The sequence below is a fragment of the Streptomyces winkii genome (assembly GCF_032248595.1).
Classification (GTDB): domain Bacteria; phylum Actinomycetota; class Actinomycetes; order Streptomycetales; family Streptomycetaceae; genus Streptomyces; species Streptomyces winkii.
In genome coordinates, this window is the sequence record NZ_JASTTH010000009.1 from 230166 (window position 1) to 345508 (window position 115343).

A 115343-nucleotide genomic window follows, 5' to 3' on the forward strand; every position below is an offset into this window, starting at 1 on the left:
CAGTGTAGCTACGTACGCGCGGTGCGGGCTGCCCCTCCCCGTAAACGATCAACCGCGGCACCGGCCGCGGACGGGGCGCACCGTGTACGGGGCGGCGGACGGGCGCCGCCGCGCGCACACCGCGGCCGGCCGCACGCCCGGCGGCCCGGCGTCTCACTCACCGGCGGAAGCGGCGGGCGCGGCAGGACCGGCGGTCACGCTCACCTCGCCCCGTACGTCGCGGCTGGAGTGCGCCACGAGGAGGCGGTACTCGCCCGCCGGAGTACGCCAGCAGTGCGCCGCCTCGTCCCACACCTGGAAGGCGCGCGGCTCGACGGCGACGCTCGCCCGTACGGTCTCGCCCGGCGCCGCCGTGACGAGGGAGAAGCCCGCGAGCCAGCGCAGCGGCCGGCGCGGACCGTCCGCCGCACCCCCGGACTCGCGCGGGGGCTCCAGATAGACCTGCACGACCTCGCGGGAGGGCCGGTCGCCGGTGTTGCGGACGGGGACGGTCACCTCCAGCGGCCGGTCCTCGCGCCAGGGCCCGGCGGCCGGCTCGCCGTAGGACCAGTCCGCGTAGCCCAGGCCGTAGCCGAACTCGCGGGCCGGGGTGCGCCCGAGGCGGTCCCAGCCGCGGTGGCCCACGTCGAGGTCCTCGGTGTAGTCGATCACGCCGTCGCGGGGGACGCCGTCGGGCACGGGGACGTCGCCGGCAGCTGCCGGAAGGGTCCAGGGCAGCCGCCCGGACGGCTCGCACGCACCGGCCAGCACATCGGCGAGGGAGCCGCCTGCCTCCTGGCCCGGCAGCCACCACCACAGCACGGCCGGTACGTCCTCCAGCCACGGCAGCAGCACGGGCGCACCCGCGTTCACCACGACGACCGTACGGGGGTTAGCTTCCGCGACGCGGCGCACCAACTCGTGCTGGCGGCCCGGCAGTCCGAGGTCCTTACGGTCCCAGCCCTCGGACTCCGCCTCGGGGTTGGTGCCCACGACGACGACCGCCGTCTCCGCCCGGCGGGCCGCCGCGACGGCCTCCTCGATCTCCGCGTCGGGGCCGGGCTCCGGCGGCAGATGGCGCAGCTCCAGCCGGGCGAAGCGGCCGAACGACCCGATGTCGACGACCTGCACCGTCGCCGCGACCGTCACGTCCAGGCCGGACTCGTCGACGGTGACGCGGCGCACATGGCCCTCGGGGTGACCGGCCGAGGCGTCGAGCAGGACCTCCTCGGCGACCTTGTGGGTGCTCTCACTGAGCAGCGCGCCGTCGATCTCGACGCGGTGGGCGCCGACGGGCGCGACCTCCAGCAGATGCTCACCGGGCCCGTCGAGCCGCAGGCGGGCCTGGGCCCGTACGGAGGCGGCGCCGGCGGGCAGCCCGCGCAGCGTGCCGTCCCAGGGAGCGGTGCGGGTCAGGGCGGACAGCTGTGCGCCGTCGGCGTCGTGGACGGTCAGCTCGACGGTGCCGCCGGCCAGGGCGCCCGGCTCGACGAGCGGTGCGTGGCGCAGCGTGCGTCCGCCGCGGTGCGCGGTGATCTCCGCCGACGGGAAGGCCTCGCGCAGCGCGTCGAGAGGGCGGCTCTCGTGGGGCGGGGTGACGTGGGCGCTGCCGCCGCCCTGGACGAACGGGTCGAGTGCGTTGGCCCCGATCAGCGCGATGCTGGAGGTGTCGGGCCGCAGCGGCAGCAGGCCGTCCTCGTTGCGCAGTACGACCGTGGCGCGGGCGGCCACGTGGCGCAACAGCGCCCGGGTGGCGGGCTGTTGGCCGGACGGCCGTTCTTCGGCGGAGGCCGGCGGCGTGCCCTCGTCGGGGTCGGACAGCGCGCCCACGCGGGCCGCGAGCCGCAGGATGCGGCGCACCTTGTCGTCGACGTCCGCCTGGGGCACGCGACCGGAGCGTACGGCTTCGAGCAGGGCGCCGGAGTCGGCCCAGGGGCCGCCGGGGCCGGGCATGACGAGATCGAGCCCGTTGCGCGCGGCGGCGACGGTGCTCTTGGTGGCCAGCCAGTCGCTGACCACGACGCCGTCGAACTCCCATTCCTCCTTGAGCAGTCGGCGCAGCAGCCAGCGGTGCTCGGTCGCGGGCGCGGCCTGGGCTCCTCGCTCCTCTCCCGGGCCGTCCTGGGGTGACTCCATGCCGGCCACGTCGAGGCCGTTGTAGGCGGCCATGACCATCCACACCCCGGCGTCCTTCACGACCCGCTCGAACGGTGCGAGATACACCTCGCGGAGCGCTCGGACGCTCAACCGCGAGCGGTAGACGGTGCGTTCGGTCTCGGAGTCGTTGGCGACGAAGTGCTTGACGCACGCGCCCACGCCCTCACGCTGCACGGCCGCGACGTACGGGACGGCCATGCGCCCGCTGAGCAGCGGATCCTCGGAGAAGCACTCGAAGTGCCGCCCCGCGACCGGCGTCCGCTGGAGGTTGACCACCGGAGCGAGTACGACGTCGGCGCTCTTCGCGCGCGCCTCGGCCGCCGCGAGCGCGCCCGACTCGGCGGCCAGCCCCTCGTCCCATGTGGCGGCGAGGGCGGAGGGCGCCGGCATCTGCGCCGACGTGGTGGGGGCAAGTCCCCTGCCGCGTACGCCGATCGGCCCGTCGGAGAGCGTGAGTGCGCGCAGCCCGGCGGGCGGCAGCGGATACAGCATCCAGTCGGTCTCACCGGTGAGCACTTGCACACGCTCTTCGAGGCTCAACCGCCCCACCAGCGCGTCGAGTCGGTCGTCCGCCGGCTCAACTGTCCCCTTGCGGGACGGCTGGCCGGACGGAGCGGGACGGCCCGCGACGGTCATCGACTGCTCCCGTTGGACGTCGTTGCGGCACCTCGCCGCCTCACCGCAGGCATCCTCCCCCACGGCACCCGTCCGAACCACGCCCGTGAACTCGTAGGCCCGGGCGCCGGGCGGCACCGCGCAGTGATCTCAGACGTCGATCTCGCGCGGCAGGCCGGTCCGGCGAAGGCCGCGAGCGCCCGCCGGGCCCGCTCCGGGCCGTCCTCGCGCTCCCCGGCGGGCAGCCGCGCGATGCGGTCGAGCATGAAGCCGGCTGCCTCCGCGGGGAGTTCGTCTCTCCCCGGCACGTGCGGAACGTAGTCCCCGGCCTCCTCCGACCGCCGCACGGGCACGCCGTCGAGCTGCGCGCCGATCAGGCCCGCGGTCTCCTCGGCTCGCGGAAGCGGCCCGTGGGAGATCGCGGCGAGGGGGCTGCGGCGCAGCCGGTCACCGAGCAGTACGGCCTGGCGGCGGCCCGTCTCCGTCAGCCGTCCGTGATCCGGCGAGGCCTCCGCGTGCCGCGCGAGGTAGAGGTAGCGGGCGGCTGTGCCCGTCATGGCCGGCGTCCTTCTGCACGGCGCGGCGCGGGGCGCAGCCGGCACGCTGTGCCGGGACCGCGCCCCGCCGAGTCCGGGTCGATCCTCAGAACGCTTACGCGTCCTCGTCGACCCAGCTCATCAGCTTGCGCAGCTTGCGGCCGGTGGTCTCCAGCAGGTGGTCGTTCGCGGCCTTCTTGTACTCGTTGTACCTGGGCAGGCCCGCGTTGTACTCCTGCATCCACTTGTTGGCGAAGCTGCCGTCCTGGATGTCGTCGAGCAGCTTGCGCATCTCGGCCTTGACCTGGTCGTTGATGATGCGCGGGCCGCTGACGTAGTCGCCCCACTCGGCGGTCTCGGAGACGGACCAGCGCATCTTCTCCAGGCCGCCCTCGTACATGAGGTCCACGATCAGCTTCAGCTCGTGGAGGCACTCGAAGTACGCGATCTCCGGCTGGTAGCCCGCCTCGACGAGCGTCTCGAAGCCCGCCTTCACCAGCGCGGACGTGCCACCGCACAGGACCGCCTGCTCGCCGAAGAGGTCCGTCTCGGTCTCCTCGGTGAAGGTGGTCTTGATGACGCCGGCACGGGTGCCGCCGATGGCCTTGGCGTAGGAGAGAGTCAGCCCGAACGCCCGCCCCGTCGCGTCCTGTTCGACGGCCGCGATACACGGAACGCCGCGGCCCTCCTCGAACTGGCGCCGCACCAGGTGACCGGGGCCCTTCGGGGCGACCATGCACACGTCGACGTTGCCCGGGGGCTTGATGAAGCCGTAGCGGATGTTGAGGCCGTGCCCGAAGAAGATGGCGTCGCCGTCCTTGAGGTTCGGGGCGACGGACTCCTGGTAGACCCTGGCCTGGATGGGGTCCGGCACCAGGATCATGATCACGTCGGCCTCGGCGGAGGCCTCGGCGGGCGTGGTCACCTTCAGTCCCTGCTCCTCGGCCTTGGAGCGGGACTTGGAGCCCTCGTGCAGGCCCACCCGCACATCGACGCCGGAGTCGCGGAGGGACAGCGCGTGGGCGTGGCCCTGGCTGCCGAAGCCGAGAACCGCCACCTTGCGGCCCTGGATGATGGACAGGTCGGCGTCGTCGTCGTAGAACAGCTCGGCCACTTGGGAAATCTCCTCTTTCGGGTCCGGGGGCTCCCCCGGGGTCGTTCTGAAGCGGTTGATTCTGGAGCGGTTGATCCTGAAGGGGGTCGTACTGAAGCGGGTCGGTTCTGACGTGATTGTCCTGAAGAGGTGGGTTCTTCAGTCGGTCCGAAGGGGCCGGCCCGCCCAACCTACGTCGGCGGGACGGCGCCGGCGGCGCGGGGTCACCGGCCGGACGGCGCCGTGTACGTACGCGCCCGCGGGCGGGCGCTCCCCTTAAGCGGACCTGTCCAGCGCGCGCAGGCTCCGGTCGGTGATGGAGCGTGCGCCGCGCCCGACGGCGATCGTCCCCGACTGCACCAGCTCCTTGATGCCGTACGGCTCCAGCATCTTGAGCATGGCGTCGAGCTTGTCGCTGCTGCCGGTGGCTTCGATGGTGACGGCCTCCGGCGAGACGTCCACGGTCTTGGCGCGGAAGAGCGAGACGATCTCGATGATCTGGGAGCGCGCCTCGTTGTCGGCACGGACCTTCACCAGAACGAGTTCACGCTGGACGGCCGAGGCCGGATCCAGCTCAACGATCTTGAGAACGTTGACCAGTTTGTTGAGCTGCTTGGTGACCTGCTCCAGCGGCAGATCCTCCACGTTCACGACGATCGTGATGCGCGAGATCTCCGGGTGCTCGGTCACGCCGACGGCGAGCGAGTCGATGTTGAAGCCGCGGCGGGAGAACAGCGCGGCGATCCGGGCGAGGATGCCGGGGGTGTTCTCCACCAGGACGGAGAGCGTGTGCTTGGACATTCGTCGTTCCTTCTCCTGAGCTTCCTTCAGCTGCCGGGCTTCACTCTTCGTCGTCGCCGAAGTCGGGACGGACGCCGCGCGCCGCCATGACTTCGTCGTTGGAGGTGCCTGCGGCCACCATCGGCCAGACCATCGCGTCCTCGTGGACGATGAAGTCGACGACGACCGGACGGTCGTTGATCGCGTTGGCCTTCTCGATCACCGAGTCCAGCTCGTCCGGGTCCTCGCAGCGGATGCCGACGCAGCCCATCGCCTCGGCCAGCTTCACGAAGTCCGGGCAGCGCGTGCCCTTGTTGGGCTGCTGCGCGTCCTCGTCACCGGGGCCGGTGTGCAGCTTCGTGTTGGAGTAGCGCTGGTTGTAGAAGAGCGTCTGCCACTGGCGGACCATGCCCAGCGCACCGTTGTTGATGATCGCGACCTTGATCGGCACCCCGTTCAGCGCGGCGGTGGCCAGCTCCTGGTTGGTCATCTGGAAGCAGCCGTCGCCGTCGATCGCCCAGACCGTGCTCTGCGGCTTGCCGACCTTGGCGCCGAGCGCCGCGGGAACGGCATAGCCCATGGTGCCCAGGCCGCCGGAGTTCAGCCACGTCGCCGGCCGCTCGTAGTCGATGTAGTGCGCCGCCCACATCTGGTGCTGGCCGACGCCGGCCGCGTAGACCGTGTCCTCCGGGGCGAGTTCACCGATGCGCTGGATGACCTGCTGCGGCGAGAGGCTGCCGTCGTCGGGCAGGTCGTATCCGAGCGGGTACGTCTCGCGCCAGCGATCGAGCTGCTTCCACCAGTCCGGGTATCCGGCCGAGGCGGCGCTGGAGGCGGGCGCCTCGCCCAGCTCGGCCTGCACCGCCACCACCAGGTCGGCGATGACCTCGCGGGCGTCGCCCACGATCGGCACGTCGGCAGCACGGTTCTTGCCGATCTCGGCGGGGTCGATGTCGGCGTGCACGATCTTGGCGAGCGGTGCGAAGGAGTCGAGCTTGCCGGTCACCCGGTCGTCGAACCGCGCGCCGAGCGCGACGATCAAGTCGGCCTTCTGGAGGGACGTGACGGCCGCCACGCTGCCGTGCATGCCGGGCATGCCCAGGTGCTGCGGATGGCTGTCGGGGAAGGAGCCGATCGCCATCAGCGTGGTGGTCACGGGGGCCTTGGTCAGCTCGGCGAGGATCTTCAGCTCGGCCGTGGCCTGCGCCTTGATCACGCCGCCGCCGACGTACAGGACGGGCCGGCGCGCCTCGGCGATCAGCTTCGCGGCCTCGCGGATCTGCTTGGCGTGCGGCTTCGTCACCGGGCGGTAGCCGGGCAGATCGCAGACCGGCGGCCAGCTGAAGGTCGTGCGGCCTTGCAGGGCGTCCTTCGCGATGTCGACGACCACCGGGCCGGGACGGCCGGTCGAGGCGATGTGGAACGCCTCGGCGATGGTCCGCGGGATCTCGTCCGGGTCGGTGACGAGGAAGTTGTGCTTGGTGACCGGCATGGAGATGCCGCAGATGTCGGCCTCCTGGAACGCGTCCGTCCCGATCGCCCCGGAGGCGACCTGGCCTGTGATCGCGACCAGCGGCACGGAGTCCATGTGCGCGTCCGCGAGGGGTGTGACGAGGTTGGTGGCGCCGGGGCCCGAGGTGGCCATGCACACTCCGACCTTGCCCGTGGCCTGCGCGTACCCGGTGGCCGCGTGCCCGGCACCCTGCTCGTGCCGCACCAGGACGTGGCGGACGCGGGCGGAGTCCATCATCGGGTCGTACGCCGGAAGGATCGCCCCGCCCGGAATGCCGAATACGGTGTCGGCGCCGACCTCCTCAAGAGAACGGATGAGGGACTGGGCGCCCGTCATCGCGGCCGGCGCGGCCTTCTGCTGTCCGACGGTGCGGGCCCGCGGCTGGGGTTTGGGAGCCGCGGTGGACTGCTCGGTCATCGGTGATCTCTTCTCGGAGAGTGAGGTTGACGCTCGTTTTGTGCGGTTGGTGCGGAGTGGCGGAGCTTGTGCTCAAGCGCTGGTGCAACAAAAAACCCCTCGTGCCGTGAGGCAAGCGAGGGGAGCGCGCCGCTGTGATCGCGGGTCCGGTCGGGGACCCGGTCAGCCGACGCGCTTTCCAAGTACGAGAATTCGGGTGCGCATGACACAGACCCTCCCCCGCCACTACTTTCCGTGTCAAGTGGGTGGGACACGCGTCTCAGCATGCGAACGCGGTGCCGGGGGGCGTGTGACCGGTTCCACTTTCTCCCGCATGTCCCCCGAGACCAGCCACGGCGGCATGTTGTCGCGACGCTCCTGCAACCGTACGGGCAGGGCTCCGGCGACCACGACCGAACGGCTGCCGCCACGGGAGCCGGAGGCGTGGCCGCCTCTGCCGCCCGCCTGGGCGGCGGCTCCCGGCGCACCGGACGGGCCCGACGCACCCGTGCGCCCGCGCCCGGAGACGCCCCGCGCGGGCGTGTGCTCCTCGGGCACGGGCATGGTCCCGCGCGAGAGCGCGTGCCGTAAGCGGTGCTCGTCGAGCGGCCCGGAGAAGACCAGGCCCTGGCCGTGAGTGCAGCCCATCTCCCGCAGCTTGACGGCCTGTTCGGGCAGATCGACCCCTTCGGCGACCGACATCAGGCCGAGATCGCCCGCGATGCGCAGCAGCCCTCTGGTGATCTTCCGCTGTCGCGCGGAATCCACGACTCCTTCGACGAGGCAGCGTTCGAGTCTCACGATGTCCACGGGCAGCCGCCGCAGGGCGGACACCCCGAGCGGACCGCTGCCGAAGCCGTCCAGGGCGGTGCGGACGCCGAGGCGGTGCAGCGCGCTCAGCCTCGCCTCAAGCTCGTCCAGAGCGACCGGGCCGTCGGCCCCCGTGAGTTCCAGGATCAGCGAACCTGGCGGCAGCTCCTGCCGCCCCAGTACGGCCTCCAGGGTGCGGCAGCCCAGTGCGGGCTCCGTGAGGCAGGCCGCGGGCAGCCGTACGGAGACAGGGACGGGGAAGCCCGCGCCGTGCCGCGCGACCGCCTGCTGCACCGCCTCCCTCAGCAGCCGGTGGCCCGTCTCGGCGGCTCTGCCGGCCGGGACCTCGCCGGCGGACGGACCGCCGGCACTCGCGTCGCCTGTGCGCGGGTCGCCCGCATCCGCGTCGTACCCGTTGGGTTCCCGGGTGCTCGCGTCCTGCGCCCCCGGATCTCTTCCGTCGCCGCCCGCATCCCCGGTCCGCCCGCGCAGATACTCGGCCGGGGTGAACAGGACGCCCTGCGCCGAGCTCCTCCGTGGATGGGCCGTGACCGCCGAGATCTTGCCCCCGGCGAGTTCGACCACGGGCTGGTGGAGCAGCGTGAACTCGCCGCCCCGCTGCGGAGGGACCGCCGTCACGGCACCCTGCTCGGCCCCGCCGGTCTCCCCCGGCTCTCCGGGCTCGCCGGTCCTTGGCGCTCCGCCCGCTCCGCGGGAACCCGCGGCCGACGGCACCCCCTGCGCCCGCTGCGCATGCGCCCGGTGCGTGCCCTGCGCCCCGTCCTGCGTCCGCGGCGCGTACAGCTCGACCCTCGCCTTGCCCGCCTGCTTGGCGCGGTACATCGCGAGGTCCGCGTTGCGCATCAGCGTCGTGGGCGAGATGCCGGGCTCCGCGAAGGCGATGCCGATCGACGCCGCGACCCGTACCTCCCTGCCCTCCACGCGGTAGGGCTCGGAGAGCGTCATGCGCAGCCGGTCGGCGATCTCGTGGATGCGCAGCTCGCGTTCGCCCTCGGCGTGGGTGCTCGGGTTGCCGTCGCCGAGGATGAGGACCGCGAACTCGTCGCCGCCGAGACGGGCCGCCGTGTCGCCCGCCCTGACCGATTCCTGGAGCCGGCGGGCGGCGGCCACGAGCAGCTCGTCGCCGCCCTGGTGGCCGACGCTGTCGTTGACCGCCTTGAAGCCGTCGAGGTCGATGAAGAGCACGGCGTGCTCGCTGTCACCGCCGCGGCGGCCGACCAGGGCCCTGCGCACGCGCTCCGTGAACAGGGCCCGGTTGGGCAGGTCGGTGAGCGGGTCGTGCGAGGCGTTGTGCTGCAACTGGGCCTGGAGCCGCACGCGTTCGGTCACGTCACGGCTGTTGAAGATCAGGCCGCTGCGGTAGCGGTTCACCGTCGACTCGACGTTCAGCCAGTGCCCGCGGCCGTGCCGGAAGCGGCACTCGATCCGCGTGGACGGCTCCTGCTGCGGCGGCGTCGCGAGGAAGCGGCGCAGCTCGTGCAGCACCCGGGCGAGATCCTCGGGGTGGATGAGCGAGGCGAGCTCGGAGCCGATCAGAGCGTCGCCGTCACGCCCGTACACCCCTGCCGCCGCGGGCGAGACGTAGCGCAGCATCCCCGTGGGCGAGGCGATCATGATGACGTCGCTGGACCCCTGGACCAGGGAGCGGAAGTGGTTCTCCTTCTGGGCCAGTTCCTGGGTGAGGCTGATGTTGTCCAGCAGCATGATGCCCTGCCGCACGACGAGGGCGAGCACCACCGTGCAGGCCGTGAAGAGCACGACACGGTCGATCTCGCGGCCCGAGACCGCGTTGTACAGGATGCCCAACGTGCAGACGGCGGCGGCAAGATACGGCGAGAGCGCGGTCAGCGAGCCCGCGATCGGACGGCTGGTGCCCTCGCCGTCCGGCAGCGCCTCGCGCTCGGGCGAGGCGGCGACGGCGGCAGCCGCGCGCCGGCGCACCGCCGGAGAGCCCTGCGCGGACTCCCGCTCGCCCTTGACCCACGGCGCGTACGCGAGCAGCAGCGAGCCCGCGAACCACCCCGCGTCGAGCAACTGCCCCGAGGTGTAGTGCTCGCGGAGCAGCGGCGAGGTGAACAGCGCGTCGCACAGCACGGTCAGCGCCAGGGCGCCGATGGCCGTGTTGATCGCCGAACGGTGCGCGGCGGAGCGCCTGAAGTGCAGCGCCAGCACCATGCTCACGAGAACGATGTCGAGCAGCGGGTAGGCGAGGTTGAGCGCCGCCTCGGAGACCGAGCCGCCTTCCCAGTACGCGGTGTGCACCAGCGCGAGGGACCAGGAGATCGTGAGCAGCGAGCCGCCGATCAGCCACGAGTCGAGGCCCAGGCAGACCCAACCGGCGCGGGTGACGGGCCTCTTGGCCAGCACGAGCAGGCCGATGATGGCGGGCGGGGCGAAGAGCAGGAAGCAGAAGTCGGCGGCGGAGGGGTGCGGCACGGGCTCGTGCAGCACCACCTCGTACCACCCCCAGACCGCGTTGCCCGCGGCCGCCATCAGGGACGAGAGGCCGAACAGCAGCCACGCGGGGCCCAGTTGGGTGCCCCGATGCGCGCGGGCGTAGTGCACGCAGGAGGCGGCGGCGAGCAGCCCGGCGGCGCTCAGCCCGAAGTCGCCCATGAACAGCGACACTTGCTCGGAGCCCCAGCCGAACGCCGCGCCGATCGCATAGCCCCCGCAGAGGAGGACGAGCAGCAACTGCGGGAGCACACTCGACGACCTCGCGCCCCCCGGCCCGGACTGATCTCCGCCCCCGCCGGGCACAACCGGGCCCCGGCTGACGGCCGTTGGGGCCGGTGCCGCGACCCCCGACGGCCTGCCGCCCGCCGGTGCCTCGCCGCCGTGCGGTGCCCCCGGCCGCGTCGCGGGCGGGGCGAAGGCGGGCGCACCGGCCGGGGCCCGCACGATGCCCTGGCGCGTGGCGGCGCCCCCGGCCGTCATCGGGTGCCCCTGTGGGACGGACGCTTCTCGTACTTCCGGGCCGCGTGGACGCGGCACAGGCGCACGGGTGCGGCCGCGTTCCGGCCCCGCTGCGGGACCGTCCGACGGCAACGTGTCCGTGGTGTATGACGCTTCGTCCACCGGCAGTTCGTCCATTGACCGCGCATTCGCCCGTCGCCCCCCTCGTGTCCGGGTTCGCCCCCTCTTGGACGATACACCAGAACAGTCACAGAGGGACATAGTCTCGATACAGAACGTGACGACCAGGGACGTTGTGGATACACCGAGCGCTCGTACGCCTCCGGAGCGTGTTTTCAGGGCCCGTTGGGCACCTTCGCGGCGGCTCTCAGACGCCCGGGATCACTCGGCGACGGCCACCGTGTGCTCCAGCGGTTCGCCCCGCGCCCAGCGGCCGAGCTGATCACGCAACAGCCGCTTCGCGCGCGGCAGGAAGGCGGTCGTCGGACCGCCGACGTGCGGGGTGATCAGCACGCCGGGAGCGTGCCAGAGAGGGTGCCCCGCGGGCAGCGGTTCGGGGTCGGTGACGTCGAGCGCCGCGCGCAGCCGGCCCGATTCCACCTCCGGCAGAAGGGACTTGGTGTCCACGACTCCGCCGCGTGCGACGTTGACGAGCAGCGCGCCGTCCTTCATCCGGGAGAGGAACCCGGCGCCCGCGAGCCCCCGCGTCTCCTCGGTGAGGGGCGTGCAGAGGATCACCACGTCGGCGTGCGGCAGGAGTTGGGGGAGGCGCTCGAGTGCGTGCACGGGCCCGCGCTCCGCGGCGCGCGCCGTACGGGCCACCCGTGTCACCTCCTCGACCTCGAAGGGGACGAGCCGTTCCTCCACGGCCGAACCGATCGCTCCGTAGCCGACGATGAGCACGGACTTGTCGGCGAGCGCGTCGTAGACGCCGGGGCTCCACTCCTCCGCGTCCTGTGCGCGTACGAACGTGGGCAGGCGGCGCAGCGCGGCGAGTGTGAGCGCGAGGGCCAGCTCCGCCGTCGACGCGTCGTGCACCCCGCGGGCGTTGCACAGCAGCGTCCCGGCGGGCAGATCCGGCAGCGCTCCGGCGACGTGGTCTATCCCCGCCGTGAGCGTCTGCACGACGCGCAGCCTCGGCATCTCGGCCAGCGGGCGCACGGCCACGGCCTGGCCCTTCATGTACGGGACGACGTAGAAGCAGCAGCGCGCCGGGTCGGCGGGGAACTCCTCGTCGCCGTCCCAGAAGTGGTACGTGAAGTCGTCCGGGAGCCCGTCGATCTGGGCGGGCGGGATGGGCAGCCAGACGTCTGTGGCGGCCTGCGCCGCCGAAGGTGTCCCCGATTCCTGAGGTGCCGGTGAGGGTGCCATGGTCAGAGGCTAGTTGCTCACGGGCCTCCCGCCGGAACAGGTCCGGAAGGGGTGACGGACGGAGCCCCGCCGGACACCGCGTCGGGCAGGCGTTAGTTTGGGGGGCCTTCAGAGGGGAGTCGGGTCCAGGTGGAGCGCAGGACGATCGGTGCGGCAGCGCTCGAAGTGGGTGCGATCGGCCTCGGCTGCATGCCGATGAGCTGGGCGTACTCCACGTCCGAGCAGAGCGGCGAGGAGTCGCTGCGCGCGGTTCACGCCGCGCTGGACCGGGGCATGACGCTGCTGGACACGGCCGACATGTACGGGCCGTTCACCAACGAGCTGCTGATCGGCCGGGTCCTCAAGGAGCGCCGTGAGGACGCCTTCCTCTCCACGAAGTGCGGGCTGCTCGTGGGCGAGCAGCACATCGTGGCCAACGGCCGCCCCGGCTATGTGAAAAGGGCGTGCGACGCCTCGCTGCGCCGTCTTCAGACCGACCGCATCGACCTCTACCAGCTGCACCGCGTCGACCCCGAGGTCCCCGTCGAGGAGACCTGGGGCGCCATGTCCGAACTGGTCACCGAGGGCAAGGTCCGCGCGCTGGGCTTCTGTGCCGTCGGCGCTCGGGCGGATCACAGGAACCGCGACCCGGCCACCGGGATACACGCCACGACGATCCGGCAGCTGGAGCGCGTCCAGGGCGTCTTCCCCGTCAGCGGCGTGCAGGCGGAGCTGGCCGTCTGGTCGCGGGAGGCGCTGGAGGCGCTGCTGCCGTGGTGCATTTCGCACGGTGTGGGGTTCATGGCCGCGATGCCGCTGGGCAACGGCTACTTGAGCGGTGCCCTCACGCCTGGCGGCGGCTTCGAGGAGGACGACATGCGCGCCCGGCATCCGCGCTTCACCGCGGAGATGATGGCCGCCAACCAGCCCGTCGTGGCGGGCCTCCGCCGCGTCGCGGAGCGGCACGGCGAGGCGACGCCCGCTCAGGTGGCGCTCGCGTGGCTGCTCGCGCAGGGGCGGCAGGTGATCCCGGTGCCGGGCACGAAGAAGGAGCGCTGGGTCGTGGAGAACGGGGCCGCCGCGGATCTGACGCTCACGCCCGCCGACATGGCGGAGCTGGGCGCGCTGCCCGCCGCCCGCGGCTCGTGGGAGTAGTCCCGACCCGTTCTCGGGGCCCCCGCGGGAGGGCCGCGTGCGCGCATCCGTACGGGATCTACCGCTGGGCCCGGCGGCACAGTTGCGGATGTGGTGTGCTGACTTCACCGCTCACACAGTGACCTGAGCACACACCGACACCGGGAGGCGCTGACCGTGCGAAGCCGCTATCTGCCGTCCGTACGAGCCGCCGCGGCGGGGCTCGTCGCCCTGGCGCTGCTGACCGCGGGCTGCTCCGACGACTCGGGCGGGCCGTCCGGCGAGAAGTCCGAACCCCCGTCGCCGAGCGCGGAGTCCGGGCCGAACGCGACGGCGTCGGCCGCGCCCGCGAAGGGCTCGGTGAAGGTCGAGCGCACCGTCACCACGCGGCTGAAGTCGCCCTGGGGGCTGGCCCCGATCCCCGGCGGCGGCCTGCTCGTGTCCCAGCGCGACGACGGCAAGATCCTCCGCGTCGACGAGCGCAGCGGCAGGAAGACCGAACTCGGCACCGTGCCGGGCGTGCAGGCCAGCGGCGAGGGCGGGCTGCTCGGCATCGCCGTACCGCCCGACAACGCCAAGATGGTCTACGCGTATCTGACAACGGCGTCCGACAACCGCATCGTGCGCATGCTCTACGACCCGGACAAGCCCTCCGGCGAACAGCTCGGCGCCCCCGACACGATCATCAAGGGCATCCCGAAGGGGGAGATCCACAACGGCGGCCGCATCGCGTTCGGCCCCGACAAGATGCTCTACGCCGGTACGGGCGAGTCCGGGCAGGGCGGCTTGGCGCAGGACAAGAAGTCGCTCGGCGGCAAGATCCTCCGCATGACCCCGGACGGCGAACCTCCCGGGCAGGGCAACCCCGAGTCCGGCTCGGTCTACTACAGCTACGGCCACCGCAACGTGCAGGGCATCGCCTGGGACCGCGACGACCGGCTGTGGGCAAGCGAGTTCGGGCAGAACACCTGGGACGAGCTGAACCTCATCCGTCCCGGCAAGAACTACGGCTGGCCCGAGGCCGAGGGGCGCACCGGCAAGTCCGGGTTCATCGACCCGATCGAGCAGTGGCGTACGGCCGAGGCCTCTCCCAGCGGCATCGCCATCGTCAAGGGCTCGGTGTGGATGGCGGGCCTGCGCGGGGAGCGGCTGTGGCGCATCCCGCTCAAGGGCACGGCGCCGGCGGCCGATCCGCAGGCGTTCCTGGAGGGCAAGTACGGGCGGCTGCGCACGGTCGTCGCGGACGGCAGCGGCGGCCTGTGGCTCATGACCAGCGAGACGGACGGACGAGGAGGTCCGGAAAGCGGCGACGACCGTATCCTGAAGCTGAAGGTGAGCTAGGGCCTCCCCGGCGTACCGGGGCGGACGCACCGGCGGACGGACCGGCGGACGGACCGGCGGACGGGGGTGGGGAGGACGGGCGGAGGACGATGTTCAACCTGATCGAGGAGCTCTTCTCCCCGGGCCGCCGGCACACCGACGACGAACGCCGGCGGCTGGAGCACACGCGGGTCGAGGAGGGCAGCAACGATCCGGGGCACGGGCCGATCGACCTCACCTCGGGCCACGTGCTGATCCGCCCGCCGGAGCAGCGGGCCGCGGACACGGACACGGTCGCCTCCGCGAACACGGAGACGGACACTCAAACAGCCACGGGCACGGGCGCGGGCACCGACCAGGACGCCGACGGGAGCCGGTGAGGACATGGACATAGCAGGCGGCATCTTCCTTCCCAGCCAGCAGCACGCCGAGCACGAGCAGCAGCGGCTGGAGCACACCTACGTCATCGAGGGCACCCATGAACCGGGCTGCGGCCCCGTGGACCTCGGCTCGGGCAAGATCGTCATCGCGCTCCAGGAGCAGCACGCGATACTCCCGGCACGGCCGAAGATCGAAGAGGAGTCCGACGCGGACGACTCGGGCGACGGCGGCGGCCCGCCGGACCTCCCGTGACTCCGGCCTGAATCTCCCCTGGAACCGCGCCGGTTGCGGCCCGGTTCGCCCCGGCGCCCCTGCACGGCAGACCTGCAAGGCACCGTCCTTCCCGGCGCCGCTCGTCGTGCGGCGGTCGCGACGACCGTGGGGGCCGGCCGCTCAGCCCGCCGCAGGCCGTGTGCCCGCGTCCGTGAGCAAGCGCAGCCGGTGGGCCATCGCCGCCGCCTCGCCGCGCCCGCCCACACCCAGCTTCGCCAGGATGTTGGACACGTGCACGCTCGCCGTCTTGGGCGAGATGAACAGCTGATCCGCTATCTGCCGGTTGCTGCGGCCCGCGGCCACGAGGTTGAGCACGTCACGCTCCCGCTGCGTCAGGCCGAAGGCGTCCGCGGGCTCCTCCGCCTGCCCGTTGTCCGGACGCGCGCCCGCCGCCGCCACCGGTGCCACCGGCAGCCGCGCCCGCAGGGCGAGTTGCTCGATCTCGGTACGCAGCGGCTGCGCCCCGAGCCGGACCGCGACCGTGTGCGCCGCCGCCAGCAGCTCGTTCGCGCGCTCGCGCGCCTCCCGGCCGGCCGCGCCGTCCTCCAGCAGCGACTCCGCCCAGCGCTGACGGGCGAGGGCCAGGTGGTAGGGACGCTCCAGCGCCTCGAAGGCCTCGGTCACCGCCTGCCAGTCTCCGGGTGCCGCACGGCCCTCGGCTCGCGCCGTCTCCGCCGCGACGAGCGCCGAGTGCGCCTTCCAGACCGGTGCGGGGTGCGGCAGACGGCGGGCCGCGGTCCGCAGCTCCTCCAGCACCTCGGCACGGCCCTCGTCGGCGGCGGGAAGACCGCGCAGACCCGCCTCGTGCACGGCTGCCGCGTGCAGCAGCGGCCAGGCGTAGCGGTGCGTGCCCGGCGCGAAGCCCGCCTCGATCGCCGCTCTCAGCTCAGCCCGTACGCCCGCGAAGTGGCCGCGGCCCGCGGCCACTTCCAGCGCGAAGTGGCGCAGCTGGACCGCGGCGTTCACCGATGCCGCGTGGCTGCCCATCACCTCGCGCGCCGCCGCCCGCGCGGACTCCAGGGCCTCCAGATCGCCGCGCCCGAGCTGGATGTGGGCTCTCATCAGGGCGGCGAAGCCCCTGGTCTCCGCGGTGCGCGCCGCGGCCGCCGCCTCCTCCGTGATCCGGGCCGCCTCCGCCCACTCCCCCATCGCGTACAGCGACTCGGCCTGGTTGCCCAGCGCGAAGCCGCACATGTCCGGGCGGCCGTGCTTCGCCGCGCTCTCCGCCGCGCGGACGGCTGCGGCGACCGCCTCGCTGGAGCGGCCCATGGACTCCAGCTCGGTGGCGATGTTGATGTCCGCCCGGCCGACGACCCCGAACGCCCCCGCCTCCAGGGCCTGGTCGCGTGCCCGGGCCATCTCGGCGATGCCCGCGTCCAGATCCCCGGACTCGGCCATGAGGATGCCGAGGGTGACGCGCGCCTGGAGCTCGATCGTGGTGGCACCGACGACACGGGCCAGCTCGACGGCCCGTACGGCGACGCTCATCGCGTCGGGCCCAGGCCGGTGCATCATGCCCCAGGCCGCCGCGCCCGCCAGGACGTCCGCGTGGACGGCCGACGGCGGCAGGCCGCGGACGAGCTCCTGCGCGCGACCGATCTCGTCCCACCCGTCGCCGCGGCCCAGAGCCTCGACGGTCTTGGAGCGGCTTACCCAGAACCAGGCCGCGCGCAGCGGATCGGACTTCTCGTCCAGCAGGTCGAGGGCGCGCTTGGTCAGGGCGAGCGCACGCTCGCCGTCGCCGCCGGTGCGGGCGGCGACGACGGCTTCGGCCAGCAGGTCCATGAACGACAGGGACTCCGCGGCCGGTTCCTCCGGGCAGCCGCGCGGACGGGGATAGACCTCCGCCTCGTCCATGGGGCGCAGCCGCTCCCGCACCTCCGCGGGCACCTCGTGCCAGAGCTCGACGGCACGCTCCAGCAGCTGGTGCTGCTCCGCGTACGCGTGTCTGCGGCGCGCCTCGACGGCCGCCGCGAGCACGGCCGGCAGCGCCTTGGCGGAGTCGCGGCCGTGGTACCAGTAGTACGCGAGGCGCGCCGTGCACTGCTCGGACCGGACGAGCGAGGGGCCGGCCTCAAGGGCCTTCGCATAGCGGCGGTTGAGGGCCGCGGCCTCGCCCGGCAGCAGATCCTCGCCGACAGCCTCGCGGAGCAGGGCGTGGCGGAAGCGGTAGCCCTCGCCGTCGTCGGTCGGCAAAAGCACATTGGCGCCGACGGCCGCGCGCAGCGCCTCCAGCAGCTCGGGCTCCGGCAGTTCGCAGACGGCGGCCAGCAGCCGGTGCTCGACGGCGGAGCCGCCTTGAGCGGCGATCCTCAGCACCTGCTGTGTGCGTTCGGGAAGCGCTTCGACGCGCACCAGCAGCAGATCGCGCAGGGAGTCGCTGATACCGCAGGTGGCGCAGCTGGCGGTGAGCTCCTCGACGAAGAACGGGTTTCCCTCGGAGCGTTCGAAGACGACCCGGGCCAGCTCCGGATCCGGCTCGGGCACGCCCTGTATCCCCGCTATCTGCGCGTGCACCTCCACGCGCGAGAGCCGGGGCAGCTCGATGCGGCGGACGCTGCGCAGCCTGTCGAGCTCCGCAAGGAAGGGGCGCAGCGGGTGGCGGCGGTGGATGTCGTCCGACCGGTACGTCGCGAGCAGGATCAGCCGGGATGTGTGCACCGAGCGGTAGAGATAGCCGAGGAGTTCGCGGGTCGACCGGTCCGCCCAGTGCAGATCCTCCAGGGCGATCACGACCGTACGGCCCGTGGCCAGCCGCTCCAGCAGCTGTGCGGTCAGCTCGAAGAGCCGGACACGGCCGTCCTCCTCGTCGAACGCCTCGGAGCGCGACGCCCCGGGGGTGCCGGGCGCGGGCGCGAGGTCCGGCAGGAGCCGGGCCAGCTCCGCCTCCCTGCCTGCGACGGCGGCGGCCAGCTCCGCCTCGCCCAGGGCGCGGTGCAGTCCGCGCAGCGCCGTGGCGAAGGGCGCGAACGGCAGCCCGTCGGCGCCCAGTTCGAGACAGCCGCCGACGGCCGCGGTGGCTCCGGCGGCGCGGGCGGCGGTGAGGAACTCCTCCAGCAGGCGGCTCTTCCCGACGCCTGCCTCGCCGCCCAGCAGCAGCGCCTGCGGCTCGCCCGCGCCGGCGCGGGCGAGCGCATCGGTGAGCAGCGAGAGCTCCTCGCTACGGCCGACGAAAACCGGGCTGACGGTGGACTGGCTGGGCACGTCGCCCAGCATGGCACCTGCCACCGACATCGCGTCAGCCGATATTTCCGGCGATGTCTCCGGCCGCGGCTCCGGCGGCGGCTCCGGTGATGTCGCGGGCGGCATCTCCGGCAGAGTCTCCGACGGCGGCTCCGGCCGCGGCTCCCATAACGCGACGACCGGAGACGGCGCCGGCACCCGGTTCACGCCGACCTGAGCCAGAACCGCCGTGCCCGCCGCGCCTGGCGGACGGGCGCCTCCCTGTTCTGCTGGGCGCTCTCGCTGAACTCGCGGGCGCGGCGTTCGGCCGCCGCCTTCTGCCGCATCTCCGCGATGCGCAGGAACCCCGCCTCGTGGCCGTAGTACATCTCGGACTCCCCTGTGATGAGTGGTTCGACTGCTTTCCGCTGCCTCAACACTCGTCTCCCAGGGGGTGCCGCCACATCGGGCACCTGCCCGGTCTTGCGGCGGCAGGGGGCCTTAGACGCCGGGTGGGACGTCTTAGGACGTCTCCGCCCAAGGCCCTCCGTACGACCGGACCTCCGTACGGCTCCCGGTTCCGGGCCCGGGAACGGCTGAGCCGCCCGTCGCGGGTCCTCGGACCCGTACCGCCGGGCGGCTCAGCCGATCGTTCCGTCTATCGGTGCGCGGTGGTCACTGCGCGGGCTGCCCGGCGGGGGCGCTGGGCATCTCAGGTGCGGAGGCGAAGAGGTCGAGGTACATGCCGCCCGCGACGAGCAGGCCGATCACGCCCAGGACGAGGCCGCCGAGCGCGACCGCGCTCACCCAGGAGCGCGTCTCGGAGCGCTTGGCGAGAAGCACGAGCAGCACACCGCCCACGAGGACGGCCAGCAGCGCGAAGATCCCGTTGAGGAGAGCGGTGGCGTGCCAGGGCGCGCCGTACAGCGCGTTGATCTGGTCGGCGCCACCGCCGCCGCCCTGCGGGCCCTGCGCGCTGCTCTCGATCTGGCCGATGAGCTGTTTGCGATCGCGCAGCATCTCGCTGAGGGAGGTGCCGGTGATGGAGCACAGGCCCAGCGCGGCGCTGACGACCGCGGCGGCGCCCCCGCCCATCCCGCGGCCGCGTACGGCGGTCGCCTTGGCGGTCTCCTCCTCCGCGTAGCCGTCGTCGTCGTGAATGCCGTCCGAGAGCACCTCGGTACGGGCGTCGTCGTCACGGGCCGTGGCCGTGTCCTCGGCCCCGTCCGCGGACTTGTCTGTGGTCGTGGTCGTGGTCGTGGTCATGGTCGCGGTGTCCTTGCTGGTGGTGTCCTTGCCCGAGTCGGTCTCCGGTGTGGCACCGGCTTCCTCGGTCTTATCGGTCTTGGTCGTCTCAGTAGCCATGGGGCGTCACCGTAGGGGCCGTTTCTGAGAGTCCGATGAGATTTCGGCACGCTGTGCTGGAACCGTTGTGGAGGCGCCCGCGGCGACGGGTTCCTGCACCCCTTCCGGCACGGGTTCGGGGACGGCCTCGGGCTCGATGCTGATGTGCGGAAGCCATCGGTCGATCCAGCGGGGCAGCCACCAGTTGGCGCCGCCCAGCATGTGCATCAGGGCCGGGACGAGCAGCGTGCGCAGGACGAACGCGTCGAGCGCGACCGCCGCGGCGAGTCCGACGCCGAACATCGCGATGATCCGGTCGCCGCTGAGCACGAACGCGCCGAATACCGCGATCATGATGACGGCGGCCGAGTTGATGACCCGGCCCGTCTCGGCCAGCCCGATGCGCACGGATCTGCTGTTGTCGCCGGTCAGACGCCACTCCTCGTACATGCGGCTGACGAGGAAGACCTGATAGTCCATCGACAGCCCGAAGAGCACCGACACCATGATCACGGGCAGGAAGGGCTCGATCGGACCGGAGCCGCCGAGCCCCATCAGCCCGCTGCCCCAGCCCCACTGGAATACGGCGACGACGACCCCGCACGCGGCGGCCACCGCCATGACGTTCATCAGCGCGGCCTTCAGCGGGATTCCGATGCTGCGGAACGCGGCCAGGAGCAGCGCGCAGCCCAGCGAGACCACGACCCCGACGAAGAGCGGCAGCTTCCCGAGGATCACGGAGGCGAAGTCGTCGTGCGCGGCCGTGACTCCGCCGACGCGTACGTCGAGGGAGCTGGAGTCCGTCGCCTCGGGCAGCACGTCCTTGCGCAGGTCCTCCACGAGCTGCGAGGTGCGCTCGGCCTGCGGAGCGCTGTCCGGTACGACCGTGATCACACCGGTGCTGCCGTTGCCGCTCAGCTCACCACCGGAGACGTGGGCGACGCCGTCGACGTCGCGCAGCTTGCCGGGCAGCTCCTCGAAGTCGAGCTTGGCCTTGGCGTCGTGGATCTCGCCGACCAGGGTGAGGGGCCCGTTCGTGCCCGGCCCGAAACCCTCCCCCAGAAGGTCGTAGGCCTGCCGGGTCGTGGTCGTACGCGGATTGCTGCCCTGGTCGGACGTGCCCAGCTGGAGGCCCGTCACGGGAATCGCCAGCACCACCATCACCAAGGCCGCGATCCCGCCGAGCAGCCGAGGGTGGCGCGACACGAAGGCCGACCAGCGCGCGACCGCGCAGGCGCGGACGCGGCGGGCGGGCTTGCGGGGTGCACCGGCGGCGCCCGCCGTGCCCTTTGCGCCGGCTTCGGCCGCCGCACCGCTCTCGTCCGTACTCCCGTCGGCCGCGTGGGTGGCCGCGGTCGCGCAGGGCGTCGCCCCGGACGCGCTGTTCTCGCCGCTCTCGTCCGTCTCGATGTCGTGCAGGTCCGCGGGCTGCTCCGGTCCGTGCTCCGCCAGCCTGCGCCGCTCGCGCCTGCTCAGAGCCCGCTTGCCGATCACGCCGAGCAGCGCCGGCACGAGGGTCACCGAGGAGAGCACCGCGAGCACCACCGTGAGCGAGGCGGCGACGGCGACCCCGTTCAGGAAGCTCAGCTGGAGCACGAGCATGCCCAGGAGGGCTATGCACACCGTCACGCCCGCGAACACGACGGCCCGCCCCGCCGACGCGACGGCGCGCGTCGCCGCCTCCCCGACGGGCATGCCCTCCTTCAGGCCCCGTCGGTGTCTGGTGACGATGAAGAGGGCGTAGTCGATGCCCACGCCGAGCCCGATGAGGGTGCCCAGCATCGGCGCGAAGTCGGCCACCGTCATCACATGGCTGAGCAGCCCGATCCCGAGGATCGCCGTGCCGACGCTGACCAGCGCCGTCACCAGCGGCAGCAGCATCGCCGCCACGGAGCCGAAGGCGACCAGCAGCACCACCGCCGCCACGGCTATGCCGACGGCCTCGCTGAGGTGGCCCTCCTGCTTCTCGGTGAGCGCGATGCCGGGGCCGCCGAGTTCGACGTCCATGCCCGGCACGTCCTCACCGGCGCGGTCCGCCCGGTCGACGACGCGCTGCACGTCCTTCTTGTCGATCTTCTCGACGGGAGCGTCGAAGGTCACCGTGGCGTACGCGGTACGGCCGTCGCCGCTGATGCGGTCCCGCTGTTCCCCGTGGCCGCCACCCGCGCCGCCGTCGCCGGAACCGCCGTACGGGCTCTGCACGGAGGCCACCCCCGGCAGCCGCGCGATGTCGTCGAGGGTCCGGTCCATGGTCTTCTCGACCTGGGTGTCCCGGACCTTGTCCGTGGACGCGTCGGTGCCCTTGCCCGTGTGCCAGACGATGGTGTCGCTGTCGCCCTTGCGGTCGGGGAAGCCCTGGCTGATGAGGGTGTTCGCACGCCCCGACTCGGTGCCCGGCACGTCGTATTTGTTGGAGAAGACCGGGCCGGTGAGAAGGGAAGAGGTGCCGACGCCCAGCAGGACGGCGCACCAGAGAAGGATCACGACGAGACGGCGGCGCAGGCACCAGCGGGCGAGAGCCGTCATATGTGCTTCGACCTCTTCCCGGTGAGCGGGGGCGGGGGCTGTCTCCCGGGTCGGGCATTGCGTGCCGTGGGGCTGCCGAGCGGCGAGTTGCGGGAGCTACATCGTGACGATGTCGTGATGTTCCGTCCTGGCAGCGTGACATCGGAAGAAGATCCTTTGCCACCTTTGTGTTGATGGCCACAAATGGGCCCCTGCTCTGGCGTTACCCCAGGTCAATCACGTACTGCTCACTGTTCCGGGCCTGTGTGCGGATGCGAAATCCGTGCGCCGCCGCGGCAGTTCGCCCCCTGCCGCTCGCCGCTGCCACTGCCGCTCGCCGCTCGCGCTGTGCCCGCCCCGCGCCGCGCCGCGCCGCGCCCGTACCGCAGCGAGGAGGGGCGGCCCGTGCGGACCGCCCCTCCGTCACCGCTGCCGGGCTCGGCCCCGGCTGAGGGCTCAGCCCTCGGCGCCGAGCCTCTCCAGGATCAGCTCCCGCACGCGCGCCGCGTCCGCCTGCCCGCGCGTGGCCTTCATGACCGCGCCCACGAGCGCGCCGGCCGCCTGCACCTTGCCGCCGCGGATCTTCTCCGCGATGTCGGGGTTGCCGGCGATCGCCTCGTCCACGGCGGCGCCGAGCGCGCCCTCGTCCGAGACGACCTTCAGCCCGCGCTTCTCGACGACCTCGTCCGGCGTGCCCTCGCCGTCCAGGACGCCCTCGATGGTCTGCCGCGCGAGCTTGTCGTTGAGCGAGCCCTCCTGGACGAGCGCACAGACCCGGGCGACGTCCTCCGGGCCGATGGGCAGATCCGCGAGGTCCGTGCCCGACTCGTTGGCGCGGCGGGCCAGTTCGCCCATCCACCACTTGCGCGCCTGGTCGGCGGGCGCGCCCGCGTCGACCGTGGCGACGATGAGGCCGACCGCCCCCGCGTTGAGCACGGACTGCATCTCGTGCTGCGAGATGCCCCACTCCTCGCGCAGCCTGTTGCGGCGCACGCGCGGCAGTTCGGGCAGACCGGCCCGCAGTTCCTCGACCCACTCGCGCGGCGGCGCCACCGGCACCAGGTCCGGCTCGGGGAAGTAGCGGTAGTCCTCCGCCTCCTCCTTCACACGGCCGGACGTCGTGGAGCCGTCGTCCTCGTGGAAGTGCCGGGTCTCCTGGACGACCTTCTCGCCCGCCTCCAGCACGGCCGCGTGGCGCTGGATCTCGAACCGGGCGGCACGCTCCACGCTGCGCAGCGAGTTGACGTTCTTCGTCTCGCTGCGCGTGCCGAACGCGGTCTCGCCCTTCGGGCGCAGCGACAGGTTGACGTCGCAGCGCATCTGCCCCATCTCCATGCGGGCCTCGGAGACGCCCAACGCCTTGATGAGCTCGCGCAGTTCGGCGACGTACGCCTTCGCCACCTCCGGCGCGCGCTCCCCCGCGCCCTCGATCGGCTTGGTGACGATCTCGATGAGCGGGATGCCGGCGCGGTTGTAGTCGAGCAGCGAGTGCGAGGCGCCGTGGATGCGGCCCGTCGCACCGCCGATGTGCGTCGACTTGCCGGTGTCCTCCTCCATGTGCGCGCGCTCGATCTCGACGCGGAAGACCTCGCCGTCCTCCAGCTGTACGTCGAGATGGCCGTCGAAGGCGATCGGCTCGTCGTACTGCGAGGTCTGGAAGTTCTTGGGCATGTCCGGGTAGAAGTAGTTCTTCCGCGCGAAGCGGCACCACTCGGCGATCTCGCAGTTGAGGGCGAGACCGATGCGGACCGCGGACTCGACGCCGGCCGCGTTGACGACCGGCAGCGCGCCCGGCAGCCCCAGACACGTCGGGCACGTCTGGCTGTTGGCGTCCGCGCCGAGCGTCGTCGAGCAGCCGCAGAACATCTTCGTCGCGGTGCCGAGCTCCACGTGGACCTCCAGCCCCATCACGGGGTCGTAGGCCGCCAACGCGTCCTCGTACGGCACCAGTTCAGTGACGGTCACGGATTCTCTCGCCTCTCAGTCGTCCGCGAGGACATCGTCGATGTCGAGCCGCCGCAGCTCCCGTACGAGCAGCGCCACGCCCGTGACGATGCCCGCCGCCGAGACGGCGACGTCGATCATCTGGAGCGTGTCGCCCTCGCGGCGGGCCTCCCTGCCGCGCTTGACGGTGCCGACCACCCCGAAGAGGGAGGCCGCGATGGACACGTACATCCCGGTCCGGGACTTCTTGAACCCCTTGGCCTTGTGCAGCTTTCCACTCACAGCGACGGTGCCTCCTCAAGCAGCGGGTGCCCCCAACGTGCCTGGTGGGCGGCCTCCAGGGCCGCACCGACACGATAGAGGCGGTCATCGGCCATGGCCGGGGCGATGATCTGGAGCCCCACCGGCAGGCCGTCCTCCGGGGCCAGGCCGCACGGTACGGACATGGCGGCGTTCCCGGCCAGGTTGGACGGGATGGTGCACAGGTCGGCCAGGTACATGGCCATCGGGTCGTCGGTGCGCTCGCCGATCGGGAAGGCCGTGGTGGGGGTGGTGGGCGAGACCAGCACGTCCACGTCGCCGAAAGCACGCTCGAAGTCGCGGGTGATGAGCGTGCGGACCTTCTGCGCCGAGCCGTAGTACGCGTCGTAGTAGCCCGAGCTGAGCGCGTAAGTGCCCAGCATGACGCGGCGCTTGACCTCGTCGCCGAAGCCCTCCTCGCGGGTCAGCGCGGTGACCTCCTCCGCGGAGTGCGTGCCGTCGTCGCCCACGCGCAGGCCGTAGCGCATCGCGTCGAAGCGGGCGAGGTTGGAGGAGCACTCGGACGGTGCGATCAGGTAGTACGCGGCCAGTGCCTTCGTGAACGAAGGACACGAGACCTCGACGACCTCGGCGCCCAGCTCGCGCAGCAGCTCCACGGTCTCGTCGACGCGCTGGAGCACGCCCGCCTGGTAGCCCTCGCCGCGGAACTCCTTGACGACGCCGACCCGCAGGCCCTCCACGCTGCCGTTGCGGGCGGCCGCCACGACGTCCGGGACGGGCTGGTCGATGGAGGTCGAGTCCAGCTCGTCGTGCCCCGCGATGACGGAGTGGAGCAGCGCCGCGTCGAGGACCGTACGGGCGCATGGGCCGCCCTGGTCGAGGGAGGAGGAGAAGGCGACCATGCCGTAGCGGGAGACCCCGCCGTACGTCGGCTTCACGCCCACGGTGCCGGTCACGGCCGCGGGCTGGCGGATGGAGCCGCCGGTGTCGGTGCCGATGGCGAGCGGCGCCTCGTACGCGGTGATCGCCGCGGATGACCCGCCGCCGGAGCCGCCGGGGACGCGGGTCAGGTCCCAGGGGTTGCCGGTCGGCCCGTACGCGCTGTTCTCGGTGGACGACCCCATGGCGAACTCGTCCATGTTGGTCTTGCCGAGGATGACGACGTCCGCCTCCTTCAGCTTCCGCACCACGGTCGCGTCGTACGGCGGGATCCAGCCCTCGAGGATCTTCGAACCGACCGTCGTGGGCACGCCCTCGGTGGTGAAGAGGTCCTTCACGGCCAGCGGGACCCCGGCCAGCGGGCCGAGCCGCTCACCTCGTACGCGCTTCTCGTCGACCTCGCGGGCCTTGGCGAGCGCGCCCTCGCGGTCGACGTGGAGGAAGGCGTGCACCTTCTCGTCCACGGCGTCGATACGCGCCAGATGGGCCTCGGCGACCTCGACGGCGGTGACCTCGCCGCTCGCGATCCGCTCCGCGGTCTCCGCCGCGGTCAGTCGTGTCAGATCGGCCATGGTTCAGTCCTCCCCCAGGATCTGCGGCACCTTGAAACGCTGCTGTTCCTGTGCGGGGGCGCCCGAGAGCGCCTGCTCGGGGGTCAGGCTCGGCCGGACCTGGTCCGGGCGCATGACGTTGGTGAGCGGCAGCGGGTGGGAGGTCGGCGGTACGTCCTCGTTGGCGACGTCGGAGACGGTGGCGACAGCACCGATGATGTCGTCGAGCTGTCCGGCGAAGTGGTCCAGCTCTTCGTCGTTCAGCTCCAGGCGCGCCAGCCGGGCGAGGTGGGCGACCTCCTCGCGCGAGATGCCAGGCATGCAGCGGTCCTCTGGGTGAGTGTTGGATTTTCCGCCCCAATCCTATGGCTCCCGGGGGCGGGGCCGTGCCGCCGGTCGATTCCGTGCGTGCGCCTCGGTGTGTGGTGGGTGCCGGGTGCGGGCCGCTCCGGGGGTCAGTCCGGACGGCATGATTTACGGCCTTTCGCCCCTCGGAACACCTCCGAACCCTCTGGCTTGCGGGCCGCAAATCACGTTTGAGTCCGGACTCGCCCCCCTGCGCGCCCCGCCCCCTCCCGCCGTCCCGCGACTCTCCCTCGGGGTCCCAAGGGGCAAACCGTTCCCCATAACCACCTGGCCCGGCCGCTCGTACGCGTACGTCCAACCGCCCCCGATCAGGGGCCGGTTGAGGCAGCGGGCGTCGCCGATCCCGTACGGAAGTGAGGAACTGCCAACCGGAGCCACGAACGGAGAGCCGCCGACGGACGGGAGGGGGTGGGACGCGCAGGCGGTGGTTCCGGGAAACTCAAGCGTGATTTGCGGACCGCAAGCCAAAGAGATCAAAACTGTTCCAGGGGCGAAGGCCGTAAATCATGCCTTCCCGGAGCCGCCGCCGGAGCGGCCCGCCCCCGGCACCACGAGACGCACCGGAGGCGAGCACACCGCAACCCGCGGCCGCCAGGCCGCTACTGCACCGGCTGCCAGCCCGTTGGGCGATCCGCGTCGTGGGACTGCGTCGGCCCCGGAGGGCCCGAGGAGCGCGGACCCGAGGAGCGCGGGGTGCCGCCCGTGGAGCCCGGGTGGGAGCGGGTCGAGCCCGCCGCCGACGCCGACGGGCCGCACTCCAACTGCGGCCGCGGACGGGCGCGTTCCAGGGAGTGCGGAACACCGTCGCGCGCCCGCAACCACGCCGTCGTCTCGTCCGGCGGCATCGCCGCCGCCACCAGCCAGCCCTGCACCGCGTCGCAGCCCAGGTCCCGCAGCCGCTCCCACGTCTCGTCGTCCTCGACGCCCTCCGCCACGACCAGCAGCCCCAGCGAGTGAGCGAGATCGACGGTGCAGCGCACGATCTCCGCGTCCTCCGCGTCGACCGCGAGCCGCGCGACGAACGACCGGTCGATCTTCAGCTCGCTCACCGGCAGCCGCCGCAGATGTACGAGCGAGGAGTAGCCGGTGCCGAAGTCGTCCAGCGACATCTTCACGCCGTGCCCGGCCAGCGCCGCGAGCGTGTCCGCGGCCCGCTGCGGGTCCTCCAGCAGCACATGCTCGGTGATCTCCAACTGGAGTGCCCCGGCGGGGACTCCGTGCCGCGCGAGCCGCCCGGCGACGGCGCCCGCGAAGCCGGGGGCGTGGACGTCGCGGGGCGAGACGTTGACGGCGACGGGCACGGTGAGCCCGTCCGAGCGCCACTTGGAGACCTGCGCGAGGGCCGTCTCCAGGACGTACTCGGTGAGCCGCGGCATCAGCCCCGACGTCTCGGCTATCGCGATGAACTCGTCCGGAGGGACGCGCCCGCGCTCCGGGTGCACCCATCGCACGAGCGCCTCCAGACCGGAGACGACGCCGTCGAAGCCGACCTTCGGCTGGTAGTGCAGTTCGACCTCGCCCGCGTCGAGCGCCCGGCGCAGATCCGCCAACAGGCCCAGCCGGTCAGGGGTGTTGCCGTCGCGCGTGGCCTCGTAGACCTCGACGCCCGTACGGTCGCGCTTCGCCTCGTACATCGCGACGTCCGCGCGGCGCAGCAGCCCTTCGGCCTCGCGGGCGTGCTCCGGGAAGACGGCGACGCCCGCGCTGGCCTCCAGGACGAGCGTCAGCCCGTCCAGGTCCAGCGGTGAGCCCAGCGCGGAGACCAGCGTGCGGGCCGCGCGCATCGCGCTGGTGGTGGAGTCGGCCAGCGGCAGCAGCACGGCGAACTCGTCGCCGCCGAGCCGGGCGGCTTCGGCGCCGCGCGGCAGTTCGGCGCGGAGCCGCTCGGCGATCTTCAACAGCAGCCTGTCGCCCGCGAGATGGCCGAGCGTGTCGTTGACCGAGCGGAAGCGGTCGAGGTCTATGAGGACGAGCGCGGATCGGGCCTCGGTGCGGTCCGCCTCGTCCAGCGCGGACCAGGTGCGCTCCAGCAGCCACTGCCGGTTGGGAAGCCCCGTCAGCGGATCGCGCAGCGCCTCCTCGGCGCGTACGCGGGCGATCCACAGCGTCGAGTCCAGCGCGATGAGCGGAACCGCGAACAGCGGCAGCAGGATCGGCCGGTACGCGGCGACCACGGCTATCAGCGGCGATATGCCCAGCAGCGCGACGCCGACGAGGCCCTGGCGCAGCAGCCCCCTGCGCAGCGCGGTGGGCAGCCCCGTCTTGCGCGGGGCGTGCGAGAACCACAACAGCGTGCGCGTGACCACGAGATAGGTGAAGGCGGCCATGACGATCTCGGGCAGCGCGAACAGCCCCCACTCCGCGGGCTTCCAGGGATGCCCGACGGACGGATGGACGCCCACGGCGGCAAGCGAGAGCGCCGCGGCGCCGATGCCGAGTATGTCGCCGGCGCCGTGCACGACCGCCTGTCGCCAGCGCTGGCGGCGTACGGCACCCACCAGCACCACGACGGCGAGGCTGACCAGCACGGCCGGCGTCCAGCCGTAGAGCAGCAGGATCGCCAGCGTGAGCGCGGCGCCCGAACCGGTGCCGCTCCACCAGCGGTCACGCCCCAGGGCGATGAGGTGCCCGACGATCACGCCCGTCAGGACCGCCAGCGACCACCCGGTGACCGCGTCCGGGAACAGGGACCTGCCGTCCGTCGCGACCCGGAAGATGCCCGTAGCGAGAGCGATGCCCGCCCCGACGACGACGAGCGACGGCAGTCCGGGCACCCGCAGCGCTGCGATGCGCTGCACCCACGGCGCGTCCTCCGCTCCGGCCGTGGACCCCGTACTGACGCTCGTGCCGTCGGGCAGGCTGGAGTACGGGGGGCCGTGGCCCCCAGGAATTTCCTGCATGCCCGTCCCTCCGCCGGCCGTCCGTGCCTGCTTCCCCAAACCAGGCACACACATCAACAGTAGGCCGCACACCGCCTCCAGGGCAGCGATCGTTCCGGGTTGGCTGTGCGCGACCCGGCCGATCCAGCCCCTTTCACGCACAACAGCCGATAACAGTGCGGCTTCTGAGTGCATACCCGGGCGCAAACGCACGGGACACCTGTGACGGGCACTCAACAGCGGGAAAACTGTGGTGACTTGACGAGCCCTCAGTGCACTATTCAGGTTGCTTTTCGGCCACTTCGCGTGCCGCGTCCGGTCCTTGCTCCAGAAGAACGGCCAGACCGTCATCGTCCAAAATAGGCACCTTCAACTGGACGGCCTTGTCGTATTTGGACCCAGGGCTCTCTCCCACCACCACGAAGCCGGTCTTCTTCGAAACAGATCCGGTCACTTTCGCACCGCGCTCCTGGAGTGCCTCCTTCGCGCTGTCACGAGTGAGCGTCGCGAGCGTCCCCGTGACGACGACGGTGATCCCCTCCAGAGGACGCGGGCCCGATTCCGCCGAGCCCTCCTCCTCCATGCGCACCCCCGCCGCGCGCCACCGGTCGACGATCTCGCGGTGCCAGTCTTCCGCGAACCACGCCTTGAGCGAGGCCGCGATGGTCGGCCCGACGCCCTCCGTCGCCGCCAGCTCCTCCTCGTCGGCCTCGGCGATCCGGTCCAGCGACCGGAATCCGCGGGCCAGCGCCTCCGCGGCCACCGGGCCGACGTGACGGATCGAGAGCCCCGTGATGATCCGGGCCAGCGGGCGCTCCCTCGCGGCCCGGATGTTCTCCAGCATCGCCAGGGTGTTCTTGCGCGGCTCGCCCTTCTGGTTGGCGAAGAGGGTGACGACCTTCTCCTCGCCCGTCTCCGGATCGCGCTTGGGCAGGCCGCTGTCCGGGTCCAGCACATAGGACTTGATGGGCAGCAGGTCGTCGACCTCCAGGTCGAAGAGGCCGCCCTCGTCCCTCAGCGGCGGCTCGGCGGGCTCCAGGGGCTGCGTGAGCGCCGTGGCCACCACATAGCCGAAGTGCTCGATGTCCAGGCACTTGCGGCCGGCCAGATAGAACAGGCGCTCGCGCAACTGCGCCGGACACGACCGGGCGTTGGGGCAGCGCAGGTCGATGTCGCCCTCCTTCATGGGGCGCAGCGCCGTCCCGCAGTCGGGGCAGTGCTCGGGCATCTCGAATTCCCGCTCGCTGCCGTCCCGCAGGTCGGCCACGGGGCCCAGGATCTCCGGGATCACATCGCCCGCCTTGCGCAGCACGACCGTGTCGCCGATGAGGACGCCCTTGGACCTGACGACCTCCTGGTTGTGCAGGGTGGCGAACTCGACCTCGGAGCCGGCGACCGTGACCGGCTCGACCACCGCATACGGCGTGACCCGGCCCGTACGGCCGACGCCGACGCGGATGTCGACCAGCTTCGTGTTCACCTCCTCCGGTGCGTACTTCCACGCGATCGCCCAGCGCGGTGCGCGCGAGGTGGAGCCCAGGCGCCCCTGGAGCCGCACCTCGTCGAGCTTCACGACCACGCCGTCGATCTCGTGCGCCACCGAGTGGCGGTGCTCGCCGTAGTAGGCGATGAACTCGCGGACGCCATCGAGCCCTTCGACCACCTTCGTGTACTGCGAGGTGGGCAGGCCCCACTCGCGCAGCAGGTCGTAGGCCTTGCTGAGGCTCGGGACGTCGAAGCCCTCGCGGGCGCCGATGCCGTGCACCACCATGTGCAGCGGGCGGGTGGCCGTCACCTTCGGGTCCTTCTGCCGCAGCGAACCCGCCGCCGCGTTGCGCGGGTTGGCGAACGGCTTGTCGCCCGCCTCCACCAGGCGGGCGTTGAGCTCCTCGAAGCGCTCCATCGGGAAGAAGACCTCGCCGCGGACCTCTACCAGCTCGGGGATCCGCTCGCCGCCGAGCCGCTCGGGGATGTCGGCGATGGTGCGGATGTTGGGCGTGATGTCCTCCCCCGTGCGGCCGTCGCCGCGGGTGGCCGCGCGGGTGAGCCTCCCGTGCTCGTACGTCAGGTTGACCGCGAGGCCGTCGATCTTCAGCTCGCACAGGAAGTGGTGCCGCACGCCCTCCAGTTCGCGCTCGACGCGCTCGGCCCACTCGCCCAGCTCCTCGTCGTCGAAGGCGTTGTCGAGCGACAGCATCCGCTCCCGGTGGGCGACTTCGGTGAACTCCGTCTCGTACTGCCCCGCGACCTTCTGCGTCGGCGAGTCGGGCGTGACCAGCTCCGGATGCTCCGCCTCCAGCCCCTCCAGCTCGCGCAGCAGGCGGTCGAACTCGGCGTCGCTGACGACCGGTGCGTCCCGCACGTAGTACCGGAAGCGGTGCTCCTCGATCTGCTCAGCCAGAAGCCGATGCCGCTCCCGCGCCTGTGAGGGCACTGCCGCGGGCGCTGGCGTTCGCTCTTTGCCGGCCACCGTCTCGTCTCCCGTCACTCAGGGTCGTCGGCGAGGGATCTCGCCGCGCGGACGCAGTGGGCGAGCGCCGCGCGCGCATACGCGGGCGAGGCACCCGCCATACCGCACGCCGGGGTGACCACGACCGACTCCGTGAGGAGGGCCGGTGACAGCCCGAGCCTGCGCCACAGCGATCTGACACCACTGACGCTACCGGCAGGGTCTGACAGTCCGCCCGGAGGCGGCCCGTCTCCCGGCACCACCCCGGCGAAGAGCACCGTGCCGCCCTCGACGGCCTCGCCGATCGCGTCGTCCTCACGCTCGGTGAGGAGCCGGGTGTCGAAGGAGACGGCGGCGGCCCCCGCGCGGCGCAGCAGCGCGAAGGGCGGACTCGGCGCGCACGAGTGCACGACGACCGGCACGTCCTCCGCCTCGCACATGCCGGCGATCTCCCGCAGGGCCCCCTCGACCACGGCGCGGTCGACCGCGCCGTGGCTGCGGTATCCGCTCGCCGTGGGCACCCGGCCGAGCAGCACGGCCGTCAACATCGGCTCGTCCAGCTGGAGTACGGGCCGTGCGCCGGGCACCCTGCGCCGTACGTCCGCCAGATGCTCCCGCAGCCCCTCGGCGAGGGACGCCGTCACATCGCGGCACGCGCCGGCGTCGCCGAGCACGGCCTCGCCGTTGCGCCGTTCCAGGGTCGCGGCCAGCGTCCACGGGCCGACCGCGGAGACCTTCACGGCTCGGCGCCCGGTCTCGCCGGAGTCCTTCTGCGTGAACTCCTCCAGGGCGTCCAGGTCTTCGCCCATCCACGACCGGGCCCGCCGGGTGTCGCGTCCGGGCCGGTCGGCGATCCGCCAGCCGCTGGGTTCGAGGTGTACGTACAGCTCCGCGAGCAGTCCCGCCGTGCGGCCGGTCATGTCGGCGCCGGGTCCGCGCGCCGGCAGCTCCGGGAGGAAGGGGAAGGCCTCCAGCGTTCCGGTGACGGTACGGGCCGCCTCGCGCGCGTCCTCCCCGGGCATCGAACCGATCCCGGTGGCCGCGGCAAGGCCCCACACATGGCCTTCCGCGCTCATCCGCCCGGCCTCACCGTCAGGTCGGTGACCTCCGCGCCGCGCGGCAGGTCCAGCGCCGTCAGCAGGGTCGTCGCGACGGCGTCGGGGGTGATCCAGCGGGCCGGGTCGTACTCCTTGCCCTCCTGGCGGTGCACCTTCTCCTGCATGGGCGTCGCGGTGCGCCCGGGGTAGACGGACGTGACGCGAACGCCGTTGCCGCCCTCCTCGGCGCGCAGGGCGTCCGCGAGCGCCTTCAGGCCGTGCTTGGACGCCGCGTACGCGGACCACTGCGGATTGGCGCGCAGCCCCGCCCCGGAGTTGACGAAGAGCACGTGCCCGCGGGCCAGGCGCAGCTGCGGCAGCAGCAGGCGGGTCAGCTCGACGGGCGCGACGAGGTTCGCGGCGAGGGTCTGGTTCCAGACCTTGGCGCTCAGCTCGCCGACGCCGCCCAGCTCCACCACGCCCGCGATGTGGTGCAGCGAGTCCAGCCGGTCCGGCAGGTCCTGCTGGCTCAGGGCCCACGAGAGGCGCTCGGGCTCGCCGAGGTCGCCGACGACCGTACGGGCCCCCTCGAAGCGCTCCTTCAGCTCCCTGGCCCGGCCGGCGTCGCGCGCCAGCAGCCACAGTTCGTCGCCGCGGTCGAGAAGCCGCCGCGTCACGGCGGCGCCGATGCCCGAACCGGCACCGGTGATCAGATGCGTTGCCATGCCCCCATCGTCTCCCAGGCGCACGGCGCCCCACGATCCGGTGGCCCGCCGGGGTGGTTGCGATGAGTTTCCACCGCCGCCGGGGTCTGATCGCAAGGAGCCGGGCGGCACCTCTCGTACGTGCGTCCGGGACAGCGCGGACGTGGGAGGCAGCGATGCCGGCGGACACGACGACGGCGAAGGACGGCGGCACCCCGGCGATCGAGACGTCGGGCCTAGTGAAGGTCTTCGGTGAGAACCGGGCGGTCGACGGCATCGACCTGCGCGTCCCGGCCGGTTCGGTCTACGGGGTGCTCGGCCCCAACGGCGCCGGCAAGACGACCGCCGTGAGGATGCTGGCCACGCTGCTGCGACCGGACGGCGGCGAGGCGCGCGTCTTCGGGCACGACGTGCAGCGCGAGCCGGCCGCCGTACGGGCGCGGGTCGGCCTCACCGGGCAGTACGCCTCCGTCGACGAGGACCTGACCGGCGAGGAGAACCTCGTGCTGCTGGCGCGGCTGACCGGCTACGCCAAGCCCGCCGCGCGGAAGAGGGCGGCGCGGCTGCTGGCGGCGTTCGGCCTCGGCGACGCGGCCAGGCGCCAGGTCAAGCACTACTCGGGCGGCATTCGGCGGCGCATCGACATCGCGGCGAGCATCCTCAGCACGCCCGATCTGCTCTTCCTCGACGAGCCGACCACGGGCCTGGACCCGAGGAGCCGCAGCCAGGTGTGGGACATCGTGCGGGCGGTCGTCGCACAGGGCACCACGGTGCTGCTGACCACCCAGTACCTGGACGAGGCGGATCAACTCGCGGACCGCATCGCGGTCGTGGACCACGGCAGGGTCATCGCCGAGGGCACGCCCGGGCAGTTGAAGTCGTCCGTCGGCGCGGGCTCGGTGCATCTGCGGCTGCGCGACGCGGGACAGCGCGCGGAGGCACGCCAGGTGCTCGCCCATGCGCTGGCCGCCCATGTGCAGCCGGAGAGCGACCCGTTGGCGCTGACGGCCCGCGTTCCCGGGGACGGCACGGAGAGCGGCGCGGCCGGACAGGCCGCACGGGCGCTGGCCGAACTCACCCGCTGCGGAATCGCCGTCGACCACTTCTCGCTGGGGCAGCCCAGCCTCGACGAGGTCTTCCTGGCTCTCACGGACCGGCCCGCCCACGGCGCGGCCCACGCGGCCGCCGAAGGCGCTCACGGCTCCGGGGACCCGGTCGGCACTCGGCACGCAGACCACCCGCTGCACACAACTGCCGCAGCAGCGGCCCCCGCAGAGGAGACGAGACGATGAGCACCGCGCCCGCACGTCCCCGTACCCCCGCTCCCCGCTCCGCCACGACGCCGCCCGGCGGCCTGCCCGCCGCGCTGCTCGCCGGAAAGAGACCGCCGCGGCCGAGCGCCCCGTCCGTCTGCCTGGCCTTCGGCTGGCGGGCGATGCTGAAGATCAAGCACGTGCCGGAGCAGCTCTTCGACGTCACCGCGTTCCCGATCATGATGACGCTGATGTTCACGTACCTCTTCGGCGGTGCGCTGGCGGGCTCGACGGGCGAGTACCTCCAGTTCCTGCTGCCGGGGATCATGGTGATGAGCGTCGTGATGACCACCATGTACACGGGCGTCTCGGTCAACACCGATATCGAGAAAGGGGTGTTCGACCGCTTCCGCACGCTGCCGATCTGGCGGCCGGCGCCGATGGTCGGCTATCTGCTCGGGGACGCGTTCCGCTACACCGTGGCCTCGCTGGTGATCCTGGCCGTCGGGCTGCTGCTCGGCTTCCGTCCGGCCGGCGGCGTGCCGGGGGTCGTGGCGGGGATCGCGCTGCTGGTCGCGTTCTCCTTCGCCTTCTCCTGGCTGTGGACGATGTTCGGGCTGCTGCTGCGCACGGAGAAGTCCGTGATGGGCGTCAGCATGATGGTGCTTTTCCCGCTCACCTTCCTCAGCAACATCCTCGTGGAGCCGAGGACCATGCCGGGGTGGCTCCAGGCGTTCGTCGAGGTCAACCCGGTCACACACCTCGTCGCGGCGGTACGGGGGCTGATGGACGGCGGCTGGCCGGGCGCCGAGGTCGGCTGGACGCTCGGCGCGGCGGCGATCCTGATCGCGGTGTTCGGGACGCTGACGATGCGGCTCTACAACCGCAAGTAGGGGGCGGCAGGCAGGAGTCGGCGGCACGGTCGCGGCTCACGCGCCACCGTGGGCTCACGACTCCAGCAGCCGCAGCGCGCCCTCGGCGTCGTCCGCGAAGGCCACCAGCTCGGACAGCGGCAGCGGCAGGAAGCCCTCCGCCTCCATGCGGGCGAGCTGCTGCCGGAGGCCGTCGTAGTAGCCGGCGGTGTTCAGCAGTACGACGGGCTTGGCGTGCAGTCCGTGCTTCTTCAGTTCGAGGATCTCCGTGGCCTCGTCCAGGGTCCCGGTGCCGCCCACCATGATGAGGATTGCGTCGGCGCGCTCCAGGAGAAGGGCCTTCCGCTCGGCGAGCGTCGCGGCGACGATCATCTCGTCGGCGTTCTCACGCGCCTTGCTCTGGAGGAACTCCACGGAGATGCCCACCAGCCGTCCCCCGGCTCCCTGGACGCCGTCGGCGACGACCTTCATCAGCCCGACATCCGATCCGCCCCACACCAGGGAATGTCCCCGGCTGCCGATAAGCTCGGCGAAATCGCGCGCCGACTCCGTGTAAACGGCGGCGAGTTCGGCCGCGGAGCAGAAGACGCAGATGTTCAAGGGGGAACTGTCCTTGGAGACCATGGACAGCAGCCTAGGCCGCGGCCTTCGCGGGCACATGGTGGTCTGCGGGGACAACGCGCTCGCGCAGCGGATCACCCAGGAGCTCGGCACCGTCTACGGCCAGCATGTGACGGTCGTCCTGCCGTCGCTGCGCGGCGGGAGCCACGGCCCGCAGATCGCCGGGCTCACCGGCAGGCACGGGCTGTCCGTGGAGGTGGTCGAGGCGCGCGTCCCCGACGACGACGCGCTCGTACGGGCGGGCATCGAGCGGGCCAGCGCGCTCGCGCTGACCTCCGGCGACGACCAGCTGAACATCTACATCGCGCTGCGGGCACGGCGGCTCAACCCCCGAGTGCGGCTCGTCATCCGGATGTTCAACCGCAATCTGGGGCAGTACCTGGCGGACCTGCTCGACCGCGCGGCGCGGCTGAACGGCCCGCGGCAGCGCGGCGGTCGGGCACGGGACGAGCCGGTGGACGCGACGACGACGGTGCTCTCCGACTCCGACACCGCCGCGCCCTCGATCGTCGCAGCGGCGGTCGTCGGCAGCGACAAGGTGCTGTATGCGGACGGGCTGCTGCTGCGCGCGAAAGAGCGCACGCTGCGCACCGTCGACCGCCGCAACCCGCTGTGCACGCTGGCGCTGATGCCCGCGACGGAAGACACCGAGCAGGGCGAGGGCGCGTCCGACGACAGCGACGGCGAGAGCGAGAGGGAGAGCGAGAGCGACGACGATACGAGCGGCCGCGGCGACGTCACCGGTGGCGGCAGCGGCACGGACGGCGGCGGTACGAGCGACGGCACCGCCGCCAGCGGTACGAGCGGCAGCGGCACGGACGGCGACGCCGCCGGTGCTGCCGCCCCCGAACCGTCCGCGGCCCACGGCGGCAGGCACGCCGGCCGGGGCCACCGGTCACCGGCCGGGAGCGGCCGGCCCGCCGGCTCCGGCCCCGTATTGCTCCCGGACGAGGAGGACTTGAGCGGTCTGCCGCCGGAGCGCGAGGCCGTCGTGCTGGAGGCCATCACCCGCAGGCGCAGCAGCGCCGCGGCCGTGCGCGCCTCGCGGCTGCCGCGGATGCTGGCCTTCAAGGAGCTGTTCTCGCGCCGTCTGCGGTACTCGCTGCTGGCCATGACGGGCGTCGTGCTCGCACTCGCCACCGTGAACTGGATCATCAGCCGCGAATCCCCGCTGCACGCCGGGTACGTGACGCTCCTCGACCTCTTCGCCATCAACGAGCCCAATCTGCGGGAGCCTCCGGGCGAGCAGATCCTGCAACTCCTCGCCGGGCTGGCCGGGATGATGCTGCTGCCCCTGCTGCTCGCGGTGGTCCTGGAGAGCTACGGCTCGTTCCGCAAGGCCGCGGCCCTGCCGACGCCGCCGCGCGGAATGTCCGGGCACGTGGTGCTGGTCGGGCTCGGCAAGGTCGGCAAGCACGTGCTGGAGCGGCTGCTGGAGCTGAACATCCCCGTCGTGTGCATCGAGCAGAACGACGAGGCGCGCGGCATCGCCCTCGCCCGCCGGCGGCGCGTGCCCACGCTGATCGCCGACGTCACCGACGACGGCGTCCTGGAGGAGGCGAAGATCAAGCGCAGCCGCGCGCTGCTCGCCCTCACGAGCACCGACGGCATCAACCTGGAGGCGTCGCTCAACGCGCGCCAGATCAAGCCCGAACTCCGCGTCGTGATGCGCCTGTTCGACGACGCCTTCGCCGCGACGGTCTACCGCACGCTCCGCGACACCTACCCCGCGGCGCAGACCCGCAGCCGCAGCGTCTCCGCTCTCGCGGCACCCGCGTTCGCCGGGGCGATGATGGGCCGGCAGGTGCTCGGTGCGATCTCGGTGGGCCGCAGGGTGCTGGTCTTCGCCGCCGTCGACGTACGGGGGAACCCGCTGCTGGAAGGGCGCACCGTCGAGCAGGCGTTCCATGCCGAGGCCTGGCGTGTGGTCGCTCTCGACACCGCCTCGGAGGGCGAGCGGCAGCAGGACCTGTCAGGCGCCTCGTCCGTCTCCGTGTCGTCCACGGGCGCGGGAGAGCTGGAGTGGCGCCTGCACCCGGGGTACGTCCTCCAGGGCGGCGACCGCGTGGTCGTCGCCGCCACGCGCCGGGGCCTGAGCAGACTGCTCGCGGCCGGTCCCGAGCGGGTCAGGCCGCGCATCCCCGGCACCGGGGAGCTCCGGCTGCCGGACCCGCGCACGCCGTGAACTCCCCGAAGGGAGGCCCCCCTCCGCATGCGAGGGGGACCGTGTCCCGCCCCCGAGGGGGAGGGCGGGAACAGACAGCAAAATCGTTTCTCAAAGCCTGAAGTGGAAGATCCCCCAGGTGAGTTGACGCTTGTTGCCGCCGTTGACCCAGTGTGCGAGGCCCTTCTTCATGTTGGTGAGGTACTCCGAACTCACCTTGCCGGCAAGCCCGTCCTTCCCCTCGGCCTCCTGCCGCTCGGTCTCCTCCAGCACGCGCCCGTAGTGGTTCACGAGCTGCTCGCGGTGCTCCTCGAAGCCGCCGCTGCTGGCCGCGCTGAAGCCGAGTCGCGCGAGCTCGCGCCGGTAGAAGCCCGGCGAGCCCATCGTGTCGAGATGGATGCGCTCCAGGATCGGCTGGAGTACGGCCGTCGACGTGCCGTCCGCCGCCATCGGGTCCGTGAAGACGAGCTGTCCGCCCGGCTTGAGCACGCGCGTGACCTCCTCCAGCACCCGCGTGCGGTTGCCGCTGTGCAGGAACGCGTCCTGCGACCAGACGACATCGACGCTGTCGTCGGGGCAGGGGATGCTCTCGAACGAGCCGTCCACCACCTCGACCTTGTCGGTGAGGCCGCGCTGGGCGTTCAGTTCACGGTTCCGCTCGTTCTCGACCTCGCTGAGGTTGAGCGCGATCACGTGGCAGCCGTACGTCTCGGCCACGTAGCGCGCGGAACCGCCGAAGCCCGCGCCGAGGTCGAGCACGACCTTCGACTCGTCCAGGTCGAGCTTCTCCGACATCCGCTGCACCGTGCGGCGGCTGGCGTCCGCGATGGGCTCATCGGAGCTCTCGTACAGACCGATGTGGATGTCCTCGCCGCCCCACACGGAGGCGTAGAACTCGTCGGCGTCGGACGAGTTGTAGTACGTACGGGCGGTGCTGACGGCGGCCGAGTAGGCGCCACCGCCCTCCTCGTCCATGCGGTACTCCTTCTCCGCCACATGCACGAAGAAGTCCGGCTGTTCCTCACGGTACGTGTGCTGGAAGTCGCCGTAGGTTTCGATGTGCTGGAATCCCACCTCGGACATGAGCCGCCGCGTGTAATCCTTCCGCAGCGGGAACATGTTGAGGTGATAGACGGAGTTGTCGGGGAAGTTGTACCGCATGCGGCACAATCCCTCGTCCAGATACTCGGGTTCGACCGCGACGTCCTCGCCGCAGTAGTAGTACGTGTGCTTGCTGGAGAATCCGCGGTCCAGCATCGCGTCGTAGTTGCGCTGGTCCAGGATGAGCACACCGTCGTGCTTCAGCATCGCGTAGAACTCGGCCAGCGCCTTGCGGCGGTCACGCTCCGAGAACAGGTGCGTGAACGAGTTGCCGAGGCAGACGATGGCGTCGTACTCCCCGTGCACGTCCCTGTTGAGCCAGCGCCAGTCCGCCTGGACGACGCGGAGTATGTGGCTTCCGTTCTCCATTCCGTTCTTGAATGCCTTCGACAGCATGTCCGCACTGCCGTCCGCACTGACGGCATCGAAACCTGCTTCGAGCAGTCGCACCGAGTGGAACCCGGTTCCCGTGGCGACGTCGAGCACACTCTTCACGCCCCGCTTGCGCAGCAGGTCTATGAAGAAATTGCCCTCACTGTGTGAGCGCTTTTCCCAGTCGATGAGAGAGTCCCATTTGTCGACGAAGCTGGGGACGTATTCCTCCGTGTAGTGGCCGGTGTCCCGGACGTCGACGGGGTTCTCTCCGAATTCCTGCGTCGGTCGCGCGGTAATGGGGTACCTCCGATTGCTGAGAGGGTGGCCTACGGCGCGGCCGACCCGGGACGCCAAGGCTTCAGTCACGGGCACCGCGCCCTCGGACTCCAGCGCATAGCTATCCACTCAGGCCCGGGTCTATGCCACCGAACCGAACGGTCGGCTCCTTGTTCGACCGTGAACCGCACCCCCACCAGCGGCTTTGCGATCTGAGGTTTCCGGAGGCCGAGTTGTCCCGAAACCAGGACAGTTGGGTATGCTGCGAGGCCAGCGAGACAATTCGGCACACCCTGCACCGAACACGGCGAGAACACATGGCAAAGAGCACCTCGTTCAGCACGCGTGACATCGGCATAGACCTTGGCACCGCCAACACGCTGGTGTACGCGCGCGGACGCGGCATCATCCTCAACGAACCGTCCGTCGTGGCGGTCGAGTCGCGCACCGGAAAAGTGCTCGCCGTGGGCAGCGAAGCGAAACAGGCAGTGGGCCGTACTCCGGGCTCCATCACCGCCACCCGGCCCCTCAAGGGCGGCGTCATCACCGATTTCGAGGCCACCGAGGGAATGCTGCGGCATTTCATCAGAGCGGCGAGAGTCGGGCGCGGCAGAGGCCCGCGGGTCGTCGTCTGCGTGCCGAGCGGTGTGACGGGCGTCGAGCGCCGTGCGGTTCTCCAGACGGCGGCCCGGGCCGGGGCGCGTTCCGTGCACCTCATCGAGGAGCCCATGGCGGCGGCTATCGGCGCCGGGCTGCCCGTGCACGAGGCGCGCGGCTCGATGGTCGTCGACATCGGCGGCGGCAGCACAGAGGTCGCGATCATCTCCCTCGGCGGCACGGTCGTCACGCACTCCGCACGCGTCGCCGGCGACGCGCTGGACGCGGCGATCGCGTCGTACATCGAGCAGAACTTCGCCATGGGCGTGGGCGAACGCACCGCGGAGGACGTCAAGATGTCGCTGGGCAGCGGCGTTCCGACGCCGGTCCGCGGCCGGGACAAGGAGACCGGCATGCCCAAGACGGTGGAGCTGAGCGAGGAGGCGATCCGCGAGGCGACGGAGAAGCCCGTCGCGGCGATCGTCGACGCGGTGCGCGCCGCGTTCGACGCGTGCCCCCCGGAGCTCTACGGCGACATCATGGAGCGCGGCATCGTCCTCACCGGCGGCGGAGCGCTGCTGCACGGCCTGGACGAACGGCTGGCGAAGGAGACGGGCATGCCGGTCTTCGTCGCCGAGGAGCCGCTGAGCTGCGTGGCGGTGGGCACGGGCCGCTGCCTTGAGGAGTTCGACAAGCTGGAGAAGGTCTTCAGCGGAACGGTCCACGGGGCGTAGCCCACTGCGGCGGGGCCCCGGGCTCCGGCGCCGGGTGCCCCGCACCGTCCTCGGGCCGAACCCGGGCCCCGTCAGGCGTGATTGACCCCTTCCCCCAGAGCCTTCGCCCTGGGCGGTGCGCCCAGCCGCGCCCTCTCCGTCGAGGCGATCGTCGCGGAGCCGATGACACGCGTGCCGTCGTAGAGCACGATCGCCTGGCCCGGGGCCACTCCGCGCACCGGTTCGGTGAAGCGGACGCGCAACTCCGTGCCGTCCGCGGCCGGTTCGGCACTGACCTCCGTCTCGCCGCCGTGTGCGCGCAGTTGGGCGGTGTACGTGCCGGGGCCCGCCGGTGCCGTGCCGCACCACCGCGGCCTGACGGCCGTCAGGCCCGCCACGTCGAGCGAGGCGGCCGGGCCGACGGTGACGGTGTTGTCCACCGGCGAGATGTCCAGCACGTACCGCGGCTTGCCGTCCGGCGCCGGGTGCCCGAGGCGCAGCCCCTTGCGCTGGCCGACGGTGAAGCCGTACGCGCCCTCGTGGGTGCCGAGCTTCTGCCCGTCCTCGTCGAGGATGTCGCCCTCGGAGGTGCCGAGCCGGCCGGCGAGGAAGCCCTGGGTGTCGCCGTCGGCGATGAAGCAGATGTCGTGGCTGTCGGGCTTCTTGGCGACGGCCAGGCCGCGCCGCTCCGCCTCCTCCCGGATCTCGCCCTTGCTCGTGAGCGTGTCGCCGAGGGGGAACATCGCGTGGGCGAGCTGCCGGGCGTCCAGCACGCCCAGGACGTAGCTCTGGTCCTTGGCGGCGTCGCTCGCGCGGTGGAGTTCGCGGGTGCCGTCGCCGCGGGTGACGATCGTGGCGTAGTGGCCCGTGCACACCGCGTCGAAGCCGAGCGCCAGCGCCTTGTCCAGCAGCGCCGCGAACTTGATCTTCTCGTTGCAGCGCAGGCAGGGGTTGGGGGTACGGCCCGCCTCGTACTCCGCGACGAAATCCTCCACGACATCCTCGCGGAAGCGCTCGGCCAGGTCCCACACGTAGAACGGGATGCCGATGACGTCGGCGGCGCGGCGGGCGTCGCGCGAGTCCTCGATCGTGCAGCAGCCGCGGGCGCCCGTACGGAACGACTTGGGGTTGGCCGAGAGGGCCAGGTGCACCCCGGTGACGTCGTGGCCCGCCTCTGCGGCGCGAGCGGCGGCGACGGCGGAGTCCACGCCGCCGGACATGGCTGCGAGGACGCGCAGCCTGGGGCCTCCTCCCGCCGGAGGCCGGGAGAGGCTCGTGGTGTCGGGCCGGGGGCTGCCGGAAGCGTCAGTCATAACTCATCCAGAGTAGACGGAACGGACCGGCGGACCGTACGCGAGGACGGGTCCGGACGTACGGGAAGGCGGGGCGCCGGCCCCCAAGTCCCGTCCAGCGGAACCGGGACGGCGGCCACGCGCGTTTGCACAGTCATGGCATCCATATCGCGGCGCGCTCTGCTCATCGGCGGCGGCAGTGGCGTGGCGCTGGCCACCGCGGCCGCTGTGACCTGGGACACGACGTCGCGCCTGTGGTGGCGGCTGCCGGGTGTCGACAAGCAGCGCAAGGAGGGCGAGGTCGATCAGCCGGGCGTGCGCTGGATCGCGGCGTCGGAGGCGAACCTCCGCTTCGCGGACCGTCCCGACGACTACGTCATCGACCGCGTCGTGATCCACGTGACCGAGAGCGACTTCCGTACGGCCGTGAAGGTCTTCCGCGACCCGCTGCACGCCGCCGCCTCCCACTATCTGGTGCGGGCGAGCGACGGGCGGACGGTGCAGATGGTGCGCGAACTGGACGTCGCCTACCACGCGGGGAACCGCGGCTGGAACGAGCGCAGCATCGGCATCGAGCACGAGGGCTTCGTGAACCGCCCGCAGAACTTCACCGAGGCGATGTACCGCTCCTCCGCGCGCCTCACCGCCCGGATATGCGAGCGGTACCGCATCCCCGTCGACCGCGAGCACATCGTCGGGCACAACGAGGTCCCGGGCGCCGACCACACCGACCCGGGCCCGCACTGGGACTGGAAGCGCTATATGCGCTACGTACGGGAGGCGCGCGGAGACCGGGCCGGAAGGGCCTGAGCGGCCGGCCCGGCCCGCGCCCTCCCCCGCCTCAGCGGCGGGCGGGGAACTCCACCACCTGCTGGTAGGTGGGCCGGTTCTGCCAGGCGATGCGCGGGACGGTGATGCCGCCCATCGCGCGGTGCACGATCGAGTCGGCGCACACCTGGTCGCCGGGATCGCACTCGTCGTCGCCCGGGTAGGTCTCGTCCGCCGGGGTGGCGACCGCGTCGGCGAGCGTCGTCAGGAGAGTCTTCCTGCACTTCGCGAGTGAACCGCCGCCGCAGTAGCGCCTGTCGAGCGGCGAGCCGACCTTCTCGCCCTGCACGCTCCGCAGGTCCTTCTGGACGAACGACCACCAGCCGTGCTGGAACGACGAGCCCTTGTGCGGTTGGCTCGCCCCGACTCCCCCGCCCGCGTCGCCGCCGCCGTTCTGCCCGCCGGACGGCGACTCGTTGACGGGCGCGACCGAGGTGAGCGACTTGTACAGCCCCTCGCCGAGCTCCGGCTTGAACTCGCCCTCCACCAGCAGCGGCCACCAGGCGTCCAGCACCCGTACGGCCTCGGCGTGTTCGTACGTGCCGTCGTCCTTCGCGGCCTCGCGGCGCAGCGATCCGGACTTCTCCCAGGCCCGCAACTCCTCGACGGCACGCGCCACTTCGGGGTCGCTCACCTCGGACGTCCCGATGACGTCGAGGAGTTCGGGGAGAACCTTCTCCGCGCGCAGGTCGGCGACCGCCGCCTCCTCCATCGCCTGGACGAGCCCGGCACGCGTCACGGAGCCCTTCTTCACGAGCGCGGAGACCCTCGCGTCCAGCAGATCGCCCCTGTGGACCGAGCCGTTGCCCCAGCCGGCGGAGTAGCTCTTCGCCTGCTTGTTGTTCCAGTTGACGTAGTAGTCCTGGTCGGTGGAGTGCGGATGCTCCGAGGGCGGCGTGACGGCCGAGGTGTTGGCCTCCGGGTCCCAGTCCTTCCACTCGTACGCCTTGGCCGCGCGTATCGGCTGGTCGGGGTCGGTGTTCTTCGAACGGACGGGATTGTCACCGGAGTTGTAGAACGCGGTCTGATCGGCGTCGGCGTAGAACCAGTTGAAGGTGTAGCCGATGTCCTGCGCGGCGCGCTGGAAGCTGCGCGCGGACGTGATCGCGGACGGGTCGTTGAACTTCTGGAAGCCGATCACCGAGTCGGCGTCGTGGTGGTAGGTCGAGCGCAGCGCGGTGAAGGCGACCGGCTTGCCGTCCACCTTCCCCGTGTGGCTGACGAGCCCGTACGCCGAGCGCAGGCTGACCACGTCGTACGAACCGGCCTTCGTGCCGTCCGCGAGGGTGGGCTTCCACTCGTTGTGCCGGGACAGCCGCTCGAACGGCGTGCACTTCCCGCGCAGCATGTAGCTCTTCGAGTCGGTCGTGGGCTCGGCGCCCGACTTCTCGCAGAGTTCGACGGCGAAGGTGTCGGTGATGTCCTGGCTCGCGGACGTGGCGCTCCAGGAGTAGTCGAGACCGCGGCCGAGTTCGACGTAGAAGCTGAGGCCCGGGAAGGAGGCGCCCCGCGAGCGCAGTCCGGGTCCGTCCAGCTCCTGCACCATCAGGATCTGCGGCGAGTAGTAGCCGGTCTGCGGGCCGAAGACGGCGACCGGGTTTCCGGACGCGGTGTGCTTTCCGGAGACCATCAGGGCATTCGACATGCCGCGCTTCGCGGTGATGAGGTCGCCGGGCAGGACGCTCTTGTTCGGGCTGCCGGTCTTCTGGCCGGTCCCCCGGCCGCTCGTCTTGCCGCTCGTCTGCGGGCTCTCGCTCTTGGGGCTGCCGGTCTTCTGGCTGCCGCCCGTGCCCTCTTCGTTCTGCGAGTGGTCGTACGCCGTGACCGAGCCGCTCTCCGGAGTGGCGACGCCACGGGGCTCGGCGGGCGACTCCGCGTACGGAAACTCCTTGCCGGGCACGGTCGTTGTCGCCTCGGTGTCGTTCTGGGCCCGCCACGCCTTGTACGCCTTCTCGCCCCCGGCCTTTCCGTACTGCCCCTGGAAGGCCAGCTTGGCCAGGGCGTTGCCGACCTCGCCGCCGCCTCCGTTGCCGAAGATGGCACCGATGACCGACGCGATGGCGACGACGTCCGTGACCGTGAAGTCCTCGATCTTCGAGCCGTGACCGGTCAGCACGTACTCACCGGGGTAGTTCAGCGCGCCGACCGTGTCGTCGATGTAGGCGTTGATGCCGCCGACGTAGTCCTGGATGTCCCGGTACGCCTGCGCGCCGCGTTCGCCGGAGCCGCGTATCCGCTCGACCTGACGCTTGAGATCGGCCTCCGTGTACGGGGCGACGGCCCAAAGGCTCTGCTCCAGCTCGCGGTTGCCCTCCGCGCCGCCCGCGAAGGACGACAACTCGCCGTGCCCGACGTGCCGGAGGACGTCGATCAGCCACAACCGGTCCTGCCCCGCCGCGTATCCGGCGCCGAACTCGGTCCCGGAACGGGTCGTGCCCTTGATGTGCGGGGTGCCGGTGGACTTGTCGCGCGTGATGGTGACGTCGGAACGGGGCGACGTGACGCTCTCCACCTCGTCCTCGGGCACCCCGAAGGAGGCGTCGTTGTAGTAGTCCGCCAGCTTCTCGTCGCTCAGGCCCGAGTACTCGTGCAACAGCTTGTCGTACGGGCCGAGTTGGTCGGCGGAGTGCTTCGGGCGCGTGCCGATGGCCTTGTGCAGCAGTATGGCCGCGAGGGTGGCGTGTCCGTTCTCGCCCGCGGGGAGGATGTCCCGGCACTGGCCCCGGCAGGGGTCGGCGGCCCGGGCCGCGGGCCCGCCCTCCGACGCGAACGCCGGTGAGCTGCCGACGAGCGGGGCGAGAAGTGCGGCCACGGCCACGGACGCGAGTGCGGCGCGCACCTTCGAGGAGCGCCTTCTTCCGGACGACGCACGGGAGTTGATCACCGGTATCTCCTGTGGGGGGTGAGATGCGGCAGCGTGCGACGAACGTTAACCCTCGTTACTACCCCTGGGTAGAGGCGCGGACGGCGGTACTCACACACGGCGCAAAAGAGCCGCTTCCCGCTGCTGAAGCGCAGGTGCGGGAAGGGTGCCGTCTCACCCGGGCCTGCTGACGGGGCCCGTCAGATCCGGAAGATCGAGCCGACGTACTCCGCCAGCAGCCGCTCCTTCAGCTGCACGGGCAGCGCGTCCAGCAGGGCGAGCACGGGAGCCATGCGCACCGGGGCACCGCCCGCACCTGTGCCGGGCCCTGCGCCGGAACCTGAACTGGCACCTGTGCCGGGGTCGCCGCCCGCGCCCGCGCCGAGCCCGGCGTACGCGAGCACCTCGGCGACCTCGTCCGGGCCGAGCGTCGCGGGGTCGATCGCCTCGGCGAGCCGTGCCAGCTCCGGGTCCACGCCCACCGGGGTGAGCGCGCGTGCGGCGGTCAGCGCCTCGCGGAGGTCGGCGAGCAGCGCGTCGACCCGGCCTGCGGTGGCCGGGGTCAGGGTGAGGTGCAGATTGGGCGGCATGCCGTCGAAGCCGAGCTGCGGCTGGAGGTACCAGCCGCGTATCCGCATCTCGTCGGCCAGGTGCAGGACGAGGCTCAAGTCGCCCTCGCCGTCCGCCGGTTCGGCGCCCTCCGGTGCGTCCAGCGTGAAGGCGACGAGCCCCGCCGAAGGCCGCCCCAGCACCCGTACGCCCTCGATGCCGCCCAGCCCCGCCAGCAGCCGGTCGGACGCCCCGGCGACCTGCCGCGCCAGCCGCGTGTAGCCGTCCTCGCCGACGTGCCGCAGCACCGCCCACGCCTGCGCGAGCAGGCCTGCCGGCTTCGTGCCCTGCACGGTCGGATTGACGACGGGATAGCCCGGCCACGCGGCGTGCGCGAAGTACTGGAACCGGCGCAGCTCGGCGTCCCGGTAGAGCACCACGGACGCGCCCTTGTCCGTGTACCCGTACTTGTGCAGGTCGACGGAGAGGGAGGTGACGCCGGGCAACGTCATCTCGAACGGCGGCACCTCGCGTCCCGCGCGGCGCAGATACGGCAGCAGCCAGCCCCCGATGCACGCGTCGACGTGGCACAGCACGCCCTGCTCCTCCGCGGCGGCGGCGATCCGGGCGACCGGGTCGACGACGCCGTGCGCGTAGGAGGGCGCGGAGGCGACGACCAGCGCCGTGCTGTCGTCGATCGCCGCGGCCATGGCCTCGGCGTCGGCGCGGTAGGTCTCCCGGTCGACGGGCACGACCACCGGTTCCACGCCGAGGTACGCGGCCGCCTTGTGGAAGGCGGCGTGCGCGGTGGACGGCAGGACCATGCGCGCCTCGCGCACCCCGCGCGCCACCCGCGCGTGGTCGCGCGCGGTCTTGACCGCGAGCAGGATGCTCTCGGTGCCTCCGCTGGTGAACGTGCCCTGGGTGCCGGGGGCGCCGAGCAGTGCGGCGGCGCTGCGCACGATGTCGTTCTCCAGCCGGGCGACGCTCGGAAAGACCGTCATGTCGAGGCCGTTGACGGTCGCGTACGAGGCATAGGCCGCGGCCGCGAGCTCGTCGAGCCCGTCCAGGCCGGCGTCGTAGACGTACGCGAAAGTGCTGCCGCCCCGGGTGGGCGCGTCGGCGTCGCGCAACGCCCGCAGTCCGGCGAGCACTTCGGGGGCGGGACGGCCCTCGGGCAGGGCGCCGCCGCCCGCTCCGTCCGGGTCGGGCGCGGGTTCGGCGGGCGGGCGGGGCGCGTTGTCAGCCGGCACGGTCGGTCTCGTCCTCCGGAAGTCCGTGATCCTCATCGGTCTTGGGCGCGGGAGCCGGGTCGGGAGCAGGGGCAGGGCCGGGTGCTGCGCCCGGAGCGGGGTCGGTGCCGGGAACGGGCCCGGCCGCGGGCACCGGGTCTTCCCGGTACCGGTGCAGCAGCCACACGCTCACCAACGCGAACGCGGCGGGCAGCAGGCTCATGCCGAGCGTGATCCCGGTCAGCGCCGAACCGGGCTGGTCGACGGCGTGCGCGGCGTCGGAGGACCGGAACCCGCTGACGGCCAGTACGGCGGCGAAGGCGCCCGCGCCCAGGGCGAAGGCCAGCGTCTCGGAGGCGGTCCACAGCCCGGTGAACGTCGCCGCGCGCTGCCGCCCCGTACGGGCGACGTCGTTCACGAGGTTGTCGGCGAGCATCCGCAGCGGCAGCAACTGGAGCCCTCCGTAGGCGACTCCGACCAGGGCCACCGTCGCGTACGCGGGCCACGCGCCGCCCCACGGCGTCAGGACGAGCACCACGGTCGCCGCGAAGAAGAGCCAGGAGGCGCAGAACTGGGCGTACTTGACTCCCCGCGCCCGCGCGATCCGGTTCCACACCGGCATCACGATGGCCAACGGGCCGATCAGGCAGACGAACAGGGGCGTCACCGCGTTGGCCGATCCGAGGACGTACGTGGCGAAGTACTGGACTCCCGCCAGCATCACGCCGACCGCCAGCGCCTGCGCCGTCCACATGCCCGCGAGGAAGAGGAACGGCTTGTTGCTGCGGGCCGCCGTGAGCTGGGCGCGCAGCGACGGCTCGGCCGTGGTGTGCTTCACCGCCGGCGCCCCGCGCGTGCCCCACCACGCCGCGAACATCCCGCCGGCAAGCAGGACGGCCACGGCCGCTCCCATCAGCCGGTAGCCGCCTGGGGTGTCGCCGTCCGCGTGGGCGATGACCGGAGCCACCGCCCCGGAGAGCAGGATCGCCACTCCCAGGAACCCCACGCGCCATGCCAGCAGCCGCCCGCGCTCGCCCGAGTCGTCCGTCATCTCCGCGGGCATCACCACGTACGGGACCTGGAAGACGGCGTACGCGGTCGCGGCCAGCATGAAGAAGACGGCCACGTAGGCCGCGGCGGCCGTGCCGCGCAGCGGAGGGGCCGCGAAGACGAGCGCGAACAGCGGGGGAAGCGTGCAGGCGCCCGCCAGCAGGAACGGGCGGCGCGGCCCTCCGCGCAGCCGGCTGCGGTCGCAGACCACCCCGACCACGGGGTTGATCAGTACGTCCCACACCTTGGGGATGAACAGGGCGATGCCGGCGGTCGCGGCCGGCACGGCCATCACGTTGGTGAGGTAGTAGAGCAGCAGCAGTCCGGGCACGGTCGCGAACGTCCCGGTGCACAGCGAGCCGAGCCCGTATCCGGCCCGCACGGCGGCGGGGAGCGGCGTGGCACTCGCGCCGCGGTCCGGCGCGGGCGCGTGCTCGCGGGACACACCGCTCACTGCGCCTCCTTCGGTGAACGCGGATCACGGTGCCCCGGCCTCACTCGCGAGGCGTCGCGGGGGACGCGGTACGTGCCCCGGGAGCTTCGCGTGCGTACGTGGTGCCCGGGGCCGCCCGGCCCCACTTCCGATTCTTCCGGCCGGTGCGGGCAACGCACCGGTGAGGCGCATCAGTCAACGGCACAATCGGGCCCTAGTCCAGACCTTGATCCGGTGCCCTGCCCGGACGCCGCTCAGCTCAGCCCCGCGCCGCGGGCCCGCTCGACCGCGGGGCCGATCGCCGTGGCCAGCGCCTCCACGTCCGCCTCGGTCGAGGTGTGCCCGAGGGAGAACCGCAGCGTGCCCCGCGCGAGATCCGCGTCGGCGCCGGCGGCGAGGAGGACATGGCTGGGCTGGGCCACACCCGCCGTACAGGCGGAGCCCGTCGAGCACTCGATGCCCTGCGCGTCCAGGAGCAGCAGCAGCGAGTCGCCCTCGCACCCGGGGAAGGAGAAGTGCGCGTTGCCGGGGAGCCGGCCCGCCGGGTCCGGGTCGCCGTTGAGCACCGCGTCGGGGACCTCCGTACGGACCCGCTCGATCAGCTTGTCCCGCAGGGCGCCGATGTCGCGCTCGAACTCCGCGCGCCGCTCGGCGGCGAGCTCCGCCGCGGTCGCGAAGGCGGCGACGGCGGGCACGTCCAGCGTCCCCGAGCGCACGTCGCGCTCCTGGCCACCGCCGTGGAGCAGCGGTACGGGCGTCTGCTCGCGCCGCAGCAGCAGCGCGCCCACCCCGTACGGGCCACCGATCTTGTGTCCCGTCAGCGTCAGCGCCGCGAGCCCGGACGCGGCGAAGTCCACCTCGGCCTGGCCGACGGCCTGCACCGCGTCGGCGTGCAGAGGTACGCCGAACTCGGCTGCGGCCTCGGCGAGTTCGGGCACGGGCATGGTGGTGCCGATCTCGTTGTTCGCCCACATCACGGTGGCCAGCGCGACGCTGCCGGGGTCGCGTGCGATCGCGTCGCGCAGCGCCCGCGGGTGCACGCGCCCGTACACGTCGACGGGAAGCCACTCGACGTCCGCGCCCTCGTGATCGGCGAGCCAGTGCACCGCGTCCAGGACGGCGTGATGCTCGACGGGGCTGACGAGAATCCGCGTGCGGGCCGGGTCCGTGTCCCTGCGCGCCCAGTACAGACCCTTGACCGCGAGGTTGTCGGCCTCCGTGCCGCCCGCCGTGAAGACGACCTCGCTGGGCCGCGCCCCGAGCGACGCGGCGAGCGCCTCCCTCGCCTCCTCGACGGTGCGCCGGGCGCGGCGCCCGGACCCGTGCAGCGAGGACGCGTTGCCGGTGACGGCGAGATGGGCGGTCATCGTCTGCACCGCCTCGGGAAACATGGGCGTCGTGGCGGCGTGATCGAAGTACGCGGAGCGAGCCATGATTCCTCGATTCTACGTACGCATGGAGGCGCCCGAGCACGCCGGGAAGGACGAGGGCACGGGCGCGGTCACAGTGCGGCCACGGTGCGGGATGCAGCGGTCCGCACCCCGCTCTGCTGTTAATGTTCCAGGCACCGCCACCGGAAGTACGGGAATGGGCACGGCCCGTACCAACCACCGTGTGTGCGGCGGTATTCCACACAGCGCCACAGAGCGGCACGGGGACGCCACGGGCTCCACGGAGCGCGCGGGCACAGAAGAACAGAGGCAGGGGGGCGGGGCGATGCCACAGGTGCGGGTGCTGGGCAGAGGTGCGCGGATCACCGGGGGGATCTTCTGTCTCCTCTTCGCGCTGCACACATGGATCTGGGTGCTGCGCGACGTGCTGGAGCTCGGCTTCGGCGATACGTGGGACGTGTGGACGGGGGCCCTGGGCCCCGGTGCCGGCGCGGGCGCCCTCGCGGACATTCCCGCGACCACCACCGTCGATGCCGGGCTCGGCCTTCTCCAGCTCGCCGCGGCCTTCGCCGCCTTCACCGGCGCCTGGGCGGCCGGCGGTCTCATGGCCGTGACGACCTTGCTGACCTTCTCCTACCGGCTGCCGGTGATCTGGCACGCGGGGCTGCACTCGGAGTCCTCGCCGTACTACGCGCTGCGGGGGTTCTTCAACGACCCGTCGGTGGACGCCGCTTGGGTCAGCTGCGCCTTGACGGTGTTCCTCTGCGCGCCGCTCGCGATCGTGCTGATGGCAGGGGTGCGGCCCTGGACGGGGCGCCCCGCGCAGGCGGCACAGCCGGGCCATCCGGCACAGCCGTACGAGCCGCCGCTGCCCGGCGAGTCACCCCAGCGCCCGACCCGGGCGCACGCGGTCGTGGCGGCCGTCCTCCTCGGCGTGCTGGTGCTCTTCAACGCCGGCTGGAACATCCAGACGATCTACACCTCCGGCGGCGGCACATGGCTCCGGCTCTTCACCGGAGAGGGCACCGTCTCGACGCTGCTGGACGTGTCTCCGGCCTGGGAATGGCTCACGCTGATCGTCGTGTGCGGTACCGGCGCCGTGCTGGCGATGGCCCGTACGGTCTCCGCGCGCGGCTTCTCGCTCGGCGTCGCGATCCTGCTGCTGCCGCAGGCGCTCACCTTCCTGTGGGGCTACCTCGACGCGGGGACCTTCTTGGAACTGGGCGATGTCGCACCGGTCAGCGGCCTCTTCGGGCGGGTGCAGCTGCTGATCACGCTGGCGGGCACCGTGACGCTGATCGTGCTGGCGATGCGCCCCGGCGTCCCGGCCCAGCCCGCGCCCGTGCCGTTCGGCAGCGCCGTACCCTTCGGGCCGCCGCCGGGGCAGGCGCCGGTTCAGGCCCAGCCGTACGTTCCGCTCCAGCCGGGCCCGGGCGCCGCCGGGCCCGCTCCGGCAGGCCCGGCGTACGCCTATCCCCCGGCGCAGCCCGCGGGCGGACCGCCGGCCGGGCCGCCGCCCAGCGGACCGCCGGCTGCGCCTCCGCCACCGGTCGCGCCACCGGCCTCACCGCCGTCCGAAAACGGCCCGGGCGGCGGCACGTTCGGGCCTCCGCCCGTGTACTGACACGCACGCGGTGTCAGGACTGCGGCGGCTCCTCACCGCCCCCGCCCCCGGCGATTTTCTGGAGGGCACTGGTGATCTCGGCCTCGGCGGCCGCCTTGTCGATGCCGAGGCCGGTGAGGATGCCGTCGCCGTCCTCGAACTCCAGCAGCGCGAGGAGGATGTGCTCCGTACCGACGTAGTTGTGGCCGAGGCGCAGGGCCTCGCGGAAGGTGAGCTCCAGCGTCTTCTTGGACCCGCCGTCGAACGGGATCAGTTCCGGGACGCTGTCCACTGCCTCGGGCAGCGTGCCCGTCGCCGCCGTGCGCACCGAGTCGAGGGAGACGCCCTGGGCGGTGATCGCCTTCGCCCCGAGGGCCTCCGGTTCGTGGAGGAGCCCGAGCACCAGGTGCCCGGGAAAGATCTCCGTGTTGCCCGCCTTGCGGGCCTCGCTCTGGGACGCCACCACGACCGTCCGCGCGCGCGGCGTGAACCGGCTGAAGTTCTGCGCGAAGTCGAGATCCGAACCCTCCCCGCCCGCCGGGGACTTGGGTACGAAGCGTTTCTGGGCCGCCTGCCTCGTGACGCCCATGCTCTTGCCGATGTCCGTCCAGGACGCGCCCGAGCGGCGGGCCTGATCCACGAAGTGGCCGATGAGATGGTCGGCCACTTCGCCGAGGTGGTCCGCGGCGATCACGGCGTCCTGGAGCTGGTCGAGAGTGTCGGAGTGCGCTTTCTTGATGGCCTCGATCAGGTCGTCGAGCCGTACCCGGCCGGCCATGGGAACAGGATCAGTCATGTGGCAACCTTAGGTTGACGCTCAGAGGACTGTCAACCATTGGTTGACATCCCGACCCTGCCCGTACTGTACGTCCCCTCCGTCCCAGGGAGTGACGCCGATGCCCGTACTTCTGCCCTGGGTCGCCGTGTGCGCGGCTGCGTACGGGGCTCTCGCCGGGTCTCTTCTGCCGCGCGCCGCCTACCGGTTGGCCGTGCCTCCGGAGACGCCCCGCCGCGAGCAGTGCCCGGCGGGCCACGACCTCGCGGGCCCGCTTCGCGGATGGCTCGGCCCGGCGCGGTGTCCGGGATGCGCGGCGGCGGTGGCCGCAACGGGCCACGGGGCAGCGGAGGTTGACGAAAACCCCGGCCGGGCGGCCCCCTCGGCCGCGTACGGTCCCTCGACGTCGTTCTTCACGCTCGTGACCGCGTCCGTCTGCGCGGCGCTCGCTCTATGCGTGGGCACACGGCCCGAGTTGGCCGTCTGGCTGCTCACCGTCCCCTTCGCGCTGCTGCTCGCGTCGGTCGACACGCGTGCCCAACGCCTCCCGGACATACTGACGTTGCCGCTCGCGGCGGCCATGGCCGTACTGCTCGGGCTGGCGGCGCTCGCACCGGGCGCGGGCGGCGACTGGACGGATGCGCTGCTGGGCGGAGCCGCCCTCACCGGCGCCTACTTCGTCCTCTTCCTGCTCAACCCCCGCGGAATGGGCTTCGGCGACGTGAAGCTGGCCCTCACCTCGGGCCTCGCCCTCGGCTGGTACGGCTGGAACACCCTCTTCGCCGGCACGTTCCTCGCCTTCCTCCTCTCCGCCACCTTCGGCCTCGCCCTGCTCCTCACAAAGCGCGCCCGCTGGAAGACAGCGGTCCCCTTCGGCCCGTTCATGCTTCTGGGCACGCTGGCGGGCGTCCTGGGGGGCGGCCTGGTGGCGTGAGGCCGACGCGGCGGAGGCGAACAGGCGCGCCCCGCACCCCGCGAGGGCGTCGCGGGGCGCGGGGCGTCGACCCGGTCTACGTGCCGGCCGGCCTCAACTGCCGTTCTCCGCCTGGAACATCCAGTGGTGCTTCTCAAGATCCGCCGTGAGCCGGATGAAGATGTCCTGGGTCACCGGGTCCGGTTCGGCCACCGAGGCCATGCGTTCTCGGGCGCGGGCGATGACCGACTCCAGGGACTGCACCATCGCGCGCACCGCGTCGGTGTCCTTCTGCCAGCCCTCCGTCACCTTGTCGATCCCGCTCGTCGCCGACACCGTCGTGGAGCGGCCGTCGGGGGGCAGGCCGAGCGCGGAGGAGCGCTCCGCGACCGTGTCCGAGTACGAACGCGCCGTGGAGACGACGTCGTCGAGCTGGAGGTGTATCGAGCGGAACCGCGGCCCGACAACGTTCCAGTGGATCTGCTTGGCGACGAGGGAGAGGTCGACGAGGTCCACTAGCGCGCCCTGCAAGGCCTCGCCGACGGTCTTCAGGTCGCCGTCCGGGAGTGTGCTCTTCACTGCGTAGGTCACAACCGTCTCGCTTTCTCTCGGAAGGCCCTGTATTTCGCCTCTTCCGGGTAACCGCATGAGCGCGCGCGATTCATGCCGTCCAGCGCGTCGCGGGAGCCGCTGTCCGCGGAGCCGTGGAGGGCGGACGCACACCGCGCAGGGCCGGTCGCACAAGGCGACCGGAGGGTGCCGCGTGCACGGGCGCCCGCCCGTCGCGGAGACTGTGCGCATGACGGAGCGGACGACCGAAGGCCCTGAAGACGCGAGAACCCCGGAAGCGCCGGAGGCGCCGGAGACCCCGGACGGCCTCGCCGACTGGGCGAGCGCCCTGGACCGTACGTACGAGAGCGCGTCCGGCACGGTCCGGTGGGGGCGGCTCGGCCCCGCGGACGGTCCCCCCGTGGTGCTGCTGCACGGGACTCCGTGGTCGTCGTACACCTGGCGGGGCATGGCCCGGGCGCTCGCGCAGCGGTTCCGGGTCCACGTATGGGACATGCCCGGGTACGGGACCTCGGCGAAGTACGAGGGTCAGGACGTCTCGCTCGCCGCCCAGGGGCTGATCTTCGCCGAACTGCTGCGCCACTGGGGCCTGTCGGACGGTGCCGGGCCCCGACCGGCGGTGCTGGCCCACGACTTCGGCGGGTGCGTCGCGCTGCGCGCGCATCTGCTGCACGGGGCACAGTACGAACGCCTCGCGCTCGTCGACGCGGTGGCGCTCGCGCCGTGGGGATCGCCCTCGTACCGGCTGCTGGGCGGCCACGCTGAGGTCTTCGGGCAGTTGCCGCCGGCGCTGCACGAGGCGCTGGTGCGGGCGTACGTCGGCTCGGCGAGCGCGCGGGACCTGCCCGAGCGGGTGCTGGACGGGCTCGTGGCTCCGTGGCTGGGCGCGGCGGGGCAGGGCGCGTTCTACCGGCAGATCCGGCAGAACGACCAGCGGTTCACGGACGAGATCGAGGGACGGTACGGCGAGATCGAACTGCCCGTCCTCGTCTGCTGGGGCACGGCCGACACCTGGATTCCGGTCGACCGCGCGCACCGGCTGGCCGGGCTGATCCCCGGCGCCGGGCTCCGGCTCGTCGAGGGTGCGGGGCACCTCGTACAGGAGGACGCACCGGCTCAACTCGCGGCCGCTCTCGTGGACTTCGTGGGGCCCGCTCAGGCGTAGAGCGCCACGGAGGCCGGGCCACCGGCCGTCGCAGAACGCAAAAGGTACCCGCAACTCCCCCTCGCCCTTTGCGAAATCGCTGCATCGTACAGAAAAACTCCGGACTCCGGTTTCCGCTCCTAGCGTGCGGCAGATGCTTCAGGCCGGTATCGAACGGGCGCCGCTCCCCCCGCAACGTGCTGAACCAGCCTCCGCCGAAGGCGGGTTACCGGTGGCGCCTGACAGGACGGACGGGACGGACTCGGCGAACGGAGGGGACCCGGCGGACGGGACCGACGCGGGGGTCAGAGCCGCCCCGGCGGAGAGGGAGCAGGCGGGGCAGGACGAGGGCCCGTCACGGGACCCGTTCCTGGACAACGCGAAGTACCTCACGATCGTGCTCGTCGCCATCGGGCACACGTGGGCGCCGCTGACCACCGGCAGCCGCTCGACCAGCGCGCTGTACTACCTGCTCTACACCTTCCACATGCCGGCGTTCATCATCATCTCCGGCTACCTCTCGCGCGGCTTCGAGTGCCGGCCGCGGCAGATCAGGCGGCTGCTGACCGGTCTCGTCGTCCCGTACGTCGTCTTCCAGACGCTCTTCACGTTCTTCATGCGGTGGGCCGCCGACGACCCGGACCGCGAATTCAGTTACCAGGAGCCGGCGTTCGCGCTCTGGTTCCTGCTCGCGCTCTGCCTGTGGCGGCTGACGACGCCCGTGTGGAGGGTGCTGAGGTGGCCGCTCCCCGTCGCCCTGGCCGTGGCCGTCGCCGCGAGCGTGACGCCCACCGTCAGCAACGACCTGGGCATGATGCGCGTGGCGCAGTTCCTGCCGTTCTTCGTGCTGGGGCTCCGACTGCGGCCGGAGCACTTCGAGTCGGTGCGGCGCCGCGTCGTACGGATGCTCGCGGTGCCGGTCGCGGCGGGCTCGCTGGTGGTCTCGTACGCGGCTGTGCCGTATATCTCCGGGGCTCCGTTCCTGCACGACAAGGACGCGCAGAGCCTGGGGCTTCCGGCGTGGCTGGGAGCCGTGATGACGCTCACGGCGTTCGGCTGCGCGCTGGTGATGACAGTGTGCTTCCTCGCCTGGGTGCCCGCCCGCCGGATGTGGTTCACGTCGCTCGGAGCCGGAACGCTGTGCGCGTATCTGCTGCACGTCTACCCCATCGAATACGCCAAACAGATGGGCTGGTTCGAGCACGAGGGGGCGCAGCATCCCCTCGACCGCTTCGCCATCACGGTGCTCGCCGCGATGATGATGACCCTCCTCTGCACGGCGCCGGTGCGGCGCGCCCTGCGCTTCGTACTGGAGCCCAGGGCACGCTGGTTCTTCACGCCGCAGGCCAACGGCTCCGGGACGAGCGCGCCTTGGGGGCACCACCCGGGCCTTCAGGCCCAGGGGGAGAGCGCGCCGCAGCTGCCGCCCGCTCCGTCCGCGCGCCGGCCAGAGCTGCCCCCGGGGTCCTCGGCACCACGGCCACCGGAGTCCGCCGGAACCGGAGAGGTCCGCCCAACCGCGCGCGACGGCCCGTAGGTTGTGCCGTCACGCGCCGCTCCGTCAACTCGCCCGGCGGTGGCCCGAATCAGGTGCCGCCTTCTGGTTCCCGGCGGGAATCGCCGACTAGCGTGCCCCCGGCATCGAACGCGGCTCCGCGAGCGGGCCGCGCAGGGACGCGTCGCACGAGGGGCCGAGATGGACCGGGCGAGGACTCCGTACGCGATCACCATGTGGGACTTCTCCTGGCTGGAGCGCCGCTGGCCCGGCGCGGGCTACGAGGACTGGGACCGGGCCCTCGACGAGCTCGCTGACCGCGGCTACGACGCGGTCCGGATCGACGCCTATCCGCACCTGCTCTCCGCCGGGCCCGACCGGGCGTGGGATCTTCTGCCCGTGTGGAACCAGCACAGCTGGGGCGCGCAGTCCGCGGTCACCGTGCGGGTCGGCCCCGAACTCGCCGGATTCGTACGGCGGGTGAGGGATCGCGGGCTGCGCGTGGCCCTCTCCTCCTGGTACCGGCAGGACCGCGAGGACCTCCGCATGCGCATCGCGACGCCGCGGGACCAGGCGGCCGTCTGGTCGGACACCCTCGCGTACCTGGACCGCGCCGGTCTGCTGGACGCCGTCCTCTTCGTCGACCTGTGCAACGAGTTCCCGCTCCCGATGTGGGCCCCGTATCTCTACGGCACCGACCAGGGGCCGGGGCACCGGCGGAGCTCGCCCCTCGTCGCGGAGTGGATGCGCGAGGCCGTCGGCACGCTGCGGCAGTCCTGGCCGGAACTGCCGTACACCTTCTCGTTCACGGGTCAGTACGACGATCTCGCGGACCAGGACGTCGGCCCGCTCGACCTGCTCGAACCGCATGTGTGGATGGCCATGCCGGGGACCACCGACTTCTACGAGGAAGTCGGCTACCGCTTCGAGCGGTTCGACCCCGCCGGCTACGACAACCTCGTCGCGCACGGCAAGCCGGCCTATCTCGCCCGCCAACGGCACTACGACGAGCTGCTGTTCGGGCAGATCGACGACATCGCCGCGTGGTCGCGCTCCGTCGGCAAGCCTCTCGTCACCACGGAGTGCTGGTCGGTCGTCGACTACAAGGACTGGCCTGGGCTCGACTGGGACTGGGTGATGGACCTCAACGCCCGCGCCCTCGAACGCGCCGCGGCGACCGGGCGCTGGAGAGGGCTGGCGACGTCCAACTTCGCCGGCCCGCAGTTCGCCGGGAACTGGCGGGACGTCGCCTACCACCGGCGGCTCACGTCCCTGATCAAGAAGTCCGTCCTCGACCCGGACCTCGCCGGCTCCGCCCCCTGAACGGGCGGTTCGGCTGCGCCGAGACGGGAGGGAACCCATGGCAGAGCATCTCGTCGGACGTCCCGGGAGCGCCACGCCGGGTGAGGGAAGACCGGTCCCGTGGAAGGTCGTCGGGGCCCTGGCCCTGGCGCAGCTCGGCCTGTTCATCGGGGTGCTCGCACCGGTCACGGTGAGCATGGCGATCAAGATGCAGACGCTCTTCCCGGGCAGCGCGAAGGCTTCGGCGTCCTCGCTGGCCGCAGTGCTGTCGGTGGGCGCCGTCGTCGCGATGCTCGGCAGCCCGGCCTTCGGACGGATCAGCGACCGTACGACGTCACGCTTCGGACGCCGGCGCCCATGGCTGCTGGGCGGGGCGCTCGCCTTCCTGGCCGGGCTGGCCGGTGTCGCGTGGGGGCCGTCGGTTCCGGTGGTGCTCGTCTCGTGGGCGTTCTGCCAGCTGTGCGTCAGCTGCTCGTTCGCGGCGCTGATGGCGGTCATGGCCGACCTGGTGCCGGTGGCCCAGCGCGGCAAGGTCTCGGGCGTGCTCGGCGCCATGGCGAACGCGGCGCCGCTGGGCGGCGCCTATCTCGCGCCCCTGTTCGCCGACGACATGGCGCTGCTGTTCCTCGTCCCGGGGGCGATCGCGGCGCTGTCGGTGCTCGTCTGCGTGGTCGTACTGCCGGACCCTCAGGTCGCGACGGCCCCGCCGCGGCCGGGCCTCGCGTACTTCGTGCGCTCGTTCTGGGTGAGTCCCCGCAGGCACCCGGACTTCGCGCTGGTCTGGCTGGGGCGGTTCCTGATCACGCTGGCGTCGTTCATGTTCATCACGTTCCGCCTCTACTTCCTCCAGGACCAGCTGAACATGAGCGCGCAGAAGGCGAGTTCCGTCCTCGCGAACGGCGTGCTGGTCTACACGGCGGGCCTGATGGCGGCGAGCTACGCGGGCGGCAGGCTGTCCGACCGGCTCGGCCGGCGCCGCGTCTTCGTCGCGCTGGCGACCGTGCTGTTCGCGGCCGGACTGGTCGCGCTCGCGGCCGTCTCGACGATCGGCCAGTTCTACGCGGTGGAGGCGATCATGGGCGTCGCGTTCGGCGTGTACGTCGGTGTCGACATGGCGTTGATCATCGACGTGCTGCCCGATCCGGAGGAGACCGCGAAGGACCTCGGTGTCTTCAACATCGCGAACGCGCTGCCGCAGTCGCTCGCGAGCGGCGCCGGCCTGTTCCTGCTCACGCTCGGGGCGTCGGGCGGCAGCGACAACTACCCGGCCCTGTTCTGGGGCGCGGGACTGATCGCCGCCGTCGGCGCCGTGCTCGTGATGTTCGTACGGAGCGTCCGGTGACAGGACGGAACGAGGTCTCGCGCCGCGGCCCCTGTAGAGCGCCCCGGCCCGGCCGGGACCTGGAGTTCCGGGCCTAGAGACCGCCGGGCTGGCCCGCGCGGGCGAGCTGGCGGGACTGCGCCACGAGCCGGTCCGCGGTGTCCCAGATCTCCACGTCCTCCTCCAGGTATCCCCCGGCGAGGTTGACGGTCGTCACGGAGACGCGCAGCGGCCCGGGCGCCGGACGGGCGCGCACGTGGACGGTGAGCTCGACCGTGGGCACCCAGCCCGTGAGGCCCAGCTCGAAGGCGGTGGGCGGCAGCGCGTCGACGGCCAGCAGAAGGGAGAGCGGGTCCGCGTCGCGGCCGTCCGCGAGGCCGAACCACGCGCGCATCTCGCCGCGCCCGCTTGGGGCGCCGACCGCCCAGCCGCAGGTGGCCGGGTCGAGCCGCAGGTCGAGGCGCTTGCCGATCTCGGGCCCCGCGTCCGCGCCCGAGGGGTTGTCCCGGGTGCTGAAGCACTGTTCGCGGGGCGGCATGGCGGGCGGCCGGGCGCTCGTGCGGACGTCGCCGGACACGGCGTCGAGGTCGCCGTAGGAAGCGAGCACGCGGATGCGCTCCACCTCGCGGCCGTCCGCGCCGGTCTGGAAGAGGGCGGCCGAGCCGGTGGAGAGGGTGCGGCCCGTGCGCGCGACCTCGCTGCGTACGACGGCCGGACCGTGGGCCGTCGCCGACAGATAGTGCGCGGTGATCGAGAACGGGTCGGGGTGCGGCAGCGTCTCGCCGAGCGCCCGGGCGACGGTCGCCAGCAGATAGCCGCCGTTGAGGGCGTGGCCGATGGCCCAGCCCGGCGAGAGGTTCGTGTCGTGGACACCGGGCTCGCGCAGCCGTACGGAGGTGTCGCGGTCGAACTCGCTGAGGGTGGCTTCACACACGGTGTCGGACATACGAGCACCGTACACGGAGAAGTTACCCACAGGTAGTCGTGGCCCAGGGGGCTGCCGGTACGGGCGGCGCGCATGCGGTCAGGCGCCCGGCTCCGTGTCCTCGACCGTGGAGCGCCGGTGCCAGGCGCGCGGCGCGCGCCAGCCGTAGCGCAGCGCCAGCAGCCGTACGGCGAAGGCCAGGGCGGCCGCGACGAGCATCGTCGTGGCGTTGAGGGCGCCGGCGTTCAGCAGCAGCGCGGTCACGGTCGCGCCGACGATGGCGGGCACGGCGTACAGGTCCCGGTCCCAGCGCAGCAGCGACGGCACCTCGTTGGCGAGCACGTCGCGCAGCACGCCGCCGCCCGCGGCCGTCGCGAGGCCGAGCACGGCGGAGGCGAAGAGCCCGAGCCCGTACTCGTGCGCCTTGACCGTGCCGGCGACGCAGAAGAGACCGAGCCCCGCCGCGTCGAAGACGTTGATCGCCTTGTTGATCCGCTCCACATGGGGGTGCAGGAAGAAGACGAGAGCCGTGGCGATGAGCGGCGCATGGAAGTAACCGGCGTCGGTGAATGCGGCGGGCGGCACAGCGCCGATCACGACGTCGCGGAAAAGCCCGCCGCCCAGCCCCGTGACCTCTGCGAGCACGGCCATGCCGAAGACGTCGAAGTTCTTGCGTACGGCGAGGAGGGCGCCGGATATCGCGAAGACGAAGATCCCGGCGATGTCGAGCCAGTGCTGCACGGCCGGGTCGAGCAGGTGCTGATTCACCCGGCCCATTCTTCACCGGCACATGTACGGGACCAGACCCCCGGACGGCGGCGGTCGCGCGGTCCGCCGCCGGTCTCCGATTCGGCTCCGAAGACCCCGGCACAGCGGCTCCGACCAGGAGCGATCGCCGTATGCGACAAAAAGGGACAAAGAGTGTCGACTTGATATCGGTATGCGATTCCGTAGTCACAGTGCGTCGATTCGAGAGGCAGCGTATGTGAGGCGGCGCATAGGACGCACGTCACATACGAAGCCGTTTAGTGGACTGCTTCCGCCACCTCTTCTCGTTCTGCGGCATATCGGTGCCTGCGACCGGGATGCTCTGTTCAATGCGCCCATTTCCGTCAGGGTGCGCATAGTACGTCACATATTTGGCCCTGTCCTGGCGAGCCTTTACCAATGTCAGCGTCGCTTTGCGCCGGGAACCGAACGGCGCACGCCGATCCGGCACCTACGCGACGAAGGCAATCGAAAGGTTCTAGCTTTTCCATGCGCATTTCCGCTATCAACCGTCTGACCAGGACCCAGAAGTCCGCCACCGTCGGCCTTGCGGCCGCCGCAGGAGCCGTGGCCCTGACCGCCGGCGTCGCGCCCAGCGCGCACGCGGACGGCCACACGGATCGTGGCCCGGCCAAGCCGGTTGCCGGACACTCGGTGAGCGTTGCCGACCATCCGTCGACCAAGGCCGCCAAGGCCGCGACGGGCGGGACCGGCGATCACGCCACCGACAGCACGCGCAGCCACGCGTCTGCCGCCTCAGTGAAGGGCGAGTCGACGAAGCAGGTGTCCGCCGCCAAGCCCGCCGACAAGGCCGATCAGGGCGAGAAGGCAGGCAAGGCCAAGCAGGCCGACAAGGCCAAGCAGGTACGCACCGGCCAGAAGGCCGACCGCTCGACCCGCGGCGACAACCTGGACGGCTGGATCAAGCAGGCCCGCGCGGTCATGAAGGAAGAGGGCATCCCGGGCTCGTACCACGGCATCAAGAAGAACATCATGCGTGAGTCGGGCGGTAACCCCAACGCGGTCAACGACTGGGACGTCAACGCCCAGAAGGGCACGCCGTCGAAGGGGCTGCTCCAGACCATCGAGCCGACCTTCGACCAGTACCACGTCAAGGGCACCAAGCACGACCTGACCGACCCGGTGGCCAACATCACCGCGGCCTGCAACTACGCGGCCGACAAGTACGGCTCCATGGACAACGTGAACTCCGCGTACTGATCCCGCGAGCCGGCGTGAGCAGCACAACCGCACAGACAGCAGAACGACCAACAGAACAGACAACAGCAGACAACCGAACAGAAGGGCGGCCGCGGCACACGCGGCCGCCCTTCAGCACGCCTGCGGGAGGCCGGGCCGACGTCGCCGGGCGACGCCCGGCTACCCCCTGCTGTCCTCGGGGTGCTGGTCCGGGGCGTTCTCCGGGTGGTGGCAGGCGGCCTCGTGGCCCGGGCCCAGCGCGACCAGCGGCGGCTCTTCGGTCTTGCAGACCTGCGTCGCCTTCCAGCACCTGGTGTGGAAGCGGCAGCCGCTCGGGGGCTTGATCGGCGAGGGCACGTCCCCCTGGAGCAGGATGCGCTCGCGTCCGCCCTGCGCCCGGCGCCGCGGATCGGGGACGGGCACGGCGGAGAGCAGCGCCCGGGTGTACGGGTGCATGGGCGAGGCGTACAGCGACTGCCGGTCGGTCAGCTCCACGATCTTGCCGAGGTACATGACCGCGATCCGGTCGGAGACGTGCCGGATGACCGACAGGTCGTGCGCGATGATCACGTACGTGAGGCCGAGCTCGTCCTGGAGGTCGTCGAGCAGGTTGATGACCTGCGCCTGGATCGACACGTCCAGCGCCGAGACCGGCTCGTCCGCCACGACGAGCTTCGGGTTGAGGGCGAGCGCGCGGGCGATGCCGATGCGCTGCCGCTGCCCGCCGGAGAACTCGTGCGGATAGCGGTTGTAGTGCTCGGGGTTGAGGCCGACCAGATCCAGCAGCCGCTGGACCTCCTTCTTCACGCCGCCCTCGGGCGTGACGCCCTGGAGCTTGAAGGGAGCGCTGACGATCGCGCCGACGGTGTGCCGGGGGTTCAGCGACGAGTAGGGGTCCTGGAAGATCATCTGCACGTCGCGGCGCAGCGGCCGCATGCCGCCCACGCCGAGGTGCGTGATGTCCCGTCCCTCGAACTCGACGGTGCCGGCGGTCGGTTCGAGCAGCCTTGTGATCAGCCGCCCCATCGTGGACTTGCCGCAGCCGGACTCCCCGACGACGCCCAGGGTCTCCCCCGCCCGCACGTCGAAGTCGATGCCGTCGACTGCTTTGACGGCACCGACCTGCCGCTTGAGGATCCCCTTGGTGATCGGGAAGTGCTTCTTCAGACCGGCCACGCGCAGCAGCGACTCGCCGGGCGCCGGGTCGGCCTTCGTCTGCACGGCGTCCGTCACGCGCTGGGACGGGATCGTCATCTGCTCGTCCTCACTCACAGCTTCGGGGCAATCTCTTCGTTCCAGATCCGGTCCCGGTCCGTGCTGTCCAGGTGGCAGGCGGACAGATGACCGCTGCCCACGTCCCGCAGCTCGGGCCGTTCGGTGCGCGTGACATTCCCCTTGGGCACGTCCGCGTACGGGCAGCGCGGGTTGAAGGCACAGCCCTGCGGGACGTTGATCAGGCTGGGCGGCGATCCCTTGACGGGGATGAGCCGTTCGCTCTGCTCGCGGTCGATGCGCGGCATCGAGCCCAACAGGCCCCAGGTGTAGGGGTGCTGGGGCTCGTAGAAGACCTGCTCCGCGGTGCCGTACTCGACACAGCGGCCGCCGTACATCACGAGGATGTCGTCGGCGAGCTCGGCGACGACGCCCAGGTCGTGGGTGATGATGATGACCGCGGAGCCGAACTCCTTCTGGAGATCCCGGATCAGGTCGAGGATCTGCGCCTGGACGGTGACGTCCAGCGCCGTCGTCGGCTCGTCGGCGATCAGCAGCTCGGGGTTGTTCACCAGCGACATGGCGATCATCGCGCGCTGCCGCATGCCGCCCGAGAACTCGTGCGGGTAGCTGTTGACGCGCTGGTCCGGCTGGGGAATGCCGACGCGGTCGAGGAGTTCGACGGCGCGCCTGCGGGCCGTCTTCTTGTCCACGTCGTTGTGGACGCGGTACGCCTCGATGATCTGGTGGCCGACGGTGTAGTACGGGTGGAGCGCGGAGAGCGGGTCCTGGAAGATCATCGCCATCTCGCGGCCGCGCAGCTTGCGCACCGTGTCCGGGTCGGCCGACAGCAACTCCTGCCCGTCGAGCCAGATCTCGCCGGAGAGCTGCGCCTTCTGCCGTCCGTACTGGCCCACGGTGTGCAGGCCCATGACGCCGAGCGAGGTGACGGACTTGCCCGACCCGGACTCGCCGACGATGCCGAGGGTCTTGCCCTTCTCCAGGCGGAAGGAGAGCCCGTCGACGGACTTCACCAGGCCGTCCTCGGTGGGGAAGTGCACGTACAGATCGCGCACTTCGAGGAAGGAACGGGGCGCGCGGCGCTCGACGACGGGCTCGCCGACCGCCGAGGCACCCGTCTTGTGGGATTCCGTCATGCGAGCCTCACTCGGGGGTCGATCACGCCGTACAGCAGGTCCACGATGAGGTTCGCCACGACGACCGCGGACGCGGTGATCAGCGTGACTCCGAGGATCAGCGGCAGGTCCTTCTCACCGATCGCCTTCAGCACGGCCTGGCCGAGGCCGGGCAGGCTGAACGTCGTCTCGGTGAGGATCGCGCCGCCCATGAGGGCGCCGAGGTCGACGCCGAGGAGGGTGATGATCGGGGTCATCGTGGAGCGCATGGCGTGCTTGCGGATGACGACCGGCTCCCGTACGCCCTTGGCGCGGGCGGTGCGGATGTAGTCCTCGCCCATCACTTCCAGCATCGTGGCGCGGGTGAGCCGGGCGTACATGGCGCCGAAGAGGAACGCCAGGGTCAGCCACGGAAGGATCATGCCGCTGAACCACTGCGGGAAGCTCTCCTCTGCCGGTGTGTACTCGTTGCTGACCAGCCCCAGGCCGTACGAGAAGATCGCCAGCGACAACAGGCCGGTGAAGTAGATCGGCAGCGAGACGCCGCCGAGGGCGAGGCTCATCGCCGCCCGGTCCCAGATGGAGCCGCGGCGCAGCGCCGAGACGACGCCGGCGGCGAGCCCGATGATCAGCCAGATGATCGCGGCACCGACGGCGAGGCCCAGGGTGACGGGCAGCCGGTCGGCGAGGATGGGCCACACGGCCTGCTCTGTCTTGAACGAGTAGCCGAAGCAGGGCGCGGAGCAGTGCAGGGTGTCCCCGGCACTGACGTAGTCGCGCCCGACGAGGATGCCTTTGAAGAAGTCGAAGAGCTGGACGAGGATCGGGTCGTCCAGGCCGAGCTTCTGCCGGATGCCTTCCAGCGCCTGAGCGTCGGCCTGCTTGCCGGCGAACATCGTCGCGGGGTCGACCCCGGTCCACTTCGGGATCAGGAAGAAGATGCCGAACACCGCCAGCATGACGACGACCAGCATCACGACGACGGCGAAGAGCCGCCTGATGAGGTATGTGAGCACTGCCTTACGGGCCGCCTCTGCTGGCCCTCACCTGCCCTTCGTGCCTAGCGGCGGGTGCGCCGGCGGGGTCGGACGGTCACTTGACGCCGAGTACGGCGTAGTCGTAGCGACCGCTGTAGGCGTCGGTCGTGCCCACGTTGGTCAGGCGGCTGGAACGCCAGATGATGTTCTTCTCGAACGTGAAGGGCAGGTAGTACGCGCCCTTCATGACCTCGGCGTTGATGGCCGCGTACTTCTTGGCCGCCTTGTTCTTGTCCAGTTCGGCGATGGCGTCGGCGAACATGCCGTCGATCTTCTTGTCGTCGATCATTGCGTAGTTGTTGTTGCCGTTCGGCAGGATGTACTTGCTGTGCCACAGCGGCATCCCATAGCCCTGGCCGGACGGGAAGTCCGGGCCCCAGCCCATGATGATGATCCCGTAGTTGTGCTTCTTGACGTAGTCCGGGTTGCCGATGATGCCGGTGGTCTGCGCGCCGTCGTACTCGTCGACCTCAGCGGTGATGCCGATCTTCTTCAGCGAAGCCTGCATGGCCTCGGCGGAGTCGACCTCGACCTTCTTGTTGTTGCGCACCGCGATGGTGGTCTTGAAGCCGTTCGGCTTGCCGCACTTCTTCAGCTCTGCCTTGGCCTTCTTCACGTCGGCCGCGCCGTTGTTCTTGGCGATGCCGTACGGGTCGTACTTCAGGTCCGAGCCCGGCACGAGCGCCGGCAGCATGTTGGTGCCGATGTCACCGCCGGCGAGCGGGCCGCCGCGGGCGTTCTGGATCGACTTGTGGTCCGATCCGTAGATCATCGCCTTGCGGCAGTGGATGTTGTCGAAGGGCTTCACCGTCTGCGGGAAGACCGCGTAGCGGATGTAACCCGTGCTCGGGTTGTCGATGTTGCCCTTGTGCTCCTTCAGCGCCTTCTCACGGCCTGCCGCCTCCATGCCGGTGGCGTTGAGGTCCAGGTCGTAGTCGCCGTTGATGAGGCGCTTGTCCATCTCGTCCGCGTTCGTCAGCAGCGTGATGGTGACCTTGTCCGGCAGCGCCTTGCGGACGGGGTCCGAGGACTTCTTCCACTCGGGGTTGCGGACGAGCGTGAGCTTCTTGTTCGGCGTGTACGACTGGAACTTGTACGGGCCGCTGGAGAAGGGCTTCAGGCCGTACTTGGACTTGGTGTCCTTGTCCTGACGGACCGGCGACGCGGACGGCATCGCGAGCATCTGCTCGAAGTCACCGTTGCGCTTGGGCAGATGGAAGACGATCTTGTTGTCGCTCGGCGTCTCGATCGCGTCCAGGCCCAGCTTGTCCTTGGCCTTGTCCTTGTAGGGGCCCTTGTACTTGCCGTCCGGGTCGAGCGTGTCCTTGAGGTAGATGGGACCGCCGGACAGCACGTCCTGCGCCCACTGGCGCTCGATGCCGTACTTGATGTCCTTGGAGGTGACCGGCTTGCCGTCCTCCCAGGTGATCCCGTCGCGCAGCTCGTAGGTGTAGGTCTTGCCGCCGTCCGTGATCTTGGCCTTGGACTTGGCCAGGTCCGGTGTCAGCTCGGCGCTCTCCTTGCCGGCGACCGGCTTGCTGGTGATGAGCGTGCGGCTGTAGTAACGCATGAAGTCCCACGCGAAGCCGTAGTAGCCGCGCGTGGTGTCCCAGGAGTCGGCGTCCTGGGTACCGATGAACTTCAGCGTCCCGCCCTTCTTGTCCGACGCGTTGGCCGTCTTGGCCCTGGCGGCGTTGAATCCGGGCGCTTTGCCGTCGCCTTCGGAGTCACTGCCGCCGCCGCAGGCAGCGGTGGACAGGAGGGCAGCGACCGCGACGGCCGACGCGGCGATCCTGCGCCTCGATGAGCGTTGGGTTGTCACGATCTGCAACCTCCGGTGTAGGTCACGGCCCGCACGGCTGCGCCGGGCCGGCGTCCAGAACCCGGACGGGCCTGGTGGTTGGGGGGTGTCATCGGGACCCCTTGGGGTCGAGGGCGTCTCGCACGCCGTCGCCGAAGAGGTTGAAGGAGAGGACGGTGATGAAGATGGCCACGCCCGGCACCACCATGAACATCGGGTCCGCCTCGTAGTAGTGCACGGCCTCCGAGAGCATCTGCCCCCAGGACGCCGTGGGCGGCTTGACCCCCACGCCGAGGAAGCTGAGCGCGGCCTCGGTGAGGATGTTGGTGGGAATCATGAGCGTCGTGTAGACGGTGATCGGCGCGATCAGGTTCGGCAGCAGCTCCTTGACGAGGATGTAGCGCCGCCCGGCGCCGAGGCTGCGCGCCGCCTCCACGTACTCGCGTTCGCGCAGCGAGAGCGTCTGGCCGCGGACGATGCGGCCGATGTACGGCCAGCCGAAGAAGCCGATCACAAGGATCATCACCGTCAGCCGCACGCCCGTGCCCGTGAGTCCGAACATCTCGCTCGGCACCACGGAGATCAGCGAGATGATGAAGAGCAACTGCGGGAAGGCCAGCAGCATGTCCATCACGCGGCTGATGATCGCGTCGAGCCAGCCGCCGAAGTAGCCCGCGAGAGCGCCGAGTACGGTGCCGACGACGACGGCGACCACGGCGGAGGCGAAGCCGACGAGCAGCGAGACGCGCGCGCCGTAGACGATGCGGCTGAAGATGTCGCGGCCGTTGCCCGGTTCGACGCCGAGCAGATGGTCGGCGCTGATGCCGCCGAGCGCGCCCCTCGGCGTCTGGAACAGCGGGTCGATCGCTTCCTCGTGATGCTGGTCCGGCGGGTGCCCCAGCACGCTCACGATGAGCGGCGCGCACACCGCGACCACGATCAGCAGCAGCACCACGATGCCGCCTGCGAGCGCCAACTTGTCGCGTTTCAGGCGGTTCCACGCGATACGTCCGAGAGAGCGGCCCTCGATGGACTTGCCGCCCGCACCGTCACCGACAGCAGGATCGACGGGCGCGGTTTCCGCGGACGTGTCGTGCAGTGGTGCCGTCATCGTGGGGGAACCCTCTCTCGGCCGGGGGTGACCAGCCACGCCCGCCGCTACAGCGGCCAGTTCGCAAGTGACGCGTACACAAGGCCGATGGGCCTCGACGCTCGGGAGTCTTCATCGGGCTCGCGATCACCCGCCAGTCCCCCTGGGGAAAGGATGCCTAACTGTGATGTGACGCGTGAGGATCCGTTATACGAACGACAGCTGACGACTATCGGAAAGTGGTCAATGCGCGTGGACAACCGCCCACCAGCACTTCCGTGTTCAGGACGTCTTCCTCGGAAGCCCGCCGGATCCCGACCGCTCGGACGGGCGTCAGGGGCGCGGGTAGCCGTAGCCGTGGCCCGGTGCGGCGTTGACCGTCGGGGCGTCACGGTCGAAGAAGGGGCGCGAATTGCGGCGGAGCCACATCGCCACCGGGTCGTAGTCGTCCGACATGGCGACGCTGGAGACCGGCAGCCCTTCCGGTACGGCCGCGACCGACTGACGCATCATCTGCTGCGCGGCCTCAACCGCGGGCCGGCCCGTGTCGTACAGATCCAGGCCGATCGCCAGATAGCCGGCGCCGAGCGCGGGCTGCACCCAGGCGCGGCGCAGTGAGCGCACGGCGGGCGTGTGATGGGCGTTCTGACTGAGCACCGCGTAGAACTGCGCGACGTCCAGGCTCGGTTCGCTGATGCGCAGCGGCCCGGCGGGCAGCTGGTCCAGCCCCAGGGCGATGCGGCGCAGATCGAGCCACGGGACGCCGACGCCGCCGCCCGGCGCGTGCGGGTTGAGCCAGATGCCCCAGCGCTCCGGGAAGAGCGCGGACGCGATCTCCCGGCCGGTGACGATCTCGTGCGAGCGGTCCCAGCCGGAGGCGGCCAGCTCCTGGGCGGAGGTCACGCAGGGTGCGTAGCCGTACCCGCCGACCTCCATGTTTCCGTACTGCGCGTCGGGCGCCCCGGGGCGCCCGTTCCACAGCAGCATCCACACTTCGCCGTCGGTGAGCGCATCGAGCAGCGCCTCATAGGTGTCGTACCTGCCCGGCGACACCTGCCCCAGCAGCTGCTCGACGCCTGCACCCGCGCTCACCTGGCCGCCCTTCTTCCGCAACCGCTCCGACGCCCGCCGGCCGCAAGACCGGCGGGGAAGCGGTCTGTCTCGATGATCAGTACCGGACCCGCGAACGCGGCCCTCCCCGTTGTCCCCGTCATCAAACCAGCTTACGAGCAGGGACCGACATGGTGCGTCGTCCCGGAGCGCTACGCCCTGCGGCGGAGCCGCCCCGGCCAGGGCCCGGCCCGCACCCGGCCCCGCCCCGCCGCCGCGGCCTCAGTCGCGGGTGTAGAAGGGCCGCACGCAGTGCCGCATCCACTCGACGACCGGGTCCTGGGCGGCGTCCATGAGCACGAGCTGCACGAGCCACTTGACCTGCGCGCGGCCCAGCGCCCGCGCGAGGGCGTCGTGCGCGGCCTGGCGGATATCCGGGTCGAGGCGGTCCAGCTCGACGCCGACGAAGAGCGCGGGCGTCTCTCCCTCGGAGCTGGCGAGGGCGCGGCGGGCCGTCCGCATCCACGGCAGTGCCGAGAACTCTCCGGCGGCGGCCGCGAGGAAGTCCACGGGCTCGTCCTGCCAGTCCGGCTCGAAGAGCCGCACCCGCGCACCCCGCGCGACACCCCAAGCGGCCTGCTCGCCGGGGGTGTTGGAGCACAGCTCCGCGACGGCCTCCGGGGGCAGCGGCATGCCGACGGTGCCCTCCGGGTTGACGGCGATGCCGACCTGCGGCGGCAGCCCGCGGGCGAACTCGCGGGCGGGCGCGACGGTGAAGGACATATGGGTGCCCACGACGTGCAGGAACTGCTGCTCGGAGCTGAACACCGGCACGTAGACGCCGCCGTTCAACTCGACCGTCGGCAGATCCAGGTCGGGGCTGTCGGGGCCGCCGCCCTCCGGAAGCGGCACCCAGATACTGCTGCGACCGAACACCTCCAGCAGCCGGGCACCGGCGCCGGGCACCTGGAGGGAGGCGGCGAGGGCCTCCTCCAGTTCGTTGCCGGGCCAGCCTCCGCCGTGGCCCGGACCGTACTGCTGAGGAATGGTCATGACGGAAACATTAGTGCGGTGGTCACAGCGGGGTGCGGGCGGTCCGCCGTACGTGTAGGGACGGGGGTTCGGCGACGCGGCGGACCCGGAACGGCACCGCAACTGCCGCCGGAACAGCGGCCGGGGACACGGAACGCCCCGCCGCCACACCTCTGCCTGAAGGCTCCGCTCGAAAGCTCTGCTCGAAGGCTCTAGTCGAAAGCCATGCCCGTCTGGTCGAAGGCCATCCCGGCGAGCGCCCCCGCCGCGGCGCGGTCGAGGAGCACCACCGAACCGCAGCCGGGCGGCAGCCGCCCGGACTCCGCGTCCGCGATGAGCTGCCGCACGGCCCTGCGGTGGCGCATGAAGGCGTAACCGGAGACCGTCCGCCCCCGCTCGGCCTGGCTGCGCAGCGCCGTCGCGGGCGGTACGTCGAGGAGGACGAGATGGAGGGTGCGGCCCCGCCGGAAGGCGTCCCGGCCCAGCCAGTTGCGCACCCACGCCTGGCTGCCGCAGTCGTGCACGACGACACTCGCGCCGGAGGCCAGCGCGCGCCGCAGCCCCGCGTAGTGCGCGAGGCGGACGAGGGGACGGTAGACGGCGTACGGCAGCCACTGCGGCAGCGCGGCCGCCCAGCGTTCGCGCACGTCCTGGGAGTCGATGCGGCGGACGGCGTCCTGGAGCGCGAGGACGCGGCGGATCAGCGTCGACTTCCCGCTGCCCGGGAGCCCGGAGACGACGACCCGGTCGCCGGTGGGGAAGCGCAGCGTCCGGCGGACGGCCGTGCCACGCAGATCCTGGGGCACGGGCCTCGGGACGGCCGCACGGGCCGGGCCGGACGGCTCGGACTGTCCGGGCGGACCTGACCGTTCGCGCGTTTCGGGCGGCCCGTGGCCATCGGAGAGTTCATGGGGACCGTGCGCGCCGGGAAGCCCGGCCGCCGCGGCCGGAGCTGCCGTCTCCACGGAAGCGGGCACCCCGGTCGCGGCGGCGTCTCTGCGCGGGCCGGACGGTGAATACCCCCAGCCGGTCACGGTCGCGTACGCACTGCGCAGGCTGCCCACCTGATCGCCCCTCCCCGAATAAGGCCGCCGTCCGGCGGCTCGCCTCCGAGAGTGTCAAGAAATGGTAATGCGCAGCAAGGCGGCGTCATTTCATCCCCGAGGTCCCGGCGGCAGGCACCGTCGACGCCCCTGCGGCGCCGTGCCATCATGAGCGGGCCAGTCAACTCCATACCGGCCGCTTGAATCCACGCGGGAGAGTTCCCGGCCACGCGCACGCGCGGGGCAGCCGGGGCGCCGAAGGAGCAAGTCCTCCCTTGAATCTCTCAGGCACCGATACCGCGCAGGACGAGGCAGATCTGAAAAGCGGGCCGCTCTGTGCGGCTCCACCCACGGTGCAAGCCGCGGCCCCGCGAGGGCTCGTGGCGAACCTCTCAGGTTCCGATGACAGATGGGGAGGACATCCGCGTCACCGAGTCACGGGAGCCTGACATGAGCGACACCGACAGCGGCGCCACCCGCGGCGGCCCGCGCACCACCGCCCTGGACGCCGTACACCGCGCGCTCGGCGCGACGATGACCGACTTCGCAGGCTGGGACATGCCGCTGCGCTACGGCAGCGAACGCGACGAGCACATCGCCGTGCGCACGCGCGCGGGGCTCTTCGACCTCTCCCACATGGGCGAGATCACCGTCTCCGGGCCGCGCGCCGCCGAGTTGCTGGACTACGCGCTGGTCGGCCATCTCTCGCGGCTCGCCGTCGGCCGCGCCCGCTACACCATGCTGTGCGACGCCTCGGGCGGCATCCTCGACGACCTGATCGTCTACCGCACCGGCGAGCAGACGTACATGGTCGTCGCCAACGCCGCGAACGCGCAGACCGTGCTCGACGCCCTGCGCGAGCGCAGCGCCGGCTTCGACGCCGAGGTGCGCGACGACCGCGACGCCTACGCCCTGATCGCCGTGCAGGGCCCGGAGGCCGCGGGCATCCTGAAGGGCCTCACGGACGCCGACCTGGAGGGGCTGAAGTACTACGCGGGGCTGCCGGGCACCGTCGCCGGCCACGACGCCCTCATCGCCCGTACGGGATACACCGGCGAGGACGGCTTCGAGCTCTTCGTCTCCCCCGCCGACGCGGTCGCCGTGTGGGAGGCGCTCACCGAGGCGGGTGCGCCCGCCGGGCTCGTGCCGTGCGGGCTGAGCTGCCGCGACACGCTGCGCCTCGAAGCGGGGATGCCGCTGTACGGGCACGAACTGACCACGCACACCACGCCGTTCGACGCGGGCATGGGCCGGATCGTGAAGTTCGAGAAGACGGCGAACGACGGTGCCTTCGTCGGGCGCGAGCCGCTGGAGGCCGCCGCGGAGAAGGCCGAGAAGGCTCCGCCGCGCAAGCTCGTCGGCCTGATCGCGGAGGGGCGCCGCGTGCCGCGCGCCGGCTACGGAGTGGTCTCCGCCGCGGACGGCTCGGTCATCGGCGAGGTGACCTCGGGTGCGCCGTCGCCCACCCTCGGCAGGCCGATCGCCATGGCGTACGTCGACCCGGCGTTCGCGGAGCCCGGCACCGAGGGCGTCGCCGTGGACATCCGCGGCAAGCACGAGCCGTACGAGGTCGTGGCGCTCCCCTTCTACAAGCGGCAGCGCTGACATCCGCCCGGCCGGGCCACGCCGGGGGCCTCCCCCTCGGCCATGACCGCTGGGTGGTGCCCCCGGCCCCTTAACGTGTCGTGCGTCCCACTGGCCAAGACTGATTCCCTCCGTCCCCCTCTCATCCAGGAGAATCCCACCATGAGCAACCCGCAGCAGCTGCGCTACAGCAAGGAGCACGAGTGGCTGTCGGACGCCGAGGACGGCGTCTCGACGGTCGGCATCACGGCGCACGCGGCCGACGCGCTCGGCGACGTCGTCTTCGTCCAGCTCCCCGAGACCGGTGCCACGGTCACCGCGGGCGAACCCTGCGGCGAACTGGAGTCGACCAAGTCGGTCAGCGATCTGTACGCGCCCGTCTCCGGTGAGGTCACCGAGATCAACCAGGACGTCGTGGACGATCCGGCGCTCGTCAACTCCGCCCCGTTCGAAGGCGGCTGGCTGTTCAAGGTGCGCCTCTCCGGCGAGCCCGACGGTCTGCTGTCCGCCGACGAGTACGCCTCGTTCACCGCCGGAAGCTGAGCCGCCGGCCTCCGCCCGCCACCTAAGCCCGTACGTCCGCCAATGTGCCCGACCGGCCTGCCACCAGGGATGTTTTCATGTCGCTTCTGAACAGCTCTCTCCACGAGGTGGACCCGGACGTCGCCGCCGCCGTCGACGCCGAGCTCCACCGCCAGCAGTCCACCCTCGAGATGATCGCGTCGGAGAACTTCGCGCCCGTCGCCTCGCTGGAGGCCCAGGGCTCCGTCCTCACCAACAAGTACGCGGAGGGCTACCCGGGGCGCCGCTATTACGGCGGCTGCGAACACGTCGACGTGATCGAGGACATCGCCCGCGAGCGGATCAAGGCCCTCTTCGGCGCGGACGCCGCGAACGTGCAGCCGCACTCCGGCGCCTCCGCCAACGCCGCGGCGATGTTCGCGCTGCTCAAGCCGGGCGACACGATCATGGGCCTGGACCTGGCGCACGGCGGCCACCTCACGCACGGCATGAAGATCAACTTCTCCGGCAAGCTGTACAACGTCGTCGCGTACCGCGTCGACGAGGAGACGAGCCGGGTCGACATGGACGAGGTCGAGCGGCTCGCGCGCGAGCACCGGCCGCAGATGATCATCGCCGGCTGGTCCGCGTACCCCCGGCAGCTGGACTTCCCCGCCTTCCGCCGCATCGCCGACGAGGTCGGCGCCCTGCTGCTGGTCGACATGGCGCACTTCGCGGGCCTGGTCGCCGCCGGGCTGCACCCCTCCCCTGTGCCGTACGCCGACGTGGTCACGACCACCACGCACAAGACGCTCGGCGGCCCGCGCGGCGGCGTGATCCTCTCGAAGAAGGAGCACGCCAAGAAGATCAACTCGGCGGTCTTCCCCGGCCAGCAGGGCGGCCCGCTGGAGCACGTCATCGCGGCGAAGGCGGTGTCCTTCAAGATCGCGGCTTCGGAGGAGTTCAAGGAGCGCCAGCAGCGCACCCTGACCGGCGCGCGGCTGCTCGCCGAGCGGCTGCTGGAGCAGGACGCGGTGGACGCGGGCGTCTCCGTGCTCTCCGGCGGCACGGACGTCCATCTGATCCTCGTCGACCTGCGCAACAGCGACCTGGACGGGCAGCAGGCCGAGGACCGGCTGCACGAGATCGGCATCACGGTCAACCGCAACGCCGTCCCGAACGACCCCCGTCCCCCGATGGTCACCTCGGGCCTGCGCATCGGGACTCCCGCGCTGGCCACCCGCGGCTTCCAGGAGGAGGATTTCCGCGAGGTCGCCGACATCATCGCCGAGGCGCTGCTGCCCGGCTTCGACGAGGACAAGGCGAAGTCCCTGAGCGCCCGCGTCACCGCGCTCACCGAGAAGCACCCTCTCTACCCCGGCCTGGGCGAGTAACCGGCTCCCTGTGCCGCGGCGTCGCCCGTACGGCGGCGGCGCGGCACCGGCCGGCCAACCCGGGCACCGGGCTCAGGTCCCACGAGCACGGCCCCGCACGGAAAGGAGGCGCCCGGCATGGCGGTCTCCGTCTTCGACCTCTTCTCGATCGGCATCGGCCCGTCGAGCTCCCACACGGTCGGCCCGATGCGGGCGGCCCGCATGTTCGCCAGGCGGCTGAAGAACGAGGGCCTGCTGGCACACACCGCGTCCGTACGGGCGGAGCTGTACGGGTCGCTCGGCGCGACCGGCCACGGGCACGGCACCGCGAAGGCCGTGCTGCTCGGGCTGGAGGGCGAGTCGCCGCGCACGGTGGACGTCGAGCGCGCCGACGAGCGGGTCGCGGAGATCCGCTCGTCGAAGCGGCTGCGGCTGCTGTCCGCGGAGATAGGGGACGCCCACGAGATCGGCTTCGACGAGCAGTCCCAACTGCTCCTGCACCGGCGCCGTTCGCTGCCGTACCACGCCAACGGCATGACTCTCTTCGCATACGACGCGTCCGGCGCCGCGCTGCTGGAGAAGACGTACTACTCGGTGGGCGGCGGCTTCGTCGTCGACGAGGGACTGCTCGGCGAAGGGGGCGCGGGCACGGGCCCGATCAAGCTCGACGACACCGTCCTCAGGCACTCCTTCCGCACCGGCGACGAACTGCTGCGGCTCACGCGGGACACGGGCCTGTCGGTCTCGGAGCTGATGCTCCAGAACGAGACGGCGTGGCGCTCGGAGGCGGAGATCCGCGCGGGTCTGCTGGAGATCTGGGACGTGATGAGGGCGTGCGTCGCCCGCGGGCTGAGCCGCGAGGGCATCCTGCCGGGCGGCCTGAAGGTGCGCCGCAGGGCGGCGACGGCCGCACGGCAGCTGCGGGCGGAGGGCCGTCGCGAGGCGCACGCCACGGAGTGGCTGACGCTCTACGCGATGGCGGTGAACGAGGAGAACGCGGCGGGCGGCCGCGTCGTGACCGCTCCCACGAACGGAGCGGCCGGCATCATCCCGGCGGTCCTGCACTACTACACCGAGTTCGTGCCCGGCGCGGACGAGGACGGCATCGTCCGCTTCCTGCTGGCCGCCGGCGCCGTCGGCCTGCTCTTCAAGGAGAACGCCTCGATCTCCGGAGCCGAGGTCGGCTGCCAGGGCGAGGTCGGCTCGGCCTGCTCCATGGCGGCGGGCGGCCTCGCGGAGGTGCTGGGCGGCGGCCCGGAGAAAGTGGAGAACGCCGCGGAGATCGGGATCGAGCACAACCTGGGGCTGACGTGCGACCCGATCGGCGGGCTCGTCCAGATCCCGTGCATCGAGCGGAACGGCATGGCCGCGGTGAAGGCCGTCACCGCAGCCCGCATGGCGCTGCGGGGCGACGGCCGGCACCACGTCTCGCTGGACAAGGCGATCAAGACGATGAAGGACACCGGCGCCGACATGAAGGTCAAGTACAAGGAGACGGCGCGGGGCGGTCTCGCGGTCAACGTCATCGAGTGCTGATCCGCCGCGGCCGGTGCGGCTCGTGGCCGAATCCCTGCCCGTGAATATGCGTGATGTCTGTTACATCCGTTCTGCGTACTCCTGCGGCTTCGGCATGGCGGCGGCCGGTTCGGGGGGATGCTCCGCATACGGGGCCGCCCTCCGCCGGAGACGAATCCGCAGGTCAGTCTGGTTACGGGCCATTAGCTTCCCCGGTGTGACCGCGATTGCGGATTCCATGGGTACGGTGGTTCCCGCGAGGTCGCGCCGTCCCCGTCGCAGCCCTTCATGTCAGCCACCGAGGCGCTGCGCACCTGGCCGGTCTCGAGCCCTTGACGTCCCCGAGAGGCAAAGAGCGTTGACGAGCGAGACCGGCACGATGCTGCGCGAGTTCCTGCGATCACCCGCCGACATCGGAGCGGTGGCCCCGAGCTCCCCCAGACTCGCCGCGGCAGTGACCGCACCCGTACCCGAACTCGGCGACCCCGTGGTTGTCGAGCTGGGCCCCGGAACCGGGGCCGTCACAAGCATCATCGAGGAGCAGCTGAGCGGTCGCGGACATCAGCTGGCCATCGAGGCGAATCCGCGGCTGGCCGATCAACTGCGCTGGCGCTGCCGGAAGGTGGAGGTGCTCAACGCCGACGCCTCGAAGCTGCCGCAGCTGCTCACCGAGCGGGGCCTGGAGCAGGCCGACGTGGTCGTGAGCGGTCTGCCGTGGGCGTCCTTCTCCGACGACGTGCAGCGCGAGATCCTCTCGGCGGTGAGCGAAGTGCTCGCGCCGGGCGGGGCGTTCACGACGTTCGGATACGTCCATGCCCTGCGGCTCTCGTCGGCCCTGCGCTTCCGGCAGTTGCTGCACAGCACGTTCGAAGAGGTGGTGCCGGGCCGCACGGTGTGGCGCAACCTGCCGCCCGCGCTCGTCTACCACGCGAGGCGGCCGCGGACGAGCGCGTCCCACCCGCAGTACGTCGTTCCGGCCCGCCGGTGCGCGGACGGGGTCTCCGACGCGAGGTCCGTGGGCTGAGCCGGCGCGCGGCCGGGCGGGTGCCTCGCGCGCCTGCCGCGAGCCGCGTCCGCCAGTGCCGCGCGCACCGGTTCCGGATCGGAACGGGTCCCGTTCCGGGTGCTTACGTTCCGTGAGCACCCGGTCCGAGTGCGCCCGTTCCGGTTTCCGGGTGCTTCCGTTCCGGGTGGCGCGCGGCGGCATGTGAGGGAACCGCAGGGGTGCGACGTGGGGTCCGTGGAGACCCGCGTCGCACCCCTGGCATATTCACGCTCCGTCAACTACCCGCGTAGCGGCGCCACTTGGCCTAGGCCACCGGATGCGGAACGGGCGTCTCCAATGCGGCGAACGGGCAGCACGTTCACGCACTCAACTTTTCTCTCGCAGTTCAGAGGGGTCGAGTCGCAATTCAACTCGGGCAAAAGCAGGCAGGATTGACGGCCATTCGGACTTTTTCTCGCCTATCACGGGCATGTAGAACTCTGCGTACGAACGGCGTCACGCTGCGTCCGGGTGCCTCGGAGAACCCCCGGGTGCCGTCGGACACCCCCTCGCAGGGTCGCGCACGGACCACGACGAGGAGAGCTCTGTGTTCATGTCCCGGTTCCAGTTGGGATGCAGAGGAAGGACGGTAAGAACGGTGACGGCGGGGGCCGTCGCGGCGAGTCTGCTCACGGCGTGCAGTTCGCAGCAGGAGGCTCCGCCGGAGCAGAAGTCCATCAGAGTCCTGATGGTCGACAATCCGCAGATGCTGGAGCTGAAGAAGCTCACCGCCGAGCACTTCACGAAGAAGACCGGCATCAAGGTCGACTTCACCACGCTGCCGGAGAACGAGGTCCGCAAAGAGGTGCACAGCGACTTCTCCGCCCAGTCCGGCCGCTACGACGTCGCGACCATCAGCAACTTCGAGACGCGGGACTACGCGTCTCGCGGCTGGCTGAAGCCTCTGGACTCCTACATCACCAAGGACCGCTCGTTCGACCAGAGCGACATCATGCTGCCGCTCCAGCTCTCCCTCAGCGGAGCGGACGGCAAGGTCTACGCGGAGCCCTTCTACGGCGAGTCCTCGTTCCTGATGTACCGCAAGGACGTCTTCGACAAGCTCGACCTGAAGATGCCGGAGAAGCCCACCTGGGGACAGGTCGCGTCGCTGGCCCAGAAGGCCGACGGCAAGGAGAAGGACATGAGCGGCATCTGCCTGCGCGGCCAGCCGGGCTGGGGCGAGATGACCGCGCCGCTGACGACGGTCGTCAACACCTTCGGCGGCACGTGGTTCGACCGCGGCTGGAACGCACGGCTCACCGACCCCGGCTTCGCCGACGCCGCGCGCTTCTACGTCGACCTCGTACGCGAGCACGGCGAGGACAACCCCACGGAGTCCGGCTACGCGGGCTGCCTGCGGAACATGAAGCGCGGCAAGTCCGCGATGTGGTACGACGCGACCGCGGGAGCCGGCTCCCTGGAGGCGGACGGTTCGGCCGTCAAGGGCAAGATCGGATACGTGCCGGCGCCGATAGAGAAGACCAGCTCCTCGGGATGGCTCTACACCTGGGCGTGGGGCGTGCAGAAGGCGTCCCAACAGCCGCGTTCGGCCTGGGAGTTCATGTCGTGGGCGTCGAGCAAGGAGTACGAGGAGCTGGTCGGCCGCGAGATCGGCTGGGCCAATGTGCCCGCGGGGAAGCGCGAGTCGACGTTCAACCGCCCGCAGTACCAGAAGGCCGCCGGAGCGTTCGGCGAGGCGACCGAGAAGGCGATACGGGAAGCGGACCCGCGCAAGCCCGGCGTGCAGAAGCGTCCGACGCTCGGCATCCAGTTCGTCGGTGTCCCGGAGTTCACGGGCCTCGGCGACGACGTCTCGCGGGAGCTGAGCGCGGCCATCGAGGGGGAGCAGTCCGTGGGCGCGGCGCTGCGCAAGTCGCAGGTCGCGGCCGAGCGGATCGGCGCGAGGTACAAGAAGCGCTGAGGTCCGCCTTGAACGCCGGGAGATGCGGCGGCGCGGCGGGACTTGGGGCGGCGAGGCGGCGGACGACGGCCCGGGCCGTACGCACGCCGCACCGCCGCCGCCCCCCGCGGCGGAAGGCGCCCGCCTCTCACCAGTCGTGCACGGTCCCGTCCGCGAGGCGGTTCACGGGCAGATAGGCCGGCTCGTACGGGAAGCGGGCCGCGGCCTCCACGTCGAGCTCGACGCCGAGGCCGGGCGTCTCGGAGGGGTGCAGCAGCCCCTCCTCGAAAGTGTGCGAGGTGCGGAAGACCTCCAGGGTCTCGGCGGAGTGCCGCATGTACTCCTGGATGCCGAAGTTGTGCACCGCCAGGTCGAGATGGAGCTGCGCGGCCATGCCCACGGGGGAGATGTCGGTGGGGCCGTGCATCCCGGAGCGGATGCCGTAGACCGCCGCCAGGTCGAGCAGCTTCTTCATCGCCGTGACGCCGCCGGTGTGGGTGACCGCGGAGCGCACGTAGTCGATGAGCCGCTCACTCAGCAGAGTGGTGTAGTCGTGCACCGAGTTGAAGACCTCGCCGATGGCCAGCGGCGTGGTGGTGTGCTGGCGGATCAGCCGCAGCGCGGCCTGGTCCTCGCCGGGCGTGGCGTCCTCCAGCCAGAACAGGTCGCAGGGCTCCAGCGACTTGCCGAGCTTCGCCGCCTGGATGGGCGTCATCCGGTGGTGCCCGTCGTGCAGCAGCGGCAGCTCGGGGCCGAACTCCTCGCGTACGGCCTCGAATACGCGGGGCACGTGGCGCAGATAGGCCCTCGTGTCCCAGGTCTCCTCGACCGGCAGGGTGGGGCCGCCGGCGGTGCGGCGGGCCGGCTCGTAGTCGTAGCGGTCGCCGGAGCCCGCGCTGGAGGCGGCGACGCCGTAGACGGAGTCCAGGCCCGGGATGCCGCTCTGCACGCGGATGGCGCGGTAGCCGTCGGCGATATGTGCCCGCACGGAGTCGAGCAGTTCGGAAATGTCGCGGCCGGAGGCGTGTCCGTACGCGAGGGCGCCGCGGCGGCTGGCACCGCCGAGCAGCTGGTACAGCGGCATGCCCGCGGCCTTGGCCTTGATGTCCCACAGGGCGGTGTCCACGGCGGCGATCGCGGCCATGGTGACCGGGCCGCGCCGCCAGTAGGCGCCTCGGTAGAGGTACTGCCAGGTGTCCTCGATGTTGCGGGCGTCGCGGCCGGTCAGCAGCGGCGCGACGTGGTCGCGCAGATACGAGGCGACGGCCAGCTCACGGCCGTTGAGCGTGGCGTCGCCCAGGCCGGTGACGCCGTCGGCGGTCACCACGCGGAGGGTGACGAAGTTGCGCCCGGGGCTGGTGACGACTGTCTCGGCGGACTCGATCCTCATCTGGCCCTCTTCCTCTCCTCGTCACGGTGCGGTGTCCCGTGCCTGTCCCGTGCCTGTCGCTGTCTGTCCTGCCTGCCTGTCCTGCTCACGGTGTCATCTCGGCGACGACGACGCCGAAGGGGGGCAGTCCGACCGTACGCAGCACGTCGCCCGCGGAACCGGCGCCGCCGTCCAGTGACCTGAGCGTCGCGCCGCCGGGCAGGAGCGGCTCGGCCGTCAGCGGCTCGTCGTGCTGGCTGACGAACCAGACGAAGCTCCGCCCGTCCTCGTGCTCCATCCGCGCCGCCATCACCCGCGGATCGGGGACGGACACCTCCGGCGCCGCTCCGGCCTCGGCGGCGAGCGCCGCGTACAGCCGCCACGTCGGCTCCGGATTGACGCGCGGCGTGAGGGCCGCCATGTGCTCGACGGGGTACGTGCACAGTACGAGCGCCCCCGCGCCCGTGCGGCGGCGCAGCAGCGCCGGGCGGCCGTGTCCGTCGGTCGCGAGGACCTCGGCGCCGTCCGGCTCGACGGGGAGGTACGAGCGGGAGTTCTCCGTGCCGGCGGCGGTGAAGACCAGTTCTTCCCCCGCCCCGATGCCGCCGAAGTCCCGCTGGAAGACCATGCGCACCTCGTCGTCCTCGACGTGGTCGGCGAGCCCGTAGCGCAGCTGCTTGCGGACGCCGAAGGTCTCGTCGAGCCTCGGCCACCAGGGGCCGCGCGCGTGCGCGTGCTCACCGGCGAAGTACGAGGCGTACACCGTCGCCCCTCCCTCCGCGAGCTGACGCAGCCGGGTCCAGCCGGGCGCCGTCAGCTGCTTCGCCGAGGGCAGCAGATAGAGCGCGCAGTCGCCGGGAATGCCGTCCGCCTCCCGGGCGACGCCCACGCCCAAGTCGGCCTCGCGGGCGGCGACATAGGCCTGGCGGGCGCTGGTGAGGACACTCGTACGATCCTCGGGGACCGTGAAGGGATACATCTTCTCCAGGAAGGAGGAGACGACGATCGCGGCACGGGCGTCCGGGCGGCGCAGCCGCGCGGCGTCGGTGCGCCGCAGCACCTCGGTGAAGCGCCGGACCTCCCGCAGCTGCTCCTTCGGACGGCCCTCGCAGTCCGTGATGCCGAAGTGCATCTCGAACGGGTGGTGGCTGTAGGGCTCCTGGTCCTCCAGGGCGTCGTAGTCGGTGTTGTTCCACGCGATCCAGCCGGTCGCTCCCGCGAGCAGGGTGGTGTGCAGGATCTGCCGGTAGTAGTGGGCCGCGTTCTCCTCGGAGACCCAGTCGGACGTGAGCCCGAACTCCTCCAGGATCACGGGCTTTCCGCCGATGTCGAGCAGCTCGCAGACGAAGGCGGCCACCAGGTGCTGGCGTACGGCGTCGGTCTCCATGGGGTAGACGTGCGGGCCGTGGAAGTCGACGAGCGGCGCCAGGTCACGGATGCGGAAGCCGTTGTCGGCGCCGGAGGTCTCGACGCCCCAGGCTCCGTCGCCCACGGAGACGGGCTGGGTCGCGCCGGCCGAACGCACCGCATCCGTAAGGGTCTTCGCCCATGCCGTGACGGTGGCGGCGTCGAGGGTGCCGATGCCGCGCGAGGTCCGGTCCGCGTAGATGGGGATCTCGTTCGACAACAGCCAGCCCGCTACGGCCGGATGGTCCTTCCAGCGTGCGGTGGTCTCGCGTACGTACCACTCCTGCTGGGCGACGAACGGCGCGTCGGCGAACACGTCGCGGCCCTCGCGCCAGGGCGGGTCCCAGTTCTGGCCCGACATATGGCCGACGAGGAAGGTGGGGACGGTGTGCATGCCGAGGGCGGCGTGCCGCTCCAGGAAGTCGTCGTAGCGCTCCAGCATCACCGGATCGAGGGTGTTCTCCCGGGGCATGAAGTCCGGCCAGTACAGGAAGCTGCGGGTGAGGGTGATGCCGTGGTCGCGCATGGTGCGCAGTTCCTCGTCGACGACCGCGGGGTCGTACCGGCGCCACATCAGCGGACCGCCGGTGCGCGACCAGTAGTTGACGCCGACCCACAGCAGGGGGTCCCCGCCAGGAGTGGTGAGCTTCGCCGAGTTGCGCTGCATGGACGGGCTGCCTTTCCTCGTACGGGCGCGGCCGGCCGAGGCACCGCCACTGGAGGGCCGCCTGCTCGACGGCGCCACCGGTGCGTTACCGGTCCGCCGCCGGGGCCGCCTCGGCGTTCCACCAAGTGTGCGGGTGGCGGCCGCCGTCACACCCCGCCGGCGCCTCCCGGTCTCACTACTTGTGGGAGAGGCGCGCCACGGCGCGGTCCTCGCCGATGGCCTCGAACTCGACCGTCAGCCTGTTCATCTGGATCTTGCCCTTGCTCTTGCCGAGGTGCCCGCTGCACGAGCCGTTCGTGCACCTCGTGGAGGACTGCTCCGCGCCCTGGGACGACATCGAGACCTGCCCGCCGCTGAAGAGCGCGGTCCAGGTGATCACGTGGTCCTTGATGTCGTGGACGGTGAACTCGTCGATGCCGTACGAGGATTCGGGATGCAGCTCGTCGCCCTTGGAGAGCTCGACCTGGCACTCCCCGTCGTCGCACGCGCCGGTGTCCGTACCGTCGGCGGCCTCCGGCAGCCCGGACGACGGGCGCGAGGACGAGGCGGACGGCTTGCCGGACTTCGGGTGGGAGGGGGAAGCCGACCGGGAGCCCTTGCCCTTGCCCTCGCCCTTCGCCGAGCCGGGCGAACGGCTCTCGCCGCCGGGCGACTTGCCGTCCTCGCCGCCGCAGCCCGTGAGCCCGGTCAGCAGGGCGAGCGCCAGCACCGGAGCGCAGAGCGCCGCCTTCCTCGAACTTCCGCGACGCGGCACGACCACCATGCTTCCCCCGTGTTCCCTGACGGGCGGTCCTGCCGCCCGCGACTCGCGCTGAGTACCGGAAACAGTATGGCTGACGTGCGTCAGGGTGTGATGCGCATCTCGAACCATGTCGTCTTGCCACGCGGCAGCAGATCGACGCCCCAGCGGTCCGAGAGGGTGTCGACGAGGAACAGGCCGCGCCCGCTGGTGTCCAGCCCGTGCACGGGCAGCAGGCACGGCAGACCCCGGGACGGGTCCCGCACCTCGACGCGGATCCAGCCGCGGCGGCGCATCATCCGCAGCCCGAACACGAGCGCGCCGGTGTGGCGTACGGCGTTGCCCACCAGTTCGGAGACGAGCAGCACGGCGTCGTCCGTGGCCGGGGCGGGCACGCCCCAGTGCGACTCCAGGACGGTACGGGCCAGCCGACGGGCGCATCTCGCGGACTCGGGACGGTTGGGCAGCCGTACTTCCCCGATCGTCGGGTCGCCGACGAGATCGAGAGCGCCGCCGGAGAGGTCGCCGCTCGTCGGTTCACCCGGGACGTCTGGCATCCGCTCGCTCACGTTCGCCACTTCTCCCTGTCCCGCCATGGCAACCATCATGGCGGGAGCAGGGAGGTTGTGGGGCCGTTCAACCAGATCCCGATTTCCGGAACAACTCCCTCCACTGGCACGGCCGTTGGGCGTTCGCGCCGCGGAGAAGAGCACACACGGCCGGTGACCTGGGACGACGTATGCGCGTCGCGGTCCGGCTCAGGCCGCGAGGGCGGGGCGCGCCGGCCACTGGCGGATTCCCGCCCGTTCCCCCACAAGGTGGGGCGCACACGGGCGACACCGCGCGCCACCCCCAGCCACCCCACCCCGTATCCGGCCTCAGGGCTCGGTGACGGTGCGCCAAGGACGCCAAGGAGAGGCCCCTCAGCCGAACTTCGCCTTCCCCGGCCCCTCTTCGACGAAGCTGCGCATGCCCGTCGCACGGTCCTCCGTGGCGAACAGCCCCGCGAACCAGTTGCGTTCGACCGCGAGCCCGGTCTCCAGGTCCGTCTCCAGCCCCACGTCGACCGACTCCTTGGCCGCACGCAGAGCGATCGCCGGGCCCTTCGCCAGCCGGGCCGCCCAGGCCCGCGCCTGCTCGTAGACCTCCTCGTCCGGCACCACGCGGTCCACGAGCCCCATCTCCAGCGCCTCCGGGGCCTTGACCTGGCGCCCGGTGAAGATGAGGTCCTTGGCTTTGGCCGGCCCGACGAGGCGTGCGAGCCGCTGCGTGCCGCCGGCGCCGGGGATGAGCCCGAGCAGGATCTCCGGCTGCCCGAGCTTGGCGCCCTCTCCGGCGATCCGGATGTCCGCGCAGAGCGCCAACTCGCAGCCGCCGCCGAGCGCGTAGCCGGTGACGGCTGCGACCACGGGCTTGGGGATACGGGCGACGGCGGTGAAGGAGTCCTGGAGCGACTTGGAGCGCTTGACCATGGCCGCGTGGTCCATGGCCTGCATCTCCTTGATGTCCGCGCCGGCGGCGAAGACCTTCTCGCCGCCGTGGATCACGACGGAGCGCACGTCGTCGCGTGCGGTCGCCTCCTCGGCGAGCTCGCGCAGCCGGTCCTGGGTGGCGGTGTCCAGCGCGTTCATCGGGGGACGGTCGAGGCGGATCGTGCCGACGCCCTCGGCGACTTCGAGATTCACAGTCATGGGGGCAGGTTAACGGCCGTTACGCGCGAGGCCGATGGTGCGGCCTCGCGGGACCGCACCGGCCGCACCCGCCCCCAGGGCTCCCGCAGCTACTTCTGCGGGGCCTTCCACTCGTCCCAGTCCATGTTCCAGCCGTTGAGGCCGTTGTCGGGCTGGATCGTCTTGTCCTTGGAGTTCTTGATCTCCACGACGTCGCCGATGATCGACTCCCGGAAGAACCAGGCGCCCGGCGTGCCCTTGTCGCCGCCGCCCTTCTTGTCGAAGAGCCCGACACAGCCGTGGCTGGCGTTGACGGTGCCGAACTGCCCCTGGGTCAGCCAGTAGTTGCCGTGGATGAAGGTCCCGGAGGTGGACAGGCGCATGGCGTGCGGCACGTCCTTGATGTCGTACCCGCCGGCTTCCTCCTTGCGCCCGAAGCCCACGGTGTTGCCGTCCATCCGGGTCACCTTGTGGCGCTCGCTGATCACCATGCGGCCGTTGTACGTGGGGTGCTCCGGGCTTCCCGAGCTGATGTCGACGGTCCTGAGCTTCTCGCCGTCGCGCTTCACGACCATCTTCTTCGACTTCGCGTCGACGACGCTGACCTGGCTCCGCCCGATGGTGAAGTTCACGGACTTGTCCTGCTCGCCGTACACGCCGTCGTAGCCCTCGACGCCGTCGAGGTCCAGGTCGAGCTTGATCTTGGTGCCGGACTTCCAGTACTCCTCGGGCCGGAAGTCGAGGCGGTTGTTGCCGAACCAGTGGCCCTCGACGTCGACCTCGGGGTCCGCGCTGACGGAGATCGCCTTTTCGACGGCCTCGCGGTCCTGGATGGCGTGGTTGAAGTTGATCGAGACGGGCATTCCCACGCCCACCGTGTCCCCGTCCTCCGGGGTGAAGCGGCCGATGAAGGTGCTGCCGGGAGTGAGGGTCGTGAACTTCGACCGCTCGGTGGCCTTGAGCCCGTGGGCGTCCTTGGCGAGGGCCTCGACGGTGTACTTCGTCTTCGTCGTCAGATGCTTCGAGGGCGTCCACGCCTTACCGCCCTCGGCGAGCTCACCCTCGACCTTTTTGCCGTCTTCGTCCTTGACTTCCACCTTGACGAGCTTGCCCTTGGCCGCCGTCACCTTCAGGGCGTCCTCGGTGCCGACGCCGTCGGCGCCGTCCTTCGGCGATATCTTCACGCGCGCCTGGGACTTCTTCGGCTTCGCGTCCCCGCCGCCCTCGCCCGCGGCCGTCCCGCCCGCACCGCCGCAGGTGGTCAGCGTCAGCAGCAGCACCACCGCCAGCACGACGAGCCCGACGGCGGACCCGCCTATGACCTGAGTCCGGCTGTCCCCCTGCATCGCCCCCCGTATCGCCTGCGGGTTGAGCTTTTCCTTCGCTTCCTTGGCGAAGGTCTTCAGATCCTCAGCGGGCTTCTTCAGATCCACAGCGGGCTACTCCCCTCGCACGGCTGCCGTCACCATCGTGCGGCCCCCGAACCGGAAAACGCGACGGTGCAGGCGCTAGATAATCACACGGAGATGGAGAAGAAATCCCCGAGAGTGTCACCGTTCCGTCGCGATTTCTCTCTACGGCATGCCCATTCGCGCGGGGGGTCAGTCCAGTCAGTCCAGCGCCGAGCCGGCAGTCCACGAGGCCCAGGGCATGTTCCAGCCGCTGAGACCGTTGCCGGGCGCGACCGTACGCTCGCCCGAGTTCTTCACGGTGACGACGTCACCCGTCAGGGAGTCGCGGAAGAAGGCGCCGGCCGGGCTGCCGGGATCGCCGCCCTTCCTGTCGCGCAGCCCGATGCATCCGTGGCTGACGTTCTCCTTGCCGAACGTCCGCCTGGGAGCCCAGTAGTTGCCGTGCAGGAACGTGCCGCTGTCGGTCAGCCGCATGGCGTGCGGCACGTCGTCGATGTCGTACTCGCCGCCGAAACCCACGGTTCGTGCGTTCATCCGCGTCACGACGAACTTCTCGCTGATGACCATGTCGCCGGAGTACGTCGGGTTCTTCGCGGAACCTGTCGTGACGGGGAGGCGGCTGACGATCTCGCCGTTCCGCTGCACGGTCATCGTGTGGCGGCGGGCGTCCACCACGCTGCGCTGGTCCCGGCCGACGGTGAAGTGGACGCGCTTGCGCTGCACTCCGTACACGTGCGGTGCGCCGCGCACGCCGCGCAGCCGCAGATCCAGCGTGACGCGGGTGCCCGGCTTCCAGTACTCCTCGGGCCGGAAGTCCAGACGGGAGTCGCCGAACCAGTGCGGCGCGACCGTCACCGCCGGGCTCGCCGTGACGCGGATGGCGCGCTCGACCGCGGCGCGCTCGGTGATCCGGCGGTTGAACCTGATCGAGAGGATCATCCCGGTGCCGACGGTCTGCCGGTGCTCGGGCGTGAAGAAGCCGATGAAGCGGCGCGGCTGGGCCTTCGTGGTGAAGGTGGTGTGCCGGGCCGCCCGGCGCCCCTCCTCGTCCAGCGCGACGACGTCGACCGTGTACTTGCTGCCGAGCTTGAGCCTGCGGGCCGACTCCACGGGACGCCATGTGCGGCCGTCGGCGGAGATCCCGCCGGGCACCGCGTGGCCGGCTCCGCGGCTCCTCCGTGTGACCCGTACCTTCTCCAGCCGGCCCTCGGTCGCGGTCACCCGCAGCCTGCCCTGTTCGGTCACGCCCTCGGAGCGGTCCCGCGGCGTCACCTCGATCAGCTGTGCCGGAGTCTGCGGTTCGACGAGCGTGCCGCAGCCCGCCACAAGAGCGCTCATCGCGCACAGCACCACCGGCGAGCACTTCAGCAGCGCGCTTCTCATCAGCAGGCCCTTCCAGTCCGGCCGTCCCGTCCGCCCCGCCCGATCCATGTCCGCACTCCCCGTGAAGCTCGTCCGTACGCAGATCAACGACCCGCTGCCGCAGGGGAAACGAATCGGTCACATACGGTGCTCGCGTTGTCCCGTAGAGGAAGCATTGCGGGCGGATCACCGAGGTGCGAGCACCGACTCGGCGGGAAAAAAGCAGATGAAGCACGCAACCACCCGACCGTAGTCTCGGCCCGGTGACTGACGGGGCGGGGACGACGACCAGCGGGGCGGGAAGCAGCAGATCGGCGGTGCGTTCACTGCTGCGGCTGTGGCCGTACGTACGGCCGGTGCGGGTGCGGATGTTCTCCTCGGCGCTGGTGGCAGTCCTCGCCTCGTGCACCGGTCTGGTGATCCCGCTCGTGCTCAAGTGGATCGTCGACGGCCCGGTGGCCGCCCGTGACGCGGCCGGTGTGTGGGCCGGCGGTGCGCTGCTGCTGGGCGTCGGCGTCCTGGAGGCGGGGCTGTTCGCGCTGCGGCGGTGGCTGAGCGCGCGTCCGCTGGCGGGGGTGGAGGCGGCCATGCGGGCCGACGCCTACCGGCATCTGCAACGCCTGCCGGTCTCCTTCCACGACCGCTGGCCCAGCGGGCAGTTGCTCTCCCGCGCGACGACGGACCTCGAACTGCTGCGCAGATTCCTCTCGTTCGGCGTGACCTTCCTGCTGGTCAACGCGGTGACGGTGCTGGTCGGTTGCGTCATCCTGCTGTCGCAGCAGTGGATGCTCGGGCTCGTCGTCCTGGGCCCGTTCGTGCCGCTGGTGTGGCTGTGCGCCGTGTTCGAGCACCGGTACTCGCGCGCCGCGCGCCGGGCGCAGGACCAGATCGGGGACCTGACGACGCTGGTCGAGGAGGCCGTGCTCGGCATCCGCGTCATCAAGGGCTTCGGACGCCACCGCAGCCAGGCGCGGGCCTTCCGCGCGCTCTCGGAGCGGCTGCTGGGCACCGAGCTGGTCAAGGCGCGGCTCCTGGGCCGGATCTGGGCCGTCATCATGCTGCTGCCGGAGCTCGCGATCGGCGCCGCGCTGGTGCTCGGCACGCTCCAGGTGGCGGAGGGCACGCTCTCGGCGGGCACCCTGGTGGCCTTCCTCTCGACGGCGCTCGCACTTCGGTGGCCGGTGGAGTCGACGGGCTTCCTGCTGGCGCTGAGCAACGAGGCGGCGACGGCGACCGACCGCTTCTTCGAGGTCCTCGACGAGCCGCCGCCGGCGGACGTGCTGCGGGAGCCGGCACCGGCGTCCGGCTCTGTGGACCGATCGCCGCACCGCACACCGCACGGTGGCGGCGGGCTGCGCTTCAGCGGCGTCGTGTTCCGCTACCCCGACGCCCCGGCGGGGTCGACGCCCGTACTGGACGGGGTCGACCTCCACGTGCGGCCCGGGGAGACGATGGCCCTCGTCGGCGCCACGGGAAGCGGCAAGACGACGCTGACGGCGCTCGTGCCGCGGCTGCACGAGGTGACGGCGGGCCGCATCACCCTGGACGGCGCGGACATCGGCGGGCTCGGCCTCGCCGAGCTGCGCGCCCTGGTCGCGGTGGCCTTCGAGGAGCCGACGCTCTTCTCGGCGAGCGTGGCGGAGAACGTACTGATGGGCGCCGACCGCGGGGCGCGTCCCGTTCCCGTGGCGGCACCGCTGCCCGCGCCGAGGACGGGCACGGGCGGCGCGGGCGCGACCACGGACAACGGCACGACAGACGACGGCACGAGAGACGACGGCGAGACGAACAACGGCAAGGGCGGCGGCGGTTCGGGCGATCCGCGGAACGCTGCCTCCGCCCCGGAGCGGGCGCCGCTCGACCGCGCGCTGCGCGTCTCCCAGGCCACGGGCTTCGTCGGCGCCCTCCCGAAGGGCGCCGCGACCCAGGTCGGCGAGCAGGGCCTGAGCCTGTCCGGCGGGCAGCGGCAGCGCCTGGCGCTCGCACGCGCCGTGGTGGGCCGGCCGCCCTTCCTCGTACTGGACGATCCGCTCTCGGCCCTCGACGTGCACACCGAGGCGGCGGTGGAGGCGGCGCTGCGGGAGGTGCTGGCGTCCACCACGGCCCTCGTCGTCGCGCACCGGCCGTCCACGGTGCTGCTGGCGGACCGGGTGGCGCTGCTGTCGGGCGGACGCATCGCGGCCGTCGGCACGCACCACGAACTGCTGCGCGGCAGCGCGGAGTACCGCCGGCTGATGTCGGGCGAGAGCGACGAGCGCGGGGGCGAGCGCGAGAACGGGTGGGACGACGAACGGGACGACGAGTGGGAGGGGGAGCGGAGTTGACCAGCACAGCCGAGGCGGCAGGAGCATCGGGAGCGGCCGGATCTACGGAAGCGGCCGGATCGACGGGAGCCACACCGCCCGGCGGGGCGGAGCCCCCGGAGCCCGAACGGCCGCCCGTGCCGGACCCGTTCGAGAGCGACGTCCTGCCCGCTCCGCCGCACGCCGCGCGCAGCCTGCTCGCCTCGCTGCTGCGTCCGCACCGGCTGCGCGCCGTTGGCGCGGCCCTGCTGCTACTGCTTCAGCAGGCCGCGGTGCAGGCGGGCCCGCTGCTCGTCGCCCTGGCCATCGACCACGCCGTCCCGGCGCTGCGCGGAGGGCCGGACGAGGGCGCCGACCACGGCCCGCTCGTCGCCGTCGGGCTCGTCTATCTCTGCTGCGCGCTCGCCTCCGGCGGGCTCCAGTACGCGTTCATCCTCGCCGCCGCCCGTATCAACCAGCGGGTGCTGCTGGAGCTGCGCGGCCGGATCTACCGCCACGCGCAGGCCCTCGACCTCGACTTCCACGACCGCTACACCTCCGGCCGCCTCATCTCCCGCTCCACCACCGACGTGGGCTCGCTGCGCGAACTCCTCGACGAAGGGCTTCAGGAGCTGCTAGCCATCGTCGTCTCCGTCGTCTACATCGTGGTGACGCTTCTGTGGCTGGACCTGGGTCTCGGGGCGGCCGCGCTGGCGAGCTTCGTCCCGCTGGCGCTGCTCGTACGCAACTTCCAGCAGCGCTCCGAGCGCGTCTACCGCAGCCGGTCAACGGCGATGGCAGCCGTCATCGTCAAGTTCAGCGAGACCGTCGGCGGAATCCGCGCCGTACAGGCCTTCCGCCGCGAGCAGGCCAACGACGAGGAGTTCGCGCGGCTCAACGGCCGCCATCTGAAGGTGAACGGCGACTCGCTGCTGGAGATGGCGCGCTACGTCGTCACCTCACGGCTCACCGCGAACACCGCCGTCGCCGTCATCGTCCTGTGGGGCGCCTACCGCGTCGCCGCCGGGGACCTCGCGCTCGGCGTGCTCGCGGCCGCCGCGCTCTATCTGCGCAGGCTGTACGACCCGATCGACCACCTCGGCATGTTCCTCAACTCCTACCAGTCCGCGGCGGCTTCACTGGAGAAGATCGCCGGGCTGCTGGCCCAGCGCCCGTCCGTGCCGGAGCCCGCCGAACCGTGCGGCCTCCCGCCACGCGGTGAGGGGCGGCGCGGCCGCGAGGTCGTCTTCGACTCGGTCTCCTTCGGCTACCGCACGGGCGGCGAGGTCCTGCCGTCCTTCGATCTGACGCTCCACGCGGGGCGCACCGTGGCACTGGTGGGCGCGACCGGCGCGGGCAAGTCCACGCTGGTGAAGCTGCTGGCGCGCTTCTACGACCCGACGAGCGGGCGCGTGCTGCTCGACGGCGTCGATCTGCGCGACGTCGCCGTCCCCGAACTGCGGCGCAGTGTCGTCATGGTGACGCAGGAGGCGTTCCTCTTCTCCGGCACCGTCGCGGAGAACATCGCCATCGGCCGTCCGGACGCCTCGCGTGCGGAGATCGAGAGCGCCGCGAAGGCCATCGGCGCGCACGACTTCATCACCGCGCTCCCCGAGGGATACGACACGGACGTACGCAAAAGGGGCGGCCGGATCTCCGCGGGGCAGCGGCAACTTGTGGCGTTCGCCCGCGCCCTGCTCGCGGACCCAGCGGTGCTGATCCTCGACGAAGCGACGTCCTCACTGGACATTCCGGGCGAACAGGCCGTGCAGCGCGCCATGATGACGGTGCTTCGGGGTCGTACGGCCGTGGTCATCGCCCACAGGCTCTCGACGGTGGAGATCGCGGACCGGGTGCTGGTAATGGAGAACGGCCGGCTCGTGGAGGACGGCACGCCCGCCCAACTGATCGCCGGATCAGGAAGATTCGCGGGGCTGCACAGCGCGTGGCGCGACAGCGTCGTGTGAGCCGCCCCCCCTGTCCGACCTGCACAAAAGCCCAACAACCCCTGGCGCGGCGTTCGTTATGCGGAGAATTGGTAGCCAGCAACGGACAAATTCTGGTCAAGCTGTGAGCAGCTTATGGCGGAAGCGGTGACATCTCTGAGTACCCGACAGTAGTGTGGCCCGGTCGTGCTTTCGCACAGGGGCACGGCAACTCGCATTCCTGTTCCACAGTTCTGCACGGGCAGTCGCAGACCGAGGCCGCCCGGCCCCCACGGCAGAAGGAGCCACCGAGTGAGATCCATGAGCAAGAAGCAGCGGATATCCGCCCTTGCGGCAACAGGCGCGCTCGTCGTCGCCGGCGTGACCGCCGGCACCGCGACGGCTGGGCCCTCGGACAAGGAGTCCTCCGCGAAGACGGGTGCGCTGGCCGCTCCCATGAGTGCGGTCCAGAAGACCCAGCTCATCCAGAAGGCCGACTCCACCGCGGCCAAGGCCGCGGACGCCAAGGCCCTCGGCCTCGGCTCCAAGGAGAAGCTCCAGGTCAAGGACGTCATCAAGAACCAGGACGGCGCGACGCACGTCCGTTACGAGCGCACGCTCGACGGCATGCCCGTCCTCGGCGGCGACATGGTCGTCCACAAGTCCAAGTCGGGGAAGCGCACCGGCGTCGACAAGTCCACGAAGGCCGACATCTCCGCTGTCTCCACGAAGGGGATCAGCTCCGCCGACAAGCCGGCCACCCCGAAGGCCAAGGGCAGCAAGGCGCCGCGCAAGGTCGTCTACGCGCTGTCCGGCAAGCCCGTGGTGGCGTGGGAGACCGTCAAGGGCGGCACCCAGAAGTCCGGCGCCCCGAGCCAGCTGCACGTCATCACCGACGCCAAGTCCGGCAAGAAGCTCTACGAGTACCAGGGCATCCAGGAGGCCGACGGCACCGGCGCGAGCCAGTACAGCGGCGAGGTCAAGCTCACCACCGACGGCTCGGACGGCAAGTTCACGCTGACCGACAAGTCCCGCGGCTCCAGCAAGACCACGAACCTGGAGAACAGCGAGAGCGGTGACGGCAAGGAGTTCACCGACGAGGACAACAAGTGGGGCACCGGCAAGCCCGAGGACGCCCAGACCGCGGCCGTCGACGCGCACTACGGCGGCATGCAGACCTGGGACTTCTACAAGGACGTCTTCAAGCGCGAAGGCATCGCGGGTGACGGCAAGGGTGCGCCCAGCCGCGTCCACTACGGCGACAACTACGTCAACGCCTTCTGGGACGACAGCTGCTTCTGCATGACGTACGGCGACGGCGAGGGCAACAAGGCCCCGCTCACCTCGCTCGACGTCGCGGCCCACGAGATGTCGCACGGCGTGACCTCCTCGACCGCGGGTCTGGAGTACGCGGGCGAGTCCGGCGGCCTGAACGAGGCGACCTCGGACATCATGGCCGCGGCCGTCGAGTTCCACGCCCCGGAGAACAAGGAAGACGTCGGCGACTTCCTCGTCGGCGAGGAGATCGACATCAACGGCGACGGCACCCCGCTGCGTTACATGGACAAGCCGAGCAAGGACGGCAACTCCCTGGACGAGTGGAGCGACAAGGCCGGCGACGTCGACGTGCACTACTCGTCCGGCATCGCGAACCACTTCTTCTTCCTGCTCTCCATGGGCAGCGGCAAGTCCGAGAAGAACGGTGTCGAGTACGACTCGCCGACCTCCGACGGCTCCAAGATCGAGGGCATCGGCATCACCAAGGCCCAGCAGATCTGGTTCAAGGCCCTGACCGAGAACATGACCGCCAACACGGACTACAAGGCGGCCCGTGAGGCGACGGTCAAGGCGTCGAACGACCTCTTCGGCAAGGACAGCGCCGAGACCAAGGCGGTCGAGGCCAGCTGGACCGGCGTAGCGGTCAAGTGATCCCGGTCGGCCGGCCAGAGGGCCGAGCCGACGGGCCAGTCACGAACCGGGGCCGGCAGGCCAGGCGCAAGGCCCGGCCTGCCCGGCCCCGGTCACCGGTACATCGACGGGGCGGGCACCGCACGCGCGTTGAGCGCGCGGCACCCGCCCCGTCGTCATGCGCGGTCCGGCGAGCGGCCGGATCACGCGCCCCCGGCAGTCCCCGCGCCGGCGTCCTCCGGCGGCACGGCCACCAGGCCCAGTTCGGCGCCCGAGGCCAGCAGCCGGTGCGCGGGCAGCACGCGCACCGTGTAGCCGAAGGGGCCCGTACGGCCGGGCGTGACCGTCCCCTCGTACGTCCACCGCCCCTCCAGATCGGGGCCGCCGCCCGCCGAGGTGACGGGCTTGAGCGGCACCCGCACCGCGTCGGCGCCGGCGATGCGGCCGGTGCCGTCGACGCGTCCCGCGACGGCCTGCACCTCGACGTCCTCCGGTGACAGCTCGCCGAGGGCCACGCGCGCACGGAGCGTCAGACACGAGCCGAGCCCCAGGCCCATGGCCTCCACCGGCTCCCGCGCTCCGGCGCTCTCCCCGTGCTCCGGGTCCCCGCCGTGCCCGTGGCCTTCGAGCCCCGCGTGCTCGACCGGGCCGACCACGACCGACGGCCACTTCGCTCTCACCCGCGCCTTCCAGGCGGCCAGTTCGCGCGCGGCCTCGGCGCCGAGCTCGCGCTGGGCACGAGCTGCCGGCGCGTACAGCCGCTCGACGTACTCGCGCACCATCCTCTCCGCCTGCACTTTCGGGCCGAGCCGGGTGAGCGTCCGGCGCACCATCTCCACCCAGCGCACCGGTACGTCGCCGCCTCCGGCCCCGCCGCTGCCGCCGCCCGGCTCGTAGAAGCAGGGCGCCACGTGATCCTCGATCAGTCCGTAGAGGGCGGCCGCCTCGATGCCGTCGCGGCGGTCCTCGTCCGCGGCGGCCGCACCGTCCGCGCTCGGCACGGCCCACCCGAAGTCCGGGTCGAACCACTCGTCCCACCAGCCGTCCAGCACCGAGAGGTTGAGGCAGCCGTTGAGCGCGGCCTTCATGCCGCTCGTGCCGCATGCCTCCAGGGGACGCAGCGGGTTGTTGAGCCACACGTCGCATCCGGGATAGAGCGCCTGCGCCATGCGCATCCCGTAGTCGGGAAGGAAGACGATGCGGTGGCGCACGCGCGGATCGTCCGCGAAGCGCACCAGCTCCTGGATGAGCTCCTTGCCGCCCTCGTCCGCGGGGTGCGCCTTGCCGGCCACCACGATCTGCACCGGCCGCTCCGGATGCAGCAGCAGGCGCGTGAGCCGGTCGCGGTCGCGCAGCATGAGGGTGAGCCGCTTGTACGACGGCACCCGCCGCGCGAAGCCGATCGTCAGCACGTCCGGGTCGAACACCCCCTCCGTCCAGCCGAGTTCGGCGTCCGTGGCGCCGCGCTCAAGCCACGAGGCGCGCAGCCGCGTCCGTACCTCCCGCACGAGCCGCTCGCGCAGCGTGCGGCGCAGCGCCCACAGTTCGGCGTCGGGCAGCTCGGCGGCGCCGTCGGGCATCCCGGGCGAGCGCCAGGTGGGCGCGTGCACCCCGTTGGTGACGGAGGCGATGGGAACCTCCGCCGCGTCGAAGCCGGGCCACAGCCCCGCGAACATGGTGCGGCTCACCTCGCCGTGCAGGGTGCTCACGCCGTTCGCGCGCTGGGCCAGCCGCAGGCCCATGACCGCCATGTTGAACAGGCCCGGGTCGCCGCCCGGGTAACTCTCGGCGCCGAGGCGCAGCACGTCGTCGGCGGCGATGCCCGCCAGTTCGCCCTCCTCGCCGAAGTGCGCGGCGATCAGGCCGGTCTCGAAGCGGTCGATGCCGGCCGGTACGGGCGTGTGCGTGGTGAAGATATTGCCCGCGCGTACGGACTCCAGCGCGGCGGCGAACTCCACGCCCTGCTCGCCGAGTTCGCGGATGCGCTCCAAGCCGAGGAACCCCGCGTGGCCCTCGTTGGTGTGGAAGACCTCGGGCGCGGGGTGGCCGGTGCGCCGGCAGTACGCGCGCACGGCGCGCACGCCACCGATGCCGAGCAGCATCTCCTGGAGCAGCCGGTGCTCGCCGCCGCCCCCGTAGAGCCGGTCGGTGACCTCGCGTTCGGAGGGCGCGTTCGCCTCGACGCGGGAGTCGAGCAGCAGCAGCGGTACTCGCCCCACGCGGGCCAGCCACACATGGGCGTGCAGCGACCTTCCGCCGGGGAGCCGCAGCGCGATGCGTACGGGCAGGCCGTCCTCCTCGCGCAGCAGGCGGAGCGGCAGTTCGGCCGGATCGAGCACCGGATAGTGCTCCTGCTGCCGGCCGTCGTGGGACAGGCTCTGCCGGAAGTAGCCGTGCCGGTAGAGCAGTCCGACGCCGATGAGCGGCACCCCCAGGTCGCCGGCGGCCTTGAGGTGGTCGCCCGCCAGGATGCCGAGTCCGCCGGAGTACTGCGGCAGCGCGCCGGTGAGTCCGAACTCCGGGGAGAAGTACGCGACGGCACGCGGGAGATCGCCGGTGGACTCGGCCTCCCGCTGATACCAGCGCGGCTCGCTCAGCGCGTCGTGCAGATCGCCGGCGGCGACGGCGAGCCTCCGCAGAAACGCTCTGTCGGAGGCCAGCTGCGCGAGCTTCGACGGCGCGAGCCCGCAGAGCGTACGCAGCGGATCGCCGCCCGAGAGCCGCCAGGCCTCCGGGTCCAGTTCGCGGAAGAACCGGCGCGTCGGTGGATGCCAGGACCAGCGCAGATTGTGCGCCAGTTCGCTCAGGGGACGGAGGGGTTCGGGGAGTACGGGATGAACGGAGAAACGACGAATGGCCTTCACAAGGCGACCGTAACGGGGCGTACGCACGCATCCGCGGCAATGATCCACTTGACCCCGGATGTCCACCCTGACGCAGCCCGCGCGGACGGTCCGTACGCATGAGGGCGGCAGGAGGCGGGAAGCGGGAAGCGGGAAGCGGGAAGCGGGAAGCGGGAAGCGGTCCAACGCACCGGCGACGAGGGCGATTCGGCTCCTACGCCGTCACATCCGTCACATCTATCGGGCAATTCCGCTCGTCACAGGCCCGGGCCGGAATGCTCTGCTCCACCCCCTCGACCGCGCTCCGAGTCTCCTCCTAAGCTTCGTGGCCTCAGAACAGGGGGCACGACTTCTGCACGTCCCACCTGCGTCTCTCCACACAGGTCGCGGACGTCACGGGCAGAGCACGGAGGTGAGCGGAGAGCAACGGTGCGGGCCGCACTGAGCGGCCCAGGGCACGCTCGCTCCCCGTCGGGGTGTAGTGAAGTGTGACGGCGCAGTCATGCGGTGGGTTCCTGACCAGCTCCCGATACCGCCTGCGCCGCTGGAACCCGCTGCCGTTCGGGCCCTGCGTCCGGACCGGGCGCTCCAGTCCCTGCTGAACGCAATCGGTCGCGATCCATCACACGGAAGGTTTTGCATCGTGACGGCGTATCAACACGCCCGCCAGGGGGAGTACGACTTCGGGTTCGAGATGCCGGCCCCGCCGCCCGGATACGAGTACGAGGCACCGGCCCCGCCGCCCGAGTGCCCGGCGCACGCAGGGGGGAACGGCGTGCCGCTGAGCGGTCCGCGCTTCCACACCGATCCCGCGGGGCACTACCGGGAGATGCGGGCGCAGCACGGGCCCGTCGTGCCGGTGCTGCTGCCGGGCGACGTACCGGCCTGGCTGGTGATCGGCTATCAGGAGATGTACCAGGTCACCACCGACTCCAGGCTCTTCCCGCGCGACTCCGGGCTGTGGAACCAGTGGGAGACGCTGCCCGAGGACTGGCCGCTGCGTCCCATGATCGGCGGGCGGCAGCCGTCCATCTACTACACGGTCGGCGCGGAGCACCAGCGGCACCTGGAGATGGTGCAGGCGTCGATGGAGAACATCAGCCCGCTCGAACTGCGCACGCACTGCGAGGAGTTGGCCGATCGGCTGCTCGACGGCTTCTGCGCGCGAGGCGAGGCGGACATCATCGCCGAATACGCCAAGCCGCTGCCGGTGCTCGTACTCGCGAGGCTCCTGGGCTTCCCCGACTCCGACGGCCAGGGCCTCATCAAGGCGATGAGCGACCTTGCCGACGGCGGGGCCGAAGCCCTGGAGGGATTCCAGTACTTCGGCGCCAAGATCCAGGAGCTGGTCGCCAGCAAGTACGAGTCGCCGGGCGCCGACCTCACGTCCTGGATGCTCGCCTACCCCGAGCACTTCACGGACGAGGAGTACGTGCTGGACCTCATGGCCATCACGGCCGCGGGGCACCTGCCCACCGCCGACTGGATCGGCAACTCCATACGCCTGATGCTCACCGACGACCGCTTCGCTGCCTCCCTCACCGGAAACCGGCGCAGCATCCCCGAGGCCATGAACGAGGTGCTGTGGGAGGACACGCTCACGCAGATCCTCGCGGGACGCTGGGCCGCCTGGGACACCTGGCTCGGCGGACAGCGCATCCGCACCGGCGACATGCTGCTGCTCGGCCTCGCCGGCGCCAACGCGGACCCGAAGGTGCACGTCACCGACGAGGGCGCCGACACCGGGCTGCGCGGCGGCAACAGCGCTCATTTCGCCTTCAGCCACGGCGAGTTCCAGTGTCCCTTTCAGGCGCAGGAGATCGCGGAGACCATCGCCCGCGTCGGGATCGAGGTGCTCCTCGACCGGCTTCCCGAGATCGACCTGGCCGTCCCGGCCGGCGCTCTGGCCCGGCGGCCGTCCGCCTTCCTGCGCGGCATGACCGCGCTGCCCGTCCGCTTCGCCCCCACTCCCCCCATCGAAGGCAGGTCATGAGCCTCCCCGCATCAGCCTCGTCCGCCGCACACGGCGAGTGCCCGATCGTCATCGACCCGATGGTGCGCAACCTGGACGAGGAGACCCGCCGGCTGCGCGACGCCGGCACCCTCACCCGTATCGAGCTGCTCGGCGTGCCCGCGTGGACCGTCACGCGTCACGCCGCGGCCAGGCGGCTGCTGACGGACCAGCGGCTGGTGAAGGACATCGACCGGTGGACGCTGTGGCGCACCGGGGAGGTCACGAACGCGTGGCCGCTGATCGGCATGATCGACGCGGGTCGTTCGATGTTCACCGTGGACGGCGCCGAGCACCGCCGGCTGCGCGCCAAGACGGCACAGGCGATCACCCCGCGCCGTCTGGAGAACCTGCGCCCGGTGATCGAGGACATCACCCACGGTCTGCTGGACGATGTGGAGAAGCAGGCCGTGCAGGGCCCGGTGGACCTCAAGTCGGTCTTCGCCCTGCCGCTGCCGATGTCCGTGATCAGCGTCCTCATGGGCGTCGACCCGGCCCTGCACCCGCGGCTGCACACCCTGTACAAGGCGTTCTTCTCGATGCTGACGCCGCAGGAAGAGCGGCTCGCGGTCATCGACGAACTCGACGGCATCTTCACGGACATGGTCAGGGCCCGTACCGCCGAACCCCGCGACGACCTGACGAGCGCTCTGATCCTCGCGGACGAGGGCGGCGAGCCCCTCACCGAGGAGGAAGTCGTCGGCAATCTCAAGGCGATGGTCGCCGCGGGGCACGAGACGACGATCGGCCTGATCCTCAACGCCGTGCGGGCGCTGCTCACCCACCCCGACCAGCTGCGCATGGTGCTGGGCGGCGAGGCCGGCTGGGACGCCGTCATCGAGGAGACCCTGCGCTGGGACACCCCGACCACGCATCTGCTGATGCGCTTCGCGACCGAGGACATCGAGGTCGACGGCGAGGTCATACGCGAGGGCGAGGGCGTCGTCGTCTCCTACCGCGCGATCGGCCGCGACCAGGAGCAACACGGCCCGGACGCCGACCAGTTCGACATCGCGAGACCGTCGCCGAACCGCCATATGACCTTCGGGCACGGCCCGCACATCTGCCCGGGCGCGGCTCTGTCGCGGCTGGAGGCGGGCATCGCGCTGCCGGCGCTCTTCGACCGCTTCCCCGGCATCCGGTTCGCGGTGCCGGTCGAGGAGATCGTCAACCAGCCGGTGCTCACACAGAACGACCTCCAGTCCTTCCCCGTACATCTGAACGGCGATTGACCGGCTGTCCTGCCCGGCGGAGCCGTGCCCGCGAACGAGGCCCACGGGTCCGCGGGGAACTCCGGGCCGTCGGGCCCCGCCCCGCCGGGCGGGTGAACGCGCGCTGCCGCCAGGCACGCGGCACCGAGGCACCAGGTGAAGCAGATAGAACAGGCGGAAGATCACAAACCGTCCGCCTGTTCCACTCCGCACCAAGGTGAAGCAATGATCGGTCGCATTCCCGTACTCGACGTCCGGCCCCTCGTCGACTGCGGTCGCCACCCCGCAAAAGCCGTACCGGGCGAGACGTTCCAGGTCTCGGCCACCATCTTCCGCGAGGGGCACGACGCCCTCGGCGCCAACGTCGTGCTCCGGGACGCCACGGGCCGCCGCGGCCCCTGGACCCCGATGCGCGAGCTCTCCCCCGGAACCGACCGCTGGGCGGCCGACATCACCCCGGACAGCGAGGGGAGATGGACGTATGCGATCGAGGCGTGGGGCGACCCCATCGCGACCTGGCGGCGCCAGGCGAAGCTGAAGATCCCTGCGGGCGTCGACACCGAAGCCGTGCTGGAGGAGGGCGCGGTGCTGCACGAGCGTGCCGCCGCGGACGTGCCCAGAAGCGAGGGCAGGGACGGCGTGCTGGCCGTCGCCGACGCGCTGCGCAGCCGCAGCCGCAGCGTCGCCACCCGTCTCTCGGCGGCGCTGACGCCGCAGGTGACGGCGGTCCTGGAGCGCTATCCGCTGCGCGAGCTGGTCACCTCGACGCGTCCGCTGCCCCTCCAAGTGGAGCGCGAGCGCGCCCGGTTCGGCTCGTGGTACGAGTTCTTCCCGCGCTCCGAGGGCGCGGTGCTTCCGGAGGCGGAGGGCGAGCCGCCCGTCTCCGGTACGTTCCGCACCGCCGCGCGGCGGCTGGACGCCGTCGCCGAGATGGGCTTCGACGTCGTCTACCTGCCGCCGGTGCACCCCATCGGCGACGCGTTCCGCAAGGGCCCCAACAACGCGCTCTCCGCGGGCCCGCACGACGTCGGCTCGCCGTGGGCGGTCGGTTCGGCCGCCGGCGGCCACGAAGCCGTGCACCCCGACCTCGGCACGGTCGAGGACTTCGAGTACTTCGTGGCGCGCGCCCGTTCCCTCGGCATGGAGGTCGCACTGGACTTCGCGCTCCAGTGCTCGCCGGACCACCCCTGGATCAAGGAGCATCCCGAGTGGTTCCGGCACCGCCCGGACGGCACCATCGCGCACGCCGAGAACCCGCCGAAGAAGTACCAGGACATCGTCCCCCTCGACTTCGACACCGACCCGGCGGCCTACGCCTCGCTCGTCCGCGAGACGCTGCGCCTGCTGCGGCTGTGGATGGGCCGCGGCGTGCGGGTCTTCCGCGTCGACAACCCGCACACCAAGCCGGTGGGCTTCTGGGAGAAGGTCATCGGCGACATCAACCGCTCCGATCCCGATGTCGTCTTCCTCGCCGAGGCGTTCACGCGTCCCGCGATGATGCACACGCTCGCCAAGGCCGGTTTCCAGCAGTCCTATACGTACTTCACGTGGCGCAACACCAAGCAGGAGCTGACGGAGTATCTGACGGAGCTGTCGGGCGAGGCCGCCACCTACATGCGTCCGAACTTCTTCGTCAACACACCGGACATCCTTCACGAGAGCCTTCAGAAGGGCGGCCGTCCCGTATTCGAGACGCGGGCCGTGCTCGCGGCGACGCTCTCTCCCTCGTGGGGCGTGTACGCGGGGTACGAGCTGTGCGAGTCGAAGGCGGTGCGGCCCGGCAGCGAGGAGTACCTCGACTCGGAGAAGTACCAGCTGCGGCCGCGCGACTGGGCCGCCGCCGAGGAGTCGGGGCAGACGATCGCGCCGCTGATCGCGCAGCTCAACCGGCTGCGCCGCCGCCACCCCGCGCTGCACGGACTGCGCTCGCTCACCTTCCACCACTGCGACAACGAGCAGGTCATCGCCTTCTCCAAGCACTACGCGCCGCCCGGGCGGCCGGAGCGCCCGGGGGCGGAGACCGGCACCGAGACGGACACGGTCATCGTCGTCGTCAGCCTCGACCCGAACCGCGCGCACGAGGCGACGGTGACGCTGACCGAGGACGGCCTGCGCCGCTTCGGCCTCACCGCCGCGCAGGCCGGCGGACGGGAGACCTTCCCGGTGCGCGACGAGCTCACCGGGCGGACGTACGACTGGAGCACGAACAACTACGTGCGCCTGGCACCGGGAGACGACTCCCCCGCCGCGGCCCACGTACTGACTCTGCGGCCCGCCGCGCAGCCCGACCACGCCGACCCGAAGGGCAGTCACCCATGACCGTGAACCAACCCGTGCACGACACGTTCGAGGACACGCCCGCGAAGGACCGCGATCCGGAGTGGTTCAAGCGGGCCGTCTTCTACGAGGTACTGGTCCGCTCCTTCCACGACAGCAACGGCGACGGCATCGGAGACCTGAAGGGCCTCACCGCGAAGCTCGACTATCTCCAGTGGCTGGGCGTCGACTGCCTGTGGCTGCCGCCGTTCTTCAAGTCGCCGCTGCGCGACGGAGGTTACGACGTCTCCGACTACACCTCCGTGCTGCCGGAGTTCGGGGACCTCGCGGACTTCGTGGAGTTCACCGACTCCGCGCACCAGCGCGGCATGCGCGTCATCATCGACATGGTCATGAACCACACCAGCGACCAGCACCCGTGGTTCCAGGAGTCGCGGCACAACCCCGACGGCCCGTACGGCGACTACTACGTCTGGGACGACGAGGACACGCGGTACGCCGACGCGCGGATCATCTTCGTCGACACCGAGGCGTCCAACTGGACGTTCGACCCTGTGCGCAAGCAGTACTTCTTCCACCGCTTCTTCTCCCACCAGCCGGACCTCAACTACGAGAACCCGGCCGTGCAGGAGGAGATGATCTCCGCCCTCCGCTTCTGGCTCGATCTGGGCGTGGACGGCTTCCGGCTGGACGCCGTGCCGTACCTGTACGCGGAGGAGGGCACCAACTGCGAGAACCTGCCCCGCTCGCACGGCTTCCTCAAGCGCGTGCGCGCCGAGATCGACGCCCACTACCCGGACACCGTGCTGCTCGCCGAGGCCAACCAGTGGCCGGAGGACGTCGTCGACTACTTCGGCGACTACGAAAAGGGCGGCGACGAGTGCCACATGGCCTTCCACTTCCCGGTCATGCCGCGCATCTTCATGGCCGTGCGCCGCGAATCGCGCTACCCCGTTTCGGAGATCCTCACCAAGACCCCGCAGATCCCGTCCGGCTGCCAGTGGGGCATCTTCCTGCGCAACCACGACGAGCTGACGCTGGAGATGGTCACCGACGAAGAGCGCGACTACATGTACGCGGAGTACGCCAAGGACCCGCGCATGCGCGCCAACATCGGCATCCGCCGCCGCCTGGCCACGCTGCTGGACAACGACCGCGACCAGATCGAGCTGTTCACCGCCCTGCTGCTCTCGCTCCCCGGCTCGCCGATCCTCTACTACGGCGACGAGATCGGCATGGGCGACAACATCTGGCTCGGCGACCGGGACGCCGTCCGTACACCCATGCAGTGGACTCCGGACCGCAACGCGGGCTTCTCCTCCTGCGACCCGGGACGGCTCTTCCTGCCCGCGATCATGGACCCGGTGCACGGCTACCAGGTGACGAACGTGGAGGCGGCGATGAGTTCGCCGAGTTCGCTGCTGCACTGGACGCGGCGGATGGTGGAGATCCGCAAGCAGAACCCGGCGTTCGGGCTGGGCACGTACACCGAACTCTCCTCGTCCAACCCGGCGGTCCTGGCCTTCCTGCGCGAGGTGCGGCTGCCGGACGGCGGCGACGACCTGGTGATGTGCGTGAACAACTTTTCGCGCTTCCCCCAGCCGACCGAACTGGACCTCCAGTTCTTCAACGGGCGCGTGCCGGTGGAGCTGATCGGCGGCGTGCGCTTCCCGCCGATCGGTGAACTCCCCTATCTCCTCACGCTCGGAGGCCACGGCTTCTACTGGTTCCGGCTGCGCAGGCAGACCTGACGGGAGCGCGCGGCCGGTGGGAGCCGGAAGGCCCGGGGCAGCGTCCCGGGCCTTCCGCATGTTTCCGCGGTGAACGTCGGCCTGCCCGGCGGGTGAAGATCTCCGACACGGCCCGCACAGTCGGACACAGAACGCCATATTTCGACACAATCTGCGTGCTTTCCGTTCACCCGGGGAAAGGACGCCAGACGCCATGTCGGAAAGTTCCTTGTCCCGCACAGCCCTTCGGACCGACACCGTCCGCACCGCGGACGCACTGCTCGGCTCGCTCGCCCCGTCGCTCGCCGAATGGCTGCCCCGGCAGCGCTGGTTCGCCGGCAAGGGCCGCCCCATCAGCGGCTTCGGCCTCGTCGCCGCGACCGGACTGCTGCCGTACGACGGCACGGAGGCGGCTCCCGGACTGGTTCATCTGCTGCTGCGGGCACGGCAGTCCGGCGGCGAGCCGGAGTCCGCCGACTGCTATCAGCTGCTGCTCGGGGTGCGGGACGCCGCGTCCGCGCTGCCGCCGGAGCTCGCCGCCGCGCTGATCGGCCGTCCCGTCGGCGGCCCGCTGCACGGCAGCGTCGTCTACGACGCCCTCCACGACCCGCTGCTCGCGGGACACCTGCTGGAACGGCTCGGGACGCCGGGACGGCTCGGGACGCTGCACTTCCGTCGCGAGCCGGACTCAGCCGTGCCGAGGGGACTCGCTCCGCGGCCGCTCGCCGCGGAGCAGTCCAACTCCTCGGTGGTGTACGGGAATCGCTACATCCTCAAGCTCTTCCGCCGCGTCGAGCCCGGGGTCAACCCCGATCTGGAGCTGCCGCTCGCGCTGGCCCGGCACGGCTCACAGCGCGTGCCCGCGCCCACGGCATGGTTCGAGGCCGAGTCGCCCGCGGCGCCGGAGGCCGAGCCGGGCCCCGCACATCTGGCCACCGGCGGTGAGCCGGTGAGCCGTTCCCGCGCGGCCGCCGGAGCCCCGCTGACGCTCGGCGTGCTCCAGCCGTTCCTGCCCGGCTGCCGCGACGGCTGGCAGCTGGCGCTGAACGCCCTCGCGGAGCGGCGCGACTTCAGCGAGGAGGCCCGTGGCCTGGGACGGGCCACCGCCGAGGTCCACACGACCCTCGCCGAGGCGCTGCCGACCTGCGTACTCGGACGGGAGGCCCTGGAGAGCACCGCCGCGGCCATGACGGAGCGGCTGGAGGCGGCGGGCCGTGCGGTGCCCGGACTGCGCCCGTACCGGCCGGGGCTGCGGGACGCGTTCCGCGCGCTGGCGGCGCTCGGCCGCCTCGGGCACACCTGCCCCGCGCAGCGCGTGCACGGCGATCTCCACCTGGGCCAGGTGCTGTCGGAGCCGGGGGGCCGGTGGTCGCTCATCGACTTCGAGGGGGAACCGGCACGTCCTCTCGCGGAGCGCAGGGTGCCGCAGCCGGTCGTACGGGATATCGCGGGGATGCTGCGCTCCTTCGACTACGCGGCATGCCAGCAGCAGGCGTCGCAGCCGGTGCCGGGTTCCGCCGCGCGCCCCGACGACGCGTTCGCTCGGCGGTGGGCCGACGCCAACAGGGCCGCCTTCTGCGCCGGTTACGCCGAGGCCGCCGGCGCCGACCCGCGGGACGAGGCAACGCTCCTGCGCGCCTACGAGACCGACAAGACGGTCTACGAGGTGCTCTACGAGGCCCGGCACCGTCCCACCTGGCTGCACGTCCCGATGTCCGCGATCCGCCGCCTCGCTTCCGCGCCGGTGCACCGGTAGGCGGGGCCGCCGCTCGCCCGTGCCGATGTGCCAGCCGCCGCCGACGCAATCCAGGAGGTTCTCACCGTGACCGTCCCTCAGCTGCCCGACCCCGACTCCGCGGGGGGCATCCGGCCGCATGTGCCCGCCACCTTCCTGCCGGGACGGCCGGAGAGCCCTTCCGGGGACGCCCGTTGGGGCCGGTCGCTCGCCGCTCTGACCGGGCCGCTGGCCAACCTGCCGGAGGGGCTCGCCGCACCGGCGCCCGGCGTGCGGGGCAAGAGGCGGAGGAAGGGCGTGCGGCTGCCCCAGCCCACCGCGCCGCATGCGGCGCCGGCGCCTCCGGCCGGTCCCGTACGGGCGGCCGCTCCGGTACGAGCTGCGGTTCCCGTGCGCGCGAGCGGTGCCGCGGGCACGACCGGTGCCGCGACGTCCTCCCGGCCCGCCGCGCCGGCGGAGCCCGCGGCTCCGGGCCGCGACGCCGCAGGCCGCGGCCCGGTCGACGCACGCGCGGGCGCCGTGCCCGCCCTGCCCCCCGAGGACCGCGAGCGGCTGCTGACGGGCACGCACCGCGATCCCCACGCACACCTCGGCCCCGCGGCCGTGCCCGGTGGGGGCTTCCGCGTCCGTGCCCTGCGCCCGTACGCGCGCTCCGTGACGGTCGTGCTCCCCCGCGGCGACCGGGACGGCGACCGCGAGCTGCGGACCGAACTGCTCGACGAGGGGGACGGCTTCTTCGCCGGGGAGGTGCGCACGCCCGGCGGCCCGCTCGGTCCCGGCGGGCGCATCCCCGAGTACGAACTGCTCGTGCGGTACGGAACGGGGCCGGACGAGGAGGCGGACGAGGAGGGCGTCCGCGTCGTCGACCCGTACGGATTCCCGCCCTCCATCGGCGAGTTGGATCTGCGGCTGTTCGGCGAGGGCCGGCACGGGGCGCTGTGGAAGGCGCTCGGCGCCCGGACGATGACGCACCGCGGCGTGTGGGGGACCCGGTTCACCGTGTGGGCACCGAACGCGCGCGGCGTGCGCGTCGCGGGCGACTTCGACCGCTGGGACGGCACGGCACTCCCGATGCGGTCACTCGGCACGTCCGGGGTGTGGGAGCTGTTCCTCCCCGGTGTCGGCGACGGCGCGCTCTACAAGTTCGAGGTCGTGCGCGACGACGGCTCCCGCGTGCTGCACGCCGATCCGATGGCCCGGGCCGCCGAGGTGCCGCCCGCCAACGCCTCGGTCGTGCACACCTCCACGTACCGGTGGGGCGACGGCGACTGGCTCGACAGGCGCGCCGCCGGCAGCCCTCACGCGTCGCCGCTTTCCGTCTACGAGGTTCATCTGCCGTCCTGGCGACCGGGGTTGACGTACCGCGAACTCGCGGACCGGCTCCCCGCGTACGTCAGGGAGTCGGGCTTCACGCACGTCGAGCTGATGCCGTGCGCCGAGCACCCCTTCGGCGGCTCGTGGGGCTACCAGGTCACCGGCTTCTACGCGCCGACCGCGCGGCTCGGCGGTCCGGACGACTTCAAGTACCTGGTCGACTCGCTGCACCGGGCGGGCATCGGCGTGCTCATGGACTGGGTGCCGGCGCACTTCCCGAAGGACGAGTGGGGGCTCGCGGGCTTCGACGGGGACTCGCTGTACGAGCACCCCGATCCCTTCCGCGCCGAGCATCCCGACTGGGGGACGCTGGAGTTCGACTTCGGGCGGCCCGAGGTGCGTGACTTCCTCGTCTCCAGCGCCGTCCACTGGTGCGAGGAGTTCCACATCGACGGCCTGCGCGTGGACGCCGTCGCCTCCATGCTCTACCTCGACTACTCGCGCGGGCCGGGCGAGTGGACGCCCAACTCCCGTGGCGGACGCGAGAATCCGGACGCCGTCTCCCTGCTCCGCGAGATGAACGCCACCCTTCACCGGCGCTGCCCCGGCGTCATCACGGCGGCCGAGGAGTCCACGACGTGGGACGGGGTGACGCGGGCTACGGACCACCTCGGCGAGTGCGGCTTCGGCGGTCTCGGCTTCGACTTCAAGTGGAACATGGGCTGGATGCACGACTCGCTCGGGTACATGCGGCACCACCCGGCCGAACGCGCTTGCAGGGGCGGGCAGTTGGCCCGCGCCATGACGTACGCCTACTCCGAGGCGTTCATCCTGCCCGTCTCGCACGACGAGGTGGTGCACGGCAAGCGCTCGCTCGTCGCGAAGATGCCCGGCGATCCGGGACGGCAGTACGCGGACCACCGCGCGTTCCTCGCCTTCATGTGGGCGCATCCGGGCAAGCAACTGCTCTTCATGGGGCAGGAGTTCGCGCAGGACACGGAGTGGTCCGAGGAGCGCGGGCCCGACTGGGGCCTGCTGGACTCCTCCTCCCCGGACAGCGGTGCGCACCGCGGCGTACGGGACCTGGTGCGCGACCTCAACGCCCGCTACACGAGCACGCCGGCGCTGTGGCAACTGGACACCGACCCCGCGGGCTTCGCCTGGGTCGAGGACGGAAGCGGCGAGACGGCGGGCGCCGGCGGGCGGAGCGTCTTCGCCTTCCTGCGCTTCGACGCCGAGGGCGATCCCCTGCTGGCGGTGAGCAACTTCTCGCCGGAGCCGGTGAGTTCGTACCGGCTGGGCGTGCCGCACACCTCCGGCGCCGGCTGGCGCGAGGTGCTCAACACCGACGACGTGCGCTACGGCGGCAGCGGCCGGGGCAACCACGGGACGCTGAACGCCGAGGCGCACCCCGCGCACGGGCGACCGGTGTCGGTCACGCCGGAGCTTCCGGCGCAATCGACGCTCTGGTTCCGTCCGGTCTGAGGGCCGCGGCGACGCGGCGGAGACCCCGGGCCGGGACGCCCGCCGGAGACGACAGGCCGAGACCGCCCTCCGAAAACAGCGGGGCCCGCCCGGGTACGGCGAACCGGGCGGGCCCCGTGCTCCGCGGCACGGGCGAGCGGCGGCCCGCCCGTGCTACGTCGGTGACGGCCGTCAGCCCGTCAGCCCCAGGCCGTCAGCTGTCGCCCTTCGCGGTGGAGAGCACGTCCTTCGGGCTGTCGGAGCGCGGCTCCGGCACCTCGCCGTCCGTACCGGCGGACGCGTCGGCTGAATCCTCGGGCAGGGTGCTGTCCTGCAACGAGGACTCGTCGAAGGGCAGTTCGCCCGAGAGGACCCGCCGGACCCGGTCGTCGTCGATCTCCTTGGTCCAGGTGCCCACCAGCACCGTCGCCACGGAGTTGCCCGCGAAGTTCGTCAGCGCACGCGCCTCGCTCATGAAGCGGTCGATGCCGACGATCAGGCCGACGCCGTCCACGAGTTCGGGACGGTGGGACTGGAGGCCGCCCGCGAGGGTCGCCAGGCCCGCGCCGGTGACGCCCGCCGCGCCCTTCGAGGCGATGACCATGAAGATCAGCAGCGAGATCTGCTGGCCGAGCGAGAGCGGGTCGCCCATGGCCTCGGCGATGAACAGCGAGGCCATCGTCAGATAGATGGCCGTGCCGTCCAGGTTGAACGAGTAGCCGGTCGGCACGGTGATGCCCACGACGGGCCTGCTGACGCCCAGGTGCTCCATCTTCGCGATGAGCCGCGGCAGTGCGGACTCCGAAGAGGAGGTCGAGAGGATCAGCAGGAACTCGCGGCCGAGGTACTTCAGCAGCGCGAAGATGTTCACGCCGGAGACGGCACGCAGCAGCGCGCCCAGGACGATGAAGACGAAGACCGCGCAGGTGACGTAGAAGCCGATCATGATGACGGCGAGCGCCTTGAGCGCGTCCAGACCCGTCTCTCCGACGACGGCGGCGATGGCGCCGAACGCACCCACGGGCGCTACCCACATCACCATCGCGAGCACCCGGAAGACGAGCTTCTGGATGTGCCCGATGCCGCGCAGCACCGGCTCACCGGCGCTGCCCATCGCCTGGAGCGCGAAGCCGATGAGCAGGGCCACCATCAGCGTCTGGAGGACCTCGCCCTCGGTGAAGGCGGAGACCAGCGTCGTCGGGACGATGCCGAGCAGGAACTGCGTCGTCGACTCGCTGTCGCCGGCCTCCGCCGCGCCCGCTTCCTTCGCGGCCTCGGTCAGATGCAGTCCGCTGCCCGGGTCAAGGATGTTGCCGACGACGAGGCCGATGCCGAGCGCGACCGTCGACATGACGAGGAAGTAGCCGAGCGCGAGACCGCCCACGGCACCGACCTTCGCGGCCTTGCGCACCGATCCGACGCCCAGCACGATCGTGCAGAAGATGACGGGCGAGATCATCATCTTGATCAGGTTGACGAAGCCGTCGCCGAGGGGCTTGAGCTCCTTGGCCGCGTCGGGCGCGGCGAGACCGACCAGGATGCCGAGTGCGACGGCACCGATCACGGCCATGTAAAGGTATTTGGTGCGGTCCCGCCTCGTCCGCGCGGGCTGCGCCGTCGTGGGCGGTGTCTGCTGGGACACGTCGGGCTCCTCGTTGTGCGTTGTTGCGGCTCTGTCCGGTTCCGGCGCCGGTCCGGAGCCGCGAGGGGCAGCGGACCAGGCTCGTTCGGAGTCCCGGTGACTATCCACCCCGGAGTGACGCCCGTCACGGTTGCGTGCATTACGTGCACCGAAATTCCACGGGGCAGACTGGGCCGCATGCGCGCACCCCGTTCTCCACGGCCTCCCCGCAGCCTGGCCGGCCAGCTCTTCGCGATGCAGGTCGTCCTGGTGGCTGTCGTGGTGGCCGGGTGCGCGGTCTTCGCGTATGTCACGGACCGCATACAGGCGGAGGAGTCGGCCCAGCACCGCTCGTCCGCGGTGGCCAGTGCGATCGCTCGCTCCCCGTCCGTGCGTGAGGCCATCCGCACTCCCCGCCCGAGCGAGGAGCTGCAACCGTACGCGGAAAGGGTCCGCCGCGACACGGGTGTCACCTTCATCACCATCATGAACACCGACGGCATCCGCTGGACCCACCCCAACCCCGAGCAGATCGGCGGGCGCTTCCGCGGACACATCGGCCAGGCGCTCAAGGGCCGCACCTTCCATGAGACGTACACCGGGACGCTCGGTCCCTCGGTGCGCGTGGTGACGCCGATATGGGACGACGGGCGTGTGGCAGGGCTGGTCAGCGCCGGCATCGCGGTGGATACGATCACCGAGGAGCTGCGCCGCCAGGTGATGCTGCTGCTCGCGGTCGCGGGCGGCGCGCTGGCGCTCGGCGGGATCGGCACGTACGTCATCAACGCGCGGCTGCGGCGCCACACGCACGGCATGAACGCGGCGGAGCTGAGCCGCATGCACGACTACCACCAGGCGACGCTGCACGCGGTGCGCGAGGGGCTGCTGATGCTGGACGGCCAGAAGCGCGTGGCCCTCGTCAACGACGGTGCGCGGGAGCTGCTGGGGCTGCGGGGCGACGGCGGCCCGGAAGGCGAGGGCGGGCCCGAGGTGCTGGGCCGCAGCGTCGCGGAGCTCGGCCTCCCGCGCGCGCTGACCGGTGCGCTGCTGGCCTCCGAGCCCCGCGTCGACGAGGTGCATCTCACCGAGGACCGGGTGGTCGTCGTCAACACCTCACCCGTGGACGGCGGTGAGCAGCGCGGCACGGTGGTGACGCTGCGGGATCACACCGAACTCCAGTCGCTCGCCGGTGAGTTGGACTCGATGCGGGGCTTCGCGGAGGCGCTGCGCTCGCAGGCGCACGAGTCGGCGAACCGGCTGCACACCGTCATCTCGCTGATCGAACTGGGGCGTACGGACGAGGCCATGGCGTTCGCCACCGAGGAGCTGGAGCTGGCGCAGGCCCTCACGGACGAGGTCGTCGCGGCCGTCGCCGAGCCGGTGCTGGCCGCCCTGCTGCTGGGGAAGGCGGCACAGGCCAACGAGCGGGGCGTCGCGCTGTCGCTGAGCCCCGACAGCCACATCGACGACGGCCTGCTGCCTTCGTCGCTGCCGCACCGCGACGTGGTCACGGTGCTGGGCAATCTCATCGACAACGCGGTCGACGCGGCCGCCGGCTCCGGCGCGGAGCAGGGCGCCGCCCGGGTCAGGGTGAGCCTGCGCGGCGAGCGCGACGCGGACGGCGAGGCGGCGCTGCTGCTGACGGTCACCGACACGGGCCCGGGGATAGCACCGGACGACGCCGAGTCGGTCTTCGAGCGGGGCTGGTCCACCAAGGCGGGCTCCGGCGCCGCAACCGGAGGTGCCCGGACCGGCGGCCCCGGCGGTCAGGACGACGGGTCCAACGGGCAGGGCGCAGACCACGGTTCCGACGGCCGGGACGGGAGCGACGGCCGGGACGGCAGCCCCGGCCGCAACCGCGACCGCGGCCTCGGCCTGGCGCTCGTCCGGCAGGCCGTACTCCGCCACGGCGGCACGGTGCGCGTGGGCGACGGGCCGCAGGGCGGCGCCGAGTTCGCCGTGCGGCTGCCCGTCCCCGAGGCGCGGCGATGAGCGGGGCGGAGCGGCCGGGTACGCCGGTCCAGGTCCTGGTCGTCGAGGACGACCCCGTGACCGCCCACGCGCACGCGCTCTACGTCTCCCGCGTCCCGGGCTTCGCCGTCGCGGGCGTCGCGCACTCGCGGGCCGAGGCGGTGCGCCTCCTGGAGCGGACGCCGGTCGATCTGATCCTCCTCGACCTGTATCTGCCGGACGGGCACGGGCTGGCGCTGCTGCGGTCGCTGCGCACCGCCGGACGTACGACCGACGTCTTCGCCGTGACCTCGGCGCGGGACCTGACCGTGATCAGGGAGGGCGTCTCGCTCGGCGTCGTACAGCACGTGCTGAAGCCCTTCACGTTCCCGACGCTGCGCGAACGGCTGCGCCGATACGCGGAGTTCCGCAGCACGACGGCGACCGCGGACGGTGAGGCGGGCAGCCAGGCCGAGGTGGACAGGGCGCTGTCGGGGATGCGCACGGTGCCCGGAACCGCCGCGCTGCCCAAGGGGCTGAGCGAGTCGACGCTGGAGGCGGTGATGCGCGCGCTGCGCGAGGCCGGCGACGACGGGCTCTCGGCGAGGACGGCGGCGGAGGCGCTGGGCGTCAACAGGATCACCGCGCGGCGGTACTTGGAGCACCTGGTCGAGGACGGGCGCGCGGCGCGGAGCCCGCAGTACGGGCAGGTCGGCCGCCCGGAGCTGAACTACCGCTGGCGCGGCTGACCCGGCGGACCTCACGCGGCCCGTGCCCGGCTCGTCCCGTACTTCCTTCCACGTCCCGTTCGTCCGCCCGTAGATCGACGTAGATCGACTGGAACCTTTCCTTACCTTTCTATTGTCTAGACCAAGCCTCTCGCGCTAGCGTGCGGCTCCGCACCACGCTTCCGGGACGGCGCCGAGCTTTTCCGGACGATTCGTGCTTCCCAATCCCCCACCCACGACGGGAGTTTGACGTGCGCCCCCACATCTCGCCGCGCAAGCGGCTCGCGCTGGCGCTCGCCGCGGCCCTCACCGGCTCGGCCGCCCTCGCGGTCAACGCATACGCCGGCTCGGACGAGAGCGGCACCGCGGACGAGGCCAGGGCCTCCGCCGCGCCGAGCGGTCTCAACGGCCCGTATCTGTACCTCGGTTGGGGCAACCCGCCGAACGCCGCCGACTTCATGAAGGAGTCCGGCCTGAGCCAGCTCACCATGGCCTTCATCCTCTCCGACGGCGGCTGTTCGCCCGCCTGGGACGGCAGCAGGCCGCTGGACGGCGGCCAGGACGCGGAGACCATCAAGGCCGTGCAGGACGCGGGCGGCGACGTCACCCCGTCCATCGGCGGCTGGAGCGGCAACAAGCTGGGCGAGGCGTGCTCCAGCGCGCAGGACCTGGCCGGCGCGTACCAGAAGGTCATCGACGCCTACAGCCTCAAGTCGGTGGACGTCGACATCGAGTCGACGGAGTTCGAGAACGCGGAGACGCGTCAGCGCGTCATCGACGCCCTCAAGATCGTCAAGGACAAGAACTCGGGCATCAAGGTCTATCTGACGTTCGGCACGACTCCGCAGGGCCCCAACGCCAACGGCAAGGACCTCATCCAGAAGGGCGCCGACGCCAAGCTCGACGTGGACGGCTGGACGGTCATGCCGTTCGACTTCGGCGACGGCACCACCGACATGGCCGCGGCCACCAAGTCCGCCGTGGACGGCCTGGCGAAGACGGTGGGCGAGGCGTACGGCATCTCCACCGACGACGCGTACGGCAAGGTCGGCTTCTCCTCGATGAACGGAAAGACCGACGTGCAGGGCGAGTCCGTCTCGCCGTCCGACTTCAAGGCGATGGTCGACTACGCGAAGGAACACCACCTGGCGCGGGCCAGCTTCTGGTCCGTCAACCGCGACCGCCCCTGCGACGGCGGCGGAGCCGACTCGTGCAGCGGAGTCGACCAGCAGCCGTGGGAATTCTCCAAAATCCTTGCTGGGTATACGGGTTGAGGACCGGCGCGGCGCTGCTCCACGGCGCGCGGCGAGAGGACCGACGGCAGCGTACATAACAACGTTGTCACGGTGTTGAACTGC

82 protein-coding genes and 1 riboswitch are annotated in these 115343 nt (G+C 71.5%); of the genes, 35 read left to right on the plus strand and 47 right to left on the minus strand.

The features are described from left to right. Positions 1-153 precede the first annotated feature (153 nt). The 7 genes from QQM67_RS26495 to QQM67_RS26525 all read right to left on the minus strand — a co-directional run bounded on the left by QQM67_RS26495 (position 154) and on the right by QQM67_RS26525 (position 12187). Positions 154-2772, minus strand: coding sequence for a beta-glucosidase family protein (locus QQM67_RS26495; protein ID WP_314177193.1), 2619 nt, complete (start codon positions 2770-2772; stop codon positions 154-156). Then, positions 2769-3308: a histidine phosphatase family protein gene (locus QQM67_RS26500; RefSeq protein WP_314177195.1), complete on the minus strand. Its 540-nt coding sequence runs from the start codon at positions 3306-3308 to the stop codon at positions 2769-2771. Before QQM67_RS26500 ends, QQM67_RS26495 begins: the two co-directional genes overlap by 4 nt. A 94-nt stretch (positions 3309-3402) precedes the next feature. Then, positions 3403-4401 (minus strand): ketol-acid reductoisomerase, encoded by a 999-nt coding sequence (gene ilvC / locus QQM67_RS26505; protein ID WP_314177198.1) that lies wholly within the window; start codon positions 4399-4401, stop codon positions 3403-3405. A gap of 255 nt (positions 4402-4656) precedes the next feature. Next, positions 4657-5181 (minus strand): acetolactate synthase small subunit, encoded by a 525-nt coding sequence (gene ilvN / locus QQM67_RS26510; RefSeq protein ID WP_314177200.1) that lies wholly within the window; start codon positions 5179-5181, stop codon positions 4657-4659. A 40-nt stretch (positions 5182-5221) separates the two neighbouring features. Then, positions 5222-7090, minus strand: coding sequence for an acetolactate synthase large subunit (locus tag QQM67_RS26515; protein ID WP_314177202.1), 1869 nt, complete (start codon positions 7088-7090; stop codon positions 5222-5224). Between the two features lie 237 nt (positions 7091-7327). Next, positions 7328-10606: a putative bifunctional diguanylate cyclase/phosphodiesterase gene (locus QQM67_RS26520; RefSeq protein ID WP_314177204.1), complete on the minus strand. Its 3279-nt coding sequence runs from the start codon at positions 10604-10606 to the stop codon at positions 7328-7330. Positions 10607-11197: 591 nt separating this feature from the next. After that, on the minus strand, positions 11198-12187 hold the full coding sequence (locus QQM67_RS26525) for a 2-hydroxyacid dehydrogenase (protein WP_314177206.1): 990 nt from the start codon (positions 12185-12187) through the stop codon (positions 11198-11200). A 129-nt stretch (positions 12188-12316) separates the two neighbouring features. Between QQM67_RS26525 and QQM67_RS26530 the strand changes: the two genes are divergently transcribed. The 4 genes from QQM67_RS26530 to QQM67_RS26545 all read left to right on the plus strand — a co-directional run bounded on the left by QQM67_RS26530 (position 12317) and on the right by QQM67_RS26545 (position 15253). After that, positions 12317-13321 carry an aldo/keto reductase gene (locus QQM67_RS26530; protein ID WP_314177208.1) on the plus strand — a complete coding sequence of 335 codons (1005 nt, stop codon included), beginning with the start codon at positions 12317-12319 and terminating at the stop codon, positions 13319-13321. A gap of 156 nt (positions 13322-13477) precedes the next feature. Then, positions 13478-14641, plus strand: coding sequence for a PQQ-dependent sugar dehydrogenase (locus QQM67_RS26535; protein ID WP_314177210.1), 1164 nt, complete (start codon positions 13478-13480; stop codon positions 14639-14641). 89 nt (positions 14642-14730) lie between these two features. Then, positions 14731-15000, plus strand: a complete 270-nt coding sequence (locus QQM67_RS26540; protein WP_314177212.1) for a DUF6191 domain-containing protein — start codon at positions 14731-14733, stop codon at positions 14998-15000. 4 nt (positions 15001-15004) lie between these two features. Next, a complete protein-coding gene (locus QQM67_RS26545; RefSeq protein ID WP_314177213.1) occupies positions 15005-15253 on the plus strand; it encodes a DUF6191 domain-containing protein in 249 nt (82 codons plus the stop codon). Positions 15254-15394: 141 nt separating this feature from the next. Here the strand turns inward: QQM67_RS26545 and QQM67_RS26550 are convergent, their stop codons facing one another. After that, positions 15395-18508: a helix-turn-helix transcriptional regulator gene (locus tag QQM67_RS26550; protein WP_314177215.1), complete on the minus strand. Its 3114-nt coding sequence runs from the start codon at positions 18506-18508 to the stop codon at positions 15395-15397. Between QQM67_RS26550 and QQM67_RS26555 the strand changes: the two genes are divergently transcribed. Beyond that, positions 18489-18674 carry a hypothetical protein gene (locus QQM67_RS26555; protein ID WP_314177217.1) on the plus strand — a complete coding sequence of 62 codons (186 nt, stop codon included), beginning with the start codon at positions 18489-18491 and terminating at the stop codon, positions 18672-18674. The two genes, QQM67_RS26550 and QQM67_RS26555, sit on opposite strands and share 20 nt — an antisense overlap. Here QQM67_RS26555 and QQM67_RS26560 read toward each other — a convergent pair. From QQM67_RS26560 to QQM67_RS26610, 11 genes are all read right to left on the minus strand, one after another. Continuing rightward, entirely contained in the window at positions 18661-18825 is a 165-nt protein-coding gene (locus QQM67_RS26560) for a hypothetical protein (protein WP_314177219.1), read from the minus strand. The genes QQM67_RS26555 and QQM67_RS26560 overlap by 14 nt on opposite strands. 286 nt (positions 18826-19111) lie before the next feature. Continuing rightward, positions 19112-19801: a GHMP family kinase ATP-binding protein gene (locus QQM67_RS26565; protein ID WP_314177221.1), complete on the minus strand. Its 690-nt coding sequence runs from the start codon at positions 19799-19801 to the stop codon at positions 19112-19114. A gap of 6 nt (positions 19802-19807) precedes the next feature. Next, complete coding sequence (locus QQM67_RS26570; RefSeq protein WP_314177223.1) at positions 19808-22306, minus strand: MMPL family transporter; 2499 nt, start codon at positions 22304-22306, stop codon at positions 19808-19810. Between the two features lie 435 nt (positions 22307-22741). After that, positions 22742-24250, minus strand: a complete 1509-nt coding sequence (gene gatB, locus QQM67_RS26575) for an Asp-tRNA(Asn)/Glu-tRNA(Gln) amidotransferase subunit GatB (protein WP_314177224.1) — start codon at positions 24248-24250, stop codon at positions 22742-22744. A gap of 15 nt (positions 24251-24265) precedes the next feature. Continuing rightward, positions 24266-24511: a hypothetical protein gene (locus QQM67_RS26580; RefSeq protein WP_314177226.1), complete on the minus strand. Its 246-nt coding sequence runs from the start codon at positions 24509-24511 to the stop codon at positions 24266-24268. Further along, positions 24508-26001 carry an Asp-tRNA(Asn)/Glu-tRNA(Gln) amidotransferase subunit GatA gene (gatA, locus tag QQM67_RS26585; RefSeq protein WP_314177227.1) on the minus strand — a complete coding sequence of 498 codons (1494 nt, stop codon included), beginning with the start codon at positions 25999-26001 and terminating at the stop codon, positions 24508-24510. Before gatA ends, QQM67_RS26580 begins: the two co-directional genes overlap by 4 nt. A gap of 3 nt (positions 26002-26004) precedes the next feature. Then, positions 26005-26301 carry an Asp-tRNA(Asn)/Glu-tRNA(Gln) amidotransferase subunit GatC gene (gene gatC, locus QQM67_RS26590; protein ID WP_314177229.1) on the minus strand — a complete coding sequence of 99 codons (297 nt, stop codon included), beginning with the start codon at positions 26299-26301 and terminating at the stop codon, positions 26005-26007. Positions 26302-26945: 644 nt separating this feature from the next. Then, the gene (locus QQM67_RS26595; RefSeq protein WP_314177231.1) at positions 26946-29246 is read right to left on the minus strand and encodes a putative bifunctional diguanylate cyclase/phosphodiesterase; all 2301 of its coding nucleotides are present in this window, start codon (positions 29244-29246) and stop codon (positions 26946-26948) included. Between the two features lie 256 nt (positions 29247-29502). Continuing rightward, positions 29503-31695, minus strand: a complete 2193-nt coding sequence (ligA, locus tag QQM67_RS26600; RefSeq protein WP_314177233.1) for an NAD-dependent DNA ligase LigA — start codon at positions 31693-31695, stop codon at positions 29503-29505. A gap of 14 nt (positions 31696-31709) precedes the next feature. Then, complete coding sequence (locus tag QQM67_RS26605; protein ID WP_314177236.1) at positions 31710-32750, minus strand: methionine synthase; 1041 nt, start codon at positions 32748-32750, stop codon at positions 31710-31712. Further along, positions 32747-33436 (minus strand): SDR family oxidoreductase, encoded by a 690-nt coding sequence (locus tag QQM67_RS26610; protein ID WP_314177237.1) that lies wholly within the window; start codon positions 33434-33436, stop codon positions 32747-32749. The genes QQM67_RS26605 and QQM67_RS26610 overlap by 4 nt, the downstream gene beginning before the upstream one ends. A 155-nt stretch (positions 33437-33591) precedes the next feature. On the opposite strand from QQM67_RS26610, the gene QQM67_RS26615 reads away from it, so the two are divergent. After that, complete coding sequence (locus QQM67_RS26615; RefSeq protein ID WP_314177239.1) at positions 33592-34707, plus strand: ATP-binding cassette domain-containing protein; 1116 nt, start codon at positions 33592-33594, stop codon at positions 34705-34707. Then, positions 34704-35561, plus strand: coding sequence for an ABC transporter permease (locus tag QQM67_RS26620; RefSeq protein ID WP_314177241.1), 858 nt, complete (start codon positions 34704-34706; stop codon positions 35559-35561). The genes QQM67_RS26615 and QQM67_RS26620 overlap by 4 nt, the downstream gene beginning before the upstream one ends. A gap of 54 nt (positions 35562-35615) precedes the next feature. Here QQM67_RS26620 and QQM67_RS26625 read toward each other — a convergent pair whose 3' ends face one another. Then, positions 35616-36140, minus strand: coding sequence for an LOG family protein (locus QQM67_RS26625; RefSeq protein ID WP_314177487.1), 525 nt, complete (start codon positions 36138-36140; stop codon positions 35616-35618). 22 nt (positions 36141-36162) lie between these two features. Between QQM67_RS26625 and QQM67_RS26630 the strand changes: the two genes are divergently transcribed. Then, positions 36163-38346, plus strand: coding sequence for an NAD-binding protein (locus QQM67_RS26630; protein WP_314177242.1), 2184 nt, complete (start codon positions 36163-36165; stop codon positions 38344-38346). A 90-nt stretch (positions 38347-38436) separates the two neighbouring features. Here QQM67_RS26630 and QQM67_RS26635 read toward each other — a convergent pair whose 3' ends face one another. Beyond that, positions 38437-40173: a glycine/sarcosine N-methyltransferase gene (locus tag QQM67_RS26635; RefSeq protein WP_449657455.1), complete on the minus strand. Its 1737-nt coding sequence runs from the start codon at positions 40171-40173 to the stop codon at positions 38437-38439. A 221-nt stretch (positions 40174-40394) separates the two neighbouring features. Between QQM67_RS26635 and QQM67_RS26640 the strand changes: the two genes are divergently transcribed. Further along, positions 40395-41408, plus strand: coding sequence for a rod shape-determining protein (locus QQM67_RS26640; protein WP_314177244.1), 1014 nt, complete (start codon positions 40395-40397; stop codon positions 41406-41408). 71 nt (positions 41409-41479) lie between these two features. Here QQM67_RS26640 and mnmA read toward each other — a convergent pair whose 3' ends face one another. Then, entirely contained in the window at positions 41480-42700 is a 1221-nt protein-coding gene (gene mnmA / locus QQM67_RS26645; RefSeq protein WP_399067670.1) for a tRNA 2-thiouridine(34) synthase MnmA, read from the minus strand. 135 nt (positions 42701-42835) lie between these two features. Between mnmA and QQM67_RS26650 the strand changes: the two genes are divergently transcribed. Continuing rightward, positions 42836-43489: an N-acetylmuramoyl-L-alanine amidase gene (locus QQM67_RS26650; RefSeq protein ID WP_314177246.1), complete on the plus strand. Its 654-nt coding sequence runs from the start codon at positions 42836-42838 to the stop codon at positions 43487-43489. 31 nt (positions 43490-43520) lie between these two features. Here QQM67_RS26650 and QQM67_RS26655 read toward each other — a convergent pair whose 3' ends face one another. From QQM67_RS26655 to QQM67_RS26670, 4 genes are all read right to left on the minus strand, one after another. Further along, on the minus strand, positions 43521-46391 hold the full coding sequence (locus QQM67_RS26655; RefSeq protein WP_314177248.1) for a penicillin acylase family protein: 2871 nt from the start codon (positions 46389-46391) through the stop codon (positions 43521-43523). Positions 46392-46570: 179 nt separating this feature from the next. Further along, the gene (locus QQM67_RS26660) at positions 46571-48100 is read right to left on the minus strand and encodes a pyridoxal phosphate-dependent decarboxylase family protein (protein WP_314177493.1); all 1530 of its coding nucleotides are present in this window, start codon (positions 48098-48100) and stop codon (positions 46571-46573) included. A 61-nt stretch (positions 48101-48161) separates the two neighbouring features. After that, a complete protein-coding gene (locus QQM67_RS26665; RefSeq protein WP_314177250.1) occupies positions 48162-49655 on the minus strand; it encodes an MFS transporter in 1494 nt (497 codons plus the stop codon). A gap of 233 nt (positions 49656-49888) precedes the next feature. After that, positions 49889-51067, minus strand: coding sequence for a cysteine desulfurase family protein (locus QQM67_RS26670; RefSeq protein WP_314177251.1), 1179 nt, complete (start codon positions 51065-51067; stop codon positions 49889-49891). 283 nt (positions 51068-51350) lie between these two features. Between QQM67_RS26670 and QQM67_RS26675 the strand changes: the two genes are divergently transcribed. Further along, the gene (locus QQM67_RS26675) at positions 51351-52649 is read left to right on the plus strand and encodes a hypothetical protein (protein WP_314177253.1); all 1299 of its coding nucleotides are present in this window, start codon (positions 51351-51353) and stop codon (positions 52647-52649) included. Positions 52650-52662: 13 nt separating this feature from the next. Here the strand turns inward: QQM67_RS26675 and QQM67_RS26680 are convergent, their stop codons facing one another. After that, positions 52663-53424 carry a Clp protease N-terminal domain-containing protein gene (locus QQM67_RS26680; RefSeq protein WP_314177255.1) on the minus strand — a complete coding sequence of 254 codons (762 nt, stop codon included), beginning with the start codon at positions 53422-53424 and terminating at the stop codon, positions 52663-52665. 100 nt (positions 53425-53524) lie between these two features. Here QQM67_RS26680 and QQM67_RS26685 point away from each other — a divergent pair, with 100 nt between their 5' ends. Beyond that, complete coding sequence (locus QQM67_RS26685; protein WP_314177256.1) at positions 53525-54337, plus strand: prepilin peptidase; 813 nt, start codon at positions 53525-53527, stop codon at positions 54335-54337. 93 nt (positions 54338-54430) lie between these two features. Here QQM67_RS26685 and QQM67_RS26690 read toward each other — a convergent pair whose 3' ends face one another. Beyond that, complete coding sequence (locus tag QQM67_RS26690; RefSeq protein ID WP_314177258.1) at positions 54431-54907, minus strand: Dps family protein; 477 nt, start codon at positions 54905-54907, stop codon at positions 54431-54433. Between the two features lie 208 nt (positions 54908-55115). Here QQM67_RS26690 and QQM67_RS26695 point away from each other — a divergent pair, with 208 nt between their 5' ends. From QQM67_RS26695 to QQM67_RS26710, 4 genes are all read left to right on the plus strand, one after another. Beyond that, complete coding sequence (locus QQM67_RS26695; RefSeq protein WP_314177260.1) at positions 55116-56051, plus strand: alpha/beta fold hydrolase; 936 nt, start codon at positions 55116-55118, stop codon at positions 56049-56051. A 211-nt stretch (positions 56052-56262) separates the two neighbouring features. After that, the gene (locus QQM67_RS26700) at positions 56263-57567 is read left to right on the plus strand and encodes an acyltransferase family protein (RefSeq protein WP_314177262.1); all 1305 of its coding nucleotides are present in this window, start codon (positions 56263-56265) and stop codon (positions 57565-57567) included. Between the two features lie 159 nt (positions 57568-57726). Then, positions 57727-58848 carry a cellulase-like family protein gene (locus QQM67_RS26705; protein WP_314177263.1) on the plus strand — a complete coding sequence of 374 codons (1122 nt, stop codon included), beginning with the start codon at positions 57727-57729 and terminating at the stop codon, positions 58846-58848. Between the two features lie 37 nt (positions 58849-58885). Continuing rightward, the gene (locus QQM67_RS26710; protein ID WP_314177265.1) at positions 58886-60169 is read left to right on the plus strand and encodes an MFS transporter; all 1284 of its coding nucleotides are present in this window, start codon (positions 58886-58888) and stop codon (positions 60167-60169) included. Positions 60170-60242: 73 nt separating this feature from the next. On the opposite strand, the gene QQM67_RS26715 is transcribed toward QQM67_RS26710, so the two are convergent. Next, positions 60243-61094 carry a thioesterase family protein gene (locus QQM67_RS26715; protein ID WP_314177266.1) on the minus strand — a complete coding sequence of 284 codons (852 nt, stop codon included), beginning with the start codon at positions 61092-61094 and terminating at the stop codon, positions 60243-60245. Positions 61095-61172: 78 nt separating this feature from the next. After that, the gene (locus QQM67_RS26720; RefSeq protein WP_399067676.1) at positions 61173-61841 is read right to left on the minus strand and encodes a TRIC cation channel family protein; all 669 of its coding nucleotides are present in this window, start codon (positions 61839-61841) and stop codon (positions 61173-61175) included. Between the two features lie 489 nt (positions 61842-62330). On the opposite strand from QQM67_RS26720, the gene QQM67_RS26725 reads away from it, so the two are divergent. Continuing rightward, positions 62331-63062, plus strand: a complete 732-nt coding sequence (locus QQM67_RS26725) for a transglycosylase SLT domain-containing protein (protein ID WP_314177270.1) — start codon at positions 62331-62333, stop codon at positions 63060-63062. 159 nt (positions 63063-63221) lie between these two features. Here the strand turns inward: QQM67_RS26725 and QQM67_RS26730 are convergent, their stop codons facing one another. From QQM67_RS26730 to QQM67_RS26765, 8 genes are all read right to left on the minus strand, one after another. Beyond that, positions 63222-64295 (minus strand): ABC transporter ATP-binding protein, encoded by a 1074-nt coding sequence (locus tag QQM67_RS26730; protein ID WP_314177271.1) that lies wholly within the window; start codon positions 64293-64295, stop codon positions 63222-63224. A 14-nt stretch (positions 64296-64309) separates the two neighbouring features. Then, positions 64310-65410, minus strand: coding sequence for an ABC transporter ATP-binding protein (locus tag QQM67_RS26735; RefSeq protein ID WP_314177273.1), 1101 nt, complete (start codon positions 65408-65410; stop codon positions 64310-64312). Continuing rightward, complete coding sequence (locus QQM67_RS26740) at positions 65407-66405, minus strand: ABC transporter permease (protein ID WP_314177275.1); 999 nt, start codon at positions 66403-66405, stop codon at positions 65407-65409. The genes QQM67_RS26735 and QQM67_RS26740 overlap by 4 nt, the downstream gene beginning before the upstream one ends. A gap of 76 nt (positions 66406-66481) precedes the next feature. Beyond that, the gene (locus tag QQM67_RS26745) at positions 66482-68248 is read right to left on the minus strand and encodes an ABC transporter substrate-binding protein (protein ID WP_314177277.1); all 1767 of its coding nucleotides are present in this window, start codon (positions 68246-68248) and stop codon (positions 66482-66484) included. 88 nt (positions 68249-68336) lie between these two features. Continuing rightward, positions 68337-69338: an ABC transporter permease gene (locus QQM67_RS26750; protein ID WP_314177279.1), complete on the minus strand. Its 1002-nt coding sequence runs from the start codon at positions 69336-69338 to the stop codon at positions 68337-68339. 312 nt (positions 69339-69650) lie between these two features. Continuing rightward, positions 69651-70409, minus strand: a complete 759-nt coding sequence (locus QQM67_RS26755; protein WP_314177280.1) for an enhanced serine sensitivity protein SseB C-terminal domain-containing protein — start codon at positions 70407-70409, stop codon at positions 69651-69653. Between the two features lie 240 nt (positions 70410-70649). Beyond that, a complete protein-coding gene (locus QQM67_RS26760) occupies positions 70650-71420 on the minus strand; it encodes an enhanced serine sensitivity protein SseB (RefSeq protein WP_314177282.1) in 771 nt (256 codons plus the stop codon). Between the two features lie 191 nt (positions 71421-71611). Further along, the gene (locus QQM67_RS26765; RefSeq protein WP_399067729.1) at positions 71612-72376 is read right to left on the minus strand and encodes an AAA family ATPase; all 765 of its coding nucleotides are present in this window, start codon (positions 72374-72376) and stop codon (positions 71612-71614) included. Positions 72377-72643: 267 nt separating this feature from the next. After that, positions 72644-72752: riboswitch (glycine riboswitch) on the plus strand. Between the two features lie 140 nt (positions 72753-72892). Between QQM67_RS26765 and gcvT the strand changes: the two genes are divergently transcribed. The 6 genes from gcvT (at position 72893) to QQM67_RS26795 (ending at position 80381) form a co-directional block, all read left to right on the plus strand. Next, the gene (gene gcvT, locus QQM67_RS26770) at positions 72893-74047 is read left to right on the plus strand and encodes a glycine cleavage system aminomethyltransferase GcvT (RefSeq protein ID WP_314177286.1); all 1155 of its coding nucleotides are present in this window, start codon (positions 72893-72895) and stop codon (positions 74045-74047) included. A 141-nt stretch (positions 74048-74188) separates the two neighbouring features. Further along, entirely contained in the window at positions 74189-74569 is a 381-nt protein-coding gene (gene gcvH, locus QQM67_RS26775) for a glycine cleavage system protein GcvH (protein ID WP_314177288.1), read from the plus strand. A gap of 77 nt (positions 74570-74646) precedes the next feature. After that, positions 74647-75921 carry a serine hydroxymethyltransferase gene (gene glyA / locus QQM67_RS26780; RefSeq protein WP_314177289.1) on the plus strand — a complete coding sequence of 425 codons (1275 nt, stop codon included), beginning with the start codon at positions 74647-74649 and terminating at the stop codon, positions 75919-75921. 117 nt (positions 75922-76038) lie between these two features. Beyond that, positions 76039-77436 carry an L-serine ammonia-lyase gene (locus QQM67_RS26785; protein WP_314177291.1) on the plus strand — a complete coding sequence of 466 codons (1398 nt, stop codon included), beginning with the start codon at positions 76039-76041 and terminating at the stop codon, positions 77434-77436. 337 nt (positions 77437-77773) lie between these two features. Next, positions 77774-78439, plus strand: a complete 666-nt coding sequence (locus QQM67_RS26790) for a class I SAM-dependent methyltransferase (RefSeq protein WP_314177292.1) — start codon at positions 77774-77776, stop codon at positions 78437-78439. 574 nt (positions 78440-79013) lie between these two features. Further along, the gene (locus QQM67_RS26795; protein WP_314177496.1) at positions 79014-80381 is read left to right on the plus strand and encodes an ABC transporter substrate-binding protein; all 1368 of its coding nucleotides are present in this window, start codon (positions 79014-79016) and stop codon (positions 80379-80381) included. Between the two features lie 127 nt (positions 80382-80508). Here the strand turns inward: QQM67_RS26795 and manD are convergent, their stop codons facing one another. From manD to QQM67_RS26830, 7 genes are all read right to left on the minus strand, one after another. After that, positions 80509-81750: a D-mannonate dehydratase ManD gene (gene manD, locus QQM67_RS26800; protein ID WP_314177294.1), complete on the minus strand. Its 1242-nt coding sequence runs from the start codon at positions 81748-81750 to the stop codon at positions 80509-80511. Positions 81751-81835: 85 nt separating this feature from the next. Beyond that, on the minus strand, positions 81836-83803 hold the full coding sequence (locus QQM67_RS26805; protein ID WP_314177295.1) for a glycoside hydrolase 5 family protein: 1968 nt from the start codon (positions 83801-83803) through the stop codon (positions 81836-81838). Positions 83804-83978: 175 nt separating this feature from the next. Next, positions 83979-84557, minus strand: coding sequence for a hypothetical protein (locus QQM67_RS26810; RefSeq protein ID WP_314177296.1), 579 nt, complete (start codon positions 84555-84557; stop codon positions 83979-83981). An 89-nt stretch (positions 84558-84646) separates the two neighbouring features. After that, positions 84647-85099 carry an ATP-binding protein gene (locus QQM67_RS26815; protein ID WP_314177498.1) on the minus strand — a complete coding sequence of 151 codons (453 nt, stop codon included), beginning with the start codon at positions 85097-85099 and terminating at the stop codon, positions 84647-84649. Positions 85100-85465: 366 nt separating this feature from the next. Further along, entirely contained in the window at positions 85466-86233 is a 768-nt protein-coding gene (locus QQM67_RS26820) for an enoyl-CoA hydratase/isomerase family protein (protein ID WP_314177298.1), read from the minus strand. A gap of 89 nt (positions 86234-86322) precedes the next feature. Continuing rightward, positions 86323-87558: a L,D-transpeptidase gene (locus QQM67_RS26825; protein WP_314177500.1), complete on the minus strand. Its 1236-nt coding sequence runs from the start codon at positions 87556-87558 to the stop codon at positions 86323-86325. A 264-nt stretch (positions 87559-87822) separates the two neighbouring features. Next, positions 87823-89055: a L,D-transpeptidase gene (locus QQM67_RS26830; RefSeq protein ID WP_399067683.1), complete on the minus strand. Its 1233-nt coding sequence runs from the start codon at positions 89053-89055 to the stop codon at positions 87823-87825. Between the two features lie 299 nt (positions 89056-89354). On the opposite strand from QQM67_RS26830, the gene QQM67_RS26835 reads away from it, so the two are divergent. The 3 genes from QQM67_RS26835 (at position 89355) to QQM67_RS26845 (ending at position 95122) form a co-directional block, all read left to right on the plus strand. Beyond that, positions 89355-91310: an ABC transporter transmembrane domain-containing protein gene (locus QQM67_RS26835; protein WP_399067732.1), complete on the plus strand. Its 1956-nt coding sequence runs from the start codon at positions 89355-89357 to the stop codon at positions 91308-91310. A 116-nt stretch (positions 91311-91426) separates the two neighbouring features. Next, on the plus strand, positions 91427-93235 hold the full coding sequence (locus QQM67_RS26840) for an ATP-binding cassette domain-containing protein (protein WP_399067685.1): 1809 nt from the start codon (positions 91427-91429) through the stop codon (positions 93233-93235). Between the two features lie 279 nt (positions 93236-93514). Further along, positions 93515-95122 carry a M4 family metallopeptidase gene (locus QQM67_RS26845; protein ID WP_314177504.1) on the plus strand — a complete coding sequence of 536 codons (1608 nt, stop codon included), beginning with the start codon at positions 93515-93517 and terminating at the stop codon, positions 95120-95122. A gap of 182 nt (positions 95123-95304) precedes the next feature. Here QQM67_RS26845 and glgP read toward each other — a convergent pair whose 3' ends face one another. After that, complete coding sequence (gene glgP / locus QQM67_RS26850) at positions 95305-97965, minus strand: alpha-glucan family phosphorylase (protein WP_314177303.1); 2661 nt, start codon at positions 97963-97965, stop codon at positions 95305-95307. A gap of 673 nt (positions 97966-98638) precedes the next feature. Here glgP and QQM67_RS26855 point away from each other — a divergent pair. The 6 genes from QQM67_RS26855 (at position 98639) to glgB (ending at position 109707) form a co-directional block, all read left to right on the plus strand. Beyond that, complete coding sequence (locus tag QQM67_RS26855; RefSeq protein WP_399067734.1) at positions 98639-99937, plus strand: cytochrome P450; 1299 nt, start codon at positions 98639-98641, stop codon at positions 99935-99937. Next, the gene (locus tag QQM67_RS26860; protein WP_314177305.1) at positions 99934-101187 is read left to right on the plus strand and encodes a cytochrome P450 family protein; all 1254 of its coding nucleotides are present in this window, start codon (positions 99934-99936) and stop codon (positions 101185-101187) included. Before QQM67_RS26855 ends, QQM67_RS26860 begins: the two co-directional genes overlap by 4 nt. 204 nt (positions 101188-101391) lie before the next feature. Continuing rightward, positions 101392-103485 carry an alpha-1,4-glucan--maltose-1-phosphate maltosyltransferase gene (locus QQM67_RS26865; protein ID WP_314177307.1) on the plus strand — a complete coding sequence of 698 codons (2094 nt, stop codon included), beginning with the start codon at positions 101392-101394 and terminating at the stop codon, positions 103483-103485. Further along, on the plus strand, positions 103482-105194 hold the full coding sequence (gene treS / locus QQM67_RS26870) for a maltose alpha-D-glucosyltransferase (protein ID WP_314177309.1): 1713 nt from the start codon (positions 103482-103484) through the stop codon (positions 105192-105194). Before QQM67_RS26865 ends, treS begins: the two co-directional genes overlap by 4 nt. A 193-nt stretch (positions 105195-105387) precedes the next feature. Further along, on the plus strand, positions 105388-106929 hold the full coding sequence (locus QQM67_RS26875; RefSeq protein ID WP_314177312.1) for a maltokinase N-terminal cap-like domain-containing protein: 1542 nt from the start codon (positions 105388-105390) through the stop codon (positions 106927-106929). A gap of 369 nt (positions 106930-107298) precedes the next feature. Then, on the plus strand, positions 107299-109707 hold the full coding sequence (gene glgB / locus QQM67_RS26880) for a 1,4-alpha-glucan branching protein GlgB (RefSeq protein ID WP_399067736.1): 2409 nt from the start codon (positions 107299-107301) through the stop codon (positions 109705-109707). Positions 109708-109900: 193 nt separating this feature from the next. On the opposite strand, the gene QQM67_RS26885 is transcribed toward glgB, so the two are convergent. Continuing rightward, the gene (locus QQM67_RS26885) at positions 109901-111256 is read right to left on the minus strand and encodes a cation:dicarboxylate symporter family transporter (protein ID WP_314177507.1); all 1356 of its coding nucleotides are present in this window, start codon (positions 111254-111256) and stop codon (positions 109901-109903) included. Positions 111257-111505: 249 nt separating this feature from the next. Here QQM67_RS26885 and QQM67_RS26890 point away from each other — a divergent pair, with 249 nt between their 5' ends. The 3 genes from QQM67_RS26890 (at position 111506) to QQM67_RS26900 (ending at position 115259) form a co-directional block, all read left to right on the plus strand. Continuing rightward, positions 111506-113299 carry a sensor histidine kinase gene (locus QQM67_RS26890; RefSeq protein WP_314177315.1) on the plus strand — a complete coding sequence of 598 codons (1794 nt, stop codon included), beginning with the start codon at positions 111506-111508 and terminating at the stop codon, positions 113297-113299. After that, complete coding sequence (locus tag QQM67_RS26895) at positions 113296-114006, plus strand: response regulator (protein WP_314177317.1); 711 nt, start codon at positions 113296-113298, stop codon at positions 114004-114006. The genes QQM67_RS26890 and QQM67_RS26895 overlap by 4 nt, the downstream gene beginning before the upstream one ends. A gap of 230 nt (positions 114007-114236) precedes the next feature. Beyond that, positions 114237-115259: a chitinase gene (locus tag QQM67_RS26900; protein WP_314177318.1), complete on the plus strand. Its 1023-nt coding sequence runs from the start codon at positions 114237-114239 to the stop codon at positions 115257-115259. Positions 115260-115343 lie beyond the last annotated feature (84 nt).

Excerpts from the sequence above, each read along its gene's own strand:
- QQM67_RS26705 (WP_314177263.1), top strand. The coding sequence starts at position 57,727 with ATGGACCGGGCGAGGACTCCGTACGCGATCACCATGTGGGACTTCTCC.
- QQM67_RS26735 (WP_314177273.1), bottom strand. The coding sequence starts at position 65,410 with ATGACGGAATCCCACAAGACGGGTGCCTCGGCGGTCGGCGAGCCCGTC.
- QQM67_RS26805 (WP_314177295.1), bottom strand. The coding sequence starts at position 83,803 with ATGCAGCGCAACTCGGCGAAGCTCACCACTCCTGGCGGGGACCCCCTG.
- QQM67_RS26500 (WP_314177195.1), bottom strand. The coding sequence starts at position 3,308 with ATGACGGGCACAGCCGCCCGCTACCTCTACCTCGCGCGGCACGCGGAG.
- QQM67_RS26710 (WP_314177265.1), top strand. The coding sequence starts at position 58,886 with ATGGCAGAGCATCTCGTCGGACGTCCCGGGAGCGCCACGCCGGGTGAG.
- QQM67_RS26685 (WP_314177256.1), top strand. The coding sequence starts at position 53,525 with ATGCCCGTACTTCTGCCCTGGGTCGCCGTGTGCGCGGCTGCGTACGGG.
- QQM67_RS26730 (WP_314177271.1), bottom strand. The coding sequence starts at position 64,295 with ATGACGATCCCGTCCCAGCGCGTGACGGACGCCGTGCAGACGAAGGCC.
- QQM67_RS26815 (WP_314177498.1), bottom strand. The coding sequence starts at position 85,099 with ATGCCAGACGTCCCGGGTGAACCGACGAGCGGCGACCTCTCCGGCGGC.
- QQM67_RS26865 (WP_314177307.1), top strand. The coding sequence starts at position 101,392 with ATGATCGGTCGCATTCCCGTACTCGACGTCCGGCCCCTCGTCGACTGC.
- QQM67_RS26725 (WP_314177270.1), top strand. The coding sequence starts at position 62,331 with ATGCGCATTTCCGCTATCAACCGTCTGACCAGGACCCAGAAGTCCGCC.
- QQM67_RS26845 (WP_314177504.1), top strand. The coding sequence starts at position 93,515 with ATGAGCAAGAAGCAGCGGATATCCGCCCTTGCGGCAACAGGCGCGCTC.
- QQM67_RS26760 (WP_314177282.1), bottom strand. The coding sequence starts at position 71,420 with ATGACCATTCCTCAGCAGTACGGTCCGGGCCACGGCGGAGGCTGGCCC.
- glyA (WP_314177289.1), top strand. The coding sequence starts at position 74,647 with ATGTCGCTTCTGAACAGCTCTCTCCACGAGGTGGACCCGGACGTCGCC.
- QQM67_RS26680 (WP_314177255.1), bottom strand. The coding sequence starts at position 53,424 with ATGACTGATCCTGTTCCCATGGCCGGCCGGGTACGGCTCGACGACCTG.
- mnmA (WP_399067670.1), bottom strand. The coding sequence starts at position 42,700 with ATGACTGACGCTTCCGGCAGCCCCCGGCCCGACACCACGAGCCTCTCC.
- QQM67_RS26860 (WP_314177305.1), top strand. The coding sequence starts at position 99,934 with ATGAGCCTCCCCGCATCAGCCTCGTCCGCCGCACACGGCGAGTGCCCG.
- QQM67_RS26560 (WP_314177219.1), bottom strand. The coding sequence starts at position 18,825 with ATGTACTACGGCCACGAGGCGGGGTTCCTGCGCATCGCGGAGATGCGG.
- QQM67_RS26565 (WP_314177221.1), bottom strand. The coding sequence starts at position 19,801 with ATGGCTACTGAGACGACCAAGACCGATAAGACCGAGGAAGCCGGTGCC.
- QQM67_RS26615 (WP_314177239.1), top strand. The coding sequence starts at position 33,592 with ATGCCGGCGGACACGACGACGGCGAAGGACGGCGGCACCCCGGCGATC.
- QQM67_RS26890 (WP_314177315.1), top strand. The coding sequence starts at position 111,506 with ATGCGCGCACCCCGTTCTCCACGGCCTCCCCGCAGCCTGGCCGGCCAG.
- QQM67_RS26855 (WP_399067734.1), top strand. The coding sequence starts at position 98,639 with ATGCCGGCCCCGCCGCCCGGATACGAGTACGAGGCACCGGCCCCGCCG.
- QQM67_RS26670 (WP_314177251.1), bottom strand. The coding sequence starts at position 51,067 with ATGGCTCGCTCCGCGTACTTCGATCACGCCGCCACGACGCCCATGTTT.
- QQM67_RS26795 (WP_314177496.1), top strand. The coding sequence starts at position 79,014 with ATGTCCCGGTTCCAGTTGGGATGCAGAGGAAGGACGGTAAGAACGGTG.
- gatC (WP_314177229.1), bottom strand. The coding sequence starts at position 26,301 with ATGCCTGGCATCTCGCGCGAGGAGGTCGCCCACCTCGCCCGGCTGGCG.
- QQM67_RS26885 (WP_314177507.1), bottom strand. The coding sequence starts at position 111,256 with ATGGCCGTGATCGGTGCCGTCGCACTCGGCATCCTGGTCGGTCTCGCC.
- QQM67_RS26630 (WP_314177242.1), top strand. The coding sequence starts at position 36,163 with ATGGACAGCAGCCTAGGCCGCGGCCTTCGCGGGCACATGGTGGTCTGC.
- QQM67_RS26820 (WP_314177298.1), bottom strand. The coding sequence starts at position 86,233 with ATGACTGTGAATCTCGAAGTCGCCGAGGGCGTCGGCACGATCCGCCTC.
- gcvT (WP_314177286.1), top strand. The coding sequence starts at position 72,893 with ATGAGCGACACCGACAGCGGCGCCACCCGCGGCGGCCCGCGCACCACC.
- QQM67_RS26650 (WP_314177246.1), top strand. The coding sequence starts at position 42,836 with ATGGCATCCATATCGCGGCGCGCTCTGCTCATCGGCGGCGGCAGTGGC.
- QQM67_RS26715 (WP_314177266.1), bottom strand. The coding sequence starts at position 61,094 with ATGTCCGACACCGTGTGTGAAGCCACCCTCAGCGAGTTCGACCGCGAC.
- QQM67_RS26605 (WP_314177236.1), bottom strand. The coding sequence starts at position 32,750 with ATGAGCGCGGAAGGCCATGTGTGGGGCCTTGCCGCGGCCACCGGGATC.
- QQM67_RS26495 (WP_314177193.1), bottom strand. The coding sequence starts at position 2,772 with ATGACCGTCGCGGGCCGTCCCGCTCCGTCCGGCCAGCCGTCCCGCAAG.
- QQM67_RS26785 (WP_314177291.1), top strand. The coding sequence starts at position 76,039 with ATGGCGGTCTCCGTCTTCGACCTCTTCTCGATCGGCATCGGCCCGTCG.
- gcvH (WP_314177288.1), top strand. The coding sequence starts at position 74,189 with ATGAGCAACCCGCAGCAGCTGCGCTACAGCAAGGAGCACGAGTGGCTG.
- gatA (WP_314177227.1), bottom strand. The coding sequence starts at position 26,001 with ATGGCCGATCTGACACGACTGACCGCGGCGGAGACCGCGGAGCGGATC.
- QQM67_RS26555 (WP_314177217.1), top strand. The coding sequence starts at position 18,489 with ATGGCACCTGCCACCGACATCGCGTCAGCCGATATTTCCGGCGATGTC.
- QQM67_RS26525 (WP_314177206.1), bottom strand. The coding sequence starts at position 12,187 with ATGGCACCCTCACCGGCACCTCAGGAATCGGGGACACCTTCGGCGGCG.
- QQM67_RS26640 (WP_314177244.1), top strand. The coding sequence starts at position 40,395 with ATGGCAAAGAGCACCTCGTTCAGCACGCGTGACATCGGCATAGACCTT.
- QQM67_RS26835 (WP_399067732.1), top strand. The coding sequence starts at position 89,355 with ATGTTCTCCTCGGCGCTGGTGGCAGTCCTCGCCTCGTGCACCGGTCTG.
- QQM67_RS26610 (WP_314177237.1), bottom strand. The coding sequence starts at position 33,436 with ATGGCAACGCATCTGATCACCGGTGCCGGTTCGGGCATCGGCGCCGCC.
- QQM67_RS26540 (WP_314177212.1), top strand. The coding sequence starts at position 14,731 with ATGTTCAACCTGATCGAGGAGCTCTTCTCCCCGGGCCGCCGGCACACC.
- QQM67_RS26595 (WP_314177231.1), bottom strand. The coding sequence starts at position 29,246 with ATGCAGGAAATTCCTGGGGGCCACGGCCCCCCGTACTCCAGCCTGCCC.
- QQM67_RS26570 (WP_314177223.1), bottom strand. The coding sequence starts at position 22,306 with ATGACGGCTCTCGCCCGCTGGTGCCTGCGCCGCCGTCTCGTCGTGATC.
- QQM67_RS26550 (WP_314177215.1), bottom strand. The coding sequence starts at position 18,508 with ATGTCGGTGGCAGGTGCCATGCTGGGCGACGTGCCCAGCCAGTCCACC.
- QQM67_RS26830 (WP_399067683.1), bottom strand. The coding sequence starts at position 89,055 with ATGGATCGGGCGGGGCGGACGGGACGGCCGGACTGGAAGGGCCTGCTG.
- QQM67_RS26675 (WP_314177253.1), top strand. The coding sequence starts at position 51,351 with ATGCCACAGGTGCGGGTGCTGGGCAGAGGTGCGCGGATCACCGGGGGG.
- ilvN (WP_314177200.1), bottom strand. The coding sequence starts at position 5,181 with ATGTCCAAGCACACGCTCTCCGTCCTGGTGGAGAACACCCCCGGCATC.
- QQM67_RS26825 (WP_314177500.1), bottom strand. The coding sequence starts at position 87,558 with ATGCAGGGGGACAGCCGGACTCAGGTCATAGGCGGGTCCGCCGTCGGG.
- QQM67_RS26620 (WP_314177241.1), top strand. The coding sequence starts at position 34,704 with ATGAGCACCGCGCCCGCACGTCCCCGTACCCCCGCTCCCCGCTCCGCC.
- QQM67_RS26695 (WP_314177260.1), top strand. The coding sequence starts at position 55,116 with ATGACGGAGCGGACGACCGAAGGCCCTGAAGACGCGAGAACCCCGGAA.
- treS (WP_314177309.1), top strand. The coding sequence starts at position 103,482 with ATGACCGTGAACCAACCCGTGCACGACACGTTCGAGGACACGCCCGCG.
- QQM67_RS26545 (WP_314177213.1), top strand. The coding sequence starts at position 15,005 with ATGGACATAGCAGGCGGCATCTTCCTTCCCAGCCAGCAGCACGCCGAG.
- manD (WP_314177294.1), bottom strand. The coding sequence starts at position 81,750 with ATGAGGATCGAGTCCGCCGAGACAGTCGTCACCAGCCCCGGGCGCAAC.
- QQM67_RS26750 (WP_314177279.1), bottom strand. The coding sequence starts at position 69,338 with ATGACGGCACCACTGCACGACACGTCCGCGGAAACCGCGCCCGTCGAT.
- QQM67_RS26875 (WP_314177312.1), top strand. The coding sequence starts at position 105,388 with ATGTCGGAAAGTTCCTTGTCCCGCACAGCCCTTCGGACCGACACCGTC.
- QQM67_RS26895 (WP_314177317.1), top strand. The coding sequence starts at position 113,296 with ATGAGCGGGGCGGAGCGGCCGGGTACGCCGGTCCAGGTCCTGGTCGTC.
- QQM67_RS26515 (WP_314177202.1), bottom strand. The coding sequence starts at position 7,090 with ATGACCGAGCAGTCCACCGCGGCTCCCAAACCCCAGCCGCGGGCCCGC.